At 65.9% G+C, this 115,343-nt stretch carries 95 protein-coding genes (1 of these 95 running past the window's edge); 37 read left to right on the top strand and 58 right to left on the bottom strand.

Annotated elements, in window-relative coordinates:
• The 3 genes from IB223_RS17775 to IB223_RS17765 all read right to left on the bottom strand — a co-directional run.
• Positions 1-502, bottom strand: partial view of a hypothetical protein gene (locus IB223_RS17775; RefSeq protein ID WP_192203115.1) — the beginning only. It extends 917 nt beyond the left edge of the window; only the first 502 of its 1,419 coding nucleotides appear in the window; its start codon is at positions 500-502; its stop codon lies beyond the left edge, outside the window.
• Positions 499-3,933 carry a hypothetical protein gene (locus tag IB223_RS17770; RefSeq protein ID WP_192203114.1) on the bottom strand — a complete coding sequence of 1,145 codons (3,435 nt, stop codon included), beginning with the start codon at positions 3,931-3,933 and terminating at the stop codon, positions 499-501. Before IB223_RS17770 ends, IB223_RS17775 begins: the two co-directional genes overlap by 4 nt.
• Positions 3,934-5,417: 1,484 nt before the next feature.
• Positions 5,418-6,518 (bottom strand): PA0069 family radical SAM protein, encoded by a 1,101-nt coding sequence (locus tag IB223_RS17765; RefSeq protein WP_343227225.1) that lies wholly within the window; start codon positions 6,516-6,518, stop codon positions 5,418-5,420.
• A gap of 120 nt (positions 6,519-6,638) precedes the next feature.
• Here IB223_RS17765 and IB223_RS17760 point away from each other — a divergent pair, with 120 nt between their 5' ends.
• Positions 6,639-7,082 (top strand): hypothetical protein, encoded by a 444-nt coding sequence (locus IB223_RS17760; protein WP_192203110.1) that lies wholly within the window; start codon positions 6,639-6,641, stop codon positions 7,080-7,082.
• Here IB223_RS17760 and IB223_RS17755 read toward each other — a convergent pair.
• The 4 genes from IB223_RS17755 to IB223_RS17740 form a co-directional block, all read right to left on the bottom strand.
• Complete coding sequence (locus IB223_RS17755) at positions 7,063-9,111, bottom strand: hypothetical protein (RefSeq protein WP_192203108.1); 2,049 nt, start codon at positions 9,109-9,111, stop codon at positions 7,063-7,065. The two genes, IB223_RS17760 and IB223_RS17755, sit on opposite strands and share 20 nt — an antisense overlap.
• Before the next feature lie 3 nt (positions 9,112-9,114).
• Positions 9,115-10,929, bottom strand: coding sequence for a hypothetical protein (locus IB223_RS17750; RefSeq protein WP_192203106.1), 1,815 nt, complete (start codon positions 10,927-10,929; stop codon positions 9,115-9,117).
• Positions 10,926-12,161, bottom strand: a complete 1,236-nt coding sequence (locus tag IB223_RS17745) for a tyrosine-type recombinase/integrase (RefSeq protein ID WP_192203104.1) — start codon at positions 12,159-12,161, stop codon at positions 10,926-10,928. The genes IB223_RS17750 and IB223_RS17745 overlap by 4 nt, the downstream gene beginning before the upstream one ends.
• 203 nt (positions 12,162-12,364) lie before the next feature.
• A complete protein-coding gene (locus tag IB223_RS17740) occupies positions 12,365-12,625 on the bottom strand; it encodes a hypothetical protein (RefSeq protein WP_192203102.1) in 261 nt (86 codons plus the stop codon).
• Between the two features lie 57 nt (positions 12,626-12,682).
• Between IB223_RS17740 and cls the strand changes: the two genes are divergently transcribed.
• The 3 genes from cls (at position 12,683) to IB223_RS17725 (ending at position 15,226) form a co-directional block, all read left to right on the top strand.
• Entirely contained in the window at positions 12,683-14,137 is a 1,455-nt protein-coding gene (gene cls / locus IB223_RS17735; RefSeq protein WP_192203100.1) for a cardiolipin synthase, read from the top strand.
• Between the two features lie 64 nt (positions 14,138-14,201).
• Positions 14,202-14,462 (top strand): hypothetical protein, encoded by a 261-nt coding sequence (locus IB223_RS17730; RefSeq protein WP_192203098.1) that lies wholly within the window; start codon positions 14,202-14,204, stop codon positions 14,460-14,462.
• Positions 14,459-15,226 (top strand): pyridoxine 5'-phosphate synthase, encoded by a 768-nt coding sequence (locus IB223_RS17725; protein ID WP_192203096.1) that lies wholly within the window; start codon positions 14,459-14,461, stop codon positions 15,224-15,226. Before IB223_RS17730 ends, IB223_RS17725 begins: the two co-directional genes overlap by 4 nt.
• Before the next feature lie 27 nt (positions 15,227-15,253).
• Here IB223_RS17725 and IB223_RS17720 read toward each other — a convergent pair whose 3' ends face one another.
• From IB223_RS17720 to dnaA, 12 genes are all read right to left on the bottom strand, one after another.
• Positions 15,254-15,649 (bottom strand): biopolymer transporter ExbD, encoded by a 396-nt coding sequence (locus IB223_RS17720; RefSeq protein WP_192203095.1) that lies wholly within the window; start codon positions 15,647-15,649, stop codon positions 15,254-15,256.
• Between the two features lie 142 nt (positions 15,650-15,791).
• Positions 15,792-16,202, bottom strand: a complete 411-nt coding sequence (locus tag IB223_RS17715) for a biopolymer transporter ExbD (RefSeq protein ID WP_192203093.1) — start codon at positions 16,200-16,202, stop codon at positions 15,792-15,794.
• 3 nt (positions 16,203-16,205) lie between these two features.
• Complete coding sequence (locus IB223_RS17710; protein WP_192203091.1) at positions 16,206-16,634, bottom strand: biopolymer transporter ExbD; 429 nt, start codon at positions 16,632-16,634, stop codon at positions 16,206-16,208.
• 46 nt (positions 16,635-16,680) lie between these two features.
• Positions 16,681-17,442 carry a TonB-system energizer ExbB gene (gene exbB, locus IB223_RS17705; protein ID WP_142122860.1) on the bottom strand — a complete coding sequence of 254 codons (762 nt, stop codon included), beginning with the start codon at positions 17,440-17,442 and terminating at the stop codon, positions 16,681-16,683.
• A 96-nt stretch (positions 17,443-17,538) separates the two neighbouring features.
• Positions 17,539-18,207, bottom strand: a complete 669-nt coding sequence (locus tag IB223_RS17700) for an energy transducer TonB (RefSeq protein WP_192203089.1) — start codon at positions 18,205-18,207, stop codon at positions 17,539-17,541.
• Positions 18,208-18,366: 159 nt separating this feature from the next.
• The gene (locus IB223_RS17695) at positions 18,367-19,560 is read right to left on the bottom strand and encodes a tetratricopeptide repeat protein (RefSeq protein WP_192203087.1); all 1,194 of its coding nucleotides are present in this window, start codon (positions 19,558-19,560) and stop codon (positions 18,367-18,369) included.
• Positions 19,561-19,693: 133 nt separating this feature from the next.
• A complete protein-coding gene (locus tag IB223_RS17690) occupies positions 19,694-20,500 on the bottom strand; it encodes a M48 family metallopeptidase (RefSeq protein WP_192203086.1) in 807 nt (268 codons plus the stop codon).
• A gap of 69 nt (positions 20,501-20,569) precedes the next feature.
• Positions 20,570-21,400: a CPBP family intramembrane glutamic endopeptidase gene (locus tag IB223_RS17685; RefSeq protein WP_192203084.1), complete on the bottom strand. Its 831-nt coding sequence runs from the start codon at positions 21,398-21,400 to the stop codon at positions 20,570-20,572.
• Between the two features lie 11 nt (positions 21,401-21,411).
• Complete coding sequence (gyrB, locus tag IB223_RS17680; protein ID WP_192203082.1) at positions 21,412-23,859, bottom strand: DNA topoisomerase (ATP-hydrolyzing) subunit B; 2,448 nt, start codon at positions 23,857-23,859, stop codon at positions 21,412-21,414.
• A gap of 101 nt (positions 23,860-23,960) precedes the next feature.
• A complete protein-coding gene (gene recF, locus IB223_RS17675) occupies positions 23,961-25,079 on the bottom strand; it encodes a DNA replication/repair protein RecF (RefSeq protein WP_192203081.1) in 1,119 nt (372 codons plus the stop codon).
• A gap of 202 nt (positions 25,080-25,281) precedes the next feature.
• Positions 25,282-26,382: a DNA polymerase III subunit beta gene (gene dnaN, locus IB223_RS17670; protein ID WP_192203079.1), complete on the bottom strand. Its 1,101-nt coding sequence runs from the start codon at positions 26,380-26,382 to the stop codon at positions 25,282-25,284.
• Positions 26,383-26,812: 430 nt separating this feature from the next.
• Entirely contained in the window at positions 26,813-28,144 is a 1,332-nt protein-coding gene (gene dnaA, locus IB223_RS17665) for a chromosomal replication initiator protein DnaA (RefSeq protein WP_192203228.1), read from the bottom strand.
• Positions 28,145-28,414: 270 nt separating this feature from the next.
• Here dnaA and rpmH point away from each other — a divergent pair, with 270 nt between their 5' ends.
• The 6 genes from rpmH to IB223_RS17635 all read left to right on the top strand — a co-directional run bounded on the left by rpmH (position 28,415) and on the right by IB223_RS17635 (position 34,218).
• Positions 28,415-28,555, top strand: coding sequence for a 50S ribosomal protein L34 (rpmH, locus tag IB223_RS17660; RefSeq protein ID WP_013536759.1), 141 nt, complete (start codon positions 28,415-28,417; stop codon positions 28,553-28,555).
• A gap of 87 nt (positions 28,556-28,642) precedes the next feature.
• Positions 28,643-29,083: a ribonuclease P protein component gene (rnpA, locus tag IB223_RS17655; RefSeq protein WP_192203078.1), complete on the top strand. Its 441-nt coding sequence runs from the start codon at positions 28,643-28,645 to the stop codon at positions 29,081-29,083.
• Positions 29,084-29,096: 13 nt separating this feature from the next.
• Entirely contained in the window at positions 29,097-30,815 is a 1,719-nt protein-coding gene (yidC, locus tag IB223_RS17650; protein ID WP_192203076.1) for a membrane protein insertase YidC, read from the top strand.
• 88 nt (positions 30,816-30,903) lie between these two features.
• Positions 30,904-32,244 (top strand): tRNA uridine-5-carboxymethylaminomethyl(34) synthesis GTPase MnmE, encoded by a 1,341-nt coding sequence (gene mnmE, locus IB223_RS17645; RefSeq protein WP_192203074.1) that lies wholly within the window; start codon positions 30,904-30,906, stop codon positions 32,242-32,244.
• Between the two features lie 238 nt (positions 32,245-32,482).
• Positions 32,483-33,469 carry an energy transducer TonB gene (locus IB223_RS17640; protein WP_192203072.1) on the top strand — a complete coding sequence of 329 codons (987 nt, stop codon included), beginning with the start codon at positions 32,483-32,485 and terminating at the stop codon, positions 33,467-33,469.
• A 203-nt stretch (positions 33,470-33,672) separates the two neighbouring features.
• Complete coding sequence (locus IB223_RS17635; RefSeq protein ID WP_192203070.1) at positions 33,673-34,218, top strand: porin family protein; 546 nt, start codon at positions 33,673-33,675, stop codon at positions 34,216-34,218.
• Between the two features lie 75 nt (positions 34,219-34,293).
• On the opposite strand, the gene IB223_RS17630 is transcribed toward IB223_RS17635, so the two are convergent.
• From IB223_RS17630 to IB223_RS17615, 4 genes are all read right to left on the bottom strand, one after another.
• Positions 34,294-35,475 (bottom strand): ABC transporter permease, encoded by a 1,182-nt coding sequence (locus IB223_RS17630; RefSeq protein WP_192203069.1) that lies wholly within the window; start codon positions 35,473-35,475, stop codon positions 34,294-34,296.
• On the bottom strand, positions 35,472-36,218 hold the full coding sequence (locus tag IB223_RS17625; protein WP_192203068.1) for an ATP-binding cassette domain-containing protein: 747 nt from the start codon (positions 36,216-36,218) through the stop codon (positions 35,472-35,474). The genes IB223_RS17630 and IB223_RS17625 overlap by 4 nt, the downstream gene beginning before the upstream one ends.
• A gap of 43 nt (positions 36,219-36,261) precedes the next feature.
• On the bottom strand, positions 36,262-37,770 hold the full coding sequence (locus IB223_RS17620; RefSeq protein WP_192203066.1) for an alpha/beta fold hydrolase: 1,509 nt from the start codon (positions 37,768-37,770) through the stop codon (positions 36,262-36,264).
• A gap of 108 nt (positions 37,771-37,878) precedes the next feature.
• The gene (locus IB223_RS17615) at positions 37,879-38,631 is read right to left on the bottom strand and encodes a ferredoxin--NADP reductase (RefSeq protein ID WP_192203065.1); all 753 of its coding nucleotides are present in this window, start codon (positions 38,629-38,631) and stop codon (positions 37,879-37,881) included.
• 99 nt (positions 38,632-38,730) lie between these two features.
• Between IB223_RS17615 and IB223_RS17610 the strand changes: the two genes are divergently transcribed.
• The 4 genes from IB223_RS17610 (at position 38,731) to IB223_RS17595 (ending at position 42,021) form a co-directional block, all read left to right on the top strand.
• Positions 38,731-39,702, top strand: a complete 972-nt coding sequence (locus tag IB223_RS17610) for an ABC transporter ATP-binding protein (RefSeq protein WP_192203063.1) — start codon at positions 38,731-38,733, stop codon at positions 39,700-39,702.
• Complete coding sequence (locus IB223_RS17605) at positions 39,699-40,508, top strand: ABC transporter permease (protein ID WP_192203062.1); 810 nt, start codon at positions 39,699-39,701, stop codon at positions 40,506-40,508. The genes IB223_RS17610 and IB223_RS17605 overlap by 4 nt, the downstream gene beginning before the upstream one ends.
• Entirely contained in the window at positions 40,508-41,437 is a 930-nt protein-coding gene (gene panE / locus IB223_RS17600) for a 2-dehydropantoate 2-reductase (protein WP_192203060.1), read from the top strand. The genes IB223_RS17605 and panE overlap by 1 nt, the downstream gene beginning before the upstream one ends.
• Before the next feature lie 68 nt (positions 41,438-41,505).
• A complete protein-coding gene (locus tag IB223_RS17595; protein ID WP_192203059.1) occupies positions 41,506-42,021 on the top strand; it encodes a hypothetical protein in 516 nt (171 codons plus the stop codon).
• Between the two features lie 4 nt (positions 42,022-42,025).
• Here IB223_RS17595 and IB223_RS17590 read toward each other — a convergent pair whose 3' ends face one another.
• Positions 42,026-43,993 carry a winged helix-turn-helix domain-containing protein gene (locus IB223_RS17590; protein ID WP_192203058.1) on the bottom strand — a complete coding sequence of 656 codons (1,968 nt, stop codon included), beginning with the start codon at positions 43,991-43,993 and terminating at the stop codon, positions 42,026-42,028.
• Positions 43,994-44,176: 183 nt separating this feature from the next.
• On the opposite strand from IB223_RS17590, the gene IB223_RS17585 reads away from it, so the two are divergent.
• Together IB223_RS17585 and IB223_RS17580 are read left to right on the top strand one after the other, a co-directional pair.
• Entirely contained in the window at positions 44,177-44,503 is a 327-nt protein-coding gene (locus tag IB223_RS17585; RefSeq protein ID WP_192203057.1) for a hypothetical protein, read from the top strand.
• A 98-nt stretch (positions 44,504-44,601) separates the two neighbouring features.
• Positions 44,602-45,855 (top strand): vanadium-dependent haloperoxidase, encoded by a 1,254-nt coding sequence (locus tag IB223_RS17580; protein WP_192203056.1) that lies wholly within the window; start codon positions 44,602-44,604, stop codon positions 45,853-45,855.
• A 28-nt stretch (positions 45,856-45,883) separates the two neighbouring features.
• Here IB223_RS17580 and IB223_RS17575 read toward each other — a convergent pair whose 3' ends face one another.
• Positions 45,884-46,693: a TatD family hydrolase gene (locus IB223_RS17575; protein ID WP_192203055.1), complete on the bottom strand. Its 810-nt coding sequence runs from the start codon at positions 46,691-46,693 to the stop codon at positions 45,884-45,886.
• Between the two features lie 206 nt (positions 46,694-46,899).
• Here IB223_RS17575 and hrpB point away from each other — a divergent pair, with 206 nt between their 5' ends.
• A complete protein-coding gene (gene hrpB / locus IB223_RS17570; protein WP_192203054.1) occupies positions 46,900-49,497 on the top strand; it encodes an ATP-dependent helicase HrpB in 2,598 nt (865 codons plus the stop codon).
• A gap of 99 nt (positions 49,498-49,596) precedes the next feature.
• Positions 49,597-49,980 carry a hypothetical protein gene (locus IB223_RS17565; RefSeq protein WP_225591191.1) on the top strand — a complete coding sequence of 128 codons (384 nt, stop codon included), beginning with the start codon at positions 49,597-49,599 and terminating at the stop codon, positions 49,978-49,980.
• A 67-nt stretch (positions 49,981-50,047) separates the two neighbouring features.
• Here IB223_RS17565 and IB223_RS17560 read toward each other — a convergent pair whose 3' ends face one another.
• A complete protein-coding gene (locus tag IB223_RS17560) occupies positions 50,048-50,584 on the bottom strand; it encodes a pseudouridine synthase (RefSeq protein ID WP_192203052.1) in 537 nt (178 codons plus the stop codon).
• A gap of 60 nt (positions 50,585-50,644) precedes the next feature.
• Positions 50,645-51,511 (bottom strand): class I SAM-dependent methyltransferase, encoded by an 867-nt coding sequence (locus tag IB223_RS17555; RefSeq protein WP_192203051.1) that lies wholly within the window; start codon positions 51,509-51,511, stop codon positions 50,645-50,647.
• 147 nt (positions 51,512-51,658) lie between these two features.
• Between IB223_RS17555 and IB223_RS17550 the strand changes: the two genes are divergently transcribed.
• The gene (locus IB223_RS17550; RefSeq protein WP_192203050.1) at positions 51,659-52,687 is read left to right on the top strand and encodes an NADP-dependent oxidoreductase; all 1,029 of its coding nucleotides are present in this window, start codon (positions 51,659-51,661) and stop codon (positions 52,685-52,687) included.
• An 11-nt stretch (positions 52,688-52,698) separates the two neighbouring features.
• Here IB223_RS17550 and IB223_RS17545 read toward each other — a convergent pair whose 3' ends face one another.
• From IB223_RS17545 to IB223_RS17530, 4 genes are all read right to left on the bottom strand, one after another.
• Positions 52,699-53,376, bottom strand: a complete 678-nt coding sequence (locus IB223_RS17545; RefSeq protein WP_192203048.1) for a hypothetical protein — start codon at positions 53,374-53,376, stop codon at positions 52,699-52,701.
• 230 nt (positions 53,377-53,606) lie between these two features.
• Positions 53,607-56,312 (bottom strand): bifunctional acetate--CoA ligase family protein/GNAT family N-acetyltransferase, encoded by a 2,706-nt coding sequence (locus IB223_RS17540; protein ID WP_192203047.1) that lies wholly within the window; start codon positions 56,310-56,312, stop codon positions 53,607-53,609.
• A gap of 67 nt (positions 56,313-56,379) precedes the next feature.
• On the bottom strand, positions 56,380-58,089 hold the full coding sequence (gene aceK / locus IB223_RS17535) for a bifunctional isocitrate dehydrogenase kinase/phosphatase (RefSeq protein WP_192203046.1): 1,710 nt from the start codon (positions 58,087-58,089) through the stop codon (positions 56,380-56,382).
• A gap of 29 nt (positions 58,090-58,118) precedes the next feature.
• Positions 58,119-58,997, bottom strand: coding sequence for a LysR substrate-binding domain-containing protein (locus IB223_RS17530; RefSeq protein WP_192203044.1), 879 nt, complete (start codon positions 58,995-58,997; stop codon positions 58,119-58,121).
• 109 nt (positions 58,998-59,106) lie between these two features.
• Between IB223_RS17530 and IB223_RS17525 the strand changes: the two genes are divergently transcribed.
• On the top strand, positions 59,107-59,334 hold the full coding sequence (locus IB223_RS17525) for a hypothetical protein (protein WP_192203043.1): 228 nt from the start codon (positions 59,107-59,109) through the stop codon (positions 59,332-59,334).
• Positions 59,335-59,475: 141 nt separating this feature from the next.
• Here IB223_RS17525 and IB223_RS17520 read toward each other — a convergent pair whose 3' ends face one another.
• From IB223_RS17520 to queF, 7 genes are all read right to left on the bottom strand, one after another.
• On the bottom strand, positions 59,476-59,823 hold the full coding sequence (locus tag IB223_RS17520; RefSeq protein WP_192203042.1) for a gamma-glutamylcyclotransferase family protein: 348 nt from the start codon (positions 59,821-59,823) through the stop codon (positions 59,476-59,478).
• A gap of 184 nt (positions 59,824-60,007) precedes the next feature.
• Positions 60,008-62,239 carry an NADP-dependent isocitrate dehydrogenase gene (locus IB223_RS17515; protein WP_192203041.1) on the bottom strand — a complete coding sequence of 744 codons (2,232 nt, stop codon included), beginning with the start codon at positions 62,237-62,239 and terminating at the stop codon, positions 60,008-60,010.
• Positions 62,240-62,487: 248 nt separating this feature from the next.
• On the bottom strand, positions 62,488-62,658 hold the full coding sequence (locus tag IB223_RS17510; RefSeq protein WP_192203040.1) for a hypothetical protein: 171 nt from the start codon (positions 62,656-62,658) through the stop codon (positions 62,488-62,490).
• A gap of 143 nt (positions 62,659-62,801) precedes the next feature.
• A complete protein-coding gene (locus IB223_RS17505) occupies positions 62,802-62,957 on the bottom strand; it encodes a hypothetical protein (protein ID WP_192203039.1) in 156 nt (51 codons plus the stop codon).
• 150 nt (positions 62,958-63,107) lie between these two features.
• A complete protein-coding gene (locus IB223_RS17500) occupies positions 63,108-63,587 on the bottom strand; it encodes a hypothetical protein (RefSeq protein ID WP_192203038.1) in 480 nt (159 codons plus the stop codon).
• 37 nt (positions 63,588-63,624) lie between these two features.
• A complete protein-coding gene (locus tag IB223_RS17495) occupies positions 63,625-63,945 on the bottom strand; it encodes a LysM peptidoglycan-binding domain-containing protein (RefSeq protein WP_192203037.1) in 321 nt (106 codons plus the stop codon).
• 107 nt (positions 63,946-64,052) lie between these two features.
• Positions 64,053-64,868: an NADPH-dependent 7-cyano-7-deazaguanine reductase QueF gene (queF, locus tag IB223_RS17490; RefSeq protein ID WP_192203036.1), complete on the bottom strand. Its 816-nt coding sequence runs from the start codon at positions 64,866-64,868 to the stop codon at positions 64,053-64,055.
• A gap of 69 nt (positions 64,869-64,937) precedes the next feature.
• Between queF and IB223_RS17485 the strand changes: the two genes are divergently transcribed.
• From IB223_RS17485 to IB223_RS17470, 4 genes are all read left to right on the top strand, one after another.
• Positions 64,938-65,360 carry a protease inhibitor I42 family protein gene (locus IB223_RS17485; RefSeq protein WP_192203035.1) on the top strand — a complete coding sequence of 141 codons (423 nt, stop codon included), beginning with the start codon at positions 64,938-64,940 and terminating at the stop codon, positions 65,358-65,360.
• Positions 65,361-65,514: 154 nt separating this feature from the next.
• On the top strand, positions 65,515-66,747 hold the full coding sequence (locus IB223_RS17480) for a lytic murein transglycosylase (RefSeq protein ID WP_192203227.1): 1,233 nt from the start codon (positions 65,515-65,517) through the stop codon (positions 66,745-66,747).
• On the top strand, positions 66,744-67,610 hold the full coding sequence (locus tag IB223_RS17475; RefSeq protein ID WP_192203034.1) for a D-hexose-6-phosphate mutarotase: 867 nt from the start codon (positions 66,744-66,746) through the stop codon (positions 67,608-67,610). Before IB223_RS17480 ends, IB223_RS17475 begins: the two co-directional genes overlap by 4 nt.
• Positions 67,611-67,795: 185 nt before the next feature.
• Positions 67,796-69,046, top strand: a complete 1,251-nt coding sequence (locus tag IB223_RS17470; RefSeq protein WP_192203033.1) for a TCR/Tet family MFS transporter — start codon at positions 67,796-67,798, stop codon at positions 69,044-69,046.
• A gap of 60 nt (positions 69,047-69,106) precedes the next feature.
• Here the strand turns inward: IB223_RS17470 and IB223_RS17465 are convergent, their stop codons facing one another.
• From IB223_RS17465 to IB223_RS17395, 15 genes are all read right to left on the bottom strand, one after another.
• Positions 69,107-69,559, bottom strand: a complete 453-nt coding sequence (locus IB223_RS17465) for a PepSY domain-containing protein (protein WP_192203032.1) — start codon at positions 69,557-69,559, stop codon at positions 69,107-69,109.
• A gap of 133 nt (positions 69,560-69,692) precedes the next feature.
• Positions 69,693-70,868, bottom strand: coding sequence for a benzoate/H(+) symporter BenE family transporter (locus tag IB223_RS17460; RefSeq protein WP_192203031.1), 1,176 nt, complete (start codon positions 70,866-70,868; stop codon positions 69,693-69,695).
• Between the two features lie 118 nt (positions 70,869-70,986).
• A complete protein-coding gene (locus IB223_RS17455; RefSeq protein WP_192203030.1) occupies positions 70,987-71,871 on the bottom strand; it encodes a methylglyoxal synthase in 885 nt (294 codons plus the stop codon).
• Positions 71,872-71,968: 97 nt separating this feature from the next.
• On the bottom strand, positions 71,969-73,411 hold the full coding sequence (locus IB223_RS17450; protein WP_192203029.1) for an FAD-dependent oxidoreductase: 1,443 nt from the start codon (positions 73,409-73,411) through the stop codon (positions 71,969-71,971).
• A gap of 208 nt (positions 73,412-73,619) precedes the next feature.
• Positions 73,620-78,092, bottom strand: coding sequence for a glutamate synthase large subunit (gene gltB, locus IB223_RS17445; RefSeq protein ID WP_192203028.1), 4,473 nt, complete (start codon positions 78,090-78,092; stop codon positions 73,620-73,622).
• Between the two features lie 240 nt (positions 78,093-78,332).
• On the bottom strand, positions 78,333-78,698 hold the full coding sequence (locus IB223_RS17440; protein ID WP_192203027.1) for an I78 family peptidase inhibitor: 366 nt from the start codon (positions 78,696-78,698) through the stop codon (positions 78,333-78,335).
• A 58-nt stretch (positions 78,699-78,756) separates the two neighbouring features.
• Complete coding sequence (locus IB223_RS17435) at positions 78,757-80,583, bottom strand: carboxypeptidase regulatory-like domain-containing protein (protein WP_192203026.1); 1,827 nt, start codon at positions 80,581-80,583, stop codon at positions 78,757-78,759.
• On the bottom strand, positions 80,580-82,751 hold the full coding sequence (locus IB223_RS17430; RefSeq protein WP_192203025.1) for a hypothetical protein: 2,172 nt from the start codon (positions 82,749-82,751) through the stop codon (positions 80,580-80,582). The genes IB223_RS17435 and IB223_RS17430 overlap by 4 nt, the downstream gene beginning before the upstream one ends.
• Positions 82,748-83,914, bottom strand: coding sequence for a BatA domain-containing protein (locus IB223_RS17425; RefSeq protein WP_192203024.1), 1,167 nt, complete (start codon positions 83,912-83,914; stop codon positions 82,748-82,750). The genes IB223_RS17430 and IB223_RS17425 overlap by 4 nt, the downstream gene beginning before the upstream one ends.
• Positions 83,911-84,801 carry a DUF58 domain-containing protein gene (locus tag IB223_RS17420; protein WP_192203023.1) on the bottom strand — a complete coding sequence of 297 codons (891 nt, stop codon included), beginning with the start codon at positions 84,799-84,801 and terminating at the stop codon, positions 83,911-83,913. Before IB223_RS17420 ends, IB223_RS17425 begins: the two co-directional genes overlap by 4 nt.
• 10 nt (positions 84,802-84,811) lie before the next feature.
• Positions 84,812-85,804 carry a MoxR family ATPase gene (locus IB223_RS17415; RefSeq protein WP_192203022.1) on the bottom strand — a complete coding sequence of 331 codons (993 nt, stop codon included), beginning with the start codon at positions 85,802-85,804 and terminating at the stop codon, positions 84,812-84,814.
• A gap of 107 nt (positions 85,805-85,911) precedes the next feature.
• Positions 85,912-86,616 (bottom strand): DUF4159 domain-containing protein, encoded by a 705-nt coding sequence (locus IB223_RS17410; protein WP_192203226.1) that lies wholly within the window; start codon positions 86,614-86,616, stop codon positions 85,912-85,914.
• Positions 86,617-86,822: 206 nt separating this feature from the next.
• Entirely contained in the window at positions 86,823-88,157 is a 1,335-nt protein-coding gene (locus IB223_RS17405) for a TldD/PmbA family protein (RefSeq protein WP_192203021.1), read from the bottom strand.
• Positions 88,158-88,184: 27 nt separating this feature from the next.
• The gene (locus IB223_RS17400) at positions 88,185-89,819 is read right to left on the bottom strand and encodes a TldD/PmbA family protein (protein ID WP_192203020.1); all 1,635 of its coding nucleotides are present in this window, start codon (positions 89,817-89,819) and stop codon (positions 88,185-88,187) included.
• A gap of 231 nt (positions 89,820-90,050) precedes the next feature.
• The gene (locus IB223_RS17395) at positions 90,051-91,679 is read right to left on the bottom strand and encodes a TldD/PmbA family protein (protein ID WP_192203019.1); all 1,629 of its coding nucleotides are present in this window, start codon (positions 91,677-91,679) and stop codon (positions 90,051-90,053) included.
• Between the two features lie 124 nt (positions 91,680-91,803).
• Here IB223_RS17395 and IB223_RS17390 point away from each other — a divergent pair, with 124 nt between their 5' ends.
• Together IB223_RS17390 and IB223_RS17385 are read left to right on the top strand one after the other, a co-directional pair.
• Positions 91,804-92,637 (top strand): NYN domain-containing protein, encoded by an 834-nt coding sequence (locus tag IB223_RS17390; protein WP_192203018.1) that lies wholly within the window; start codon positions 91,804-91,806, stop codon positions 92,635-92,637.
• Positions 92,637-93,233, top strand: a complete 597-nt coding sequence (locus IB223_RS17385; protein WP_192203017.1) for a DUF938 domain-containing protein — start codon at positions 92,637-92,639, stop codon at positions 93,231-93,233. The genes IB223_RS17390 and IB223_RS17385 overlap by 1 nt, the downstream gene beginning before the upstream one ends.
• A 42-nt stretch (positions 93,234-93,275) precedes the next feature.
• Here the strand turns inward: IB223_RS17385 and IB223_RS17380 are convergent, their stop codons facing one another.
• Entirely contained in the window at positions 93,276-97,001 is a 3,726-nt protein-coding gene (locus IB223_RS17380; protein WP_192203016.1) for an indolepyruvate ferredoxin oxidoreductase family protein, read from the bottom strand.
• A 155-nt stretch (positions 97,002-97,156) separates the two neighbouring features.
• Here IB223_RS17380 and IB223_RS17375 point away from each other — a divergent pair, with 155 nt between their 5' ends.
• From IB223_RS17375 to IB223_RS17335, 9 genes are all read left to right on the top strand, one after another.
• Positions 97,157-97,789, top strand: coding sequence for a tetratricopeptide repeat protein (locus IB223_RS17375; protein ID WP_337732788.1), 633 nt, complete (start codon positions 97,157-97,159; stop codon positions 97,787-97,789).
• Positions 97,790-97,840: 51 nt separating this feature from the next.
• Positions 97,841-99,574 (top strand): gamma-glutamyltransferase, encoded by a 1,734-nt coding sequence (ggt, locus tag IB223_RS17370; RefSeq protein WP_192203015.1) that lies wholly within the window; start codon positions 97,841-97,843, stop codon positions 99,572-99,574.
• 312 nt (positions 99,575-99,886) lie between these two features.
• The gene (locus IB223_RS17365) at positions 99,887-100,297 is read left to right on the top strand and encodes a GntR family transcriptional regulator (RefSeq protein WP_192203014.1); all 411 of its coding nucleotides are present in this window, start codon (positions 99,887-99,889) and stop codon (positions 100,295-100,297) included.
• Between the two features lie 49 nt (positions 100,298-100,346).
• Positions 100,347-101,255 (top strand): ATP-binding cassette domain-containing protein, encoded by a 909-nt coding sequence (locus IB223_RS17360; protein ID WP_192203013.1) that lies wholly within the window; start codon positions 100,347-100,349, stop codon positions 101,253-101,255.
• Between the two features lie 23 nt (positions 101,256-101,278).
• Positions 101,279-103,096: a hypothetical protein gene (locus tag IB223_RS17355; protein WP_192203012.1), complete on the top strand. Its 1,818-nt coding sequence runs from the start codon at positions 101,279-101,281 to the stop codon at positions 103,094-103,096.
• Between the two features lie 47 nt (positions 103,097-103,143).
• Entirely contained in the window at positions 103,144-105,198 is a 2,055-nt protein-coding gene (locus IB223_RS17350; protein WP_192203011.1) for a prolyl oligopeptidase family serine peptidase, read from the top strand.
• Between the two features lie 122 nt (positions 105,199-105,320).
• A complete protein-coding gene (locus tag IB223_RS17345; protein WP_192203010.1) occupies positions 105,321-105,551 on the top strand; it encodes a DUF1653 domain-containing protein in 231 nt (76 codons plus the stop codon).
• Positions 105,552-105,558: 7 nt separating this feature from the next.
• A complete protein-coding gene (locus IB223_RS17340; RefSeq protein WP_192203009.1) occupies positions 105,559-106,104 on the top strand; it encodes a DUF1697 domain-containing protein in 546 nt (181 codons plus the stop codon).
• 33 nt (positions 106,105-106,137) lie between these two features.
• Positions 106,138-106,560, top strand: coding sequence for a hypothetical protein (locus tag IB223_RS17335; RefSeq protein ID WP_192203008.1), 423 nt, complete (start codon positions 106,138-106,140; stop codon positions 106,558-106,560).
• 477 nt (positions 106,561-107,037) lie between these two features.
• Here the strand turns inward: IB223_RS17335 and IB223_RS17330 are convergent, their stop codons facing one another.
• The 4 genes from IB223_RS17330 to zwf all read right to left on the bottom strand — a co-directional run bounded on the left by IB223_RS17330 (position 107,038) and on the right by zwf (position 112,060).
• Entirely contained in the window at positions 107,038-108,762 is a 1,725-nt protein-coding gene (locus tag IB223_RS17330; protein ID WP_192203007.1) for an ExeM/NucH family extracellular endonuclease, read from the bottom strand.
• Positions 108,763-109,097: 335 nt separating this feature from the next.
• Entirely contained in the window at positions 109,098-109,616 is a 519-nt protein-coding gene (locus IB223_RS17325) for a c-type cytochrome (protein ID WP_192203006.1), read from the bottom strand.
• A 166-nt stretch (positions 109,617-109,782) separates the two neighbouring features.
• Entirely contained in the window at positions 109,783-110,496 is a 714-nt protein-coding gene (gene pgl, locus IB223_RS17320) for a 6-phosphogluconolactonase (protein ID WP_192203005.1), read from the bottom strand.
• 85 nt (positions 110,497-110,581) lie between these two features.
• Complete coding sequence (gene zwf, locus IB223_RS17315; protein WP_343227224.1) at positions 110,582-112,060, bottom strand: glucose-6-phosphate dehydrogenase; 1,479 nt, start codon at positions 112,058-112,060, stop codon at positions 110,582-110,584.
• Between the two features lie 123 nt (positions 112,061-112,183).
• Here zwf and IB223_RS17310 point away from each other — a divergent pair, with 123 nt between their 5' ends.
• Both IB223_RS17310 and IB223_RS17305 read left to right on the top strand, forming a co-directional pair.
• Positions 112,184-112,933: a GntR family transcriptional regulator gene (locus IB223_RS17310; RefSeq protein WP_192203003.1), complete on the top strand. Its 750-nt coding sequence runs from the start codon at positions 112,184-112,186 to the stop codon at positions 112,931-112,933.
• A gap of 591 nt (positions 112,934-113,524) precedes the next feature.
• A partial coding sequence (locus tag IB223_RS17305; protein ID WP_192203002.1) for an isopeptide-forming domain-containing fimbrial protein occupies positions 113,525-115,343 on the top strand: 1,819 nt, incomplete at its 3' end.

Genomic DNA, 115,343 nt, shown 5'->3' with positions numbered 1-115,343 from the left:
CGTCGTGCCCGTGGCGATCTCTCAACTCACGGACATATCCGGCAATCTGTTCTACAAAGTCGTACCAAGCCAGTGCTGCCGGGCAATCTTCTCTTGCGCTGCCGGCTTTGAAGTGCTCAATAGTGAGTATCACGAGATCGACATCGCGCCTGACGACGCGACCTGGACCTCGACTATTAATAAGCGGCACGTCCCAAGCCTTTGCTTCCACAATCAGTAGCGGAGTCCTGACATCAGGATGCACGCCCATGTAGTCGATGTAGAGGGTGGTGTCAGCGCGTACCCGCGCCTCTTCAGGCATATCTCCTCTGACTCCCAGACTCCACCCAAGCTCTGTCAACAGGCCGTCGAGGAACAGTCTTCGCGTCACATGTTCAAGAACGCCAGGCTCTGCCGCACGGTCGTAGGAATTTGTGCCACGATCCGACGTCTCGTCCTCCATGTTGTCAAGAAGGGCCGCGAGAGCGTTTCGAAAGTCCGACCTCTCTCTTGAGCCGTTCATTGGACTAGTTCAGGAAGGCGGTAGAGCAGCCGGCGCGCGGAGGGCCAGCCAGCTTCCATGAAGACCTCGAGACACTGTACGAGTGCAAGCCTGCGACGTTCGTCCTCGAAGATTTCCTTATAGTCGGCTAAGTACACACCAATCAGACGAACCAGAAGATCTGCTCCCATCGGCTCATACTGGTATCCGAAGCGACGACCGCCCGCGAGCAGTGAGGCTGCTATGAGATCGAACACTCTTCCCGCGTCGAACGGGATGAACTTCTCCAACAGCTGCAATAGGTAGTAGATGGTATGTGGGGTCCCTACCTCTCCAATGAGACTCAGAGTCTCCTGGATCTCATCCAAGAGAGTTTCCAGAAACACAGAACTTGCACCATCTTCGCCAAGAGATTCCGCTGCAAAGTACAGCTGCATGCAGGCGCAATCGATGAGGCGAATGTATCTGCCGACTGTTTCGTATAGCTCCGAAGGCTCAGGTGATGCTAGCGCTTCAGTCACCAAGGAATGCAGGTGTCCAACGATCTCATGGAGCAGGGCCTGCGCGCGGTGTCTAATCTCTAATGCGTCCTCCTCTCCCTGCCCGTCCAATCCGTATACGTAGATCTGCCGAAGGTCTGTGATGGCAGTGCGGAGCTCTTTTCGATGATCTTCGGGACGCTGGATCCAACCTCTAATGACCTGTTGAGCTTCGAATCGGCCATAACCCACCCAAGCGTGGGTGAGTACTGTAGCCAACGATTCCCTGACCTTTGCGTCACTCTTTGATTCTTTCTGGTAGCGAGCAAGCAGGCGGAGGGTGAGATCCTCCGTGCGCGCAACGTCTGCATTCAGCACGCGAGTAAGCACATCGCAAACACCTTGACGGATGACCGTTGGGTTTCGCTCACGGTCTACCCGGTCACGCAACAGAATCCACATCCCATCACGATCGATGTTCCAGAGGTTTGTAAGACGCCCGATGGCCTGGAGACGGACTGCGGGATGTCTATCAGCGAGCAAGGTCTCGATGTGCGCGCGTAGCCGTTGGTAGAGGGCAGGATGGCCTTCTAGCAGATCGAAGATGGCCACTGCCGCATCGACACGTGGAGCTGGTGATCCCCATGCGGCAGACTTCGCAAACTCTTTCTCAGTGTCCTCGTCCGACTCGGGATACGGTGAGCCGGCAATCCATACGATGAGATCTAATAGTGCTTGCGAGGCTGCCTCGTCATCCGAGATCTTTCTCGCACGTTTTGCCAGTTTGGCTATCGCTTCGCCAACAGCACCCGTTGCATGCTGCTTCAGACCTTGGTGAGCATCAGCTGATGAGTCGACCAGCTCTCGAAGGACGTGAATCTGACGAACACCTTCACTCAAAGTGAGATCATCAGTGGCGGTACTGCCGCGATCTAGCCCAAAATTTGCCTTGAATGCTTCAATGGCCGTGATTAAGGCGGCATTGGCTGGGCTGGCCTGTTCTAGATCTTCTAGCCAATGGTATGGCGACGGCTTAGCCCAAGTCGCCATTGTTGAGAATAGTCGCGCATTGGACTCCTGTTCGGGGCCTGTGGCTTTCGCTCCCAAGGCTTCCCTAGCTTCTTGAGTTAGGAGATTCTCTTTACCGATAGCACCGAAGAGTCGCGCGAGGATGGTGGCGCGTGCCGCCGTTGAATCGGAGAACTTGGAGAATCGAATGCTCAAAGCCCTGTGCTCGAACTCGATTCTCTCAGTCGTTGACCGCTCCCGATAGATTGACGAGATCAGATCTACAGCATCCTTCCTGGTCTCACTCGCGAGGATGAAGGCCTCTTCGGTAGCGAATGGCCAGAGTAGGTGCGCAACCGCGTCCTTTCGCTCTGCGGCAATCATGAACATTCTGGCCCATAGCAGAGCGAGGCTACTGACGCTCAACAGCTCATTGATGACCAACATGGCATCTTCCTGCGATGCCTCTCGGAGATAGGGCAGGAGCTTTGCTACCAGTGAGTCCGCATCTTGAGCGTGCTTTCCTTCTGGATCATGGGCCCAGATGTGGCTGTAATCCTCCTGAAGTCGCACCAGTTGGCCGTTGACGACCATCTCATGAGGTACTAACTCTGTTGATGTCGCGTGCTCGCGCGCAACGAAACCCTCAAGCGCACTAGAGAGGGCATTTGCCGCCACATCAGGTTGGGCTCGGAGGAACTTGGGAAAGAACTGAGCCAAGCCATATCGAGCAAGCTCATAGTCTTGCTTTGCACTCGAGCGAAGCGGAAGAATTTGGCTATTACCAATGTTTGTAGCGTGATCCTTCTCTACGTCTCTTTTGTATGTTTGCTCGTAGACGAAGCGGGCGAGCTCCGGGTCGCTTTTTGCGAGAGTCTCGATCTTTCTCGCTACTGCCGGCACGCTGCTCCATCCCGTCGCGCCGAAGTTGGCCGGACTGAAGAGTTTCAGGATGAGATCTCGAGACTCTTCTGGATTGGTGTCATAGGTGTCTATTACGAAGCCGATCGAAGATTCGATCAGGTACTCGTCCGAACCCAGAGAAAGGGAGAAGCCAAGCAGCTTTCGTGACACTTCCCCTAAGTCGCTACGTCCTTCAGGTGAGTCAGTGCGGCTGATCAAGAGGTAGCATAGGAGTCGAGCCACACGCGCTAGGTTCGGTAGCCGTGAAGAGATGGCGAGAGATATGGAGATCCAGGGATCTACCGATGTGATCTCTTTATCATCAAGGCGAACGGCTAACGCCCCGACGAAGTGCTGAACCGCCTTCTCGGAATTGGCTTCGCCCGAGGCAAGCATCTTTCCGATTGTTGCCACGTCTTGTTTCGAGGCTGCCAGCTCTGTTGGCATCCAACTAGCCACACTTCTGATAACGGGGTCTGTTTCCTCGTCGGCTACCAGGCGTGTCACGACGTTCCAGAATTCCTGCCGATTGGCCTCCGTCGACCACAGCTCCTGTAGACAGAAAGACACTGCCGGAGCGAGCATCAGACCGAGCCCCTGCAGTCCCTTGGCGGCATTGTCGTGACTGGACAAGAGCGGTCTCAGAAACACACGACTAGTCACATAGTCGAACAACAGGTGGTGCCTGAATTGTATCCAGCGTTCGGACTCGGTCTCGATCAGAACACCTTCTTGGACCAACAACTCCAGCGCCTGAGGATAGACGTCAATGAGATCTAGTCTGGAAGCGCGCAACGCCCGGGACTCCATCATCTGCCCAACAACGCGTTTCAGGCAGGCTTCGGCTTCATAGCCGTGACGTGATATGCGGTGATCCCAGTACACACCTAGAAGTTGCGCTTGCGTCTGAACTTCCGACAGGTCGGCGCTGACTATCCCGTCCTCGAGCAGCTCACCAATAAGTCGCGTATTGAATGGCACAACTGCCAGCTCTCGAAGGCGAGTAGAGGCATGAGCTAGGAGCGCCTTGATGGGCGGTGCTTGCTCAAGCAATTCTTCCAACTCATTCTCAGACCAAGGCGGCACTCGTAGATGCCTAACTCCGCGAAACTCGGGATCACTTAGATCAGCTGAGGGAGGGGCGCCCTTGAAGATCTCTCGAAACGTGCGACCCATTCTTAAGTCAAAAGTACGGATCGAAGCAACAACCCTCCATCGGCCGTCCAGGGCTACTACACGTTCTATAAGAGTTCTGAACGCTCCCTCCCCTTTTCCGCCCCGTGTGGCGTCTAGTGCATCTACTACTAGCCATCCTGGTTCTGACCCATCCCAGGCTGCGATCACGTCCAAGAGTGCGTGACTCAAGCCCAACTCAAACGCAATGCCTTCAAGCGTCTCTACGGAGAACTGATCCACTGCGAGCTCAATTACGTCCCCGCCTTTGTTGGCTAGACTCCGCGCTAATGCATTAAGCACACCGCTCTTTCCAGCGCCTGGCTCTCCGATGATGAGCAGTGAGCCTGACTCTGCTGCCGCTTCAAGCTTGGCCTGGCATTCCCGCCGAATGGCAACTAGCTTTCCATCCCCTGACTTGATCCTTTCATATCGCTCAAGTTGACTACGCACCGCTGAGCTGTGTGCCCGGAGCTTTGCGATATCTGATTGGAACTCGGGGGGCGATGGGAGAGCAGCACCGCGAGTAATGAGCGCGCGTCTCAATAGGCTATTGTCGAAGCCTCCTCGCTTCGACATTTCTTCGCCACAGTAGACTTCGAGGATGGCTGAAAGGGACAGTGCGTTTGTGCGGTTGGTGAATGCCGCGAGATTGCTCACGACTTCCTTTTCGCTTGGGTCGACCGTGACGACGGATATGAGTGCCGAGAGCTCACCGAGTAGATTCTCAGGAAGCTGTTCGGTTCTTGCATTGCTCCAAGAGCGCCTAACGCACACTTGGAAGTCGTCGAGAGCTGCTCTCTGCCCACTGTTCTTCGGGCCACCTCCTCCAGTCGATAGCGACCGAAGCGCATTCGGGAGATCGATGCGTATTTTCTCAGAAGCCCTCGTCCCAACAGCAATGACTAGTCGGTCCTTACTGGGGTCCAGAGGACGATTCCACTCCATGCTCCCATCGCCATCGCGGCATGCGAGCCAATGCCTAACTAGCTGATCCACCGTCTTTGCGTAGGGGGTGCTTGGCTCGGGAGATGATGAAAGGGTCGTCTTAACCTGATATGCCAGGTACCCACCGTCTGAAGTTGCGACCAGAATGTCGTCAACAGGTGCCTCGGTTTCGAACCTCAGCCAGATTGGGCGGGCATTTCCTAGCTCGTAGATTCGGTCGAGAGGGGCGCCCGAGAGCATCCAGGTTGAGACCAGAGCACCTACGTGCTGTTGAAAGACCATGCCGGCTGCAGCTGCAGCCCCTCCGCTATTGGCTCGAGGTTTCGAGGGGCCAGTTTTATCAGTAGGCACGCCAGTGATTCCTTGTTAGGCGACGCTAGAGTAATGCTTCTATGTCTTGGCCGCGCTTTCCTGCGGAGCCGCTCCTAGAAGAGTGAGCCCTGCGGGGAACCAACTTCCGGCCGGATGAAGCGACTGCAGTCCAGCGCGGGCATTCGGCCATAGCCAAGTCGTCGATGGGCCCTTTCAAATCGCGCCTGTATGAGCATAGCGAAGGGCCCCTCCCCTCGCATTCTCGCGCCAAACCTACTGTCGTAGTCCTTTCCCCCACGCATTTGCTGTATCAAGCTCATGACGTGTTTGGCCCGATCGGGATAGTGCAGCTCAAGCCACTCTCGCCAGATCTGGGTCAGTTCATGCGGTAGCCGCAGAAGAACGAACCCAGCAGATCGAGCGCCCTGGTCTCGAGCTGCCTGCAGGATCTGCTCCAGTTCATGGTCGTTGATCATGGGGATAACGGGGGCTACGAGGACCCCCACAGGCACGCCAGCGTTGCTCAGCGCTTTCATGGCTCGTAGCCGAGCATGAGGGGCTGCGGCCCGAGGCTCCATCTTGGCCGAGAGATGGTTGTCGAGTGTGGTGACCGAAAAGTACACCGACACCAGATCTTCCTTTGCCATTTCTTGATAGATATCCAGGTCGCGCTCAACCAGCGCCGACTTGGTGACCACGCTGACCGGATGCTTGGTTTCCGCTAGCAGCTCCAGACATGCCTTGGAAATGCCATAGCGCCGCTCGGTCGGCTGATAGGCATCGGTGTTGATCCCCAAGGCAATCGGGGAGCACTCATAGGACCGCTTCGATAGCTCGGCTCGAAGGAGTTCGGCCGCGTTGGGCTTGGCGAAGATCTTGGTCTCAAAGTCCAAGCCTGGGGAGAGATCCAGGTACGCATGGGATGGGCGGGCGAAGCAGTAAACGCACCCGTGCTCACATCCCTTGTAGGGGTTCACAGACTGGGTGAAACCAATGTCAGGCGAATCATTCCGGCTGATGATGGTTCTAGCCCGCTCCTCGGTCACCGTGGTCTGCGGACGCCCTGGCTGGTCCTCGTAGACCGAACCCCAGCCATCGTCCACGCCCACCGCCGGGGTCGATGCGAACCGTCCGGTCACATAGGACGCTGCACCCCTTCCTTTTAGGGCTGCAGTGGGCTTTAGGGCATTGGGCTCCTCACTATCCCAGATCACGGCGAGCTCCATCCTTTGTTAGCATTAATACTAACAGAAGATGGCTGGGTGATCCCTTCAATGGGCCCCAGCTAGGTGCGCGTGGGATGATGCGCCTTGGTCCGCTAGGTTCAGACTACGTTGAGCGATCCGACCGAAAAGAAGCTCTCTCAGGCCCTGCAGAGACTCATCGAGGGCTCTCCCACCCATCCAAAGGTTCGCGCGAAGCTGGAGAAGCGGCAGGCTGAGGGCGAGCCCTACGGCATGGTCTCTTTCTCCAACGTCGCTTTGGAGGCCGGTGTCAGCCGAACCCTAATCGGGCATGTCGACTGTGCCTATCCCAAAGTCCGCAATGCGATCCTCAAGGCCAAGAAGGCCTCTCCGGCTGCCGAGACCGTGCGCGCGCTCAGGCGGGAGATCGCCGAGCTGAAGAACACACAGGCCCAGCTGATCACGGTGTGCGCTTCATTACGGGCTGAGCTCGATCGCGCCAAGGCGCGGCTGGTCGATTTGGGTGACGATCCGACCGTCAAGCGGATGGGAGTCAACTTTCGTGCGCGGCCCCCTAAGAAGCCAAATGCTTGACCATGGCTTCGGCCTGCCTTTGTCTCTTTTGAACGATTGCGAGCGTCGTCTGGTCGTTAGCACGCTTCGCTTGCTCCACGAGAAGCGCATTCTGATCGCGCCTCTCGATCCAGTACGCCGCGTGTTCGGTACTGATCTCAAGGCAACTGCAGCCGGTACAAAGTTCGACATGGGCAATGGCCAGATTCGGGCTGGTCGATCCCAATACCGAGGCTCCTGCGCGTTGGTTGCATAGACTCTTGGTCGGCAGCTGGGACGACCAGCACCTCCCATATGACGTGTTCCAAAGCACAATCTCCTCTTCGCTCACATAACGAAGGGCCCCCTGCTCGTCGAACTTAGCTTGCTCATCCACCAGATGAAGCTTGAGCTCTTTCCTCATCTCATCGACGTAACGAGAAAAGCCGCCTACCACAGGCGCGCCCTTGAAGGTGATTGATCGTAGAACCTGGACGGCCGCCATGGTCTGAGCATCGTCACAGGCGGCCAGAAATGTCGGATCATTGCCGATGTAGTACTTGGAGGTAATCGCATCACTCACGTGCTTGAAATGCTCACTGATGGCCTTGAGCATCGTGGGATTGGTTCGAAATACAAACGTGGCAAAGGTCGGACGCCACTGGTGGGGCCTGAGCTTGCCCTGCTTGTAGCCTTCGTGGTCCGGTGAGCTCAGCTCACTGAGATCCACCCAGTTGAGAACGAAAGCGCGTTGAAACCTTGCGAGATATCCATTGGTCATGGGGCTAACTGAAGTCCCCACGGCAGGCAGTCCGCCGTTAGTCTTCAGTACGACAAACAGGCCACTGATCTCACCGAGCTCTCGGAACATTGCCAGGAGCCGCGTTACCGCGAGAACTGCGCGTACTGTGGGTGGCAGGTAACTGGATCCAACGGGACGTGCGCCCACAATCCATTCGGCCGTACGTGGCTTGCCGCGCTTTGAGGTGATGGCCTCCACGTAGAAGAGCTCGATCATCCCATCACCGCTCACTCTCCTTGAGAGGCAGGATGGCCAACCATCGTCCTTGACGGGTAGTGCTTTCAGGCTCAAGAGTTCATGGCTCCTCAGGCCTGTTCCTGCCTGAAGGACGATAGAACAGGCCGCTACGCACGATGTCAGCAGGTACCGAAGGACCACTAGCGGACTATCCAGGACGAACTCACGACCGTCAGCGTCTACCTTTGTGACTTGCTGACTCAAAGGAAACTCGGCTTCAACACCATTGGGCATCGGTACGCTCAGCTTTGTTGCGAGCTCGTTGAGCTCGGCATACAAAGCCATGCGATCTGCCGGCCTGATTTGCTCCCAATCTTTGGCAAAGCCGCGGATCGCCAGCAGTGCTTCCATAGCCGTAATCAGACCATCGGCAGACTCGTCGATCATTCTGATGGCAGTATTAAGGATAGGAATGGCGACCTGGTCAGGAATCGGCGCGATGGTAGTGGAGCTTCGCTTGAGGCCAAGGTCTTTAGTGACGACACTGAATGGCTTGTCCCCATCATAGGGAGCCATCTTCAACGACTTGCCGCCCAACTTCGCTATAGCCCGCCGCTGTCGATAGATCAAGGTCAGGATGTTGACCGATCGAATGACGCCAGCATGAGTTGGAGCGCGCGCGCGACCTGGATGACCGTCTCGCGTGCCCTCTTGGTGTAGTTCCAGCACCTCCTCCGCAAACGCCCACGTGTCCTCGGGGTAGATCTCATCAAGGTCTTCGATTCCCTGATCCGTGAGGAAACAAGCAAGATCACGTATTGCAATCGACAATGAGGCGATTCCTCCAGCCGATGTTGCCGTTGCCTCCTGAGGGTCGTACACCAGCGACCAAACAAAGCACCTGAGGGAGAATAGGAGCGCCCGATGCTGCGGGTTCGTGAGTGACTCTCCATTGCTCAGCGGCTTCGCCCACTGAATGGTCGCGTATGGCTTCACCTGGGCTGGCGTTTCGTTCTTGATCACCCATGTGTCTGCGTCGAAGTCGACTTCAGCGAACTTCAGGGAAGCATTGTTCTCAGCCTTCTTGGCCATAGGTCACTCCAGCTCGGGGATTGGGTTTAGGTTGAGGCGGCCGATGCGGGCTAAGCCGGAGTCGGTAAGCCGCATCAACGATGTGTTGAGTGCCTCTGCTGCCGGACCGTAGCGTTGGTTGAAGCGCGCGGAGCCCATTGCCAGTGCAGCCTGCTTATACCTTTGCTGGAGCTGGATTCTCCGGCCCCAGGAGACATCATCCAGCCGCATCACTTTTATTGGGCAGGCCGGACAGAACCCATAGGCGGTGCACATGCGGCCAGGAATCTCTCCAACAACTGGACTCTGAAACGGATCCAGACAGTCGTAACCAGGGGTAGCGGCAGAGCGATCTTCATAGTGGCTTCGAGGGTCTATCTTGCCGGCGCTGTCCTGATGGCGTTCCTTCATCGCCATGGCACCGGCCAAGGCCACTTCGTCATGCCGCTGCGCCTCACTCGATCGGTAGTTCCCGTCCGTCGTAGTCACGCTGCTGTGGCTAAGCAAGATCCTCACTTTCTCTGAGTCCTTCAGGAGGTCCCTCAGGTAGTCAGAACCGGCTTGCCTCAGCGCATTGGCGCCCGCCGGCTCAAGTCCACGTGCCTCGAAGAACTTGAGCTTGCGATCAAGCGACAGGGTGTACAGTGCTCCCAATGGTTGGGCCAACGATCTGGCCGCCTCTACCTTCCTGTTCTTGAATTTACTTGCATAGAGGAAGAGGTCGTGCTTGATGCGCTCCGGAGCAGACCGCCGCATGTGCTTTGTCCAGCGCTCAATGAAGTCAACGACATTGCAAGGATTGAAGACCTCATCGTCCTTTGCAAAGGATCGGAAGACCATCTTCTTCGCACGTACTTTGTGCGATGAGAGCTTGTACTTGTTGTGAAGTACTCCGGCATTCCTGTCGATGTCGGTAATCCTCAGGCAGCACAACGGCTGCTCGTTCCAGTGCGTGAAGCACTGCAGAATGATGAATGCCGGAATGAGGTCATTCACCTGAGGATTGATGATGCGTGCGAAGCCGGTATAGCCGAACCCTTCAATCGCTTCGAATAGCTTGTTGTCTTTCTTCTTCAACCACTCCCTCTCGGGGAGCATGCCGTCATAGCGCTCGATTATCACGGCGGACAGCCCTTCGACAGTATCGAAGTCCTCCTGCCCTGTTTCGATAAGCGCGGCGACCTTCTTGTCTACCTTTGTGAGTAGGCGATCGATCTCCTTGACCTGCTCCTCGTAGGCAGTGATGGCCGCCGCGAGTAGGTCCACGAACTGCTTGAAAGGAATGGTCTCTTTGCCCTTGCCCCGTTGTGTGTGTTGCCCCGACCATGAGTTCACCGGAATCTCGTGATCTACTCCAAGCGCGGAGAGCGTTGGGGAGAGACGCCCGATCAGCTTCTTGAGTGAGCTCAGCTTGTGCAGCTTGTCGAAGTAGCTGCGCTTTGGCTTTCCGTCGGCACCGGGCGCATCAAGCCACTTCACGAAATCGCGAAACAGCTCTGCACGGAGATCCTTGAGTTCCGCATTGGGCTTAACTTCGTTGAGAAAGGCAATAAAGCCGTAGCGCAGGTCACGATGAGTTGCGGTCCTGGTCGTCTGTTTCTCGCTGGACATGACCGCAACGGTCGCCTCGATGAGCTGCTCACCGAGCGTTGGCAAGCTCGACCAAAGATCAAGCAGATACCACCTGTCGTCTTCAGGGTTAAGATTCTCAGACTTTAGATACAATTTTCCGCGTCGCAGATGGCGGGTGAAGGTGACTTTGAGCTTCCCCTCTTCCGGGGATTCGCCTTGGCCACCCTCATTGCCTCCCGAGGTATTGTCGAACCTGTTCTTCCTCACAGTCCACGCTCGCTAAGGAGTTTCGTGAGGTGGCTTTGGTCTGCCTCGGAGAGCACCTCTTCGAGCACAACGCTTGCGTTCAGGTAGATCTTGTCTGTGGTTGCCTTGTCTCGGTGACCAAGCAATGCCTGGACGGTCTTGCCTGGATCCGGATTGCCGTTGAGCTTTTCCGCCGCGTAGTTGAACAAGGCAAACGAATGCCTGCAGCTGTGCGGACTCGGAACAGATTGGCTGCCTACCCGCTCTGCCGCCTTTTGGGCTGCGCGTCGAAAGATCTTTCTGAAGTTTGCGGCAGACAGAGGAGAACCCGCACCGCGATGGGCATGCTGGTGATTCACGAATATTCTGTCGTGAGCTTGATCCGGCGAATGCTTGGCGACGGCTTCCGCTCGCTCGTTCTTGATGTAGAGATCTAGCTCTTCGAGCAGCCAGATCGGCAGCCGTACGTTGCGCTGATGGCCGCCCTTTGCTTTGACCTTGATGAAGCAAGCCGTGAGAGGATCCTTCTTTCCAATCTGCCACAGGGGAAGGTCACTGCATCTGCCGGCCAAGCCTTCGCTGATTCGACAACCCGTGTTGGCGAGATAGGTGAAGAACAGTCTGTCCCTACTCAGTCCATTACGCTCCTCGCTCGGCATGCGGCCCAGCGTCGCTGCCAGTTCTTCAAATAGGGCCGGGGGAATGTGCTTCACCAAGGCGTCGACGGCGGGCGGCTTGGGCAGCTTCACGCGGGGAGCGAAAACAAGCTTGGGTTCGCCCTTCACCACGGCGCGCCGCACATCGATGCGGTTCTTCAATCTTCCTTGGTTCTGGAGGTACTCCAAGGACCTCTTCGCGGTTGACACGCGCTTGAGAATGGTCGCATCGGAGTAGACCTTCTGAGTCTGAGGACTGATGGTTTCCGACATGCTGTCGGCGTAGCCCTGGATCAATTCCTCTGTGAAGTCCGTAAGAGGAACGCGAATGCTGTTGGCGTAGAGCAGCAGATCCACTAGATCTTCAGCATTGGCCTTGCTGGTGTTCTCTTGATTGCGGAGCTGTGGCTTCCCAATGGGGCTGACGCTTTCGGCAAGTAGGAAGTCAAATGCGTCTTGTATGGGCTCAAGAGTTCGTCGGTCGACTATGAAGTGAAAGCCCACGGGTAGGTTCGCGGACTTTCCGAGCAGCTGGGCTGCTTGGCCTTTTCCGTTGATTGGAATGGCCTTGATGACCTTCGGTTGGTAGATGTCCAAGTGATGTCCCTGATTGCGACCGTGATGGAAAAAATCACAGCTCGTTGTCGGGTGCAATTCGCAGCGATGGTCCAAAGCTGCGAAGTGAACACGTTCGAACGAGAAGCAGGGCCGAAAGCTATTTTGTTCAGTTGCTTTATGTCAAGAATGTATCAATTAGGCCATGACGTATTGATTATTCAATACAGTATTGACTGGACACTTCAGTAGAGAACCATACCGTGCTCACACCCCCGGTAGGGATTCAGCGACTGGTCGAAAGGGATGTCCGGCGACTGGTTGTGGGTCAGGACACTGCGCGCGACCTCCTCACGCAGTTCGGTCTTCGGCGCGGACGTGATGTCGCCTTCGCCATCGGCATCACGCCAACCGTCGTCGACGGCTTCCGGCGTGGTCACCGCGAAGCGACCGGGCAGGTATCGGGTGGAACCACGTCCCTTCACGCTGGGCGGGGGTGTCGTCATGCGGACAGTTTGCACCGTGATCGTCGCAGGCTGCGCGACACCGAATAGAATCGCTGGATGACTGATGCGCTGAACGCCCTGTGGGAGTCTTTCACCTCGCTGCCGCATCTGCAGTTGTGGGTGACGGCCGCGTGGCTCTTGTACCTGGTGCCGCTGTGCGCCTGGATCGTGCTGCAGAAGCGGGAACCGGTGGCCACCCTGAGCTGGCTGCTGTCGCTGGCGCTGCTGCCCTATGTGGGCTACCTGATCTACTTCCTGCTGGGGCCGCAACGGATCAAGCGCCACCAGTTGCGTCGTACGCGCTCGCGCGAAGGGCTCGACAGCTACGAAGTCTTCGCGCCCACCGATGGCAACAGCGCCGAGCTGCCCATGCTGGCGCAGAAGATCACCGGGCTGCCTCCCTCCACCGCAACCTCCGTGCAGCAGCTGGTCGATGGGTGCGCCACGTACCAGGCCATCGTCGACGCCATTGAAGCCGCGGACAACCACATCCACCTGGAGTACTACATCTTCAATGGCGACCGCACCGGCATGCGCGTGCTCGACGCACTGGCAGCGAAAGCGCGCCAAGGGGTGAAAGTCCGCTTGCTGTTGGACGCCGTAGGCTCCAACCGCCTGAAGAAGCGCGCACTGCAGGCACTGTTGGACGCCGGTGGCGAGTACGCATGGTTCCACCCCACCCGCTTCCGGCCCTTTACCCGGCCATGGCTCAACCTGCGCACCCACCGCAAGATCGTGGTGGTCGACGGTCGCATCGCCTTCACCGGCGGCATCAACGTCACCGACGACGAAGACGAATCCTTGCGCGACGATGCCTACCGCGACCTGCACCTGCGCCTGGAAGGCGAGATCGTGCGCAGCATCCAGCAGGTGTTCGTCGAGGACTGGGTCTACGCGACCGGACAGCAACGCAAGGATTTCCAGGGCACGCGGTTGTGGAGCGCGGGCGATGCGAACGTACGGGGCGGCATCGCCACGCAGGCGCTGGTGTCGGGACCGGATTCCGCATGGGAGCCGATCCACCGCTTGAAGGTCGCCGCCATCCACGAAGCGAAGCAGCGCGTGTGGCTGGTGACGCCCTACTTCGTGCCGGGCGAAGCGGCGCGGATGGCGCTGACGTCGGCGGCCCTGGGTGGGCTGGATGTAAGACTCGTGGTCCCGAAAGTGAGTGATTCACGCCTGGTGACGCTCGCCGCGCGGTCCTACTTCGACGAGTTGCTGGCCGCGGGCGTGAAGGTCTACGAGTACGGCCCGCGGATGATGCACAGCAAGGCCCTGCTCTGCGACGACGCCATGGCGATCATCGGCAGCGCCAACTTCGACCACCGCAGTTTCCGCCTCAACTTCGAGATCTCGATGATGTTCCGGGACCGGGGCGTCGCCGGCACGCTGGCGCAGTGGCTGGAAGCGGAAATCGCCGCCAGCGAACCGGTGAAGCTGCAGCGCGACCGTTCGCTCTGGCGGCACCGGCTGCCCGAGGCGCTGGCCCGCCTGATGTCGCCGTTGCTGTGAAGCAGGCCCGTTTTTGTGCCGTGCCGGAGGCGGTAATATGCCGCGACCAACCCGGGGGTGGACGATGCACTGGTTGTTCCTGTTGATGGCGGTCGGCGCCCTGTATGTCGGCTTTTCCGTGACCTCCACGGCGGTGATGGTGATTTCCCTGCTCGCGTCGCTGGTGCTGTTCCTGCTCTGGATCATGGGCTGGTACGCACGCCGCATCGGTGAGAGCAGCCGGGATCCGTCGCAGATGATCGATCCCACCGAACTGCGCCGCCTGCGCGAGGTGGCCGAGGCGCGCCGCAACGCGATGCCACCCGCAGAGCCCCCCGCTTCGTGACCGCGCTCAGCGTCAACGTCAACAAGATCGCCGTTCTGCGCAATTCACGGGGAGGCACGGAACCGGACGTCGTGCGCGCCGCGCGCACATGCCTGTCCGCAGGCGCGCATGGGATCACGGTGCATCCGCGACCGGACCAGCGGCACATCCGCACGGCGGACGTGCATGCCCTGTCGGCACTGACGCGCGAGCGCGGCGTTGAACTGAACCTGGAGGGCAATCCTTTCGCCCCGCCCCGCGAGGGCTATCCCGGGTTCCTGGCCCTGTGCGATGCCGTGCGGCCGGCGCAGGCGACGCTGGTGCCGGATGCCGACGGGCAGATCACGTCAGACCACGGCTTCGATTTCAGTCGCGACATGGATCGCCTGCAGCCGCTCGTTGCCGAACTGAAGGCCATGGGCTGTCGTGTCAGCCTGTTCGTCGACGCCGGTTGCGAGGGCCTGGCTGAAGCCGCGCGTGTTGGCGCGGACCGCGTCGAGATCTATACCGGCCCCTTCGCCGAGGCCGCCGCGCGTGGCGACGCTGCAACCGCGCTGGCACTCTGCACCCGGACCGCGCGCGAAGCGCAGGCCCTGGGTCTGGGCGTCAATGCCGGGCACGACCTGAGCCAGGACAATCTGGGTGATTTCCTGACCGCCGTGCCCGGGGTCCTGGAGGTCTCCATCGGTCATGCGTTGATCGGTGAAGCGTTGTACGCCGGCCTCGAGCGCACGGTGGAGGCCTACCTGGCCATCCTGCAAGCACCCGCCGGCGCCGCTCGCTGAGCGCCGGCCGGCGCCATCACGAGCGCATCAGTTCCGCATCACGATATGCTCCAGGCCGCTCGCTTCGGCCTGTGCCAGGGCGCTGACCAGTTGCTGGTAGTCGGCGCCAGCGGAAGCATCCACCTGCAGTACCGTCCGGGGGTCGGCGACAAGGGCATCCTCGAGCCGGAGACGCAGCTCGGCGAGTGATACCGGGCGGTCGTCCAGCGTGTAGGTTCCCCCCAAACCGACCTTGAGGACGAGGTCGTTCGGCGGCTCGGTTCTTTCTCCCGGTACAGGCTGCGGCAGGATCGTTTCGATCGGGCGCGAGAGCAACGGCGCCGTGACGATGAAGATCACCAGCAGTACCAGCATCACGTCCACGAGCGGGGTGATGTTGATTTCGGCCAGTTCACGACGGCTTGCAGGAACGGAGAACGCCATGGCACACCTCCTTCTGTCAGGGACCGTGGCTCTGACGCTACGCCGGTCCCGGGGTTCCGACAAGAGGGGTGACCCGGCGTGTACAGGCGCAAAGAAAAACGCCGCCCGGGAGGGCGGCGTTCAAAGGTCTGTCGCGTCAGGATTACTGTACGAAACCGATCTTCATCATCTGCGCGTTCTTCGCGGCGGCCAACACCTTGGCCATCACGTCGTAGTGCGATTCCGAATTGGCTTCGATGCGCAGCTCCGGCTGATTGGTCGGATCGCGCTGTACTTCCTCTTCCATCTTCTGCTGGAGGTCGGCCACGTTCGCCGGGCTGTTGTTCCAGTAGACCGTGCCATCGGCCTCGATGCGCAGATCGATCGGCGGCGGCGGCTCACGCACCTGCGGCGGCGGGTTGATCACGCGCTGCGGCAGGGCCACTTCGATCGGGTACGTCATGATCGGCGCGGTCACGATGAAGATGATCAACAGCACCAGCATCACGTCCACGAGGGGCGTGACGTTGATGTCGGCCATGGGGCCCTTGCTTCCACCACTGCTGAATGCCATGGCTTACTGCCCCTTCTCTTTCGTGGCCACGTAGCCGATGTCCAGCATGCCCTGACCCTGCGCGATCTTGGTGACGTCGGCGATGGTGCCCATCTTCGTCGTCTTGTCGCCGCGCAGGTTGAGCTTCGGCTGCGGCTGCAGCTGGGCCACGCTGGACAGGCGGGATTCCAGGATCTCCTTGGTCACCGGCTCGTCGCCCCAGTACAGATCGCCATTCTCCTTGACGGAGATGGTGATCGGCGGGGTCGCCGGCGCGGTCTTGTCCGCCGGATCCTGCACCAGATTCGCTTCGGGCAGTTCGATCTTCACCTTGTGCGACATCAGAGGCGCCGTGATGATGAAGATGATCAGGAGCACCAACATCACGTCCACGAGGGGCGTGACGTTGATCTCGGCCATCGGGCCGCTGCTATTACCACTACTGAAAGCCATGACGGGCTCCGTCTAGAACGTTGCGTTGACTGCTTGTACCGCCGGCTCAGCGAACGCGCGAGCCGGTGGCGAAGAAGTCGTGCAGGTCGTGCGCGAACGTATCGAACTTGGCGATGGTCGCCGAGTTGGTCTTGCTGAAGAAGTTGTAGGCGAACACGGCCGGGATGGCGACGAACAGACCGATGGCGGTCATGATCAGCGCTTCACCCACCGGGCCGGCAACGGCGTCGATCGAGGCCTGGCCAGTCGCACCGATGCGGATCAGGGCGCCGTAGATGCCCCACACCGTACCCAGCAGACCCACGAACGGCGCGGTCGCACCGACGGTGGCCAGCAGCGTCATGCCACCCTGGAGATTGGTGCTCTCGCGGGTCACGGCCTGGCGCAGCGCGCGGTCGACGAACTCGGAGCGGCTCAGGGTTTCGCCCAGGCCTGCGGCGGAACCTTCGGCGCGCTGGTGGTGCGCCGCTGCCTGGGCAGCGTCAAGCGCGATCTTGGAGAACGGCTCGTTCTTCGGCTGCTCTTCCATCAGGCGGATGGCGTCCTGCGCGTTCGGCGTTTCCCAGAATGCGCTGGTGACGCGATCAGCCTGGCCCTTCAGGCGGCTGCTGCGCAGCACGTTGATGACCGTCCAGTACCAGGACATGGCCGACATGATGACGAGGGTGAGCAGCACGACCCACGAGACGATGAACTCGCCGGGCTTGCTGATCATTTCGCTGATCATGTGCTCGAAGCCCATCTGCGACAGGGCATTCGCGGCGTTGGTGCCCCCGGCGGCGGCGGCAAAAAGGGTTTCCTGCAGCATGACGCTTACCTTTATATAAGTGTTGATAGAGGGTGTTGCGGTTCTGAAAGGATGGAGCGTTGACGTTGGCCCAGGTGTTGGCCGCGATCTTCCTTCTTAAAGCGTGAAATCCACCGGCACGCGGACCCGGCCAGCTGACTTCTGGCCGTTGACGACGGAAGCATTGAAGCGCCACTTGCGTGCGGCATCGATCGCTGCACGGTCGAGGTCGCGGTTGCGGCTCGACTTTTCCACCGACACGTTGGTGACGTTGCCGTTGGCGTCCACGTCGATGATCAGGATGACCGTACCGGTGATACCGGCGCGCGCAGCGGCGGGCGGGTAACGCGGCGGGTTCATGTTCTTCGACGAGATGTCCACGCTGGCACCGATGTCCGGCGTCGACGGCGGGTTGGAAGGCGGCGTCGGCGGAGTCACGATATCGGTCGGACGCGGCTCGGCGATATCGACCGGCGGTGCTTCCGGCGGCGGCGGCAGCGGGGTCGTCTTCGGCGGCGCCAGGTTCTTGACCGGCGGCGGCGGCGTGTCCTGCTTCGGCGGCGGCGGCGGCGGCGGCGGCGGGGGAGGCGGCGCGTCGACGATGACGACCGAGGTGCGGCGCTCTTCCTTCTTTTCAGCCGGCGGAGCAACCGCCGGGATCAACAGCGCAAGCAGGGCCGCTGCGTGCAATGCGATCACGAAGGCAATACCGATGATACGGGGCCAGTTGAGGCTGTTGTCCTCTTCTTCTTCCCGGTACCTGTTGATGACCAGTTGTTCAGCCATGCGCCAATTAACTCAAGGTTGTTACGAGCGCCGAGACGCCTCGTCGATTCTGGGCCCTGCCGGTGGTTTTCACCGACGGAACCCCCAGCTTATACCAATCCGGCGCCCCGATGCCATCATCCGTATGGATTAATTGGCCTTCGGTGTCATCGAATCCCGTTACGGCAGCGCGATGATCTTCTTCGCGTCGTCCGGCTTCTTCAAACCCTTCCCCAGCGCGGCTCGCGCAGCAACCTTGGCTTCTGGGATGCGGCCTTCCTGCCACAGGACGCGCGCCAGGTTCAGATAGGTTTCGCCATCCGCGGCGAGGGGCGCAGCCTTCTGCCACGCGTCGATGGCTTGCGGGATCTGCTCGGAGTAGTAGTACGCCTGCGCCAGGGCCAGGAAGGTCTGGTGGTCCGGCTTCAGCAAGCCCTTCTCCAGGCCTTCGTTGACGACGGAAATGACGTCCTTCTCCCGGCCGTCCATGTTGGCGTAGGTCACGTAGAGCTGGCGGTATTCCTTTTCTTCGGTCAGCTGGCCAGCGGAACGCATCTTCTCCAGCGTGGTGGCGGCCTTGTCGTACTGGTCCGCCTGCTGGTAGGTCGCGACCAGGTTGAGCTGGGCCTTCTTGTCGGCCGGATTCTTGGCGGCCATCTGCTCGGCGATCTTCACCGCTTCGGCAGGTCGCTCTGCGGCGATGAGCGACGCCAGCAGCAGACCGTACCAATTGTCCTTGGGCTCGGGCGTGGCGGCGATGGCCTGCTCGAGTACCGGGATGGCTTCGGCGTACTTCTCCATCTGGTACAGCGCCTGGCCCTTCTGGATCAGGTCGTCAGGCTTGTTGGATTTCGTCTCTGCGAGATAACGGTTGAGATTGGCCATGCCCGGCTCGAACTCGTCGTCCTGCAGCTGCAACTGGGCCAGCATCAGCATCGACTGGTAGTGGCCGTTGTTGTCCAGCGCGTTGAGGTCGATCACCTGCTGGAGCAGCTGCTTGGCGGTCGCCATGTCATCCAGGTTGTACGCCGCCTGGCCGCCCAGTTGGGCAGCCATGGCCTTGTCATATTCGTTCGCATTCGGTTCGGCCAGCAGCTCCTTGGCCAAGGCCAACGTCTCGGCGTCGTTGTCTTCCTTCTCGTAGGCCTTGAACAGCTTGCCCAGCTTGCCCTGCATCTTGCTGGAGGGCTTGGTCTTGGGGTCCTCGCGCGTCGCGTCGGGGTAACGGACTTCCGCTTTCTGGCTGCCTTCGCGCGAACCGCTCCGGTTGGCAGAACGGGCGGACTGCGCCACGGCGTCGGCGACAACGCCGCCGCCAAAGGCGGCCAGCAGCATCATGCTGAGTAGGGTGTTCTTTTGCATGCGGAGCTTCATGTTCAAACCTCGTCAGGCCATCCGGGGGATGACGGTCCAACCCGCCTGCGTGCGGGGCCGGCAAAACTAACAGAAACCTGGTGCGTGCGGATACCGTTTCAGGTGTTGCGTAGCAGCAATACCGTGCCGTGTGTCAGCCGCATTTCGGCGCGTTTCCGGCCTTCCTGGCCGCCTCGTAGGTGGGTACGAGGGAGGGCGCATCGCGTTGCAGTTCGCGAATGCGGTTGGCGGGGTCGGGGTGCGTGGACAGCCACTGCGGTTGACGGCCACCGCTGGCGGCCATCATGTTCTGCCAGAGATCGACGGCCTGGCGAGGATCGAAGCCCGCCTGGGCCATGAGCCGCTGGCCGACCACATCCGCCTCGCTCTCCTGGGTGCGTGACCCTGGCAACAGGAAAGCCGCCTGTGCGGTCATGCCGCCCAGCTGGTTCACCGTGCTGGCTGCACCCTCACCGTAGCGCGCACCGGCCAGCGCACCGAGGACGCCCAAGCCGGCCTGCGCTCCCATCTGACGGGTAATGCGCTCCTCGTGGTGGCGCGCGATCACGTGGCCGATCTCATGGCCGAGCACCGCCGCAAGCTGATCCTGGTTCTCGGCCACGGTGAAGATGCCGGTGTTCACGCCCACCTTGCCACCCGGCAACGCGAACGCGTTGGGCTCTTTGTCCGAGAAAACAGCGGTTTCCCACGCGACGCTGCGTTGTTCGGGAGGCAGCTGGCGCACGAGTGCGTTGACCACGCAGGTGACGTAGCCGTTCTGTCGCGCGTCGCGACTCAAGGTTTCCTTCGCCTTGGTCTCGGCAAAGGCCTGTGCGCCCAATTGATCGAGTTGCGCCTGCGAGACGCCACCGACCATTTGGGTCCGGCCGGTGGGTGAGGTCGTGGTAGCACACGCCGTCAGACCGAGTACTGCGACGGTTCCGAGAATCCAGACTTTCATGCGCGCCCCCTGCGACATTGCGTACAACGCGAGTCTGGGCAAACGCGTCTTAAACTTTCGTCAATCACATTAAGCCTGCGTCTGGCCGTAAATCTGCAAGACAGCCAGCGCAAGGGCGTTGTTCAGGATATGCGCGGCGATCGGCGCCCACAGCGTGCCTGTCAGCCGGTAGACCCCGGCAAACATGGCGCCCATGCCCGCATAGACCAGAACCAGGAAAAGTGTGCTGGCGAGGGGTTTTCCGTTGAGGCCCGGCATTTCATGGACGAGGGCGAACACGAGGCTGCTCAGCACCAGGCCCAGCACGGGCCAGCCCGCATGCCACAGTCGCCCGAACAGGACGCGGCGGAACAGCAGCTCCTCGTACATGGGCGCAAGGACGACAGCGAACAGGCCCAGGAACACGGGGTATTGCGCGAATCCGGCCTTGATCACGTCCAGGTTGCTCGGTTCCAGGTCCAGCCCCAGCGCGCGGCCGCACCCGCTCATGACCGCACTGAACAGGAAAGTCGAAATTCCCGCAGCAAGCGCCCAGAACCATGTCCGGGGAAGACGCGTGTTGGCCCGTGACTGCTTCTGTTCGGTGATCGTTGCGCGTCGGCGCCAGAAGTACAGCAGCAGCGCCGTGCCGCCCGTGCTGACGAGCGTGGCCACGATGAGGAACAGGACGGGCGGAGCACCCACATTCGCCTGCAGGGCCTGCGCATCGATCATGCCGCCATGCGTGCGCGCCAACTGCACACCGCGCCAAGCGGCCCATCCCAGCAAACCCAGGAGCATGGCTGAGAACGAAAGCACCACCGCCAGCACGACATCCAATGCGAACGCCGGCAGCACGTCGCGCAATGGACGTCCGCCGGGGACTCCCGCGTCGACCAGGGAGGAGGGGACCGGGCTCATCCGCCGAAACATCACACGTCGAGGTTGGAAACCTTCAGCGCGTTGTCTTCGATGAACTCACGACGCGGCTCCACCACGTCTCCCATCAACGTGCTGAAGATCTGGTCGGCGGCGACGGCGTCCTCGATGCGCACCTGCAACAGACGGCGCGTATCCGGATTCACCGTGGTATCCCACAGCTGCTCGGGATTCATTTCACCCAGGCCCTTGAAGCGCTGGATGCTGCGGCCCTTCTTGGCCTCTTCCAGCAACCATGCCTGTGCGTCGGCGAAGGTAACCACCGGCTGCGCCTTGTTGCCGCGGATGACCTGTGCGCCTTCGCGCACCAGTCCATGCAACAGCGCCGCCGCTTCGCGCAACGGACGCAGTTCGCCGGTCTCGAAGGCCGACAGCGACAGCACCTGCACCAGCTCCTCGCCCATGTGCCGACGCGTCGCGAGCAACGCAGCGGGGCGTTGTTCGGTGGCGGGCTGCAGCGTCAGCGCATAGCGCGCACTGCCCAGGCTGCTCCGGTTGAGCTTGGCTTCCAGCGCGGCCAGTTCATGCCGTTCGTCGATGTTCTTCTGCAGGTGCTCCGCATCGAGCGGGGTGAAATCGATCAACGACTCCAGCAGCACCGGATCGTAACGGTGTGCATTGCGTGAGATGGCATCACGCGCGGTGGTGAAGGCAAGCAGCAGTTTCTCCAGGGCTTCGCCGGAGATCGGGGGCTCGCCATCGGCGGGAATCAGCGATGCGCCTTCGACCGCATTGTTGGCCAGGTACACGTTGAGCGCCGCATCGTCCTTCAGGTACAGCTCCTGCTTGCCCTGCTTGAGCTTGTAGAGCGGCGGCAGGCCGATGTAGATGTGGCCTCGTTCGATCAACTCCGGCATCTGCCGGTAGAAGAACGTCAGCAGCAGCGTGCGGATGTGCGAACCGTCGACGTCGGCGTCGGTCATGATGATGATGCGGTGGTAACGCAGCTTGTCCGGGTTGTACTCGTCCTTGCCGATGCCGGTGCCGAGCGCGGTGATCAGCGTGCCGACCTCGGCGGAGGCGAGCATGCGATCGAAGCGCGCGCGTTCCACGTTGAGGATTTTTCCCCTCAATGGCAACACCGCCTGGTTCTTGCGGTTGCGGCCCTGCTTGGCGGAACCGCCGGCCGAGTCACCCTCGACGATGAACAGTTCGGACAGTGCCGGATCCTTCTCCTGGCAGTCGGCCAGCTTGCCGGGCAGGCCGGCGATGTCCAGCGCCCCCTTGCGGCGGGTCAGGTCACGGGCCTTGCGTGCGGCTTCGCGGGCACGCGCGGCGTCGACGATCTTGCTGGCGATGGCGCGGGCTTCGTGGGGGTGTTCCTGCAGGAACTCCTCCAAACGTGCGCCGAACGTGCTCTCAACGGCCGGCCTGACCTCGGAACTGACCAGTTTCTCCTTGGTCTGAGAGGAGAAGCTGGGGTCCGGCACCTTCACCGACAACACCGCGATCATGCCTTCGCGCATGTCGTCGCCGGACAGATTGACCTTGGCCTGCTTGGCGATGCCGTTCTGTTCGATGTAGTTGGTCAGCGTGCGCGTCAGCGCGGCACGGAAGCCGATCAGGTGGGTACCGCCATCCTTCTGCGGGATGTTGTTGGTGAAGCAGAACATCGTTTCCTGGTAGGCGTCGGTCCACTGCAGCGCGACATCCACCACGATGCCACTGGCTTCGCCGGTGACCGAGATGACATTCGGATGCAGCGGTGTCTTCAGCTGCGCCAGGTGCTCCACGAAGCTGCGGATGCCGCCTTCGTACTCGAAGACATCCTGGCGGCCTTCGCCACGCTCGTCGATCAGGGTGATCTTGACGCCGGAGTTGAGGAACGACAGTTCGCGCAGGCGGCGCGCCAGGATGTCGTAATGGAACTCGACATCGCTGAAGATCTCGGCCGCCGGCAGGAAGCGCAGCGTGGTGCCGCGGCGCTCCGAAGCTTCCAGCTGCTTGAGCGGGTAGGTGGGCTCCCCCAGTGCGTATTCCTGCTGGTAGTGATGGCCATCGCGCCAGATGTCCAGCCACAGGTGCGAGGACAGGGCATTGACGACGGATACGCCCACGCCGTGCAGGCCGCCGGAAACCTTGTAGCTGTTGTCATCGAACTTGCCGCCCGCGTGGAGCACCGTGAGGATGACTTCCGCCGCCGAGACGCCTTCTTCCTTGTGGATATCGACCGGGATACCGCGACCGTTGTCCGAGACCGAGACCGAGCCGTCTTCGTGGATCTTCACCACCACGTTGTCGGCGTGACCCGCCAGCGCTTCGTCGATCGAGTTGTCGACGACCTCGAACACCATGTGATGCAGGCCGGTGCCGTCGTGCACGTCGCCGATGTACATGCCGGGCCGCTTGCGGACCGCTTCCAGGCCCCGGAGGACGGTGATCTTGCTGGAGTCGTAGGTGCTGTTGCCGTTCGGTGCAGAAGAGGTCGTTTCGTCGGTCATTCGCTTCGGGTCGGCTGCATGGCAGGCGCCGCGTCACCGGGTCGGTGGGCGCCACGCGCGGGCCAAGGGATTCAATGCGGAATTATAGCACCGGTGGGCACTTAGCCCTCTTTGCCGCCAACCTGCTGTAGTCCGATGGCGCTCTGTTCCACGTGGAACACAGTGGGCGTGGCCTGCATGCCAGTGAGTCCGGAAGGGCTTTCGGTGCCGGTAATCAAGACCTGGGCACCGCAAGCCAGCAGCCGCTCCAGAACGCGGCGCTGGTGATGTCGATCCAGCTCGGATGCCAGGTCATCCAGGGCGATGACCGGCCACTCGCCTCTCCGCGCAGCGAAATCCTCCGCCTGAGCCAGCAGGCAGCACAACGCGGTCAGTTTTGCCTGGCCACGGGAAAGCGTTTCGCGGTGGGGCAGGCTGGAGTAGTCGATGCGCCAGTCAGCCCGGTGGGGGCCGACAGTGGTGTAACCCGCCGCGCGGTCCCGCTCCCGGGCGAGCAGCAACGCGTCCGCCAATGCCAGTTCGTGGCGCCGCCACCCGGGCTGGAACTGCAGGTCCGCGGAACCGAGCGACGGCGCCAGTTCCATGGCGACCGCCGACAGATGGTCCTGCAAAGCTTCGAGATAGCGCAGGCGATGGCCCGTCAATGGCTCACCCGCTTCGGCCATCTCGTGATCCCAGGCATCGAGTTGGGCACCACCTGCGCCTGACTTCAGCAGGGCGTTTCGCTGCTTGAGCGCCCGGGCATACCGACGCCACAACGGCAGGAAGCTCCCCTCACCTCCCTGTTCCACGTGGAACAAGCCCCAATCGATGAAACGACGACGCGGTTCACCTCCCCCAGTGACCAGCGCATGGCTACCGGGCTCGAAGCTGACAACTGCCAGCGCGGCGCAAAGATCTCCGAGTTGAGCCACATTCTCGCCATCCAGCCGACCGGTCCATGTCTGGCCGGTATGGCGAAGGCCCGCGCGACGAAGACGCTCCTGGCCCGTCTCACGCCACTCCACGAACACCTCGACGGCGTCTGCACCGGTTCGGACCAGGCCGTCACGCACTCGGCCACGGAAGCTGCGTCCGTATGCCATCAGGTGCAGCGCTTCGAGCAGGCTGGTCTTGCCCGCGCCGTTATCGCCTGTGATCAGATTGAGCCCGGGTCCCGGGGCCACTGAAACCTGCTGGAATCGACGCAACCCGCTTACCTCCAGGCGGGTTACCTGCACGGGGAGTTCCCCTGCGTGTCCCAAGGCAGCTGGGCACGGGAAAGGCGAGGGTGGAGCAAGGGGCAGGCGAGCGACAGCGGCATCGCAAGATTCTAGCGTGCGATGTTGCCCGGAAGCCGGATCGCTCGAAATCGGCACCTGGAAACGACATCGCCCGGCTCTGGGCCGGGCGACTGACGTGTTTCACGTGGAACAAGGTGGGTCAGAGACGCAATGGCATCACGACATGGCGCGACTTCTCGCTACTCGCCTCACGCACGAGTGCCGAGGAGTTGGCATCGCGCAGCTGCAGGACAATGTGCTCGTCGCGCAGGGCCGACAACGCGTCCAGCAGATAGTTGACGTTGAACCCGATCGCCAGACCGTCCACCTTGGTGTCGGCTTCGATTTCTTCCTGCGCCTCTTCCTGCTCCGGGTTATGAGCGCTGATCTTCAACTGGCCGGGAGAAACCTCGACACGGACGCCCCGGTACTTCTCGTTGGACAGGATAGCGGCACGCTGCAAGGCGGCGCGCAGTACTTCCCGGTCCAGCAGGACTTCTCGGTCCGCGCCAATCGGAATCACGGCGGCATAGTCAGGGAAGCGGCCATCGATCAACTTCGAGGTGAACGTCACATCGTCCCGCTTGACCCGGATGTGGCTGCGGCCGACCTCCAGTTCCAGCGACCGATCGCCACCTTCCAGCAGTCGCTGCAGTTCGGTCACGCCCTTGCGGGGCACGATGATCTGACGCTTGCCCACGGGCGCGCCTTCCAGCTCCGCCTCGCACAGGGCGAGGCGATGGCCGTCGGTCGCCACGCAGCGCAGCGTCCGTTCGCTCAGGTCAAACAGCAGGCCGTTGAGGTAGTAGCGCACGTCCTGCTGGGCCATCGCGAACGAAGTGCGTTCGATCAGCTCCTTCAAGGTGGCTTCCGGCACCTCGATACGTTCGGTCGCTTCGACTTCGTCCACTGACGGGAAATCGTTCGCAGGCAGAGTCGCCAGCGTGAAACGGCTACGGCCGGCCTGCACTGTGACCTTGTCGCCCGTCTGGCTCACCGTCACCTTGCTGCCGTCGGGCAGCGCCCGAATGATGTCGAACAGCTTGCGCGCCGGGATCGTGGTTTCACCGTCCTGCGCCTCATCGACACCGATACGGGAAATCATCTCCACTTCCAGGTCGGTACCGGTCAGCGAGAGCTGCCCGTTCTGCACCTGCACCAGGAAATTTGCCAATACCGGCAACGTCTGCCGGCGTTCGACCACATTGACCACCTGGGCCAAGGGCTTGAGGAAAGCTTCGCGCTGCAGACTGAAACGCATGAGTGTTGGGGCCCCTTCGCTTTGGATTTTTAAAGACTAAAAGCTTAAAAGCTGGTGGTGATGGTAGGGCCCGAAATCCGGGAAAACCCACATAACCATTTGAATTGAATCAATTTCTTCTTCTTCCAACCCGGTGGACAGGGGCAGGTGGGCCTATGCAGAAACCTGTGGACAACTTTCCGGCCTGATTCCACGCACATCTTATCCACAGAAGGCAGGCCTGCTTGTCCACGATGTTATGCGTTGCCCCGTTTCGTCGCCCCACCTACAGTAACGCCACAGGTTGCGGCGGCGGCCTGGAGCAGTGACGTCGACGACAGGAACGGCATGCCATACGCAGAGCCGGCACCTGCGGCGGACACACGGGGCAACGTGAAGCACTGGCCGGATGCCCTGCGTCTACGTGGATGCGCCGCAGGGCGATCCTCGATTACTCGCTGAGTTTCCGGATCAGCTTGTCCCAGTCCTCGCGCAGCTTGCCGTCCGCTTCCATCAGGGTGCGGATCTGTCGGCAGGCGTGCAGCACGGTCGTGTGATCGCGACCGGCGAACGCGTCGCCGATTTCCGGCAGGCTGTGTTCGGTCAGTTCCTTGGCCAGGGCCATCGCCACCTGCCGCGGACGCGCCAGTGAACGCGTGCGCCGCTTGGACAGCAGGTCCTTGACTTGCAGACCGTAGTAGTCTGCCACGGTCTTCTGGATATTGGGGATGCTGATGGCCTGCTGCTGCGCGCGCAGCAGGTCGCGCAGGGTTTCCTGGGCGAACTCCGTGGTGATGGCGCGCCCGGTGAAGTTGGCGCGCGCCGCGAGCGTGTTGAGTGCGCCTTCCAGGTCGCGCACGTTGCTGCGCATCTTCTTGGCCAGCAGGAACGCCACGTCGTCGGGGATCTGCGCACCGCGCTCGTGCGCCTTGGCCAACACGATGGCCGCGCGCGTCTCGAAGTCCGGCGGGTCGATCGCCACGCTCAGGCCCCAGGCCAGGCGTGATTTAAGCCGGGGTTCCAGGCCTTCCACTTCGCGCGGATAGCGGTCGCAGGTCAGGATGATCTGCTGGCGGCCGTCGAACAGCGCATTGAAGGTGTGGAAGAACTCTTCCTGCGTGCGGTCCTTGCCGGCGAAAAACTGGATGTCGTCGATCAGCAGCGCATCCACTTGCTGGAAGCGGCGCTTGAACTGGTCCATCGACTTTTCGATCAGTGCCTTGGTCATGGCGCTGAAGAACTGTTCGCTGCGCAGGTACAGCACGCGCGCATTCGGGTTCTGCCGGCGCATTTCATTGCCGGCCGCGAACATCAGGTGCGTCTTGCCAAGGCCGGTGCCGCCGTACAGCAACAATGGGTTATGCGAGCGATCGCCCGGCTTCTGTGCGGCCTGCCATGCGGCGGCGCGACCGAGCTGGTTGCTGCGGCCTTCGACGAAATTGTCGAAGGTGTAGTGCAGGTCCATGTTGCCGGCGAAAGGCTCGGCGGGCGCCGCAACGCCAACAGCGCCATGGCCTGTCGCGACCGGCGCGTTGATGTCGACCGGTTTGCTGCGCGAACCGATTTCCAGCGAAACGTCACCATGGCCGACGAAGTAATCCAGCAGCTCACGGATGCGGCCCAGGTAACGCTCGCGAACCTGCTCCACGATGAAGGCGTTGGGTGCGTACAGCACCATGGCATTGCTGCGCTGCTCGGCCTGCAAGGGCTTCAGCCAAGTGTGTACATCCTCGGCCGGCAATTCGGCTTCCAGGCGTTCGAGGCAACGGGGCCAGGCATCCATCAGGTGGAACAACTCGCGTGTGGGGTAGAACAGGCCATCCCGCGTTGCCGGAGGCAGCACGGGGCGGAGTCAATGGGGTCAGCCAGACTACCACCGGCGTCGGGACCCGCCAACGATCCTGTGCATAAGATGTGGATGAAGCGCGTGAACGGCACCGTGTTTAGCCCGTTGCGAAGGACCATCGTGTCGAAAGCACAGGGGAGTTGACCGTAAGCCGGTGGTTCCTATAGAATTTCCGGTTCTTTCCACCCGAACACGCCCGAGGGCCCCATGGCCACCAAGCGCACTTACCAACCCAGCAACCTGAAGCGCAAGCGCGACCATGGTTTTCGTGCCCGCATGAAGACCGCCGACGGCCGCAAGATCCTGGCCCGTCGTCGTGCCAAGGGCCGCAAGCGCCTGACCGCCTGATGGCTTGGCCGCACATCGCGGCCATGCATCCATGCGTTCACTGCATCACCAGGAGCCCGCCCGGTCACGAGCGGGCTTCTTGCTGAGATGAGCACCACTTTCCCGCGCGCAGCGCGCGTCCGCGCGCAAGCAGACTATGCGCGCGTGTTCGATCAGGCGCGCCGCACCTCCGATCCGATGCTGAGCCTGCACTGGCTGCCGGGCGAGGGGCCCGTACGCCTGGGGTTGGCGGTATCGCGCAAGGTCGATACGCGCGCCGTCATGCGAAACCGGATCAAGCGCCAGTTGCGCGAACACTTCCGTCGTCTGCGCGCGGGCCTTCCCGGCGGCGACTATGTGGTGGTCGCGCGCGCGCCGGCTGCCAAGGCGGATGCAGGCCAGCTGCGGGCGACCTTCGAACGTGTCCTCGTGCGTGCCGGCGCATTGCCGCCACCGGCACCGGGCGGCACAATGCCGCCGGGCTTGAATTCCCCTTCGCCGCCACCCACTCCTTCTTCTTCGACCAAACCGGTTTCCGACGCCGGTTGAGACTGCCTGCCTGATGAACCAGACCCGTGTATTCCTGATCTTCGCCTGGCTGATGGTGGCGACCTTGTTGTGGATGCAGTGGGGCCAGCAGAAGGCGGCCCCGGTGGCGCCCGCTGCGGCCTCGCTCGCGACGGCAGCGCCTGCCGGCAGCACCGTGCCGACCGCGACCCCCAGTACCGGCACCGCACCCAATGCCAGCGGGACCGTGCCGACGGCGCCGATGGTGCCCGCCACGCCCGCGACGGCGGCGAAGACATCGACGGCTGCACGGGTGACGGTGTCCACGGACGTGCTGCGCCTGGTCGTGGACGGGGGCAGCGTGCTGCAGGCAGACCTGCTGCATTACCCGCAGAGCAAGGCGCCGGGCAGTGGTCCGGTCCGCCTCATGAGCGAAGACCCCCAGCATTTCTACGTGGCCGAAAGCGGCTGGGTCAGCGGGCAGTCGAAGGCGCCCGACCACCATGCGTTCGTGCCCGAGAACGGTGCCGGCGATGTCGCGCTCGCCCAGGGCGCCGACAGTGTCCGCGTGGCGTTCCTCTGGCAGGGCCCGGACGGCGTGAGCATCCGCCGCACCTACACCTTCAAGCGCGCCAGCTATGAGGTGGAAGTACGCGACGAGGTCGTCAACGCGGGCACCGGCACCTGGCAGGGCACGGTCTACCGTCAGCTGCTGCGCGCACCGCCGGAGGTCAAGAGCGGGATGACCAATCCGGAGTCCTTCAGCTTCAGCGGCGCCACCTGGTGGGATGGCGGCTACCAGCGCCGCAAGTTCAACGAGGATTATCTGGAAGACGGTCGCGTCGACGCGCAGGTGAAGGGTGGCTGGATCGCGATCCTGCAGCACCACTTCTTCACGGCATGGATTCCGCACACCGACGACACCACCACCATCTCGCTCGACAACCCGAATGGCGGCGCGCGCGCGTTGATCCGCGAGATGGGGCCGGGTGTGAATGTCGGCCCGGGCCAGCAGGCCACCACGACTGCCCGCTTGTGGGTAGGTCCGAAGCTGGTCGACAAGATCCATGCAATCAACGCGCCCGGCATCGACCGCGTGGTCGACTACAGCCAGTTCGCGATCCTCGCGCTGCTGGGCCAGGGCCTGTTCTGGGTGCTGAATTTCCTGCATGGCTTCATCGGCAACTGGGGCTGGTCGATCATCGGCCTGGTGATCCTGGTGAAGCTGGCGCTGTACCCGCTGTCGGCCGCGCAGTACAAGAGCTTCGCCAAGATGCGCAAGTTCCAGCCACGCATCCAGCAGTTGAAGGAACGCTACGGCGACGACAAGCAGAAGTTCCAGGTCGCCATGATGGAGCTGTACAAGAAGGAGAAGATCAATCCGATGGGCGGCTGCCTGCCGATCCTCGTGCAGATGCCGGTGTTCCTGGCGCTGTACTGGGTGCTGGTGGAAACCGTCGAACTGCGCCAAGCGCCCTGGTTCGCGTGGATCCAGGACCTGACCGCGCGCGATCCGTACTTCATCCTGCCGGTGCTCAACATGCTGGTGATGTGGCTGACGCAGAAGCTGACGCCGGCGCCGGGCATGGACCCGATGCAGCAGAAGATGATGCAGTTCATGCCGCTGGTGTTCGGCGTGATGATGGCCTTCTTCCCGTCCGGCCTGGTGTTGTACTGGGTCACCAACGGCGCGCTGGGCCTGCTGCAGCAGTGGTGGATGACCAAGCGCCACGGCGAGTCGGCCACGCCACCGAAGGCCGCGACGGCGAAATAATTGCCGCCCACCGCTGCGCCGCGAAGCCCGCCCTCCGGCGGGCTTCGTGTTTCCGCTACGCTGAAAGCTCACCCGCCGGCATTTCCCCATGAACAATGCACAGGACACCATCGTCGCCATTGCCAGCGCTCCGGGCGCGGGCGGTGTCGGCATCGTGCGTCTGTCCGGGCCCGTCGCGCAGGCCATCGCGAAGAACATCTGCACGTGTACGCTGACTCCCCGGCATGCACACTACGTGCGTTTCCTCGATGAAGAACGCCGCGTCATCGACGACGGCATCGCGCTTTCGTTTCCTGCTCCCGCCAGTTTCACCGGGGAGGACGTGGTCGAACTGCAGGCGCACGGCAGTCCCGTCGTGCTGCAGCAACTGGTGGCGCGCGCATGCGCACTGGGCGCGCGCATGGCACGGCCGGGCGAGTTCTCCGAACGCGCGTTCCTCAACCACAAGCTCGACCTTGCCCAAGCCGAAGCCATCGCCGACCTGATTGCCGCCGCGGATACCCGCGCGGCGCGCGCGGCCCGGCGCTCGCTCGACGGCGTGTTCTCCACGCGCGTCGACGGCATTGGTCAGTCGCTGCTGGCCTTGCGCGTGCATGTGGAAGCCGCGATCGACTTCGCCGACGAATCGATCGACACGCTCGGAGGCGAGCAAGTGCGCGCGCGTCTGGCGGATACCCGCGATTCGCTTGCCGGTCTGATCGCCGATGCGGAGCGCGGGCGCAAGCTGCGCGACGGCATGCACGCCGTCATCGTCGGTCCGCCGAATGCGGGCAAGAGCTCGCTGCTCAATGCACTGGCGGGCAGTGAGCGGGCCATCGTCACCGACGTGGCGGGCACCACGCGCGATACCTTGCGCGAAACCATCCGGCTGGATGGCCTGGAACTGCATCTGGTGGATACCGCAGGCCTCCGGGATGGCGGCGACGCGATCGAACGCGAGGGCATGCGGCGCGCGCGCGCGGAGCTCACGCGCGCCGATGTCGCGCTGGCGGTGGTCGATGCGCGCGATCCCGACGCCGGCCGCAGTGCGATCGCCGACAGCATCGCCGGCGTGCCCACGGTGCTCTGGATCCACAACAAGGCCGACCTGCTGACCGACGTGCCTGCGGATGACCACGCCAGCGTGCATGTCTCCGCCGCGACGGGCGCCGGCCTGGCGCGCCTTCACGAGCGCCTGCGCGCGCTGGCCGGAGAGCCGGCTGCCGCGGGAGGCGAAGGCGAGTTCTCGGCGCGTGCCCGCCATGTGGAAGCACTGCATCGCGCCTCCCTCCATGCGGCGTCCGCAGCGGAGCAACTGCGGTACGAACACCTGGAACTGGCGGCCGAGGAACTGCGGCTCGCCCATGACGCGCTGGGCGAAATCACCGGCCGCCTCAGCGCGGACGACATGCTGGGGCACATCTTCTCCACGTTCTGCATCGGCAAGTGACGCGCCTCCGTCCGGGTCTGGCCAAAACTGTGACGCACGTCAAGTGTCGATGATGATGAGGCGACGTACCCTGACCACCGGGTAGGGGTACCCGGAAGGCATCGCGCCGTTTCCCGCCTGACCAAGTGTCGGCGTGCGGCGACGGGCCCACGTTGACAACCAACGTCCGATCCCGCGTCCTATGCGGGTCGGGGCTGTGTCGCCATCATTAGAAACGCACTTGGGGGAGTAGAAACTGATGTCCTTGATCAAAACGACCGGGCGCCTGCGTTACATCGCGCCGTTGCTGCTGATCGTCGCGGTGGCGGCGTGCTCGAAGAAGGAAGAACCCGCCGCGCCTGCCGCCGGTGCGGCTGCCACGCCCGCCGCACCGCCGCCGCCGGCCGTGTCTGCCGAGGTCCAGGCCATGAACGCCGATGCCCTGCGTGACGCCGCCACCAAGGCGCTGCGCGAGAACCGGATCTACGCGCCGGGTGGCGACAATGCGATGGAGTACTACCTCGCCCTGCGCGACAAACTGCCGAACGATCCCGGTGTCAGCAGCGCGCTGACCGACCTGATGCCGTACACGCTGATCGCCGCCGAGCAGAGCATCGCGCGCGAAGAATTCACGGAGGCCCAGCGCCTGTCCGCCATCATCGAAAAGGCCGACCCCAAGGCACCGGCGCTGCCGCGCCTGCAGCAGAGCATTGCCGCCGCGCAACAGGCAGTGGCCGAGCGCGCGGTCACCGACGATGCCAAGACCAAGGCTGACGATGAGGCGCGCCAGAAGGAACAGCAGCGCCTGGCCCAGCAGGCCGAGCAGCAACGCGCCAGCGAGGCGGCGGCGGCACAGCAACTGGCGCAGCAGCAGGAAGCGGCCCGCGCCGAGGCCGCCCGCCAGGAAGCCGAACGCCAGGCAGCCGCCCAGCGTGAAGCCGCGGAACGTCAGGCAGCCGCGACCCGTGCCGCGGTTCCCGCCGCTGCGCCGGCGCAATCGCTGCGTGCAGTCAGCACGCCGGCACCGCGCTATCCGCCTGAAGCCCTGCGCTCGGGCACCAGCGGTGAAGTGCTGGTGGAAATCACCGTGGGCACAGACGGATCGGTAACCAACGCGCGGGTGGTGCGTGCCACCCCAGCGCGCGTCTTCGACCGCGAAGCGCTCAACGCAGTGCGACGCTGGCGCTTCGAACCGCTGGATGCGCCGGTCACCACGCGCCGCACGATTGGTTTCAGCCCCGGCTGATCCACGCTTCGGCGAGAAGAGAGAAGAGCCGGCCATGCGCCGGCTCTTTCTTTTTGTGAGACGAATGGTGATGCGAAGTGGGCCGCGCGCGCGACGCAGCGATTGAATGTGATGTGATCGCACGCAGTAGACAATCGTCTTCCCGGTGCTTAATGTGCGCCGCCCGCATGGCGGGCAACACATCACACTCAAGGAAGGATTCCATGAAGCACGTTCTTTTTCCCTGCGCACTGTTCCTCGCAACCCTGTCCGCGCCGACCATGGCCACCGAAGCCGGCCAGTGGTACGGCCGCTTCGAGATCGGCCACAGCGACCTCAAGCTGAGCGTCGATGGCCTCAGCGCCGACGACACCGATACGGCCTATGGCCTGCGCGTGGGCCACTACTTCCACCCCAGCTTCGCCGTGGAAGGTTTCTATTCCATCCTGGGTGATCGCTCGCTGGAAGGCGTGTCGTTCGACATGGATGCAGTGGGCATGGGCGTGGTGGGCAAGAAGAACTTCGGTGCCGACGACACCGGCTTCTTCATCGCCGGACGTGCGGGTGCACAGAGCGTCAATACCAAGCTCAGCGTGGATGGCCTTCGCCTGCGCGAACGGTCGACCAAACCCTACGTGGGCGTTGGCGTGGGCTACGACTTCGATCACCACAACGGTCTCAGCCTGAACTACGACTACAACAAGGCCGACCTGTTCAATGCCGATGTGAAGGCACAGACGCTGACGCTGGGTTACGAATACCGCTTCTGAAGCAGCCCGAAGCGCGCATGGAAAACGGCCACCCGAAGGTGGCCGTTCTCTTCTGAAGCATCGACACGGCAGGAACTACCCGGCGACGGCGAGCTTCTCCTGGTGGTACCTGCGCACGGCGGCGAACCACAACAGTGCAGCCACGCCGAACGCCGCAGCGATGTAGATGGTCCACGTCTGCGGACCGATGTACTCGTTGCGGATGACCTTCAGCAGCAACTGGTTCTGTGCCAGGAACGGCACGGCGAACTGCCACGGCTGGCTCTTCAGCGGGTTCGCCATCAGCGCGAACGTCGGGATCATCGGCAGCAGCATCAGCCAGGTCATGTGACTCTGTGCCTCCTTCATGCTCTTGGCCGACGCCGCGAGATAGGTGAGCAGCGAGGTGCCGATGAACAGCATCGGCAGCAGGATCAGCAGCATCTTGCCCATCGACAGGAACGACACATTCAACTGGCGGCCCAGCGAGCCGGCGAACTGCGCGCTGAACTTGAACGCCAGCAACGTCAGCAGCAAGGTGGTCAGGCCGATCACGCACGCCGCCGCGATCTTGCCGCTCACCACCGCACTGCGTGGTGCCGGCGTGGCCAACAACGGCTCCAACGACTGCCGCTCGCGCTCGCCGGCCGTTGCGTCGAGGATCAGGTAAGCGCCACCGATGAAGGACGTCAGGATCAGCAGGTAGGGCAACAGCACCGACAGCAGCATGCCCTGCTTGGCCTCGGGCGTGGCCAGGTCCTGCATGCCGACGTTCACCGGCCGCGCGACGGACGCATCGACGCCACGTGCCAGCAGACGCAGTGCGCCGACCTGCTGGCTGTAGGCCGAGAGCGCGGCATTGACGCGCTGGGTGGGAATGTCCGCGTCACGACGCGTGCTGTCGCGGATGATCTCCACCAGCGCGGGACGACCGTTGCGCCAGTCCTCCGCATAGCCGGGGCTGATGCGCAACGCGACATCGATCTCCTGCGTGCGGATCGCGGCATCGAGGTTGGCCGGCGCCTTCGCCGCCGTGATGCCGTTGGTGGCGAGGAACTTCACCAGGTTCGGTGCATGTTCGGCGCCCACCATCGGAATCTCCAGCGTCTTGTCGACCTGGGTGCGGATGCGGTTTTCGGTCAGGTAACCCATGCCCAGCATCAGTGCCGGATAGAGCAGCGGCCCCAGGAACAGTGCCAGCGCCAGCGTGCGGCGGTCACGGGAAAGGTCGCGCAATTCCTTGCGCATCACGGTGAAGACTGTGCGGAACATGTTCATGCCAGCAGGCCCTCTTCCGAACCGATCACTTTGACGAACGCATCCTCCAGGTTGTCCTCGCCTGCCTGTGCACGCAGCTCGTCGGCGGTGCCGGCGGCGACCACCGTGCCCTTGGCGATGATGACGATGCGGTCACACAGCGCCGCGACCTCCTGCATGATGTGGCTGGAGAAGATCACGCAACGGCCCTCTTCGCGCAGCTGGCGCAGGAAGCCACGCATCGCGCGCGTGGTCATCACGTCCAGGCCGTTGGTGGGCTCGTCGAGGATGACGTTGCGCGGATCGTGCACGAGTGCGCGTGCGATGGCGGTCTTCGTCCGCTGGCCCTGGCTGAAGCCTTCGGTCTGGCGGTCGAGGATGTCGCCCATGTCCAGCGCGTCGGACAGTGCCTTCGTGCGCTCGGCGATCTGCTTCGATGACAGCCCGTGCAGTTCGCCGAAGTAGGCGATGTTCTCGCGCGCGGTCAGGCGCTTGTACACGCCGCGCGCGTCCGGCAGAACGCCGAGCGCGCGCCGTACCGCGACAGGATCGCGCGCGGTATCGATGCCGTCCACGGTGACCTGCCCGCGATCAGGCGTCATCAACGTGTAGAGCATGCGCATGGTGGTGGTCTTGCCGGCGCCGTTGGGGCCGAGCAGGCCGGTGATCTGGCCGTCGTGGGCGGTGAAGCTGACGCCGTCCACGGCGGTGACCGTGCCGGTCTTGGTCTTGAAGGATTTGTGCAGGTCGTTGGCGATGATCATTCGGTCATGTCCATTGAAGAAGGGCGGGCGCGCAGGGCGCGACTCACGGTTCCCAGCCGTTGAAGCTGGTGAAAGGCGGTACGTAGTCGAGGCTGTCGAGGCACTTCGCGTCCAGGTCCTTGGCGCTCGCGGTCTCCAGGAAGCGGCCGAGGAGCTTGGGCATGCAGCCGACGGCGAACGTGCCGTGGCCCTGACCCTTCAATACCAGGTGGCGTCCATTCGACAGCGTGCGCAGCACCTGGTCGCCGTAGCGCGGCGGCGTGACCGGATCCAGCTCGCCGGAGGTCAGCAGTGTCGGAATGTCGGACGTCCACGCGGTGTGGAAGTCGGCCGGCCGCTTGCCCGTTGGCCACGCACCGCACTGCGTCTTCAGGGTGTCGCCCAGCAGGCTGCCAAGCACCGTGTCGGCGTCGCCGGGGTCGGCCTTCAGCAGGTCGGCGTCCTCGGCGCAGATCACCGACAGCTGCATGCCGTGCATGAACTGGTCGCCGACCTGCGTTTCCAGCAGCTTGGACAGCGACATCAACGAGCCGTAGCGGCCCTGCTGTGCTTCGTTCAACACCAGTGGCAGCAGTGCGGTGCCCTGCGGGAAGTAGGAGTACATGCGCGTGATGCCGGCGACGGTGCCTGCGGTGACTTCGCCAGTGACCAGTTCGCCGGTCGAGGGGTCGCGATACTCGGTGTTCACTGGTGCGGCCGCCAGCCGCGTCATCAGCGTGCGCAGCTGCCCGCGCAGGTCATCGCCGAAACGGTCCCTGCACGTCTGCGTGGCCTGGCAGCGCTGGAACTGCAGCGCCAGCGCCGCATCCAGGTTGCGCGCGTGCTCGCTGCCCAGTACCAGCTCGTTCGGCACCACGCCGTCGATCACCACGCTGCGCGTGCTGTCCGGATGGCGCATGGCGTACTGCTGCGCCACGCGCGTGCCGTAGGAGCCGCCGACCAGGTTGATCTTCGCCGCGCCCAGCGCCTTGCGCACGCTGTCCAGGTCGCGCACGGCATCGGTGGTGGTGTAGAAGCGCGGATCGGCCTGCAGCGACGCGGCGCAGTCGCGTGCGAATGCGACCGCGGCGGCCTCGCTGAGGTCCTCCGCATCGCTGTAGGCATTGCGGCCCTTGTCGTCCTTGCACGACAGCGGGTTCGACTTGCCGGTGCCGCGCTGGTCGACAAGCACGATATGGCGCGACTTGCGTACCTCGCGGAAGGCGGCGTCGATGGCGGGCCAGACCTGCACTGCGGCCTGTCCGGGGCCACCGGCCAGGAAGAACACCGGATCGTCGGTGGCGGCCCCCTCATTGGTCGCCGGCAGCCACGCGATGTTGAGCGCAACCTTGCGGCCCGCGGGCTTGGCCGGGTCTTCGGCCACGTTGAAGGTCGCGCACTGCGCCTCCACCGTGGTGGTCAGGTAGGGCGCCGTCAGCGTGCAGGGCTTGAAGGCGATATCGCCGTAGTGGCGCACGGCTTGCTGGTCGGGGCTGGTAGCGGTGCCCTGGCAGCCTGCCAGCAGCAGGACGCCCAGGGCCGGCGCGAGGGATCTACGAAGAGTGGAGTCCATGCATCTGTTCCGTTGTAGGCGGGTTCCAGCATGCCATGACGGTGCAGCGCGGCGGATGTGACCGGACAAGTGCGGGCGCGATAGCGGAAGGTCGCTGCCCGGCAGGGACTACTTGCTGCTGACGTACTTCTCGCGGCGTATCTGGGGAATCGGCAGGCCGCAGGTCTTCAGCGCCTCGAAGCAGGCGTCCACCATGTCCGGGTTGCCGCACAGGTAGGCGATGTCGCGCGCCGGATCCGGCGCGAACTCCGCCAGGTGCTGCTGCACATAACCCTGGCGCACGTCAGGGTGCGGATGGGACGGCAGTTCACGCGAGAGGCAGGGCACGAAGCGGAAGCCGGGATGCGCATCGGCGAACGCACGGAACTCGTCGCCGTACAGCAGTTCGGTGGGCGTGCGCGCGCCTTGCAGCAGTACGACCTCCACCCCGCGTTCGGACATCAGCGCAGCCAGCTGCGGCAGCATCGAGCGATACGGCGTCACGCCGGTACCGGTGGCGATCAGCAGGTAGCGCGCGTTGTGGTCGCCCGGCATCAGGCAGAAACGGCCGAAGGGCCCGCTTGCCTCGACGTGGCCGCCTTCCGGCAGGCCCTCGAACAAGGCGGTTGCGGCACCACCGGGGACATAACTGACCGCGATCTCCACCGCTTCGCCCGGGCCCATCGCATGGTCGTGGATGGTGGCCAGCGAATAGCTGCGCTTGGTCGCCGTGCCGTCGGCGTAGGTGAAGTGCACCTGGATGAACTGGCCGGGGATGAAATCCAGCGGCTGCCCGTCGTCGCGGACGAAGCTGTAGTGGCCCACGCTGGGCGCCAGCATGCGGCGTCCGACGAGCTTCAACGGGAAATGCACGATCGCCAAGGCGGCTGGAACACTGTGTGGCCCGGGGCGGCCCCGGCGGGACGCCTATAATAAGCGCTCGCATCCCCCGGGCGCCTTCGCGGCGCCACAAGGTATCCCATGGCGTCCGCAACAACGGCTCCGGCGGCGGCTCCCGCGCTGGCCATCACCGACCTGCGCAAGGTCTACGACACCGGCGTACAGGCCCTCAAGGGCGTGTCGCTGCAGGTCGAGCCCGGCGACTTCTTCGCGCTGCTCGGCCCCAACGGTGCGGGCAAGTCCACCCTCATCGGCATCGTCAGTTCGCTGGTCAACAAGACCAGCGGGCAGGTCGGGGTGTTCGGTGTGGACCTGGACCGCGACCGCGACGGCGCGATGCGCCTGCTGGGCCTGGTGCCGCAGGAGATCAACTTCAACATGTTCGAGAAGCCGCTCGACATCTGCGTGAACTACGCGGGCTTCTACGGCATCCCGCGCGCCGAGGCGTTGGTGCGGGCCGAAGAGGAACTCAAGCGCGCGCAGCTGTGGGAGAAAGCCAACGTCATGAGCCGCACGCTGTCCGGTGGCATGAAGCGCCGGCTGATGATCGCCCGCGCCATGATGACCCGGCCCAAGCTGTTGATCCTCGACGAGCCGACCGCCGGCGTCGACATCGAGATCCGCCGCGGCATGTGGAAGACGCTGAAGGACATCAACGAAGCCGGCACCACGATCATCCTGACCACGCATTACCTGGAAGAGGCCGAGAGCCTCTGCCGCAACCTGGCCATCATCGACCGTGGCGTGATCGTCGAACAGGGGCCGATGCGCGCATTGCTGGCCAAGCTGGACGTGGAGGGCTTCCTGTTCGACATCGACGGCGAGCTGCCGGCGCAGTTGCCGGTGATCGAAGGCACCACGCTGTCCGCCACCGACAGCCACACCCTGGACCTGGACATGCCGCGCGCGATGGACCTCAACCGCGTCTTCACCGCGCTGGGCGATGCGGGCATCCGCGTGCGCTCCATGCGCACCAAGAGCAACCGGCTGGAAGAGTTGTTCGTGCGCCTGACCGGCGACGAGGCCGCCGCCAAGCGGGAGCAGGCCGCATGAGCACCCTCACTCCGAAGGAAACCGCCCAGACCACGCCGCTGCAGAAGAACTTCGTCGCGCTGGGCACCATCGTGCGCCGCGAAGTGAACCGCATCCTGCGCATCTGGGGCCAGACCCTGGTGCCGCCGGCCATCACCATGACGCTGTACTTCCTGATCTTCGGCGGCCTGATCGGCTCGAAGATCGGCGACATGGGCGGCTACACCTACATGGAGTTCATCGTGCCGGGCCTGGTGATGATGAGCATCATCCAGAACAGCTACGGCAACATCAGCTCCAGTTTCTTCGGCGCCAAGTTCGGCCGTCACGTGGAAGAGCTGCTGGTCAGCCCGATGCCGAACTGGGTGATCCTACTCGGCTACGTGGCCGGCGCGGTGCTGCGCGGCCTGATGGTGGGCGCCATCGTGCTGGTCATCGCGATGTTCTTCACCAAAGTCCGCGTGCCGCACCCGCTGGTGACCATCACCACCGTGCTGCTGGGTGCGACGATCTTCTCGCTGGCCGGCTTCGTCAATGCGGCGTATGCGAAGAAGTTCGATGACATCGCCATCGTGCCGACCTTCATCCTCACCCCGCTCACCTACCTGGGTGGCGTGTTCTATTCGGTGACCCTGCTGCCGCCGTGGGCCGAAGCGCTCACGCATGCCAACCCGATCTTCTACATGGTCAACGCGTTCCGCTACGGCCTGCTCGGCACCAGCGACGTGCCGCTGTGGGTGGCGTATGCGCTGATGATCGGGTTCGTCGTCGCGCTGGCATCGCTGGGCCTGTGGCTGTTGAAGAAGGGCGTGGGGCTGCGCAGCTGATGCGCGTGCTCGTGCTCGGCGCCGGCGGTACAGGCGGCTACTTCGGCGGTCGGCTGGCGCAAGCGGGCGTCGATGTCGGTTTCCTCGTCCGTCCCGCGCGCGCGGCCCTGTTGCGGGAACGCGGCCTGCGCATCCGCAGCCCGCTTGGTGATGCCGATCTGCCCGTGCAGGTGCTGACGGCGGACGAACTGCCCCACGCCACACCGTTCGACCTGGTGCTGCTGAGCTGCAAGGCCTACGATCTGGACAGCGCGATGGACGCCATCGCGCCGGCGGTCGAGGCAGGTGCCCGCGTGCTGCCGCTGCTCAACGGCCTGCGCCATTACGAAGCCCTGGATGCGCGCTTCGGTTTCCCGAACGTCCTCGGCGGCCTCTGCTTCATCAGCGCCACGCTGGGTGGCGAAGGCGAGATCCTGCATCTCGGCAAGCCGGCATCGATGACGTTCGGCGAACGCGAAGGCCAGTCGCCCGATGCGCGCCTGCAGGCGCTGGCCGCCGCCTGCGCGCAGGCCAGCATCGACCATCAGCACACGCCGGACATCGCACAGGCGCAATGGGTGAAGTACAGCTTCCTTGCCGCGCTCGCGGCGGGAACCTGCCTGATGCGCGCGCCGATCGGCACGATCATGGCGGTCGAGGGCGGCAAGGAGTTCATGGCCGCCCTGCATGCCGAATGCGTCGCGGTCGCAGCCGCCAGCGCCCATCCGATCCCCGACCCGGCGCATGCCGGCGCGCGCGAGACGTTGACGATGCCGGGCTCACCGATGAAGGCGTCGATGCTGCGCGACCTGGAGGCGGGCCAGCGCGTCGAAGCCGCGCACATCGTCGGCGACATGGTCCATCGCGCGGCCGCGCACGGCATCGCCACGCCCCACCTGCAGGCCGCCTGGGCGCACCTGCAGGCCTACGAGGCACAGCGCGCGGCCTGAGCTGCGGGCTTCACGCCGCGCTGACGGCGCCTGCCTCCATCCTGCGCCACCTTTCCGGTGGCGCTGCCATGAAGCACTTGCAGAAACTCTTCCTTGCCGGCCACCTGGCCATCATCGCCCTGTTCTTCTTCGCCGCCGCCGCGCTGGTCGTGCTGGCGGCCAGCGAGTTGTGGCATGGCGTGGTCATGGCGGGTGGAGACGCCGGCCTGCGCGACCGTTTCGACCGCATCCTGGAGAGCATCGGCATGCTGACCATCGGGTTGGTCGCGCTGGAACTGGCGCAGACGGTGTTCGAGGAAGAGGTGCAGCGTGACGTCAAGGTCAGCGGACCCACGCGCGTGCGCCGTTACCTGTCGCGCTTCCTCGTGGTCATCGTCATCGCGCTATCGATAGAAACACTGGTGGCCACGTTCGAGCTGATGCACGAGGACGCGCGCCAGCTTCCGTACGTCATCGCGATAGGCGGCTCGGCGGCATTGCTGCTGGTGGCGTGGGGCGTGTTCGTCCGCCTCAACCGCAGCGCCGAGGAACTGGAGCCCGAGGCGATGGAGCAGGCCAAGTCGGAAGACCGCAAGGTCGACTGACGCCTCATTCGCACACCGCGCCGTCGCCCTGCGCACGGCACTGTGTCGGGAATCCGTGCGCCCGCCAGTAGGCGAGGATGCCGTTGTCGCGCAGGAACCGCTGGAACGCGGGATCGCGCCGCAGGTAGGCCAGGTCCTTCGTCCACAGCAGCAGGTCCCAGGTGGAATAGCCCCGTTGGCGTACCTGGTTGAGGTCGTCGATCAGAGAAGCAGCGTTTGCGGGCGCGTCGGGTGCCAGTACGCGCGAGAAGTTGCCCATGCCGGTGGTTTTTTCGTACGCATCGATTTCGGTGATGGCGCGCGGCCATCGGGAAGGATCGATCAAGGCCTCCGACGTAGCGATGTATCCGGGCGCGAGCTGCTTCGCATACGCATCGGGGTGGTTTGATCCGTCGATGTCCACCTTCGCGATCCGCAACGCGCTCGCGTAGTCCTTGCGCCAGACGGCATTGAACCAGCGCGCATAGGCCGCGTAGGCGGGAAGGGGCTCCAGCAGGCGGTGCGCCTCGTCGTGCCGTCCCTGGGTATCCAGCACGCGTGCCAGCATGAAGCCGCCGTTGCGGCCCAGGGGATCGCGCGCCTGCAGGTCGCGTGCCCTGGCTTCCGCACGATCGAGGTAACCCAGCCGGGCCAGCGAGAGCGTCATGCCATAGGCCATCTCCGCGTTGCTGGGGTTCACGCGCAACGCGCGCTCCTGCAGTGCCAGGCAGCGCTCCCACTCGTCGGCGATGCAGGCATTGGCGGCGAGCACGAAGTACGGCTCGGCGAGGGTCGCGTCAAGGTGTTGGGCCAGTGTCGCTTCGCGGATGGCTTCCTCGCGCAGGGTGGCCGCCAGCGTGGGTCGCCGTTGCGCGCGAATCTCAAGCGCCAGGGCGAGCCCGGCATGGGCGCGGGCATCGTCCGGGCGCTCGCGAAGCAGCACGCGGAACTCCCGCTCCGCACGCTCGGTCGATGTCTCGGGCGGCAGGTCGCGCAGGCTGACCAGCGCGCGTGCCATGTGATAGCGACGCAGAAATTCGGCATCGCCGCTGCGCGAAGGCGGGGTGGTCAGCCCCAGGCGGAGGGCGAGCGAACCTGCAACCGTCTCGGCGATCTCCCGTTGCAGCAACAGCACTTCCGAGGCGTCGCGATCGAAATCCTTCGTCCACAACGCGCCGCCGCCGCGCGCGTCGACCAGGCGCAACCGCACACGCAGGGATTGGCCGGCCTGCTGCAGGTTGCCTTCCAGCGCATGGGTGATGCCGAGCCGTTGCACCAGCGTCGCCGGGTCGGCCGAAGCATCGGTGGCAAGTTGGGTGGAATCGCGCGCGATCACGCGCAGTCCTTGCACTTGCGCCAGGCTGCAGATCAGTTCCTCACCCAGGCCGTCGGCGATGATCCGCACGCTGTCGCCCTCGCCGATCGGCTTCAAGGGCATGACCACCAGCGTGGGTGGCGCGGCAGCAGCGGCTACCTTCGGTGGGGACGGGTCAAGGTGCACGGCGTTCGCCGTCGAGCGGGTCGACCACCACCAGGCCGCGCCGACCGCACCCGCCGCGACGAGCAGCACGGCGTACCAGAGCACGGCAGGCGCGGTGCGGCGGCGCGCATCCGTGTTCGCGTCCGCATGCACCTCGGCTGCGGCTCCGGCAGGCTCGGTTGTCGGCGGCCCGGCGATGACCGGCATGTCGAAGCGGTAGCCCACGCCATGCAGGGTGTGCAGCAGCCGGGGATGGTGCGCGTCTTCGCCCAGTGCGTGGCGCAGCAGGGTCACGATGCGGTTCAGCACGCCGGGGGTGATGTGCCGGTGGCCCCAGACGGCGTCGAGGATCTCATCGCGGGTGAAGACGCGACCGGGATCGCCGACCAGCAGCGCCAGCACGCCGAACGCCTTCGGCTCCAGCGCCTGCTCTTCGCCCGCACGCCACAGGCGTCGGCCGGCCAGGTCGATCGTGGTGTCGCCGAAGTGCAGTGCGTGGTCGGGCGAGGACATGGCGGAGCAGCATCCCCGGGGTCGGTCTTCCTTCAACGCAGCGCGCGTGGCCGGTCGGCCTAAGCATTCCCCAAGGTTTCGCGGGGTATCTCCGCGCCCGCCTCAGCGTTTCCTCAAGACCGGTGGTCCCGAGGGGGCGGACGCTGGTGGCCGACGCCCGACGTCCGGGCCGAGGAGAACGCCATGAACCCGTACGCCCCCATCGTCGCGCTGGTCGTCCTGTCCGTCGCCACACCGTCCATTGCCGGGCCTGCGGGCGCCGACGAGACGATCGCGCCGCGCATCGTGATCGACTGCGCCCACCCGCGCCTGCCGCCACAGCACGAGGTCGGGGCCCTGCTGGGCCAGCACAACGCCAGCCAGGTCTATGCCAGCCGCGCCGCGCTGATGGGCGAGGCACGCCGTGCCTGCCGCCGCCAGGGTGCGCGCCCGCAGCGCGTGGTCTTCGAACGTGCCCCGTCCCGTCCGTCGGACGCGCGCCGCATGGCCGACAACCGGCGCAGCGAATGATGCGCCGGCCAGCATGCCCGTGCCGGACAGGCATCCTCCGGCATGGACTGATTGCCGCCCTGCAGGGCGGCCCTCCACCAACACGAAGGAAGTCCATCATGAACCTGATCTCCACCGCGACCCGCCGCTTCACCGTCCGTCGGCGGCGCTTCGTCCTGCTCATCGCGGCCCTCGCGCCCGGCCTGGCCCAGGCCGACGCCGTCATCGACTGGAACACCACCGCCTGGCAGACCGCGACCGCGGCAGGCGCGCCGCCGATCCAGACGCGCGTCAATGCGATCACCCACCTGGCGATCCACGACGCGCTGAACTCGATCGAGTTGCGTTATGAACCCTATGCGGGCGCACATCCCGCCGCGCGCGGTGCCTCGCCGGAGGCGGCGGTGGCCACCGCCGCCTACATGACGCTGTCGATCACGGTGCCTTCGCAGGCGGCCGCACTGGAGACGACATACGACACCTACCTGGCCGGGCTCACGTGCCCGTCCGCATTTCCCGGTTGCGTGAGCGACGGCATCGCCGTCGGTTCGGCCGCCGCCGCCGCGATCCTCGCGCTACGCGCGAACGATGGCGCGGCAACGCCGCATGCGCCGTACTCGGCGCCGCCGTTGCCGGGTGTGTACCAGCCCACCGCGCCCAATTTCGCGCCGCCGCAGTTCGGCAACTGGGGCAAGGTGAAACCGTTCGCGCTGAACCACGTCACCCAGTTCCGCGCGGGTCCGTCACCCCTGCTGAACCTGCGCAGCGGCACCTACCGGCGCGAGTACCAGGAGGTGATGGCGGTCGGCAGCGCCGCGGTGCGCGCTGCGCCGCAGAACGTGGATTCATACGAAAGCCGCGCTGCGCGCTACTGGGCCGGCGGAGGTGCCAACGCCAATGCCATCGCCCAGCAGGTCGTTGCCGGCCGCGGCCTGGACCTGTGGCAGCACGCGCGCCTGTTCGCGCTGATGAACATGGCACAGGCCGATGCATCCTTCGGTGTGTTCAACGGCAAGTACCACTACAAGTTCTGGCGCCCGATCACCGCGATCCATGCGGCCGGCAACCCGCAGTGGATGTCGTACCTCGCATCGCCGCCCTATCCGGACTATGCCAGCGGCCTGTCGGCGCTCACCGCGAGCGCGATGGAGGTGCTGCGACGCCTGCTGGGCACGGATGCCTTGCCGTACACATATACGGCCGCCGGCATCGAACGCCATTTCGACACGCTGTCGCAGGCCGAACACGAGGCGGCGATGTCGCGCGTGTATGCCGGCATCCACTTCCGCACGGCATGCATGGACGGCCTTAAGCAGGGCAACAAGATCGGCAACTACGTGACCCGCCACTACCTGCGGCCACGCCGGCGCTGACGCGGGGACGTCATCCGGGGCGTCCCCGTCAGGTGGCGTCCCGGCCCGCCGGGGGCAACCGGAAGAACGCACGCGCGGTCGCCGTTGTCGCCACAGCCGTGACCTCGATGTCCTCGCCGCGGTCGCGTGCCAGCTCGGCAACGATATGGGCCAGGTACATCGGCTCGTTGCGACGGTGCGAGGGTTGCGGCTTCACCGTGCGCGGCAGCAGGTAGGGCGCGTCGGTCTCGATCATCAGCCGGTTCGCCGGGATGTTCTTCACCAGTTCGCGCAGGTGCAGGCCGCGGCGTTCGTCGCACAGCCAGCCGGTGATGCCGATATGCCAGTCCTGGTCCAGGCAGTCGAACAGTTCCTTCTTCGTGCCGGTGAAGCAGTGCACCACGGCCGGGCCGAGCCTGCCGTCGAAGTTCTTCATCATCGCCACGAAGTCGTCGTGCGCGTCTCGCTGGTGCAGGAACAAGGGTTTGCCGGTATCCACGGCGATCTGCAACTGGCGCTCGAATGCCTTGCGCTGGGCCGGACGCGGCGAGAAATCGCGGAAATAGTCCAGCCCGCATTCGCCCACGGCGACGACCTCGGCATGCGCCAGCAGCGCGCGCATCTCGGCATCGCATTCGTCGGTGTATTCGGTGGCGTGGTGCGGATGCACGCCGGCGGTGGCGAACAGTTCCCCGGGATGCGCCTGTGCCAGCCGCAATGCCATCGGCGAATGCTCGCGGCTCGCGCCCGTGACGACCTGCTGGACCACCCCGGCCTCGCGCGCGCGCTGCAGCACCGCGTTGCGGTCGTGGTCGAAGCTGTCGTGGGTCAGGTTGGCGCCGATATCGATGAGATCCATGGCGGCCATTTTAGTCGTTGGATCAGGCTGTTGTAGGAGCGACGTGAGTCGCGACCGGAAGAAAAGAGGGTCCGGACGGCCGAGCTCACAAGAAGAGGGTCGTTTGGTAGCGTCGTGGCTGACCCCGTTGTGAGTGTGCAAAACCGTGCGGTCGCGACTCACGTCGCTCCTACAGTGGGACCGCATGCGTTTATCCTTTGCGCCGCATGCCGTCGCCCACGTTCCCGATCACCCCGCTGCTGCCGGACATCGTCCGCAGCCTGTCCGACCACCCGCGCCTTGTGCTGGAGGCGCCACCCGGCGCCGGCAAGACCACGCAGGTGCCGCTGGCGTTGCTGGACCAGCCCTGGCTGCAAGGGAAGAAGATCGTGATGCTGGAGCCGCGCCGCGTGGCCGCGCGCGCGGCAGCCGGCTTCATGGCGAAGCAGCGGGGTGAGGCCGTCGGCGACACGGTCGGTTACCGCATCCGGTTCGAGAACAAGGTCGGACCGAAGACCCGCGTCGAAGTCGTCACCGAGGGCATCCTGACCCGGATGATCCAGGATGACCCGATGCTGGAGGGAGTCGGCGCGATCCTCTTCGACGAGTTCCACGAACGCCACCTCGCCGGCGACCTGGGCCTGGCGCTGGCGCTGGACGTGCAGGCGCAGCTGCGCGAGGACCTGCGCATCGTGGTCATGTCCGCCACGCTCGATGGCGAGAAGCTCGCGCGGTTCCTCGACGCGCCGCGTCTGAGCAGCGAGGGTCGCGGTCATCCCGTCCACGTCGCGCACTTCGCCGCCCGCCGGGACGAGACGATCGAGGTGCAGGCGCGCCGAGCGATCGAACAGGCCCTGCAAACGCATCCCGGCGACGTGCTGGTGTTCTTGCCGGGACAGCGCGAGATCGCGCGCGTGGAGGCGATGTTGAGCCCCTCTCCCGCCGGGAGAGGGGTTGGGGAGAGGGAGCACGAAGGACGCGATGCTGCCGGCAACATGGCTCCGCTCGCCCCTCATCCGCCCTCCGGGCACCTTCTCCCGAGGGGAGAAGGGAAAGAAAATTTCATGGTGCTGGCATTGCATGGCGAACTGCCGGTGGAGAAACAATCCGAAGCCCTGCAACCCGATCCGCAGGGCCGCCGTCGCGTGGTGCTGGCCACCAATGTGGCCGAATCATCGGTGACGCTGCCGGGCGTGCGCGTGGTGGTCGACAGCGGACTGGCGCGCGAGCCGTCCTACGATCCGAACAGCGGCTTCTCGCGCCTGGAAGTGACCAGCATTTCGCAGGCGTCCGCCGATCAGCGCGCCGGTCGTGCCGGCCGCGTGGCCGAAGGCTGGGCCTACCGGCTGTGGCCGCCGTCGCAGCGGCTCGATCCGCAGCGCCGTCCGGAGATCGCGTTGGTCGAACTGGGCTCGTTGGCATTGGAACTGGCCGCCTGGGGCAGTGACGACCTGCGCTTCGTCGATGCACCGCCACCGGGCGCGCTGAATGCCGCGCGGGATCTGTTGGCGCGTCTTGGCGCGCTGAGCGCATCGCAGGCCATCACCCCGCTGGGCAAGCGCATGCTGGCACTGGGCACCCATCCGCGCCTGGCCGCGATGCTGCTGTCGGCGACGGGAGCCGAGGATCGCGCGCTGGCCGCCGATCTGGCCGCGCTCGTCGAGGCGCGCGATCCCTTGCGCATGGGTGGCGATGCCCTGGCCGCACGCTGGCGGGCGCTGGCGGCGTTCCGCATGGGGCGTGCGCCGCACGAGGCCCATCGCACCGGACTGGCTGCCATCGATGCCGCCGCGAAGCAGTGGCGCCGCCGCATCCGCGAAGACGCGCCGCCGCCCTCGTCCCTCGAAGCGCACCGTCTCGGCGATGTGCTCATGCATGCCTTTCCCGACCGCATCGGTACTCAGCATCCGCAGGATCCGCGTCGCTACCAACTGGCGAACGGGCGCACGGCGCGCCTGTTCGACGACAGCGCGCTGTTCGGCGAACCCTGGATCGTCGCCAGCGAACTGCGTTACGAAGCACGCGACGCCTTGATCCAGCGCGGCGCGCCCGTGGACGAGAAACGCCTGCGCACCGAGTTCGCCGACCGCTTCGTCACCGAGGACACCGTGCGCTGGGATGCGTCGCGTCGCGCGCTGGTGGCGCAACGCGAATCGCGCTTCGACCAGATCGTCTTCGATGCACGCCCGGCGGGACGCGTCGATCCCGCGCTCGCGGCGGCGGCATTGACGGACGCCGTGCGCGAACTGGGATTGGACGCGTTGCCCTGGCCTGAGTCGCTGCGGCAATGGCGCGAGCGCGTGCGCTGCCTGCGCGAGTGGATGCCGGAGCTGGGCCTTCCCGATGTTGGCGACGATGCGCTGATGGCCACGCTCGACGACTGGCTCAAGCCCGCATTCGCCGGCAAGACGCGGCTCGACGCGCTGGAAGAGGACGCGCTGGCGAATGCGCTGAAGTCAGGCATGGACTGGTCGCTGCGGCAGCGCATCGACCAACTGGCACCCGTACGCATCATCGTGCCGTCGGGCATGGAGCGCCGTATCGAGTACGCGCACGGCCACCCGCCGGTACTGGCGGTGAAGCTGCAGGAGCTGTTCGGCCTCGCCGACACCCCGCGCGTGGCGGATGGTCGCGTGCCGGTGCTGCTGCACCTGTTGTCGCCGGGCGGCAAACCGCTGCAGGTCACCTCGGACCTGCGCAACTTCTGGAACTCCACCTACGCCGAGGTGAAGAAGGAAATGAAAGGGCGGTATCCGAAACATCCGTGGCCGGATGATCCGTGGAGCGCGCAGGCGACCCATCGCGCAAAGCCTCGCGGCACCTGATCCGTTCAGCCGGGGGCCAGCCCGGCGGCGTAGTGCTAACGCGCCTTGAACATCCCTCCATGGACACTGATCCCGTTACCCACCTTCAGGGAAGGCATCATGAGCAAATTGACCACCATCACCGACCGCGCACTCGAACTGGCAAGCCAGGCGGGCACCAGCCTCAGGCACGCCGTGCCCAGTGCAGACAGGTTGCTGCAGACGGGAGCCGCGCTGGGCGTCGCCAGGACCGGCGGCAAGCTCGCGGTGAATTTCGTGCGGCGCAATCCTGCCGTCGCGGTGGCCACCGGCATTGGCGTGGGCCTGCTGGCGCTGGTCGCCTACCGCAAGCGCAAGCGCGACCAGGCCAATGCGCCGATCGAGGGCAAGTCGCGCCGCGTCGAAGCGCGCAAGGTCAACGGGGCTGGCAAGACCTCCACGGCGCGCAAGACCGGCACGCCGCGCAAACCCCGTAGCACCGCGTCTCATTCGGCGGAGAGCTGATCGACCCAGCGTGTTCCTGTGTCCGGTCCCGCACCGCTCCTACAGGGCGATGCGGTTCTCGCATGTCCTACACCTCGCGCCATTGGCCGGGCGCCAATCGGTCCAGCCGCACGTCTCCCATCGCAACGCGGACCAACCGCAACGTCGGCAAGCCTGCCGCCGCCGTCATGCGGCGAACCTGGCGGTTGCGACCTTCGGTGATCGTCACTGCCAGCCATGTGTCCGGTACCGATTTGCGGAAGCGCACGGGCGGATCCCGTGGCCACAAGGCCGGCGCGGGTTCGAGGCGCTCGATCCGTGCGGGCCGCGTGGGGCCATCGTTCAACACCACACCGCGGCGTAGCGCCTCCAGCTGCCCGTCAGCGGGCACCCCTTCCACCTGGACCCAATAGGTCTTCGGCTGCTTGTGGCGCGGATCGGTCAGCCGGTTCGCCAGCGTGCCGTCGTCGGTGAGCAGCAGCAAGCCTTCACTGTCGTAGTCCAGCCGCCCTGCGGCATACACGCCGGGCGGCAGGCCGAATTCCGCCAGCGTCCGCCGCGGCGGTTCGCTGCGATCGGTGAACTGGCAGAGCACGTTGAACGGCTTGTTGAACGCGATCAGCATGGAAGACCAGGGAACCGCGGCGTCACGCCCATGCGGGACGTGGCGCCGTCAGCGGCGAGATCAGGATTGCGGCTTCACGAACCGCAGCGTCATGCGGTCGCTCTCGCCGATCGCCTGGTACTTCGCGCGCTCCGCTTCCGGATGGTTGTTGGACGGCGGCAGGGTCCACACGCCGTTCGGATGGTCCTTGGTGTCCTTCGGGTTCGCGTTCACTTCGCTCTTCGCATCCAGGCGGAAGCCCGCCGCTGCCGCAAGCGCGATGACCTGCGCCTCGCTGACATAGCCGGAGTCGTCGTCCGCCGCCACGTCCTGGTTCGCGCGGTGTTCCACCACGCCCAGCACGCCGCCGGGCTTGAGCACGTCGAAGAAGCCCTTGAACATGCCCTCCGCCTGCTGCGCACTGCGCCAGTTGTGCACGTTGCGGAAGGTCAGCACGACATCGGCGGAGCCTGCGGTGCCGAATACCGGCGCGGCGGGGTTGTATTTCACCATCGTGGCCTTGTCGAACTGCGCGGGCCCGTCGGTGAACTTCTTCTGCAGGCCGTCCACGCCGCGCTGGTAGTAGTTGCGGCTCTTCTCGGCGACCGAGGCAGGATCAACCACGGCGGCGACATACTGGCCTCCCGCCTTCAGGTAGGGGCCGAGGATTTCCGCGTACCAACCGCCGCCGGGCGTGATCTCGACCACGATCTGCGTCGGCGTCACGCCGAAGAACGACAGGGTTTCCTTCGGGTGGCGATGGACGTCGCGCGCTGCATTCTTCGGGTCGCGCCATTCGCCCTTCAGCGCGGCGTCCAGCGCAACCGTATCGGCAGCGGACAGCGACTGTGTCGCATCGGCAGGCTTGGCCGGCGATGCAGCAAACAAGGGTTGCGAGGCAGCCAGCGCCGCCACGAGCGCCAGGGACAGCGGAATGCGAGTCGTCATGCGTGAGCCCTCCAGAAAGGTGCGCGGAGACTAGCACGCGGCATGTTCAGCCGGCATGGCGGCCACCGCAGGCCGTGCACGCTTCATCGCATCCGGACGTGCAGCGGCGAGTAGACTGGCGGACGTCGGCGGCCATGGAGACAGGATGTGGAAACAGAGAATGCGATCCACACCACCCGCGTCGTGCTGGCCGCACGCCCACAAGGCGAGCCGACCCTCGACGACTTCCGCCTGGAACATGCGGCGATGCCTGCCCCCGCGGAAGGCGAAGTGCTGCTGCGCAACCGCTATCTGTCGCTGGACCCGTACATGCGCGGCCGCATGAATGCGGGGCGCTCGTATGCGAAGCCGGTGGAGATCGGCGAGGTGATGGATGGCGGCACGGTGTCGGAAGTGATCGTCTCGCGCCACCCCGACCTGCAGCCCGGCGACATGGTGCTGGCGCACGGCGGTTGGCGGACGCATGCCGTGGCCGATGGCAGGACGCTCAAGCGCAAGCTGGATGCGCGCGTCGCACCGCTGACCACCGCGCTGGGCGTGTATGGCATGCCGGGGTTCACCGCCTATGTCGGCTTGCACGAGATCGGCCAGCCGAAGCCAGGCGAAACCGTGGTGGTCGCCGCGGCCAGCGGACCGGTCGGGGCGACCGTGGGCCAGATCGCGAAGCTGCAGGGCGCCCGTACCGTCGGCATCGCCGGCGGCGAACGCAAGTGCGCCTACCTGCGCGACGAACTCGGTTTCGATGTCGCGCTGGACCATCGCGCGCCGGATTTCGCGGCGCGACTGCGCGCGGCATGTCCGGACGGCATCGACGTCTACTTCGAGAATGTCGGTGGTGCGGTGTTCGACGCCGTGTTGCCGCTGCTCAACGACTTCGCCCGCATCCCGGTCTGCGGGCTGGTGGCGCACTACAACGACCAGACGTTGCCAGGCGGCCCCGATCGCATGGCGTTGCTGATGAGCCAGATCCTGACCCGCCACCTGACCGTGCGCGGTTTCATCCAGCACGATTTCATCGCGCTCTATCCGCAGTTCCTGCGCGAGATGGGCGCATGGCTCGTCGACGGAAAGATCCGCTACCGCGAGGACATCGTGGAAGGGCTGGAAAACGCTCCGCGCGCACTGATAGGCCTGTTGCGCGGCGAGAACTTCGGCAAGGTGGTAGTGAAGCTTTAAGGACCACCCACTCAGCGCTCGATGCCGTTCTCCGCTTCGTACGCCTGCATCGTCGTAATAGCGTCCAGCAGGTACGCGTACCATGCTTTCTCGATGGTCTCGATCGGGCCGATCAAGCGCTCGAAGTCGGACGTCGACGCGCCCCGTGCGAGCAGCTGCTTGTAGGCCGCGGCGTACCGGCCGTTCTCGTAGTGGAACAGGAAGTGTGTCAGGCCCCAGTAGTGCAGGTAGTACAGATTGACGTGCTGGTTGATGTCGGGACCGCTGCTTTCAAGCAGGTCGCGTAGCCGGATGAAGCGGACGGCTCCGACGTCGGCCTCCAGGCTCCCGGTGAGCTTCATGCGCGACAACCACCAGATCGGGTAGGTGTCCGGGTCGCTCTTACCCGGCGTCAGCACGCCATTCTCAAGCCAGCTCGCGCCCAAGTAGCCTGCGACCCCTTCATTGGCCCACGCGGGCAAGCGCCAGCCTGCGACTTCAGTGTTCAGTTGGTGCACGGCCTCGTGCAGCATCCAGTGATGTGGGTTCGCGCTCCCAACGCCGTAGTACGCGTAGCAGGCGGGACGCAGGTAATAAGCTTCTGCCCATGGGCGACTGCGGTTGTTGCGCGCGAACTCGTCCGCGTCGCGATAGAGCACCAGGGTCAAGGGCGTGGTCGACGGCGCCACCTGGTCCGCGAACAGCGACATGTAGGCGGCGTGCAAACTCTCCGCGGCGGAGGCGACTTCTTGGGTCTGTGTAGGCGCCGCGGTGCTGTGCACACGATAGTGGGCAGTCTGCAGCAGCTGGGCGCCCGCGGGGATCAATGCGCGGGGCGCAGACGTGGGTGAGCGCGCAGGTTGCGTGGACGTCCATGCCAGCATGCCGGCGGCCGACGTTGCCAACATAAAGGAGGCTGCAATGATCGCGGTGCGGCGCTTCACGTAGATGCAGGCACCGGCAGGCTGACATTCATCAGCGTCGGATCGTCGGGATCCAGCTTCACCTGGAAGCCGAGGCTCTCGCACATCGCCAGCATGGTGCGGTTCTCGCGCAGCACCTGGCCTTCGATGAGCTTCAGGCCCTGCCATTGCGCGTACTCGATCATGATCTGCATCAGCTTCCAGCCGATGCCGTGGCCCTTGAGGTCGGAGCGCACGAGGATGCCGTATTCGCCCTTCTCGTAATTCGCGTCGGCGTGCAGGCGCACCGCGCCGAGCATCTCGTGCGTGTCCGGATGCACCGCGACCAGCGCGATCGAGCGCGCGTAGTCCAGCTGGGTGAGCCGCGCGATGAACTCATGGCTGAAGTGGCGCACCGACTGGAAGAAACGCAGGCGCAGGTCCTCGTCGGTGACGTGGGTGAAGAATGCGCGGAACATCGCGTCGTCTTCGGGCCGCACGGGACGCACCAGCGCCGGCTGGCCATCCGCGAGCAGGATCGTGCGTTCCCACTCCGTGGGATACGGGAAGATCGCGAAGCGCGGATGGCCACGGCCCTTGTGCAGCACCCGACCGCGCGCGACCGCGATGCGCGCGTCCACTGCCACCACGCCATCGCGGTCGGCCAGCAGCGGGTTGATGTCCAGTTGCTGGATCTCCGGGATGTCGGCGGCGAGTTGCGCCAGCTTGACCAGCACCAACGCGACCGCGCGTTCGTCGGCCGCCGGCACGTCGCGGTAGGCCTTCAGCACGCGCGACACGCGGGTGCGCGCGATCAGTTCGTGGGCCAGGCGCAGGTCCAGCGGCGGCAGGGCGACGGCCTGGTCGTTGATCACTTCGACCGCGGTGCCGCCGCGACCGAAGGCGATTACCGGCCCGAACACCGGATCGTCGGCGATGCCGGCGATCAGTTCGCGCGCCTTCGGCCGCAGGACCGTCGGCTGCACCAGCACGCCTTCGATGCATGCGTCCGGCCGCCGTTCGCGCGCGCGCTGCAGGATGTTCGCGGCCGCTTCGCGCACCGCGTTGGCATGGGGCAGGTTGAGGCGGACGCCATCGACATCGGACTTGTGTGGAATGTCGGGAGAAAGGATCTTCACCGCGACCGTGGTGCCCTCGGCCAGTAACGGCTCGGCGATGCGCGCGGCGTCCTCGGCATCGGCGGCCCGCCACACGGGGGCCATCGGGATGCCATAGGCGGCGAGCAGCCGCGTCGTCGCAAGCGGGTCCAGCCAGGACTGTCCGGCATCGAGTGCAGCATCGACCAGGGCCCGCGCGGTGGCGACGTCCGGACTGAAATCTTCCGGCAGGCTGGGCGGCGTCTCCATCAGCGCGGCCTGCACCTCGCGGTGGCGGACCAGGTGCATGAAGCCGGCGACGGCGTCGGATTCGTTCGGATAGCGCGGCACCTGCGCGGCGTCGAGCACGGCTTCGGCCTGCGGATCGTTGCCCAGCCACACAGTGAAGACAGGCTTGCGCGGCCCCTGCGTCGGGCGTTGCGAAAGCACGCGGGTGACCGCGTCGGCCGCCTCCGAGGACGAGGACAGCACCGTCGGCACGTTGACCGCCAGCAGTGCATCGTTGCCCGGATCGGCGAGCAGGGCTTCGATGGTGGCGGCGTAACGGTCTGCATCGATGTCGGTCAGCAGGTCGACCGGATTGGTGCGCGACCAGCCCACGGGCAGGATGCGATCCAGTGCATCGCGCGTGGCGTCGGACAGCGTGGCCAGCGTGCCGCCCTGTTCGTACAGGTGATCGACGGACAGTGCGCCGACGCCACCTCCGTTGGTCAGGATGGCGAGCCGCCGGCCCTGGAACGGGCGCACCTGGCCCAGCGTGCGCGCGGCGGCGAACAGTTCGTGCAGGGAGCGCACGCGCAGCAGTCCGGCACGACGGAATGCGGCGCCGTAGACCGCGTTGGGGCGTGCCAGGTTCTGCGTGTGCGTGCTGCCGGCCGGCGTGACCTGCGCGCGCCCGCTGTGGCCGGATTTCACCACCACCACCGGCTTGGTGCGTGCGGCGGCGCGTGCGGCCGACATGAACTTGCGTGCGTCGCGGATGGCTTCCACGTACAGCAGGATGGCGCGCGTGCGGTGGTCGGTGGCGAAGTAATCCAGCAGGTCGGCGAAGTCCACGTCCAGCGCATCGCCCAACGACACCACGGCGGAAAAGCCGACCGGCTGGCTCATGCTCCATTCCACCAGGCCGCCGGAGATGGCACCCGACTGCGAAATCAGCGCCAGGTCACCCGCCTTCGGGAAGCGGCTGGCCAGGCTGGCGTTGAGGCGTGCATGCGGGGCGATCACGCCAAGGCAATTCGGACCCAGTACGCGCAGGCCCTTCTCGCGCGTGAGGGCTTCGAGTTGCGCGGCGGGCGAACCCGGGCCGCTGCCCATCGCCGCAGTCAGCACCACCACCGCGCCGGCACCCTTCTCGGCCGCCTCGGCCGCGAGCTGCGGCACGGTCGCGGCAGGCGTGGCGATCACCACCAGGTCCGGTGTCCACGGCAGGTCGCGCAGATGCCGCACGGTCGCAATGCCGTCCATGGGCGTCGGGTGTTTGTTCACCAGCCCGATCTGGCCCTCGAAGCCACCGGCGCGCAGGTTCTCGATCACCGCACGACCGACCGAACGTGGTCGCGACTGGCTGCCGACCACCGCCACGGCGCGTGGCCTGAAGATCGAATCGAGGCGGTAGGTACTCATGGCGGGAAGCCGTTCTCCACGTGGCGACTAGGGTAGCGCGATGCCCGTTGCGGGGGCACGCGTGCCATCACGCGAGCCTCAACGCATCCGGATACGGCGCAGTATCCGGGTAATCACCGGCACCGAGATGCGACTGGAGGTCGCGCCACCATGCCGGGCGGAACAGATCGGCATGCGCCGCCTTCAGCGCCTTCGCCAGTGCATCGGGCAGGCCGAGGAACTGCGGAAACCGCTCGGGGAACACGTCGCCCGCATCCACGTGGAACCACGGGGCATCCGCTATCTGTTCCTCGTACGTGGTCGGCTGCGGCCAGTCGCGGAACCGGCAGTCGGTGACCAGGCGCAGTTCGTCGTAGTCGTAGAACACCACGCGGCCATGGCGCGACACGCCGAAGTTCTTCAGCAGCATGTCGCCGGGGAAGATGTTGTTGCGGGCCATGTCCTTGATCGCCTGGCCATAGTCGAGTGCGGCGGCGCGCGCGGCATCGGCTTTCTGCTCGCGCAGGTACAGGTTCAGCGGTCGCAGCCGTCGCTGCACGTAGCACAGGTGGATGACCAGGTCCTCGCCATCCTCGCTGAGGCTCTGGCCGCAGCTTTCGCGCAGCTCGCGCAGCAGCTCCGGTGAAAAGCGCGCACGCGGAAAGCGCAGGAACCGGAACGCCTGGGTATCCAGCAGACGGCCGACGCGGTCCAGGTGGAAGACCAGGTCGTACTTGTCCTCGACGTCCTGCCGGCTCATCGCCTTCGGATAGGCGAAGCGGTCGCGGATCACCTTGAACACCAGCGGGTAGCTCGGCAGCGTGAACACCGCCATCACCATCCCCGGCGTGCCCTCGGCATGCACCAGCCGTTCGTCGGGATGCGCGGCAAAGTGATGGAAGAAGGTGCGGTAGCGCTCGGTCTTGCCCTGCTTGGCGCGACCCAGCACGGTGTAGATCTCGTCGATCGGCTTGCCCGGCAACAGCGAACGCAGGAACACCACCGCATCGCCCACGGTGGTCAGGTCGGCATGGAAGTAGCTGCGCGAGGTGCCGAACAGGTGAGCCACATCGCCGCGATGGGTCAGCACCGCTTCGGCCTTCAGCTGTCCGCCGTCGTTGATCAGGGCGATGACGCAGGGCGAGAACCGGTGTTCGCCGAAGACGCGGCCCACCAGGTAGGCACGCCGTTCGCGGTAGAACACGGTGTCGAGCAGCTCGATGCCGCGCACCGGATTCGCGCCCCAGTGCGCAAGATCGTCCTGCAGGCGCACGGCAATGGCGGCGGCGCAGCGGGTGCGATGCGCGTAAGGCACCTCGAACCCGTAGTCCGCAAGCACGCGCGCGAACGTATCCGTGGGACGCTGCTCGGACACGGCATAACTGTGGCGCGCGACGGGATGGGTGATGGCGTCGGTCGGCTCCACGTCCAGTGCCACGAACTCGAGTGCGGGATCCACGCCGCGGGTGCGGAAGAAGCGCCGGCTCAGCGTGTTGTAGAACGTCTTGTAGAGCTCCCGGTCGATCTGTCCGGTGATGAGCTGCTCGAACGCCGTGCGCGCCGCGATCCACGATGCGCGGTCGTGCGCCTGGCCCAGCAGCACGGACTGCAACCGCAGCGCACATTCGGCGATGCACTGGTCGTACAGTTCGATGCGTTCCACCGCGTCGGCGCGCGCACCAGACCAGTCCGACGTCTCGAAACGGAGCTTCGCTCGCCGCGTGATTTCCGCGAAGCGTGCGTGGTAATCCGCGAATGCATCGTGGATCAGGCGGGCAATGGCGTCGGCATGGACCATGATGCGATGTTAGCCGCCGCGCACTGGAGTCATCGCTCCACCGCGACGCCGGCCTGTTCCAGCAACCATTCGCGCACCGTGCGGAAGCCGGGATGCGCCAGGCTGCGCTCGGGATAGACCAGGTAGTGGGCGAAATCGGCCTGCAGGCGCTTCTTCGTCAGCGTCACCAGCCGGCCTGCCTTCACCAGCGGCTCGGCCAGCGTCCAGCGCGCGAGCGCGACGCCGACGCCCTGCGCGGCAGCCTGGTGCAGGGTTTCGGTGTCGTCGAACTGCGCCACGTAGCGCGCGGGCGGCTGCCCGCCGAAGTGCTCGAACCAGTCCTTCCAGCGATTGGCCGGATCGCCCAGCAACGGCAGCTTCGCCATCTGGTCCGGCGCCGGCTTGCCGTGCCGCTTCACCAGCGCCGGACTGGCCACCGGCGTGATCCATTCGTGGAACAGGAACTCCGCGTGCACGTTCGGCCATCGGCCACCGCCCAGGCGCAATGCAAGGTCCACCGGTTCGCGCTCGAAATCGACCACGTGCGTGCTCGACTGCAGGTTGAGGCCCAACTCGGGATGTTCCGCCAGGAACTCCGGCAGGCGTGGCACCAGCCACGCCGTGGCCATCGACGGAATCAGGCTGAGCGTGACCATGTGGTCGTTGCGCAACGTCGCGCGACGCAGTGCGTGCTCGATGGTGTCGAGCGGACCGGAGATGGCGTCGAACAGCCGCTGCCCGTCTGGGGTGAGCTCCACGCCACGCGGGCCGCGCGCGAGCAGCTTGTGGCCCAGTCGCTGTTCCAGCAGCCGCATGCGATGGCTCAACGCACTGACGGTGAGGTGCATGGCTTCCGCCGCACGCGTCAGGTTGCGCAGGCGGGCAGCGGTGACGAACGCATCCACCTGGTCCAGCGGTAGCCGACTCATCTTGAATCCACCTCAAGTCTGGGTTGCAGAGCTTTCGCTTTTTCAAGGCCGATGATGCCCCTACCTTGGTAGTCCTTCAAGCCGGACGCCGGCGTAACGGAGCAATGTCATGCAATCCGAAACCAGGCAGCAATGGTGGCAGCAGCTGGGAGGCATGAGCCAGGGCATGCTGTTCCTGCAGGGTCATGTCGTCCATTCCATCGCGCCTCCGCAGGCACAGGAAGACCACCGCCACCACGTGCATGATGCGGCGGGCAAGGTCCGGCACCGGCGTGCCCTGGAACGACTCAGCGCGCGTCGGCTGCGCACGATGACCTCGCTGTCGTTGTTCCGCTGACCAGCGTCAACGAAAGATCTCCCTGTAGGAGCGACGTGAGTCGCGACCGGAATCCTTCCGTTCTCGCAAACTGTCCGGCGGCCAAGCCGTGCGGTCGCGACTTACGTCGCTCCTACAACGGGCTGCGGGATGCGCTTTGACTCACGCCTTCACGTAGACCCAGGCATCGCGGCCGGACGCCAGGCGCACTTGCATGCGTCGGTAATCGGCGACCTCGTAGCGGTCGGCGGCCGCGAGTTCTTCGGCACTGATGCGGAAGACGGTGCCGGCGACTTCGTCGGACGGATCGTCGCTGGGGCTGACGATGGGATGGAAGTGTTCACCGCTCGCAGCCAGCACGGCAGGGTCGGTGATCTCCACCATCGTTCGCGTGTAGCCGGGCATCGCATCGGGTTCACCCTCGAGCCGGCGGCCGAACGACGACCGCTGCACGCTCTCCAGTTGCAGCGTGCCGTACGAGAAAAGGAGGATGTTGCGGGCGTCGTCCATCGAGTCGGAACCGATCCTGTAGAAGGGGCTGACCAGCCATTCGGATGTTGAAAGCCAGCCCCGACCTGGATGCACGCGATGTCATGCTGGCGGGGCTGAAGCCCCTCCTACAGTGGAGATCGCGGACTGGAAACACAACGCCCGGCAAAAGCCGGGCGTTGGATGCAGCGGTGATGCGCTGGACTCAGGCCGACAGCGTCGCCAGTGCGTCGTTGAGGGTCTTGCTGGGGCGCATCGCGGCCGCGGTCTTCGCCAGGTCCGGGTGGTAGTAGCCACCGATATCCAGCGCCTTGCCCTGCGCACCGTTCAGTTCGGCAAGGATGGTCGCTTCGTTGTCGGCCAGCAGTGTTGCCAGAGGGGCGAACTTCGCCTTCAGCTCCGCATTCTCGTCCTGGGCGGCCAATGCCTGCGCCCAGTACAGGGCCAGGTAGAAGTGGCTGCCGCGATTGTCGAGTTCGCCCACCTTGCGTGCCGGCGAGCGGTTCTCGTCGAGGATGCGGCCGTTGGCCACGTCCAGCGCGTTGGCCAGCACCTTGGCCGGCGTGTTGAGGTAGCGCTGGCCCAGGTGTTCGAGCGACGCTGCCAGCGCGAGGAACTCGCCCAGCGAATCCCAGCGCAGGTAGTCCTCTTCCAGGAACTGCTGCACGTGCTTCGGCGCCGAGCCGCCGGCACCGGTTTCGAACAGGCCGCCACCGGCCATCAGCGGCACGATCGACAGCATCTTCGCGCTGGTGCCCAGTTCCATGATCGGGAACAGGTCGGTCAGGTAGTCACGCAGCACGTTGCCGGTCACCGAGATGGTGTCCTCGCCCTTGCGGGTGCGTTCCAGCGACACCTTCATCGCCTCGACCGGCGGCAGGATGCGGATGTCCAGTGCATCGATGGTGTAGTCCTTCAGGTACTGCTCGACCTTGGCGATCACCTGCGCATCGTGCGCACGGTCCTTGTCCAGCCAGAAGATCGCCGGCGTCCTGCTCAGGCGCGCGCGGCCGACGGCCAGCTTCACCCAGTCCTGGATCGGCGCGTCCTTGGTCTGGCACATGCGCCAGATGTCGCCGGCTTCCACTTTCTGCTCGAACACGACCTTGCCGGCGTCGTCAGTGACGCGCACGGTGCCGTCGGTCGGGATCTGGAAGGTCTTGTCGTGGCTGCCGTATTCCTCGGCCTTCTGCGCCATCAGGCCGACGTTGGGCACGCTGCCCATCGTGGCCGGGTCGAACGCGCCGTTGGCGCGGCAGTCGTCGATCACGGCCTGGTAGATGCCGGCGTAGCAGCGGTCGGGGATGACGGCCTTGGTGTCCTGCAGCTTGCCTTCGGCATTCCACATCTTGCCGGAGTCCCGGATCATCGCCGGCATCGAGGCATCGACGATCACGTCGCTCGGCACATGCAGGTTGGTGATGCCCTTGTCGGAGTTGACCATCGCCACGGCGGCGCTGTCGGCATAGACGGCCTGCAGGTCGGCCTTGATGACCTCCTGCTGCTCCGCCGGCAGTGCACCCAGGCGGCCGTACAGGTCGCCGATGCCGTTGTTGGCATCGAAACCGATCTGCTCCAGCACGGCGGCATGCTTGGCCAGCGCGGCCTGGTAGAACTCGTTGACGGCCACGCCAAACATGATGGGGTCGGAGACCTTCATCATCGTGGCCTTCAGGTGCAGCGAGAACAGCACGCCCTTCGCCTTGGCATCCGCGATCTCGGCGGCGATGAACGTGGCCAGCGCCTTGCGGCTCATCGAGGCGGCGTCGACTATCTCGCCAGCCTTCACCTTCACCTTGTCCTTCAGCACGGTGACCGTGCCGTCGTTGGCGACCAGTTCGATCTTCAGCGCGCCATCCGCAGCCAGCGTGGCGGACTGTTCGCTGCCGAAGAAGTCACCGGATGCCATGTGCGCGACGTGCGATGCCGAATCCTTGCTCCACGCGCCCATGCGGTGCGGATGCTTGCGGGCGAAGTTCTTCACCGACAGTGGCGCGCGGCGATCGGAATTGCCCTCGCGCAGCACCGGGTTGACAGCACTGCCCTTGACCTTGTCGTAGCGGGCCTTGGCGTCCTTTTCCTTGTCGTCCTTCGGCTCGTCCGGGTAGTCCGGCAGCGGGTAGCCCTGTGCCTGCAGCTCCTTGATCGCGGCCTTCAGCTGCGGCACCGAAGCGCTGATGTTGGGCAGCTTGATGATGTTGGCTTCCGGCTGCGTCGCCAGCTGGCCCAACTCGGCCAGGTCGTCGCTGATCTTCTGCGCGTCGCCCAGGTACTCGGGGAACTGCGACAGGAGGCGGCCGGCCAGCGAGATGTCGCGGGTTTCCACGGCGATGCCGGCGGGTTTGGTGAACGCCTCGACGATCGGCAGCAGCGACTGGGTGGCGAGGAATGGGGCTTCGTCGGTGAGGGTGTAGATGATGCGGGGCGTATCCGACATGGGGATCAGGACTCTCGACAAGGGGCGATGGGGAATTCAGCGCGCCATTGTCGCGCGCCGCCGCACGCAGGGCAAAACGAGGGGGTATGGAGGGGAGGTCGCCCACGCCAGGGGTGTCCAAAAGACAGCGATCGGGGAGCGGGCTCGGAGAATGCGGTTCCGCTGCCGGACTTGGCGGGCTGGGTGGAGCGGAAATGGAGGAGCGGGCCGTCAGGCCCGCTCCTTGCCGTGCACAGTCGAAGCTATGCTCAGCGGATCGTGCAAGCGAACGAGTAGTACGGCATGCCCCAGGCCGACGATGTGCCGGGCGAGCAGGTCGACACGACGGGCGCAGTGGACGTGACGGTCGCGGTCACACCGGAGAAGTCCGCGGTACCACCAGAAACCATCTGCACTTCAGTAGCGTTGAGTTCTTTCATGATTTTCCATTCCTTGGTTGAAGTCCCGCATCGGGACGTGTCGAAGTTGACTCAGCCGAGCGGTGTGCGCAGCTGACTTTTCAAACGACAGGTAGCGCGAGGGCTGTCGCGCGCAAGCTTTCAGATCTTGAGTGCCGAGGCGCTCAGCGGAACATGCCCGGCGCTAGCATGGCGACCTTCTGCAGGAAACTCTTTTCCTGCACGATTTCTTCCGTCGAGTCGACTGTGGCGGTTACATCGGAAAAATCAGCTTGCCCACCGGAGACCAGCGCTAATTCGATGTCATTCAGAACTTTCATTGCCACTCCTTGGTTATGTCCCGAGGCGGGACGACGCAGTTTCGCCTGCGTACTCCGAAGAGGCTACTAACATTTGCAAAAAAAGCGGGCGTGGATTCCTCCACGCCCGAGCTTGCCCCACACACGTGGGAGAGAGACTTGCCTTGCGGGTTACTTGACCTCGAACTCCGTCACGCCGGCCGAAGTGCCGTTGAGCGTAGCTTCGAACTTGTACTTGCCTGCCGGCAGTCCATCAGGCTTGGAGATGCTGAACGTTGCCGCGCCGGGGCCGGTGGTATTGAGCGTCTTGGTTTCTTCGCTGACGGTCTGACCATCCTGGAACGTCCACTTGGATGCCAGCGTGGCGCCATTGGCGGCGCCATCGGTCGCCACGGACGCATAGATGGTGTCCTTGGGCGCAAACGTGGTAGCGGCGGTCGTCACCTTCTGCTCGGCATCGACGGCATTACCCAGCGTCACGCCCGTCACGGAAACGACCGCAGGCGCCGGTTCCATCGGCGCGGGAGCCGGTGCCGGCTCCACCGCCGCCGGGGGCGCTGCGACCGGCTCTTCCTTCTTCTTGCAGCCAACCAAGGCGACGGTGCCGATCATGGCGGCGGCGAGGGCGTAGGCGATGCGATTCTGCTTCATGGATTCGGTTCCTTTTGAATAGGGAGATGTCGTGTGGTCAAGCGTCGCTCGGCTTGGGCGGAAGCTTGATGACCTGACCGGGGAAAATGCGATCGGGATCGTCGATGACGTCGCGATTGGCCTCGAAGATCTGCTTCCAGGCATTGGCGCTGCCCAGATGTTCCTTGGCGATCTTCGACAACGTGTCACCCTTCTCCACCGTATAGGTGGTTTCGGTTACGGGCGTCACGTCTTCCATCTGGCCCGACACCGCGAACCCTTCCTTGACGTTTGAAAAGTCGGGCGCCTGCTTCACCTCGCCCGAGGTGGCAAAACCTTCTTTCACGTCCGAAAAGTCGGCCTTCTTCTCTGTGCTCATTGCAACCACCCTTCCTGGCGGGCTGTGGGATGAGCAAGACTTGCACGCGCCCTGTTAAGAATCCATAGCGCGAGTGTGAAAACAGCTCTATTGTTACGTGAGTAACTTCACTGTCGTACGTCGCGCTTCATGAGCGGTGCAGCCACGTCGGGCGTCGCCCGCCACGGATTTATGTCCAAACCGCCGCGCCGCGTGTATCGCGCTTCGACGGACAGCGACGAAGGACGGCAGTGCGCCTGCACGTCGTGGAAGATGCGTTCGACGCACTGCTCGTGGAATTCGGCGTGATCGCGGAAGCTGACCAGGTAGCGCAGCAGCTCGACACGGTCGATGCGTGGGCCGCGATAGCAGATGACCACGGTCGCCCAATCGGGCTGCCCGGTGACCGGGCAGTTCGACTTCAGCAGTCCGGACGAAAGCACTTCCTCGACCTGTTCTTCCGGATCGGCGGCCAGGAACTCGGCACGCGGCGGGCCGTAATGGTCGATCTCCACGTCCAGCTCATCGATCGATTCACCCTCGGGTGCTTCCGCCATCGGTGGAAGGCCGAGCACCACGCCCACATCCGCGCCGGCCCGCGCCGACAGGTCCGTGGCGATGCGTTCCAGCACCGCGGCATCGCTGTTGAAGCGCGTGCTGTTGAGGGAGTTGAGGTACAGCTTGAGCGATTTCGACTCGATCAGGCATGGCGAGGTGCACGGGACGGTCAGGGTGGCCGTCGCGACACGGGGCTTGCCCCGGGCATCCAGCCAACTCAGTTCGTACGCATGCCAGCGGTCGTGGCCGACGAAGGGGAGCGCATCGGCGGCGATGCCGATCTCGTCGCGCGCGGCCTGGCGCGGGATCGGGAACAGCAGGGTGGGGTCGTAATGCGCGGGATACGCGACCTCGCGACCCAGCGAGGAATCCTGGGGGGTGCTCATGCGGCCATTCTACGGACGGCGCCTAAAGACCGGGTGTATAACGGCGTCGTCTCCAGGGAGGACGCGACGATGAAGGGGTTGCCGACGCTGTGCCTGTGCACGCTGTTGTCCGCCTGCGCCAGCGGGACGGCCATCGGCAACGACCCGCCCACGGATGCGCGGCCCGAAGACGGCCTGGTCCGCCCGCAAGGCGACGCGCCGGTGACGATGCGCGTGGGCCAGGTGCTGGAGATCGCCCTGACGGCCAATGCCAGTACGGGTTACCAGTGGGAATTCGCTTCCGATGGTTCCCCTGTGCTGGCGAAGACCACGGGGCCGGCCACGCCACCGCCGATGGATACCCAGCCGCCGATGCCGGGTGCGTCATCCATCGCGCGCTGGTGGTTCCGCGCGGAGAAGCCGGGCGAGGCCACGGTGAGGATGGTCTATCGACGGTCGTGGGAAACAGTGCCGCCGGTGGAAGTGGTCGAGTACCGCGTGGTCGTTCGCTGACGCTTCGTTTGCCGCATGCCGGCGGCAATGCAGGGCATGTGCATCATGAATGATCGGCTTGGCTTCGATGTCTTCGCAAGGCAAAGTGATCGCTCCCCCGAAGGCCAGGGAGGCCGTCATGACCTCGCATGTCTCCGTTCTCTGGCTGGCGTTGATGGTCGCAGCCCCCGTCGCAGCGCAGACACCACCGGCCACTCCACCGGTCACCCCGCCGGTCGCCGCCGACCCGGCATTCACCGCCTGCATGGCCAGCCTGCGCGGCGTTGCCGAGAAGCAGGGCATCACCACGACCACCTTCGACACCCATGCGCAACAGCTGGCTGCCGACATGAGCGTGCTGGATCTGCTGGATGCGCAGCCGGAGTTCACCACGCCGCTGTGGGACTACCTGGCGGCATTGGTCGATGAGCAGCGCGTGGCGGATGGAACAACGATGCTGGCGACGCACCGCGAACTGCTCGAGCGCGTGGCGACTGCCTACGGGGTTGATGCCGCCACCGTCGTCGCCGTGTGGGGCGTGGAGAGCGACTACGGCCGCGTATTCGGCAAGCGGCCGCTGCTGGTATCGCTGTCCACGCTGTCGTGCTTCGGGCGGCGCCAGGCATTCTTCCGCGGCGAATTCCTGACCACGTTGAAGCTGTTGCAAGCGGGCGACGTGCGCGCCGATGGATTGACCGGCTCGTGGGCGGGCGCGTTCGGGCATACGCAGTTCATGCCCAGCACCTACGAACGCATTGCCGTGGATTTCGATGCCGACGGCCGCCGCAATCTCATCGACAGCATCCCCGACGCCTTGGCCTCGACAGCGAACTACCTGGTGAAGTCCGGCTGGCGCACGAGCGAACCCTGGGGTTACGAAGTGAAGCTGCCCGCCGGCTTCGACCTTGCCCAGGCCGGACGCACGAACCGCAGGCCACTGACCGAGTGGGCGACGCAAGGCATCGCCCGCATCGATGGCCAGCCGTTGCCTGCGGACGATCGCGCCGCGGCCGTGCTGGTGCCGACCGGCATCGGCGGCCCGGCCTTCCTCGTGTTCAAGAACTACGATGCGATCTATTCCTACAACGCGGCGGAGAGCTACGCGCTGGCGATCGCGCTGCTGGCCGACCGCCTGCGTGGCGGAACGGGGCTGGTCGCCGCGTGGCCGACGGATGATCCCGGCCTGGGACGTCCGGAGCGACGCGCATTGCAGACCTTGTTGCTGGCGCGTGGCCACGCGATCGGAACGGCCGATGGCATGATCGGTACGCAGACCCGACGCGCCATCGTCCTGGAGCAGCAACGTCTCGGTCTGCAGCCTGCAGACGGTCGTGCCGGCGCGAAGATACTCGCCGCCCTGCGGGCGGAAGGGCCGCCCGTAACGCTGCCGGAGTCCGTCATCCCGTGAGTGCACTGCCCGAAGGCGTTACCCGCGAGGTCTGGCAGGGCCTGGATGTGTTGCGGGTGGACACGCCATTCTCCATCGCGCGCCTGAGCCTGCACGGTGGACAGGTCGTGTCGTTCGAGCCGGACGGATTCGACGATCTGCTGTGGGTGTCGCCGATCACCGCGATGCCGCCCAAGGCGATCCGCGGCGGGGTGCCGGTGTGCTGGCCGTACTTCGGACGGCAGGGGCAGCCGGATGACGCACCCCAGCACGGCCATGCACGCATCTCGCGCTGGCCGCTGACCGACGTGCGGCGCGAAGGCGATGGCAGTGTGGTACTCAAGCTCGCCTTGCCGGTGCGCGATGGCGTGCCGCTGGAACTCCAGATGTCGGTGCATGTCGGCCGTGAGCTGCGGCAGAGCATCGATACCCTGCATCGCGGCGACGCACCGTATCGATTGACGCAGGCGCTGCACACCTATTTCCGCGTGGCGGACGCCACCCGGGTCCAGGTCACCGGTCTCGATGGCCTGCGCTACGCGGACAAGTACGACGGCGACACGCACGTGCAATCCGGTGCCTGGTCGCTGCACGACCCGCGCGATCCCGGCCGCAGCGACCGCATCTACGCCGGCACCGGCCACCGCTTCGATCTCCTCGACCCGGTGGCAAGCAGGCGCATCCGCCTGGACACGTTCGGCAGCCGGTCGCTGGTGGTGTGGAATCCGGGTGAAGCCGGTGCACGCGACATCGCCGATCTGCCCGACGATGGTTGGCGGAACTTCGTCTGCCTGGAACCCGCGAATGCCGGCGAGGACGCCATCGAACTGGAGCCCGGGCAGCGCCACCGGCTGAGCCACGTGATCTCGGCAGGCTCGTTGTAGGAGCGACGTGAGTCGCGACCGCGGACCGTCCGCGGCAACTTCTTCTGACGGCAGGCACGATTCCTGCGGCCCGTCGATCTTCGATCGCGCAAGGCTCGCGGTCGCGACTCACGTCGCTCCTACAGGTGCGGCCATGGAGCGTGGCATGGCCTACACTTGCGCACCCTTCCGCCCGTCTCGGTCCCGTGAACGCCGAATCGCACGCACAACCCGGCCGCCGCGCCGCGCTGATCTTCATCTTCATCACCGTGCTGATCGACGTGCTGTCGTTCGGCGTGATCATTCCCGTGCTGCCCGGCCTGGTCCGGCAGTTCACCGGCGGCGACTTCGCGCAGGCGGCATGGTGGGTGGGCGTGTTCGGCATGCTGTTCGCGGCCATCCAGTTCGTCTGCACGCCGATTCAGGGAACGCTCTCCGACCGCTTCGGCCGTCGACCGGTGATCCTGCTTTCGTGCCTGGGACTGGGCATCGATTTCATCCTGATGGCGCTCGCGCAGTCGTTGCCGTGGTTGCTGGTGGCGCGCATCTTCTCGGGCGTGTTCTCGGCCAGTTTCACCACGGCCAACGCGTACATCGCCGACATCACGCCGCCGGAAGGGCGCGCGAAGGCCTTCGGCATGATCGGCGCCGCGTTCGGCGTCGGTTTCATCATCGGCCCGATCATCGGTGGCGAGCTGGGTGCCATCGACCTGCGTTTGCCGTTCTGGTTCGCGGCGGGCCTGGCGCTGCTGAACTTCCTGTATGGCTATTTCGTGCTGCCGGAATCGCTGCCGAAGGAAAAGCGGACCGCGACATTCGACTGGGCGCACGCCAACCCGGTCGGATCGATGGTGTTGCTGAAGCGCTATCCGCAGGTGTTCGGGCTGGCCGCGGTGGTGCTGATCGCCAACCTCGCGCACTACGTCTATCCGAGCGTGTTCGTGCTCTTCGCCGAGTACCAATACCGCTGGAGTGAGCGCCAGGTCAGTTGGGTGCTGGCCGCGGTGGGCGTGTTCAGCGTGATCGTGCAGGCCGGCCTGGTGGGGCGTGTGGTGCCGAAGTTCGGTGAGCGCCGCACGTTGCTGTTCGGCCTGGCCTGTGGCGTGGTCGGTTTCTTCATCTACGGGATTGCGGACGTCGGCTGGATGTTCCTGGTCGGATTGCCGATCAGTGCGTTGTGGGGCCTTGCGGGTCCGGCCACGCAGGCGCTGATTACGCAGCAAGTGGGTGCCGACGTGCAGGGTCGCATCCAGGGCGCGCTCATGAGCCTGGTGAGCCTGGCCGGCATCGTCGGCCCGATGATGTTCGCCGGCACGTTCGCGTTGTTCATTGGCAAGCAGGCGCCCGCGCACCTGCCCGGCGCGCCGTGGCTGCTGGCGGCGTTGCTGCTGGCCGTCGGCTGGCTGGTGGGCTGGCGCTTCGCGCGGCCATCGCGAACGCCCGCGGCCGCCCCGTAGACGAAAAAGGAAAGCCGCCCTGGGGCGGCTTTCCTGTAGGGGACGACGCAGACCGGGTGGTCAGTCGTTTTCGACGTGGATGATCTCGCCGGTGTTGGCGGCCAGATGGATCTCCACATCGTTGCCGTCGGCGCGTTCGGCCTCGGCCTTCCACACGCCGTCATCGAAATCCACATCGTGGATCTTGGAGTAGCCGGCGGCGGTCAGCTTCGCCTTCACATCGTTCTCGCTGAGGTTGGATACCAGTTTCTCGGCGACCACGTCGCCACTGGCGGGGTTCACGCGGACATCCACGCGGTCACCGTTGGCGCTGGTGGCATCGGTTTCCCACTGGCCGTCCTCGAAATCGAGATCGTCGATGTTGGTGTAGCCCTTCTCGGTCAGCAGCGCGCGCACCTGCGGCTCCTTCAACGCATCCTTGCCGGCGGTGGGGGCCGGCGCCTGCGCAAAGGCGGCACCGGAAAGGGCGGCGAGCGTGGCCAGGGTCAACAGGCGGTGGCGGGTGGTCTGCATGGGATTCTCCTGCAAGGGTGTAGCGGCGATGCTGCCCACGCCCGCATCACCCAGAGGTGAATTCCACGGCTTCAAACTGAACGCTCCACGCCGCTTTCACCTGCATGAGTGGCGTGCGAACGCAGCCGGACCGCTATGCGCGCCGCCACACCAGCAACGTGACCACGCCTGCGACCAGCCCCCAGAAGGCGGATCCGATGCCGGCCAGCGACAGTCCGGAGGCGGTCACCAGGAAGGTGACCAGCGCGGGTTCGCGATCGGACTCCTCGCGCAGCGCGGCGGCAAGACTGTTGCCGATGGTGCCCAGCAGCGCGATGCCGGCGATGGCCAGGATCAGTTCCTTCGGGAACGCGGCGAACAGCGCCGCCACCGTGGCACCGAACAGGCCGACGATGACGTAGAACACGCCCGCGGCGATGGCGGCCACGTAGCGCCGCGACGCATCCTCATGCGCTTCGCGGCCCATGCAGATCGCGGCGGTGATCGCCGCCAGGTTCAACGCGAACGCGCCGAACGGCGCCAGCAGCAGGTTGGCGACGCCGGTCCAGCCGACGACGGGCGAGATCGGGATCGGATACCCCGACGCGCGGATCACCGCCACGCCCGGCACGTTCTGGGAGGCCATCGTCACGATGAACAACGGGAGCGCGATGCCGACAACCGCAGCCAGGGAGAAGGTGGGTGCGAGGAAGATCGGCTTCGCCAGTTCCAGCGTAAGCCCGTTCACGCGCAGCAATCCGAGCCCGGCGGCGAAGGCAATGCCGACCAGCAGGGTCAGGATCACCGCATAGCGGGGCAGCAGGCGACGCGCGAGCAGATAGACGACGAACATCGTCAGCACCATGCCCAGCTGCGTCTTCATCGCGCCGAATGCCTCCAGGCCGAAGCGCAGCAGCACGCCGGCCAGCATGCCGGATGCGAGCGACACCGGGATGCGGCTGATCATCCGTTCGAAGAAGCCGGAGAAGCCCGCCAGGCAGATCAACAACGCCGACAGCATGAAGGCGCCCACGGCATCGGACAGCGGCAGCCCGGCGGCGCTGCTGATCAGCATGGCGGCCCCCGGTGTGGACCATGCGGTCACCACCGGCATGCGGTAGCGCAACGACAGGCCGATGCAGGTCAGGCCCATGCCCAGGCCGAGCGCCCACATCCAGGAGCTGATCTGCGCCGGCGACGCGCCCAGCGATTGGGCCGCCTGGAACACGATGACGGCAGAGCTGGCGAAGCCGACCAGCACGGTGACGAAACCGGCGGCGATGGCGGAGAGGGAGAGGTCTTTGAGCAGGTGGCGTGGAGAGGCCGTCATACGCGATTGCTATCCCTGTAGGAGCGACGTGAGTCGCGACCATGAAAATGAAACTACCACCATTCTGCCGGTGCGCTCGATAGCGGCGCCGTGCGACGTCACGGCGTGCGGTCGCGACTTACGTCGCTCCTACAAGAGCCTGGCGCTTGGTTACCGCCTCACACCATCGTCGCGCCACGGCCAGCGACGTGGTGCAGACCGCCTCGTCGGTGACGGTGGTGACGGCGCGCTCCAGCAGTTGGATGTCGGCCTCGTGCTGGCGTGCGACGTGCGGGTTCTCGAAGAAGATCACGCGCTGGCAGCGGTGTTCCAGCACGCGGTCGGCGATCTGCGCGTCACCGCCGAGCGGGCCGCTCTGGAAGCGTTCCACCCACGGCGTGTCCGTCGGCCAGCCGCGGCTCCATGCCAGCTCGTTGAGCTGCTGGCCGGTGGTGCCGGTGGCCATGCGGTGGGCGAAACGCGACAGCACGTCGAAATGGTCGTCGGCGAACGCGACCATCTGCGGTTTCATCGCGTCGTGCGCGATCAGGGCCAACGTTTGCGTTTCCAGTGCATGGAAACGGTCCGCCCCGCGGTCCGGTGCGAAACCGGCGTGGATGCGTTCCATCTCGACCCAGTCGCGTGCCGAGGCCACGGTGGAGAGGAACGGTTTGCCGTGGATGACGCACTGCCGCTTCAACGCTACCGCTTCGGGGAAGATCGAGGACGGATCCACGGGGTCGATGAAGTAGATCGCGCCATCCAGGTTCCGTTCCGCGCCTTCCAGCCCCACGACCTCCGCCACCAGCTTCATCAGCCCGCCATCGCGGCCGTAGGGGTAGCGCTTGAGTCCCTCGTAGCCTCGCAGCATGCCGGCGGCGGCGATCGCGTCGTGCGTGCGTCCCACGGCATGCAGGCCCAGCTGCAGTTCGCGGATGCCGGGTTCGCTGGCGCGCAGCCAGCGGAACAGCGCGGCGTCTTCGGTGTGGTGATGCAGTCGGTTGGCGGCAAGACCCAGGCGCATTGTCGATAGTGTAGCGGTAGGAGGGGCTTCAGCCCCGATGCTTCTCTACCCGGTATGCAGCGGGCCGGACCGGAAAGCGTCTGGGCTGAAGCCCCTCCTACAACAGCAGGGTGGCGATGCTCGCTGCCGCGTCGCGTCCTTCCGCCACAGCCGTGACCACCAGGTCCGCGCCACGCACCGCATCACCGCCGGCGAACAGCTTCGGATTCGTCGTCTGGAAGGGAAGGCGCTCGCCGCCGCCGACCACGATGCGCCCGTTCGGCGTCCCTTCCACGCCCTGTTCGGCCAGCCACGCCGGCACGCTGGGCGAGAAACCGAACGCAATGATCACCACGTCGGCATCCAGCACCGATTCGCTGCCTTCGATCGGCACGGCGCTCTGGCGCCCGCGTTCGTCCGGCTCGCCCAGTTTGGTCTCCACCACCTGCACGCCGGCCACCTTGCCGTCGTCGCCGGCCACGACGCCCAGCGGCTGGCGGTTGAACAGGAAGCGCACGCCTTCCTCGCGCGCATTCGCCACTTCGCGTGCGGAGCCGGGCATGTTCGCTTCATCGCGGCGATAGGCGCAGGTGACCTTGGCTGCGCCCAGGCGGATGGCACTGCGCACGCAGTCCATGCCGGTATCGCCGCCACCCAGCACGACCACGCGCTTGCCGTGCAGGTCGGGCAACGCCAGCTTGTCTTCCCAGCCCGCGATCGGGCGACCCCACGGATCGCTGCCACCGACAATGCGGCCGTTCTGCACCAGGAAGGGCAGGGCAGGCAGCACGCCTTCCAGATCCTGTCCCGGCAACCCGCCATCGGTGTAGCGATAGGCGCCGGTGCCGAGGAAGACGGCGTCGTACTCGTCCAGCAATTGCGCCAGCGTCACGTCGCGGCCCACGTCAACGCCCAGCCGGAATTCGACGCCCATGCCTTCCAGCACCTCGCGGCGCTGCGCGATCACGCTCTTGTCCAGTTTGAAGCTGGGGATGCCGAACTGCAGCAGACCGCCGATCTGTTCGTAGCGGTCGTACACCACGGCCTGGATGCCGGCGCGTGCGAGACGGTCGGCGCACCCCAACCCCGCAGGCCCGGCGCCGATCACGGCCACGCGCCTGCCGGTCGGCTTCACGTCGCTCAAGTCCGGGCGCCAACCATTCGCCAGCGCGGTGTCGACGATGTACTTCTCCGCCGCACCGATGGTGACCGCGCCGAATTCCTCCAGCGTGCAGCTGCCTTCGCAGAGACGGTCCTGCGGGCAGACACGACCGCAGACTTCAGGCAGGGGATTGGTGGAATGGCACAGCTCGGCCGCTTCTTCGATGCGGTTCTCCTGCAGCAGCTGCAGCCATTGCGGGATGGCGTTGTGCACCGGGCATTTCCAGCTGCAGTACGGATTGCCGCAATCCAGGCAACGGCCCGCCTGGTACTGGGCTTCCTCCTTGCCGAACTTGCCGTACAGCTCGCCCCAGTCGCCGCCCGTGCGCAGTTCCAGCGGAATGCGCTGCGGCATCGTGCGCGGCAGATCGAGGAACTGGAATACCTGCTTCTTGCTCATGGGGATTGCCTCGGCCCCCTCCCCCGTTCACGGGGGAGGGTTGGGGTGGGGGGGAGACCGGAGCCGGGATCGAGTTGAGGCAGCACGCGTTTCGAGTGTCGGCTTCGAGCCGGGATCGGGCGACCGAAGGCACGTGCGTCGGCTTGCCCCCATCCCAACCTTCCCTCGCGCGCGGGGGAAGGGGCAGTTTCCTGATGACGAGTCGCACTCATGCCGCGCGCCTCAGCGTCTCGTTCAACGAATCGATGCTCGCCGCCTTCGGCTTCACCAGCCAGAACTTGCCCACGTAGTCCCGGAACTCGTCGAGGATCTGTTGCGCCCAGATGCTGCCGGTCAGTTCGCGGTGGCGGCTGATCAGCGTGTGCAGGTGCTGGCGATGGCTTTCGAAGCCTTCCGGACTGATGCGGTGGATGTCGATCAGCTCATGGTTGTAGCGGTCGACGAAATCGCGGTCCAGGTCCAGCACGTAGGCCAGGCCTCCGGTGAAGCCCGCGCCGAAGTTCAGGCCCACCTTGCCCAGCACCAGCACGATGCCGTCGGTCATGTACTCGCAGCAGTGGTCGCCTGCGCCTTCGATCACCGCCAGCGCGCCGGAGTTGCGTACGCCGAAGCGCTCGCCTGCGCGTCCGGCCGCGAACAGTTCGCCGCCCGTGGCGCCATACAGGCAGGTGTTGCCGATGATCGGCGTGTTGCGTGCCTCGAAGCGCGCGCCGCGCGGCGGACGCACGACCAGCCGCCCGCCCGCCATGCCCTTGCCGACGTAGTCGTTGGCTTCGCCTTCCAATTCCATCAGCAGGCCACCGGCGTTGAAGGCGCCGAAACTCTGTCCCGCGGTGCCGCGGAAGCGCAGGTTCAACGGCGCGTCGGCCATGCCGTGATTGCCGTGCGCGCGGGCGATGGTGCCGGACAGCCGGGTGCCGATGCTGCGGTCGGTGTTGTGGATCAGGAAGCGGTGGTCGCCCCCGGTCTTCTTCCGGATCGGTTCGGCCAGCAGGCCATCCAGCTGCGTGGCCAGGCTGTCGGGCGATTCGTACAGGCGCTGCGCCGCACAGCTGTTGCTGTCGAACTGCGCATGCTTGAGCAGGCGCGACAGGTCGATGTTGACACCCTGGCGCGGCGACACGTCGATCTGCTGCAGCAGGTCGGTGCGGCCGACGATTTCGTCCAGCGAGCGCGCGCCCAGGTACGACAGCCACTGCCGCACTTCTTCGGACAGCAGGCGGAAGAAGTTCTCCACGCGCTCGGGCTGGCCGGTGAAGTACTGCGAACGCAGGCGCTCGTCCTGCGTGGCTACACCGGTGGCGCAGTTGTTGAGGTGGCAGATGCGCAGGTACTTGCAGCCCAGCACGATCATCGGGCCGGTGCCGAAGCCGAAGCTGTCGGCACCCAGCAGCGCGGCCTTGACCACGTCCAGACCGGTCTTCAGGCCACCATCGGTCTGCAGCACGGTGCGGTCGCGCAGCTGGTTGACCACCAGCGCGTGGTGCGCCTCGGCCACGCCGAGCTCCCACGGCACGCCGGCGTAGCGGATGGAACTGACCGGGCTGGCGCCCGTACCGCCGTCATGGCCGGAAATCGTGATGAGGTCCGCGCCGGCCTTCACCACGCCGGCGGCAATCGTACCCACGCCCGCGTGCGACACCAGCTTCACCGACACCAGCGCGGTCGGGTTGACCTGCTTCAGGTCGAAGATCAGCTGGGCGAGATCTTCGATGGAATAGATGTCGTGGTGCGGGGGCGGCGAGATCAGGCCGATGCCCGGCTTCGCGTAGCGCAACCGCGCGATCAGTTCGTTGACCTTGTGGCCGGGCAGCTGGCCGCCCTCGCCGGGTTTGGCGCCCTGCGCCACCTTGATTTGCAGGACTTCGGCGTTGACGAGGTACTCCGGCGTCACGCCGAAGCGGCCGGAAGCGACCTGCTTGATCTTGCTGCGCTTCTCGGTGCCGTAGCGCACCGGGTCTTCGCCGCCTTCACCCGAGTTGCTGCGTCCGCCCAGGCGGTTCATCGCGATGGCCAGGGCTTCGTGGGCCTCCGGCGAGAGTGCGCCCAGGCTGATCGCGGCGGTGTCGAAACGACGCAGCAGGTCGGTGGCATCGGCGACCTCGTCGAGGGGCGTCGGCGTGTCGGCCTTCTTCAACTGCAGCAGGTCGCGCAGCGCGGACGGCGGGCGCGAGTTCACCACGTCGGCGTAGGCCTGCCAGTCGCGGGTGTCGCCGGTGCGCGCCGCGCGCTGCAGCGTCATCACCACGTCGGGGTTGTACATGTGGTACTCGCCGCCGTGCACGTACTTCAGCAGGCCCCCGATTTCCGGCGATTCGCGGTCGTTCCAGGCGCGCGCTTCCAGTTGGCGGGCCTCGATGTCGAGCCGCTCGAAGCCGACGCCGCCGATGCGCGCGGGCGTTTCGGCGAAGCACAGGTCCACGACGTCGGCATCCAGCCCGACGATCTCGAACAGCTGCGCGCCGCGATAGCTGCTGATCGTGCAGATGCCCATCTTCGAGATGATCTTCGACAGGCCCTTGTAGATGCCCTTGCGGTAGCTGCGGCCGATCTGCGCCTGCTCGCCGCCCTTCTTGATCTGCAGGATGCCGCGCCGGCCCAGGTCGAACAGGGTCTGGTAGGCGAGGTAGGGATACACGGCGGTGGCGCCGACGCCGATCAGGCAGGCGATGTGGTGCGGATCGCGCGCGGTGCCGGTCTCGACGATCAGGTTGACGTCGCAGCGCAGGCCTTCGCGGCACAGGTGGTGGTGCACCGCGCCCGTGGCCAGCAGCGCGTGCACCATCGGCCGGCCCTGCTGCGGACGGCGGTCGCTCAGCACCACCATCACCATGCCTTCGCGCGCGGCCTGCGCCACTTCCGTGCTGATGCGTTCGATGGCGGCCTTGACGCCTTCCACCGGGTCGTACGACAGGTCGATGTAGCGATGCTTCTGGTCGTACGGCGCCATCTTCACGATCTGGCGCAGCTTGCGCTGCGACAGCACCGGCGAATTGAGGATGATGTGGTGCACCGTTTCCGGGCCGGCATGGAAGATGTTGGTCTCCTTGCCGAGCTGGGTGGTCAAGGACATCACGCAGTCTTCGCGCAGCGGATCGATCGGCGGGTTGGTCACCTGCGCGAACGCCTGGCGGAAATAGTCGTACAGCGGCCGCGTCTGCCGGCTCAGCACCGCCATCGGGGTGTCGTCGCCCATCGAGCCGGTGGCTTCCTGCTCGGTCTCCGCGAGCGGGCGCAGTACCTGTTCCACTTCTTCGTCGGTGAGCTGGAACAGCTTGTGGTAGCCGCGCAGCGTCTTCTCGTCGAACGGCGCGTCGGTCAGCGACGGATCGATCAGTTCGGTCTGCAGGTAGGTGACGCCCTGGTGCAGCCACTGCTTGTACGGGGCGCGTCCGCGATTGATGCGGTCCACCGCTTCGCTGTCCAGCAGGTCGCCGCGCTTGAGGTCGATGGCCATCATCTCGCCCGGGCCGAGCTTGCCCTTGCGGGTCACGCGTTCGGCGGGCACTTCCCACACGCCGGCTTCGCTGGCGACGATGAAATGACGGTCGCTGGTGAGCATCCAGCGCGCGGGGCGCAGGCCGTTGCGGTCGAGCGTGCACGCCGCGTAGCGCGCGTCCATCGAGACGATGCCGGCCGGGCCGTCCCACGGTTCGGTATTGAGGCCGTAGAACTCGTAGAACGCAGCGAGATCGGCGTCCTTGAATTCCAGCGACTGGGTGGCCGGCGGCACCAGGATGCGCAGCGCCTGGATCAGCTCCATGCCACCGGCGACCAGCAGTTCCAGCATGTTGTCCAGGCTCTGAGAATCGGAGCCGTGCATGGAGATGACGGGGTCGAACTCGCCGATGTCGAAGCGCGGCGTCTTCCACACCTTGCTGCGCGCCTGCGCCCAGCGCCGGTTGCCCTCGATGGTGTTGATCTCGCCGTTGTGCGCCAGCAGGCGGAACGGATGCGCCAGCGGCCAGCGCGGCAGCGTGTTGGTGGAGAAGCGCTGGTGGAAGACCACCGCGCTGCTGGCCAGTTCGGCGCGCTGCAGGTCCGGATAGAACACCGCCAGCTTGTCCGGCAGCACCATGCCCTTGTAGCCGATGGCGTGCGGCGACAGCGTCACCACGTAGAAATCCGGCACGCTCTTGCGCAGCTGCTGTTCGCTGCGGCGACGGGCGAGGAACAGGGCCAGCGAGAAGGCGTCGTCGTTCTGGTCGGCGCCCGCTTCGACATACAGCTGTTCGATGCGGGGCAGGGTGTCCTTGGCCAGTTGTCCGCAGACGGCATCGTTGGTCGGCGGCACGCGCCAGCCTTTCACGGCGACGCCGGTACGGAACAGCTCGGCTTCCAGGGTGGCGCGGCACTGTGCGGCCTGCGCCTCGTCGTGGGGCAGGAACACCAGGCCCGCAGCGAAGCGCGCGCCCAGGGCGATGCTGGATTCGGCGGCGAGCGCACGGAGGAACGCGTCCGGTTTGCGGATCAGCAGGCCGCAGCCGTCGCCGGTCAGCCCGTCGGCGGCGACGCCGCCACGATGGGTCATGCGCGACAGCGCGGCGATGGCGGTATCGACCAGGGCCCGCGAGGGCTGGTCGTCGAGTTGCGCGATCATGCCGAAACCGCAGGCATCGCGCTCGTCGTTGGGGTCGTACAGACCGGGGTCAAAGCCGCCTTGGCGATTGCGAGGGGCCATGTGTTGCCTCAAACCGGAGTGACGGCGACACCGTGCCCTGCCCGCGCAGCGGCACTTCGAAATGTCACCGGAAACCCGACTAAAACACAGTTGTTGCGATGCCGCAACAACACCTATTGCACGCCACTCGTTGGTTGCAAAGGCAACTTTTCCGGGCGTCTCGTCCCGCCTCGCGGACAAGAAAAAACCGCCTGCGCGAAGCAGGCGGTCCGGGGGCACTGCAGGATGGCCGGGCGTGGGTCAGCCGCAGTTGACCGAGGTCGCGACGCCCTTGTCGTCGAGGATGATGTTGAGGCGGTCGGGATTGAAGTCCATCGTCGCGGCGTCACCCGGTTTCAGGCTGCGCACGGCGCTGGACTTGCTATCGGTGCGCGCCTGTTCGATGTCCTTTTCGGCCGGTGTCTTGCCGATGATCCATTGCGCCTGGGTGTCGTCGCAGCTGCCGGCGAGTTCGGCCGGTGCAGGCCCGGCAGCGGGAGGCGTGGCGGCTTCGCTGGCCGCGGCCTGCGACTGTTCAGCGGCCGCCGTCTGTTCATCGGTATCGGGTGCGGAACAGGCCGCCAGCGAGAGGGCCAGCAGCAGGGCGGGGAGGGCGGCTCGGATCATGCGGAACTCCGGACAATGGGACTGAAGGAAGGATTACGCACCTGACATTCGATACTCGTTAACCGGCCGCCGGGCGACGCCGTTCCAGCCACCACAGCAGGCCCGCTGTCGCCAGCCAACCCAGGAACCACGGCCAGGCCGGACCGCGCGGACCCTGCGCCGCAGGCACGCGCGCCGGGTGGCGAGCGCGTGGTGCCGCAGCGAGGTGTTCGGTGCGCGTGCGCAGGTCCATGGCGTGCAGGTGCGGCGCGTCGTCCGCGGCGCGGACGTGGAAGGGCGTGCTGTCTTCGCCCACGTTCAACTGGTGCCATCCGGCAAGGCGTGGCCAGAAGCCGGCGCAGCGCGCATCGCCGGTGGCCGGGTCGCGCTGCAGTCGGGTGACGGTGCCGTCCGGGGCGGTGATGCGCGCGCCATCGGCGAGGTGGCAGAACGCGGCGCGCTGCGGTGCGCGGATCTGTGCAGGGATCTGAGGTGATGCGTGCGTGCCGGCGCGCGCGAGCGTGCCGAATGCCTGCGACCACAGGGAGGCGTGCAGGTCGGGATGTCCCGCCAGCACCAGCGCGTACGTGTCGACCGGCGTCCACAGCCCGATGCGACCCCGTCCTTCGCTGCGCCACCATGCGATTGCCGCGTCGTTGGCATCGCGTACCAACGGAATCGCGTCCGTCGACACCACGCGCACATCGCGTCGTGTCAGCACGGGCAGGCCAGCGGTGATCGCCTCGCTGTCGATAGGCGTGTCCGCGGTGCCCACGCCGCGTCGTGCGCGCCAGGCGTCGTCGTCCGGCGCGGCCCGCGGCAGGTGGAACTCGGCTACATCGTCGCCCGTCAGGGACACGCCCAGCGTCCGTTGCGTCGCCGGTGGCACCGTTCCGTCGATGCGCAGCAACACGCCCAGGCCGTCGCGTACCGCAGCGGCCAACGCCGCGCGCTGGCCGTCGCCCAGTGCCGCTGCGCTGCGCGCATCCAGCACGACCAGGTCGAAGCGGCGCAGCGTATCGGCCGTCATCGGCAGTGGCGCATCACCCAGTTGAAGGCCACCGCCCAGGCTGACCTGCAGGTGCAGGTCGATCCCCGCATCGGTGGCCCAGCGACGCAGGTACTTCCATTCGGCGTTGGGCGCCCCGGCGAGTGCCCACACGCGGGGGGGCGTCGCCGCCTGCGTCCACACCGGCAAGCCCACTGCATCGATCACCGTGTGGCGCGCATCCAGCATTTCCACCCGGAACAACGCGGGGCCGGGCAGCCGCGCCAGTCCGGTCAGATGGAAGCGGCCGCGCGCATCGACGGCGGTCGCGTCGATACGCTGGCCTGCGGGGTCGCGCAGCACCACGGTCACCGGTGACGCGCCGTTCACCCGCCCGCTGACGGCGAAGGGCGCGCCTGGCGTGGCAATGGCGACGGGCGACAGCGCCACGATGCCGCGTGGCAACGGTGCGGGCGAAAAGGTGATCGGCCGGCCACCGACCGCATCGCGATCACGCGCTTCCAGTCCGGCACCGACGATGTGCAGCGTCTGCGCATCCGGATGCCGGCGAAGGGCCGTGCCCAAGTCTGGCGCACGCTCCGCATCGGCCATCGCTGGCGCTTCCGGGAGCGCGATGCGCGGCTGACCCTGCCATGGGGCGGGCAGGGCGACGCGGTCGGCCTGCGCCGTCATCACCACCAGCATGCCGGGGGTTGCGGTCTGGCGGGGCGGCAAGAGCGTGAAGAAGAGCAGCACCGCGAAGACCGGTTGCAACGCGCACAGCATCGCAAAGCGCAGCGACGTGCCATGCCGGTCGGCGGCAGCGCGCCGCCTGCGCGTCAGGCGCACCCACGCGATCACGACAGCGAGCGCCAGCAGCGCGGCCAGCAGCAGCGGCAGCGAGGTGTCCAGGCTCATCGCACCGGCTCCGGTTGCAGGGCGTCGAGATAGCGGCGGCCCACGTCATTCAGCGCATCACGCCGCGGCACCTGCGCGGGCGGTTGCGCCGACGCCGACCACAGCAGCGCACGCAGCCGGGCCCGGCACGCGGCACAGCCCGGTTCGCCCCGCACCTCGTCGATGGCGGCGAACAGATCGAGCGCGTCGGGCATGCGTACCTCGTTCGCACGCAACCAGGCCTGCAGTGCATTCAGGTCGGCCGCGTCGGCGGGAATGCCATCGTGGGCGAGCGACCGCCATGCGCGTGCCGGCGCCGATTCCGCGCCCTCAGGCGCGCGTTCGAGGCTTCCCAGCGGACGCGGCGCGAGGCCCGTGCGATCACCGCCCATGCGGCGAGTCTCGTCGATCGGCGGCAGTTCCGGCCCCACGCGCGCCAGGTAGATGCGCGTGGCCTGCTGCACCTGCTTGATGTACTCGAGTGCCTTGTAGGCAAAGGGCAACGCCCTGTCGGGCTGGCCCTGGCGCAGGTGCAGTTCCGACTGCCACATCTGGTCCAGCGCCTTCTTCAGCGTCGCACGGGTTTCCGGATCCAGCAGGGTCGCCGCTTCGGCGTGGTCGTGCGTGTGGCCATAGGCTTCCAGCACGTCGGCTTCGCGGCCGAACGAAGCACCGGTCGCGCTGGTGGCCTGCTCGTGGCCGTGTCCGTCGTCCGTCCCGCCCGCTTCGTTGGCGTGATCGTGCCCGTCGTCGTCCGTGTGGGTTTCGCCGTCATTCGTCGGTGGCGGTTGCGGCTCGCCCTCGGCCTCTTCGCCGAGGAACTGGCCATAGCGCAGGCGCAGGATGCGCTGGTCCACGCCGATCGCGTCTGAGCGGGCGACGAACTTCTCCGACGACATCGTGCGCTTCTGCTTCTGCAGCGCTTCGGCATCGATGATGATCTGGCGCTGGCTGCGGAAGTAGGCGGGCATCACCTTCTTCACCATGCCCTCCAGGCCCGTGCTTTCGGCGCCCAGGTCGGCCGGCCAGCGCAGGATCAAACCGGGACTCTGCGCGGCCTGCGGCGATGGTGTGCGGTTGTCGTGCACGGTCAGTTGCGCGATCAGGTCGTCACCCACCGCCATGCCGAGTGCTTTCAGGTCCAGAGAGGCACTGAAGCGCCGTGCGTTTGCCGGGCCCGTGCCGCGCACCGTCATCACCTGCTCCTTGAAGGCGATGTTCTCGCCGCTGCCCTGGGCCAGCGTCAGCTTGAGCGTCGCGGCCGGCGCAATGCCGTAGTCGTCGCGCGCCTCGAAGGCCAGCGCCCAGCGTGTCTGTCCCACGCTGACGAGACTCAGGCCGCGATCCGGGGCCAGCACCCGCACCTCCGGCGCGCGATCAGGGATGGCATCCAGCCGGCGCAGTTTCGATGGCGGCTGCGCCTCGGTGCCGGCGGCGACCACACGGTACAGCGTGGACTTGGCCAGCACGTGCGTCGCGCGCCAGGTGTCGCCGTCGCGGTCCAGCGCGATGCGCTGGCCATCGTGGAAGACAAGATGCGCCTGCGTCGGTTGCGGGTCGAAGCGCAGCGTCCACGTGAGCCGCGAGCCTGCGGGCGCCTTCGCGTCCAGCGTGGCCTCGTCGCGGGGCGATTGGCCGGTGTACGACGGCGGCGCCACGTGCAACCGCTGCGCGACCAGGCGCGGAACACCGGGGATCACCGGCGCGACATCGTCCGCGGGTGCCAGCGCGCCGGCGTCCGGCGTGCGCGCGGGCCAGAGCGCCGCCGCGACGATCACGATCGCCGCGACGCACCACATCGCGACGATGCGTGCCCATGGCCACGGTGCGCGCAGGTCCGGCGCCGGCTGGGTGCGCAAGCGTTCGCGCACGCGGGCCTGCTGCAACTGCTGCAACGGCGTCAGCGTTGCCTGCGGTGCAAGCAGCAGGTCGCTGCTGTCGTCGAGGTCCCTGCGTCGCGCATCCAGCTGGCGCACCAGCCAGGTGTTGTCGAAGGCGCGCGTCCGCCGCCAGGCGAGCAGCGCCAGCACCGCGATTCCCGCCACGGTGACCGCGATCGCCAGCGCGGGCGATGCGACGCGCCACAGCACACCGCCCAGCGCAACGGGCATGGCCGCGCCCAGCAGCAGCTGGCCCGCGACCACGTGGCGGCGGACCTGGGCGAGGCGGTCGAAGGCCGACAACGTCATGGCGCCGCGCTCCGCGTGCGTCGCGTCGCCATCCAGCGCTCCACCAGCACGAGCAGCGCGATCAGCAGCGCCAGCCAGGGTTGCAGGTCGCGCGGTGCGACCGGGTAGGCCGCACCGCCGCCGACGGGCGCGTAGTCACCGGCGGGCACGCGCGTCGGCGGTACGACGGGCGCATCGAACAACGCGCGCAAGCGGCGCGGGAAATCCGCTTCGACGAGAGCCGGCATCGCGTCGGGCCGCAGTGGCCGGGTGAAACGCAGCACGCGACCCTGGCCGTGCACCGCCGCTTCGACCAGCGGCGCGCCATCGGCATCGCGCCAGGCCACCGACGTCATCGCGACGCCATCCAGCGTGCTCTCCCGGGCCAGCAACGCAGTGCCGCCGGCCGAGATCCACTGCACGACCGGCACCGGCACCGGCCCGGGCGCCAGCCAGACCAGCGGATGCGACGGCGCGGGCAACGGCGCGCCGGTCGTGCCGACCTCCACCGCCGCTGTCCCCGTTGCGTTGGTCGGTTGCCATGCGCGCGCGGCGGCTCGCAGGTAGCGCAGCCCGCGCTCATTGTCGGCTTCGTGGCGAACGACCAGCGCAAGCGGTGCCGCGGCGGCGGCGGGTGTCGCCTGCATCGCGCCCTCGACAATCTTCCAGGTCACCGTGCGCGACAACGCGGGTCGCTCGGCATCCGCCCCCTGCAACGTCGCTGGAACGAGGACCGTCAACGCGACGCCGGGCGGCAGTTCCGCGTCCAGCTGCCGCAGCAGGCTGCCGATGGCGGGCGTGCCGGACGGCGCCGGTTCTTCCAGCGCCGGGAAGCCCGACGCCAGCCAGTGCAGCCGCATGCGGGGTTCCTTCGCCTGCGCTTGCGCCACGGCGGCCTCCACGCCCGGCACGACGACGATCCACGGGCGTGTATCGTCCAAGCCCGACAGCACGGGCCGTGCCAGCCAGAGTGCGAGCAGCGCAAGCAGCAACAGGCGCAGCAACAGCAATGGCCATTCGTCGAAGCGGATGCGGTGGCGCGGCTTCGGTTTCTGCCGCAACCAGCGCAGTGCGGCGAAGTCGGTCGGCTTCTGTTCGTGCCTGCGTGCCAGGTGCAGCAGCAGGGGAAGCGCCAACGCGGCGAGTGCGGCAAAGCCGGCCGGCAGCAGGAACGCCAGGCTCATGCGTACTCCGCGGCATCGCGTGCGCCGAACAGCCGTCGCAGCGGCAGGTCCAGCGGTTGGTCCATCACGTAACGGGCATGGCGGATACCGCTGGCGTCCAGCCGCGCATCCAGTGCGCGTTGCGCGTCGGCGAAGCGTTGCAGGTAGTCGCCGCGCAGCGCCGCCGCGTCGCCCAGCAGCTCCTCGCCGGATTCCGGATCGCGGAAACGATGGCCGCCATTGAACGGGAAGTCGCGTTCCTCGGTCGTCAGCAGCTGGATCGCCAGCACCTCGCGCCTTGCGGACGCCAGGCGTTCGGCCAGCGCCAGCATCGCATCGTCGAACCAGTCGCTGAGTGCCAGCACCAGGTCGCCCGCGCCAATGCGCTCGAACACCGGCGCCAACGTGTCGACGGCGGGAAACATGCCGCTGGCATGCAATCCATGCAGCGCGAGGAGCAGCTGGTCGCGCTGACGCGCCCCGTTCCCCGGCGCCACCAGGCGCACGCCGCCGCCATGCAGCACCAGGAGACCGAAGCGGTCGCCCTGGCGCAGCGCCAGTTCGGCGATGCAGGCGACCAGTGCACGTGCGGCATCGAAGCGGGTACCGCGCGTGCCGTCGCCCTGTGCCATCGAGGCGGTGGCGTCGAGCATGATCCATACCGTCAGCGGACTCTCCCGCTCCGCCTCGCGCACGAAGAAGCGGTCCGAGCGCGCATACAGTTTCCAGTCGATCTGGCGCAGCTCGTCGCCGGGTTCGTACGCGCGGTATTGGGCGAACTCCAGGCCCGCGCCGCGGCTGCGGCTGTGGTGCAGCCCGATGCCTTGCGTGCCGATGGCGCGACGTGCGGTCAGCCGCAGGTCCTTCAACCGGCTGCGGACGTCGGCGGGGATCAGGTCGTACGCCACGGTACGTCGATCAGGCGGCGAGCGGCACGCCGCGCAGCAGCGCGGCGATCACGTCGTCGGCGCCCACCTGCTCGGCTTCGGCGGCGAACGACAGCAGCAGGCGGTGGCGCATCACCGGCTTGGCCAATGCGGCGATATCCTCGCGCGTCGCCGCCAGGCGGCCGTGCAGCAGCGCGCGGGCTTTGGCCGCCAGCACCAGCGACTGGCCGGCGCGCGGACCGGCGCCCCAGCGCACGTACTTGCGTACCTCGTCGGGCACGCCGTCGCCGGGGCGGCTGGCGCGCACGAGCCTGGTGATCCAGCGCAGCAGATCCTCGCTGACATGCACGTCGCGCACGTGCTGCTGCAGGGCCAGCACCTCGGTGCCGTCCATCACCCGTGGCACGTCGCCACCGGCGCGACCGGTGGTCTGCGCCAGGATGTCGTGCTCTTCCTGTTCGGTCGGATACTCGACCCGGATGTGCAGCAGGAAACGGTCCAGCTGCGCCTCCGGCAGCGGATACGTGCCGGCCTGTTCCAGCGGATTCTGCGTGGCCAGCACGAAGAACGGTGAAGGCAGTGCGTGCGTGGTGCCGGCATAGCTGACGGTACGTTCCTGCATTGCTTCCAGCAGTGCGGCCTGCGTTTTCGGCGGCGTGCGGTTCAACTCGTCGGCCAGCAGCAGGTTGGTGAAGATGGGGCCGGGCTGGAAACGGAAATGGCGGTGGCCGGTGCCGTGGTCCTCTTCCAGCAGCTCGGTGCCCAGGATGTCGCTGGGCATCAGGTCGGGCGTGAACTGCACGCGGCGGAACTGCAGGTGCAGCGCCTGGCCCAGCGAGCGCACCAGCAACGTCTTGCCCAGTCCCGGCACGCCTTCGAGCAGGCAGTGGCCACCGGCCAGCAGGCCGATCAGCAGCTGCTCCACCACGTCCTGCTGGCCGACGATGGCCTGGCCGATGGCGGCACGGAGTTCGCCCAGTTTGGCGAGCTGTTGCTGGAGGTCGGATTCGGTGATGGGGGGCATTGGCGTGTTCGTCGGAAGGAAGGATGTAGGAGGGGCTTCAGCCCCGATGCTCTTCTGCGGGTTCACGGTCGGGGCTGGAAGCCCCTCCTACAGAGGTGGTTTGGTGATCATGTCGTCAACGCATAGATCACGAGATTGACGCCGAACTTCGTGTTGTCCTCGGCCAGGAAGCGCTTGTTGCGCCAGTCGTAGTCCCACTCGCAGCCATAGTCCTTGTTGCTGTAGAGCACGCCGAGGCGGCCGTTGATCTCGATGCCCTGCAGGTACTCGTGCACCAGGTCGTCGCCCCAGCCATTGAGTTCGAAGCCGGTGGCCGGCGGCCCGTCGAACTTGAAGAAACTCCGGTAGATGGCATGCGTGTTCGGCAGTTTCTTCATCGCCTTCGCGCCGAAGATCGACGCCATCTGCGCTTCGAACGACTTGGCGAACAGGCCGTCGATGTCGTGGTTGCAGTCGTCCACGAACACGAAGCCGCCATTGCGCACGTACCGCTCGAAGTTGCGCCGCTCGGCCGGGTTGAACTCCACCAGCTTGTGACCGGCCAGGTAGCAGAACGGTGCGGCCAGCATGCGTGGGTCGGACAGGGCCAGCACGTGTTCCTTCGGGTCCACGCGCAGGGTGGTGTAGTCGATCAGCGAGGTGATGAGGTTGGACGGCATGCGCGCGTCCACGTCCCAGTCGCCGGAGTCGTACTTCAGGCGGGTGAACCAGAAGTCATAACGCCCGGTCGCATGTGCGCTGCGGGCCGGTGCGGCCAGCAGCGCGCCGGCCAGGCCGCCGGCCATGAGTCGCAGGAACCCGGCGCGTGTCATCGTCACGGGAAACCACCCCTTACCCCGCGTGCGAGGGAAGGTTGGGATGGGGGCGAGGGCAAGAGCACGAGGGGTTTCATCGAAGGATGCGGAGCACAAAGGAGAGAGCTTTGGTGCGCTCCGTAGTGCGGAACGCTTGCGATTTCGTCGGGCCCCCACCCCAGCCCTCCCCCGCGGGCGGGGGAGGGAGCAGATCGCGCTCGCGTTTACACCGCGTCCGACAGCGACGTGAACGTGAAGTCGCGCAGCTTCATCGGCGGGATCATCATCACGAAGCTGGACTCGTCGCCAGCCACGCGCACCGGCTTGCCGAGTTCTTCGATGTTGTTGAGCATGATCACCGGCGATTCGTTGAAGCGGAAGTTCTTCACCGGGTGCTTGATCTGCCCGTTCTCGATGTAGAACGTGCCGTCGCGGGTCAGGCCGGTCAGCAGCACGGTCTGCGGGTCGACCATGCGGATGTACCACGTGCGCGTGACCAGGATGCCCTTCTGCGTACCGGCGACCAGCTCGGCGGTGGACTTGGTGCCGCCGGCCACCAGCAGGTTGCCCGGCGAACCGATCGCACGCTTGCCCTGCTTCTGGGCCCAGAAGCGCGAGTACTCCAGGTTGACCACCTTGCCATTTTCGACGATGGCCATCTTCTCGCGCGGCAGACCTTCGCTGTCCCACGGCATCACTTCCGCGCCGGGGTGCCACGGGTCGGCGCTGATGTTCACGCGGGGATCGTAGACCTGCTCGCCCAGCTTGTTGCCGCCGCCCTTCTTGGACAGGAAGCTGCGGCCTTCGTCGGCCTGGCGCGCATCGAAGAAGTTCATCATGAAGGAGATCAGGCCGGCCGCCGCTGCGGGCTCCAGGATGACCGTGTACTTGCCCGGCTCCAGCGCCTTCGCTTCGGCCGATTCGCTGGCCTTGCGCATCGCAGTGCGGATGTCGCTGTCGGCCTTGAAGGTGTTCGCATCCTTCAGGTTGCGGCCCACCCAGCCGGAACCCCGGCCGTCTTCGGTGCGTACCGTGCAGGTGTAGTTGAACGCGGTGGCCTTCTGGTAGCCGAAGTTGCCCTTGCTGTTGGCGAAGGCGACGAAGCTCTGGCCGTCTTCCAGGAAGCCGGCGGCGATCAGCTTCTCCGCCTTGCACGGACCGATCGAGTCGGCGGCCACCTGCGCGCGGAACTCCGGCGTGATGGCGGCGGTGGATTCGCTGAACGTGGGGCTGGGCTTGTAGGTCTGCTTCTCGACGGCCGGCATGAATTCCGGGTTCTCCGGCGCCAGGCGGGCGAGGTCTTCCGCCCGACGGACCACGCGCTCCAGCGAGGCGTCGTCGAACTCGTTGATCGTCGCCACGCCGGTGCGCTTGCCGAACGCCACCTGCACCGCCAGGTCGGTATTGCTGACGATGCCGCTGGTGGACACATTGTTGAGGGCGAAGCGGATGTTGCCTTCGATCGAGCCGGTGAGGGACGCGGTGCACTCATCGGCCTTGGACAGCGCGATGACCTTGTCCAGGATGGCCTTGGCCTGCGCTTCGGTGAGGATGCTCATGTTCTGGTGATCTCCTTAAAGCGCCGGTCAGCCGAGCGAGCGGGCGGTGTTGATGACGTTGATGCCGTTGAAACGCGCGGTGGACGAACCGTGCGAGACGGCGGACACCTGGCCGGGCTGGCCCTTGCCGTCGAAGAACGAACCGCCCAGGCGGTAGTCGCTTTCGTCGCAGACGGCGGCACAGGCGTTCCAGAACTCCGGCGTGCGGATCTGGTAGGCCACGTCCTCGATCTGCTGAGTGATCTTGCCGTTCTTGATCTCGTAGAACAGCTGGCCGCCGAACTGCGCGTTGTAGCGCTGCTGGTCGATGGAGAACGAACCGTCGCCGATGATGTAGATGCCGTTCTCCACATCCTTGACCATGTCGGCGACCGAGAGCTTCTGCTTGCCTGCCGCCAGCGACACGTTGGCCATGCGCTGGAATTGCACGCTGCTCCACGAGTCGGCGTAGCAGCAGCCGTCGGATTCGGTCTTGCCCAGGATGTGCGCCTGGTCACGGATGGTCTGGTAGTCCACCAGCTTGCCGGCGCTGACCAGGTCCCAGCGCTTGGTCTTGACGCCTTCGTCGTCGTAGCCGACCGCGCCCAGGCTGCCGGGCTGGGTCTTGTCGGCGAACAGGTTGACCAGCTCGCTGCCGTACTGGAAGCGCTGCTCGCGCTTGTCCAGGGTGGCGAAGCTGGTGCCGGCGTAGTTGGCCTCGTAGCCCAGCACGCGATCCAGTTCCAGCGGATGGCCGACGGATTCGTGGATGGTCAGCCAGGTGTGCGACGGGTCCAGCACCAGGTCGTACTTGCCCGGCTTCACCGAGGGCGCGGTCAGCTTGGCGCGCGCCTGCTTGGCCGAGGCGATGGCGTCTTCCTTCATGTCGTAGGACAGGCCGTAGTTGACCACCCCGTTGGGCGTGGTGAACTTCTGCGACGCGTCGCCGTCCAGGTACTCGTAGCCCAGGCCCATCGGCGAGGACAGGCCGTCGCGGGTACGGAACTTGCCGCTGGCCTTGTCGATGGCGGTCACGGTCATCGGTACCCAGATGCGGTGCACGTCCTGGTCGATGTACGAGCCGTCGGTGCTGGCGAAATACTTCTGCTCGTTGACCAGGAACATCATCGAGTTGACGAAGTCCGCGCCCGCGTTGATCGCGGCGGCGTTCACACCCAGCAGCAGGTCGACCTTGTCCTTGATCGGCACCTCCATCGCGTTCTTCTTGATCGGCGTCTTCCACGCCACTTCACCGAAGCCCGGCGCCTTCGCCAGTTGCACCGGCGCGGTCTGGGTCTTGCTGTTGGCCTTGGCGATGGCGGCCGCCTGGCGCGCGGCGCTGGCCACGCCTTCGGCGGTGAGCGTGTTGGTGGCGGCGAAGCCCCAGGCGCCGTTGGCGATCACGCGGATGCCGGCACCGGTGGACTCGGTGTTCACCACGTTCTGCACCTTGTCCTCGCGGGTGATCACGAACTGGCGCAGGTAGCGGCCGATGCGGACGTCGCAGTAGGTCGCGCCGGCCTGCTTGGCCGCCGCCAGTGCCGCATCGGCAAGGCGCTTCTTGAAGGCGACATCCAGGGTGGACTGCAGTTGCTCGGCGGCGATCGCCTTGCCGAAGAAGGACGGCACCATCAGGCCGCCTACGCTGAGGCCGGTCAGGGCCAGAAAGTCACGACGTTGCAAGGCTGTTCTCCACCGGTTGGGCCTGCATGGGCAGGCGGGGCTGCGACGGTAGTGCGTCCGCCCGCGCTGTCCCCGCGCAGGTCGTCCCCGATTCTTGCCTCCGCATGCAGACAGCGTCAAATGACTTTCGGCATAGAAGATGCTCGTCATCGTGATCGCATGCACCATCCTGGGTCCATTCGCACACTTCACGCGGTCATCCCGGCGTACGCTGGGATGACGGCAGCCTCTTCACCCCAGCGATCGCGCCGTATTGATGATGTTGATGCCGTTGAAGCGCGTGGTCGCCGATCCATGCGATACCGCCGACACTTGGCTGGGCTGGCCCTTGCCGTCGAAGAACGAGCCCCCCAGGCGGAAGTCGCGTGCGTCGCAGATCGCCGTGCACGCATTCCAGAATTCGGGCGTGCGGATCTGGTAAGCGGCGTCTTCAACCTGACGGGTCACTTCGCCATTCTTGATCTCGAAGTACAGCTGTCCGCCAAACTGCGCGTTGTAGCGCTGCTGGTCGATCGAATACGACCCGCGTCCATGGATGTAGAGGCCGTTCTCCACATCCTTCACCATCTCCGCCACCGTCAGCGGCGTCTTGCCCGGCGCCAGCGAGACGTTGGCCATGCGCTGGAACTGCACGCTGCTCCACGAATCGGCGTAGCTGCAGCCGTGCGAAGCGTCCTCGCCGAGGATGTGCACTTCGTCGCGGGTCGCCTGGTAGTTCACCAGCACGCCGTCCTTGACCAGGTCCCAGCGGCGGGTCTTCACGCCTTCGTCGTCGTAGCCGACCGCGCCGAGGCTGCGCGGCTCGGTCTTGTCGGCGGTGAAGTTGACGATCGGGCTGCCCCACTGGAAGTTCTGTTCGCGCTTGTCCAGTGTGGCGAAGCTGGTACCGGCGTAGTTGGCTTCGTACCCCAGCACGCGGTCCAGCTCCAGCGGGTGACCGACGTTCTCGTGGATGGTCAGGAACAGGTTGGACGGGTCCAGCACGAGGTCATACTTGCCCGGCTTCACCGACGGCGCAGTCAGCTTGGCGCGCGCCTGCTTCGCCGCCGCCACGATGTCCTCGCGCAAATCGTACGACGCGCCGTAGGCCACCACGCCGCCTGGCAGCGCGACTTTGTCGTCCGGATTCGCATCCAGGTACTCGTAGCCCATGCCCATCGGCGCGGACAAGCCGTCGCGGGTCTTGAACTTGCCCGTCGCCTTGTCCACCACCGTCACCGTGAACGGCACCCAGATGCGGTGCACGTCCTGGTCGATCCAGGAGCCATCGGTGCTGGCGAAGTACTTCTGTTCGTTGATCACGAACATGCGCGACGCCGCGAAGCTGGCCCCGGCGGCGAGTGCGGTGGCGTTGGCACCGAGCAGCAGGTCCACCTTCTCCTTCACCGGCACTGCCATCGCGTTCTTCACGATCGGAGTGCGCCACGCTACCTCGCCCACGCCCTTCAAGGGTGCCAGCTGCACCGGCTTGCCCTGGATGCGGGCGTTCGCACGCGCGATGGCCACCGCCTGCCGTGCCGCCATCGCGACGCCGTCGGGTGTCTGGTCGTGGGTCGCGGCGAAACCCCATGCGCCCTGCGCAATCACGCGCACGCCGATGCCGGAGGATTCGGTGTTCACCACATTCTGCACCTTGTCCTCGCGGGTGATCAGCGACTGTCGCAGGTAGCGGCCGATACGGACATCGCAATAGCTCGCGCCTGCTGCCGTTGCGGCCGCCAGCGCGATATCAGCCAGGCGCTTGTTCTTCGCCGCGTCACCGGGTTCCAGCAGCGCCTCCGCGGCGATCACGCGCGTGCCGGGCAGGGCCAGTCCGGCGAAGGTCAGTCCGCCCAGGGTGAGGAAGTCGCGTCGTTGCATGTCGGGGTCCGGAAGCGAAAGCCCCCGGACTTTCGTCGGCATGCAGCGCAGCGTCAAGTGACGCCGGTCATGCCATGCACACGTGGTGCACAATGCGCCTCATCCCGCACAGGAATCGCCCCGCATGAAATCCCGCCCGGTCGCCCGGTCAGAGAACGACGAAGAGCAGCCGCGGCTGGCGGTGCTGATCGATGCCGACAATGCCCAGCCTTCGGTCATCGAAGGACTGCTCGCGGAAGTGGCCAAGTACGGCGTGGCCAGCGTGAAGCGCATCTACGGCGACTTCACCAGCACGCGCATGACCCAGTGGAAGCAGGCGCTGCTGAAGCATTCGATCAATCCGGTGCAGCAGTTCGCCTATACCAGCGGCAAGAACGCCACCGACAGTTCGCTGATCATCGACGCGATGGACCTGATGTATACGCGGCGCTTCGATGGCGTGTGCCTGGTGTCCAGCGACAGCGACTTCACCCGCTTGGCGCAACGGCTGCGCGAAGAAGGCCTGACCGTGTACGGCTTCGGCGAACGCAAGACGCCGGACGCGTTCGTGCAGGCCTGCGACAAGTTCATCTATGTCGAGGTGCTGCGCAGTGAAGTGCCCGCACCACCGCCGCCACCGGCCAAGCCCGCGAAGAAGGCCGCGAGGCCGGCCGCGAAGAAGCCTGTCGCCCAGGCCGAGCCGACCGCCGCACCCGCAGTGGAGCAGGGCCGGCATGAGTCGTTGCCGCTGCGGCTGATCCGCCAGGCCATCGAAGAGGCCAGCGACGACCAGGGCTGGGCGTTCCTCGGCAGTGTCGGCAGCTACCTCAGCAAGGTGCGCCCGGATTTCGACACTCGCCTTTACGGGCACAAGAAGCTCAGCGACCTGATGAAAGCGCATCCGCGCCATTTCACGGTCGAGGAGCGCGCGGGCGAAGGCGGCGCGAAGCGCTTCTACGTGCGCGCAGCGGGCGGATGATGGCGGAAAAGCCCTTCGCACCTTCCTGCGAACGCAATCAGGGGCCGATCCTCGAGGTACTCCTGCGTCACTTCGCAGACACCCGCCGTGTGCTGGAAATCGGCAGCGGCACCGGCCAGCATGCGGTCCACTTCGCCGCGGCGATGCCGTGGCTCTCGTGGCAGGCAAGCGATCGCGCCGACAACCTGCCGGGCATCGCGCTGTGGCGCGACGATGCTGGCCTGCCCAACACGCCGCCTGCGATTGAGCTGGATGTCGACGGCCCTTGGCCCGACGCGACCTTCGATGCGGTCTTCAGCGCCAACAGCCTGCACATCATGGGATGGGCACAGGTGCAGGCGTTCTTCGCCGGCATCGCCGCCGTGCTGGAAGACGGTGGGCTGCTGGTGGTCTACGGCCCGTTCAATTACGGCGGCGATTTCACCAGCGACAGCAACCGCGCCTTCGAGCAGTGGCTGAAGGATCGCGATCCCGCCTCGGGCATCCGCGACTTCGAAGCGGTCGATGCGCTGGCGCGCGGCATCGGACTGGTGCTTGAGGAGGACAGCGCCATGCCGGCGAACAACCGCTGCCTGGTGTGGCGACGGAGCGCGTGACCGACCGTTAAAGAAAACCCCGCCGGAGCGGGGTGTTCATCGTCAGGCTGCCTGCACGATATGCAGCGCCTTCGGGTTGCGCCAGATGCCGAGCAGTTCGGCCTCGCGCGCCTTGGCGGCATGCAGGTGCTTTTCCTTGACGTGGCCGTAGCCGCGGATGTGCTCGGGGATGCTGGCGATCTCGACCGCCAGTTCCAGGCGGTCGGCGTACAATGCCGCCAGCAGGTCGCGGATCGTCTTCTCGTAGTCGGCGATCAGCTGGCGCTCGCCCTTGCGTTCGTCGGTATAGCCGAACACGTCGAACGTGCCGCCACGCAGGAAGCGCAGCTTCGCCAGCAGGCCGAACGCCTTGAACACCCACGGGCCGTATTCCTTCTTCATCAGGCGGCCCTGTGCGTCCTTCTTGGCGAACAGCGGCGGCGCGAGGTGGAAGTGCACCTCGTAGTCGCCGTCGAACTGCTGTTGCAGGCGGCGCTGGAAATCGCCGCTGGTGTACAGGCGCGCCACTTCGTACTCGTCCTTGTACGCCATCAGCTTGAAGAAGTAGCGGGCCACGGCCTCGGTCAATGCCGTCGAACCGGGCGCCTTGATGTTCTCGGCCGAGCGCACCTTGGCCACCAGGTCGGTGTAGCGGCGCGCGTACGCGGCATCCTGGTACTCGGTGAGGAAGGCCGAGCGCCGTGCGACCAGTTCATCCAGCGAGCGCGACAGGCGCAGGTCGTCCAGCGGCAGGAAGGCGACGTTGTCGCCACCGCCGGTGCCGCTGTCGGGCAAACCGCGCAATTCGCTTTCGTTGCCTGGATTGCGCGGGGCGGCATTCGCGCCCCACTCGGTGCTTTCCCATTCGCCCGGCGGCAGGATCTGCAGCGTGCCCGGCGTGCGCTCGCTCTCGGTCTGCGTGTTGTGGATCAGGCCGGCGGCTTCCTGCACCGCCTGCGGGTTGACCACGGCCAGTCGACCCCAGGCGAACGCGGTCTTGTTCATCTCGATGGCGGCGCCATTGAGTTCGACCGCGCGCATGATCGCCTCGAACGAGATCGGCACCAGGCCCTGCTGCCAGGCGTAGCCCAGCATGAAGAGGTTGCTGCCGATCGCGTCGCCGATCAGTGCGGTTGCGATCTGCGTGGCATCGACCAGCATCGGATCACGACCACCGAGGGCGACCTTGACGCCGGCCACGATGTCGGTGGCCGGGAACTGCATGTCGGGATGCGTGGTGAACGTGCCCGGCATCGCCTCGTAAGTGTTCAACACCACCTGCGAGCGCTCGCCGCGCACCTTCGACAGCACCCAGTAATCATTGACCACCACCATGTCGCAGCCCAGCACCAGATCCGCCTCGCCGGCGGCGATGCGCACGGCATGGATGTCTTCCGGCGTGCGCGCGATGCGGATGTGCGTGGTCACCGCGCCGCCCTTCTGCGCCAGGCCGGTCTGGTCGAGCACGCTGGCGCCTTTGCCTTCCAGATGGCCGGCCATGCCGAGCAGGGCGCCGATGGTCACCACGCCGGTGCCGCCGACGCCGGTGATGAGGATGTTCCAGGGCTGGTCGAGGTCGGACTTGAACGCCGGTGCCGGCAGTGTGGCGAGAAGATCCGCCGCATTGGCCTTCTTGCCCTTGCGCGGCGTGCCGCCGTGCACGGTGACGAAGCTGGGGCAGAAGCCGTCGACGCAGCGGAAATCCTTGTTGCAGTTCGACTGGTCGATCTCGCGCTTGCGGCCGAACTCGGTTTCCTTCGGCAGCACCGATACGCAGAAGCTCTTCACGCCGCAGTCGCCGCAGCCTTCGCAGACCAGCGTGTTGACCATCGTGCGCTTGGCCGGGTCCGGCAGCTTGCCGCGCTTGCGGCGGCGGCGCTTCTCGGTGGCGCAGACCTGGTCGTAGATCAGGATGGAGACGCCCTTCACCCCGCGCAGGCGGCGCTGCACGTCGTCCAGTTCCTTGCGGTCGAAGAATTCCACGCCCGAGGGGAACAGCTCGCGCTTGCTCCACTTGCCGATCTCGTCACTGACCACGACGATCGTGTCCACGCCTTCCGCACGCATCATGTGCGCGATCTGCGGCACCGACAGCGTGCCGTCCACCGGCTGGCCGCCGGTCATCGCCACCGCGTCGTTGTAGAGGATCTTGTAGGTGATGTTCACTCCGGTGGCCACCGACTGGCGTACCGCCAGCGAGCCGGAGTGGAAGAACGTGCCGTCGCCCAGGTTCTGGAACACGTGCTCGGTCTCGGTGAACGGCGCCTGCCCGGACCACGTCACGCCTTCGCCACCCATGTGGGTGAAGGTGTCGGTGTTGCGGTCCATCCAGGTGACCATGTAGTGGCAGCCGATGCCGCCGAGCGCGCGCGAGCCTTCCGGCACCACCGTCGAGGTGTTGTGCGGGCAGCCCGAGCAGTAGTGCGGCACGCGCGGGAAGTTGGCACGCGGCAGCGCCATCTCGGCTTCCTTCTCCTCCATCCAGCGCAGGCGCTGTTCGATGGATTCCGTGAAAGTGCTTGATGGAAGCGGGAAGCGCAGGATGCGGCGACCGATCACGCCGGCGATGGTGGCCGGGGTCAGTTCGCCGGTGGACGGCAGGATCCACTCGCCGGCTTCGTCGTACTTGCCGACGATGGACGGGCGCGTGCCCGCATTCGCCGGCCAGTTGTAGAAGTACTCCTTCATCTGCCGCTCGATGAAGGCGCGCTTCTCCTCCACCACCACGATGTCTTCCAGTCCCTTGGCGAACTCGGTGATGCCCACCGGTTCCAGCGGCCAGGTCATGCCGACCTTGTAGACGCGGATACCGATGTCGGCGCAGGCCTGCTCGTCCAGGCCCAGGTACTCCAGCGCCTGCAGCACGTCCAGGTAGCTCTTGCCGGTGGTGACGATGCCGAGACGCGCGCGCGGCGAATCCAGCACGATGCGATCGACGTTGTTGGCGCGGGCGAAGGCCTGCGCCGCGGCGACTGCGTACTTGTGCAGGCGCATTTCCTGGTCGAGCGGCGGATTCGGCCAGCGGATGTTGAGCCCGCCTGCCGGCATCGCGAAATCCTCCGGCAGCACGATCGAGCGCGCAAACGGATCCACCTGCACCGAGGCCGACGACTCCACCGTCTCGGCGATCGTCTTGAAGCCGATCCAGCGGCCGGTGTAGCGGCTCATCGCCCAGCCCACCAGGCCCAGGTCGAGGATGTCCTGCACGCCGGCCGGGTTCAGCACCGGCATCATCGCGCTGACGAATTCGTCTTCCGAGCCGTGCGGCAGCGTGGAGCTGCGGCAGTTGTGGTCGTCGGCGGCCAGCGCCAGCACGCCGCCGAACTTCGAGGTACCCGCCGCATTGCCGTGCTTGAACACGTCGCCGCAGCGGTCCACGCCGGGGCCCTTGCCGTACCACATCGAATACACGCCATCGACCTTGGCGCCCGGGAACAGGTTGGTCTGCTGCGTGCCCCACACCATGGTCGCGCCCAGGTCCTCGTTGAGGCCCGGGATGAACTTCACCGCCGCCGCCTCCAGGTGCTTGCGCGCGCGCCACAGCTCCAGATCGAAGCCGCCCAGCGGCGAGCCGCGGTAGCCACTGATGAAGCCTGCGGTGTTCAGCCCCGCCGCCTGGTCGCGCAGCCGCTGCATCAGTGGCAGGCGCACCAGCGCCTGCACGCCACTCAGGTAGATGCGCCCGTCGGTGCGGGTGTACTTGTGTTCCAGCGTGTAATCGCTGTCGATCACCCCGATCTGCGGCGTGTTGGCGGACGAGGGCGAGGTGAGTTCGGCGGTGCTGGTCATGGCGGGCCCAAAGCGGCTGGCGTGGCCCGAAAACCCCTCGGGCATGAAGGCGCGCATTGTAACAGCGGCTTTTTCTGTGACGCGCGTCACTCCGTCGTTGTGCGTTGCAGCGGTTAGGATGACAGCCGGGGGAACACTGTTGTCTGGGGGATGTCGTGAAATCCGGTAAGTATTTGCTGCTGGCCACCGTGCTGGCATTGAGCGTTTTTTCGGCGCAAGCGCAGAACGTGCCCAAGCCGAAGGAATTCTATTTCGACGAAGACCGCGCGGCGGCGCCCGTGGTGGCGATCACCGGCGTGGAAGGCGACGCGTTGATCGACCAGCTGATGAAGGCGCGCGAACGCGGTCGCAAGACGCTGGAAGCCACCGCGCAGCTGGCGCATGTCGCCAGCGCGGGCGGGCGCGCCGATCTGGGTGCGCAGCTCTACCAGCAGGCCCTGGCTGGCGCACAGTCCGGCAGTCATACGTGGCGGTCCATCCGCTGGAACTATGGCTGGGACCTCTATCGGCAGGGCCAATACCAGGAAGCATTGGACCAGTGGAGCCCGCTGGTGGGCGCCGTGGGCGGGGCCTCGTGGGTGCCGCCCACCTTCGCGCTGGCCCTGTGGAAACTGGGCCGCAAGGACGAAGCCGTGCAGTGGTTCGGGGCTGCCGTGCGGACCGAGCCTACGCAGTGGACCGATGCGCGCAACTTCGCCGCGCAGCTGCCCGACTGGCGGCAGGAAGACCGCGACACGCTGGCCGAAGTGCTGGGGGCCTGGCAGGTCAATCCGCCCACCTGGCCGTAATGCGTAATATCGGCGGCTGAAGGCGCGCGCGGTGCGTGCCATCGCCCGACGATGATGCGTACTCTCCTGATGTCCTGCCTGGCGACGGCGCTTGCCGCCGCCGCCGCGCTGCCCGCTTCCTCCGCCGACCGCATTGCCGGTCGCGCGTTCGCCACGCGTTCGGACGTCATCGCGCCGCATGCGATGGCCGCCACCTCGCATCCGCTGGCCACCCAGATCGCACTGGATGTGATGAAGCGGGGCGGCACGGCGATGGACGCGGCCATCGCCGCCAACGCTGCGCTCGGCCTGATGGAGCCCACTGGCAACGGCATCGGCGGCGACCTGTTCGCCATCGTCTGGGATCCGAAGACGAAGAAGCTGCACGGTTACAACGGCTCGGGACGTTCGCCGAAGTCGTTGACGCTGGACTACTTCAAGCAACAGGGCATCACCGACATCCCGCCGCACGGACCGTTGCCGGTCAGCGTGCCGGGCACCGTGGATGCCTGGTTCGCGCTGCACGGGCGCTTCGGCAAGCTGCCGGTGAAGGAGCTGCTCGCGCCCACCATCCGCTATGCGCGCGAAGGCCACCCGGTGCATCAGACGATCGCCTACTACTGGGAACGCTCGGTGCCGAGGCTGTCGAAGTTCCCCGGGTTCACCGAGCAGCTCACCATCGGCGGGCGTGCACCGCGCACCGGCGAGATGTGGAAGAACCCCTATCTGGCCGACACGCTGCAGAAGATCGCCGACGGTGGCCGCGATGCGTTCTACAAGGGCGACATCGCCCGCACCATCGATGCGTACTTCAAGGCCAACGGCGGTTTCCTGTCGTACGAGGACATGGCGACGCACACGGGCGAGTGGGTCGAACCCGTCAGCACCAACTACCGCGGCTACGACGTCTGGGAACTGCCGCCGAACGGACAGGGCATCGCCGCCCTGCAGATGCTCAACGTGCTGGAAGGCTACGACTTCAGCAGGATTCCCTTCGGCAGCCCCGAGCACGTGCACCTGCTGGTGGAAGCCAAGAAGCTGGCCTTCGCCGACCGCGCGCGCTGGTATGCCGATCCCGCCTTCCAGCCCGCACCGGTCGCGCGCCTGATTTCCAAGCCGTATGCACGCGAGCGCGCGACACTGATCTCGCCCGACAAGGCGCTGCGCGAAGTGCAGCCCGGCACGCCGAAGGAACTCGACGAAGGCGACACCATCTACATGACTGTCGCCGACAAGGACGGGATGATGGTCTCGCTGATCCAGTCCAATTACCGCGGCATGGGCAGCGGCATGACGCCGACCGGCCTGGGTTTCATCCTGCAGGACCGTGGCGAGATGTTCGTGCTGCAGGGCTGCGAGGGCACCGCGCCGCATCCCAACTGCTACGCGCCGGGCAAGCGCCCTTTCCACACCATCATCCCCGCCTTCATTACCAAGGACGGGCAGCCGTGGGTCAGCTTCGGCGTGATGGGCGGCGCGATGCAGCCGCAGGGCCATGTGCAGGTGGTGATGAACCTGGTCGACTTCGGCATGACCCTGCAGGAAGCCGGCGACGCTCCGCGCGTGCAGCACGACGGTTCCACCGAACCGGTCGGCAGCGCCACCGCGATGAGCGACGGCGGCGTGGTGCAGCTGGAATCCGGCTTCCCCTACGAAACCGTGCGCGCGCTGATGGACAAGGGCCACCACGTTGAATGGGCCCTCGGCCCGTATGGCGGCTACCAGGCGATCAAGCGCGACCCGGAGACCGGTGTGTATTACGGCGCCAGCGAGAGCCGCAAGGATGGACAGGCGGCGGGGTACTGACACCGCGTAGCCCGCCGAGACACTTCACCGCATCCAGCTCATCCAATGAACGGGAAGATGCCTGGCAGCACGGGTTTCCGGCTGAACGGAAGCGGCCCGGGTCCACATCGGTGGTCCGGTGACAATGCCGTAGCGCACGCGGTTCTTCGTTTGGAGCTGGCTGCGGGAGGGCTGTGACCGGGCGGCGGCGTACCGATGATGCGGGCGAATCCCCGTTTCGATCCTGGAAATCCCGGTTTCGTCGCAAGCCGGCTTGACGGCTCGGGGCTGTTTGTACTGTACTAGTTCAAATAGTACAGACAGGACGGCACGATGGCTCGACCCCAGGCCCTGATGATCCAGATCGCCACCGGCGACCCGCGCCCGATCGGCCGCCAAATCGTCGACGCGGTGCGGATGAAGATCGCCACCGGCGAGTTGAAGGCCGGCGACCAGCTGCCCAGCGTACGCGGGCTGGCGCAGCAGCTGACCATCAACCCGAACACGGTGGCCAAGGCCTACGCCGAGTTGACCACCGAGGGCTGGCTGGAGTCGCGGCAGGGCATGGGCCTGTACGTGGCCGCGCCGCGCCAGCGCCTGTCCAACGACGAACGCGAACGTCGCCTCGACGATGCCATCGGCCGCTTCGTCAACGACGTGATCCCCCTCGGCTTCCCGCCTGACGAGGTGCAGGCGCGGGTCGAGCACGAATTCCGCCAACTGGTTCCCCGCAGGATCGCCTGAGCGCGATCTCATCGAATCGTTTCCCGTTGAAGTCGCATCGAGCACCCACATGAGCCACGACTACGTCATCGAGACGCGCGCGCTGAGCAAGCGCTATGGCCGCAAGCTGGCGCTGGACAACCTCGACCTGCGCATCCCGCGCGGACGCATCCACGCCATCGTCGGCGCCAACGGCGCCGGCAAGTCCACCCTGTTCCGCATCCTGATGGGCTTCATGCCGCCGAGCGCGGGCGAAGCGCGCATCCTCGGCAAGGACAGCCAGGCGCTCACGCCGCAGGACCGCAGCCGGATCGGCTTCGTCAACGAGGAACACACGCTGCCGAACTGGATGCGGGTCTCGCAGGTCGTGGCGATGCAGCAGCGCCAGTACGCGCGCTGGAACCAGCAGGCCTTCGACGGCGTGATCGGCCACTACAACGTGTTGCCGGAGCAGAAGGTCGGCCAGCTCTCGCGCGGCGAGCGCGCCGGCTTCAACCTTGCGCTTGCGCTGGCGCAGGGGCCGGAAGTGCTGGTGCTGGACGAACCCACGCTGGGCCTGGACGTGGTCGCCAAGCGCGCGTTCCTGGAATCGCTGATGTACAGCAACGCCGCCGACGACTGCACGGTGATCTATTGTTCGCACCAGATGGAGGAGATCGAGCGCGTCGCCGACAACCTGATCATCCTCGAACGCGGCCAGCTGAAGAACATGTCGGCGCCAGAAGACTTCACCGCACGCGTGAGCCACTGGGTCGCCGACGTGCCGTTCAAGGGCCCCGAGCGGCATACCGTGCCGGGACTGCTGGAAGTGCAGCGCCTCGACGGCCTTCACCACTACCTGGTGCTGGACCAGGACGACGGCTTCGAGCGCTTCCTGCGCGAAGCCGGCGCCCGCAACGTGCAATCGATGCCGGTCAGCCTGGACCGCGCGGTCAACGCCTTCCTTGCCAAGAACCACGCCGCGCCGGCTGCCGCCTGAGCGCGCGACACGAGGACATTCCCATGATCGATCTCTTCAAGGGCGAGCTGCTGCGCTTCCGCCTGTGGGCGGCCATCGCCGCCGCCATCAACCTGGCCGTGCTGGGCTTCCTCAGTCGCATGGTCGACCTAGCCCAGCAACCGATCTTCGTCTACCAGGTGTTCGCCGCGGTGTACGCCGTGGCCGGCATCTTGCTGGGCCTGTACCAGATGCGCACGTACCGCAAGCCGAACCAGTGGCTCAACCTGCTGCACCGCCCGCTGCATCGACTACGGATCGCCGGTGCCCTGAGCGGCGCCAGCGTCGTGCTGCTGCTCGCCGCCGTAGCACTTCCAATCGTGCTGGTCTGCCTCTACCAGGACACGATGACCGCGCGCGTGGTCGATACGCGGCATTGGCTGCTGCCGGTCGCGGGCGGGTTGATCGCGGTGTCCGGCTACCTGGCCGGCGCTTATGCGATGGTCGGCAACCGCCGTTATTCGTTCGCCGCCTTCCTGCTGCCGAATCTGTTCATGTATGCGCAGGCCTCCGGCATGGCGATGCTGGGCGTGCAACTCGTGGTCATCGCCTTCCTCGCGGTACTGCTGGCAGTCGCGTTCAAACCGGATCCCGCCGTGCAGCCGCGCAATCCGCTGGCAGTGCTGGCGGTTGCACTGCCGGTGCAGGTGGGCGCGTATTTCCTGATCTGGATGCTGGGTTTCGGCATCGAACTGTGGTGGACGGTGAGCGGCACGCATCCGCTCAACATGCCCGCGCCGCCGAGGGGCGGCTACATCGAAGCCGAGCGCGCCGAGGGCAAGGACATCCTGCTGCTGGGGCTCGAGGGCAGCCGCGATCCCGAGGCCGCGCTGTGGCGCGAGCAGATCGCGTTGTCCGACGTGTACACCACCTATCCGCTGCGCAACCTGCCGGTGCAAGGCAGCCTGACCAACTTGTCGCCGCTGGAATTCGCCGATGGCGACAACAATGTCTTCCTGGTGTTCAGCCACGACCGCGAACGTTTCGTCACCCGTGGCCTGCGCGACCAGCGCCCGATCGGCGAACTGGGGGTGGGCGAGAAACAGGCTGCATTCCCGGCACCGACCATGCCGTACGGCACCACCTACCTGTACAACGCGCATGCGGCCTACCAGTACGACAGCGACCAGCAGCGGATGTTCGAACGCGTCCGCTTGCCGCAGGGCGAGGTGATGGCCAGTCCGCCCGCGCCCGCCGGCGACAACATCCTGGTGCTCAGCGACCGCGCCGCGTACTTCTATCCCGGCCGCGAGGCGATGAACAGCCTCGACCTGCTGCAGCCGCTGTTGCGCGTGGCGATGCCGGGCCATGTGGGCAACCTCAGCCGGATGGACATGATCGAGCTGCTGGATGGCTACCTGGTATCGCTGACCTATACCTGGGGTGTGTGGTCGGGCGAAATGCAGCATCCGTTCCAGCAGGTGCTGCGGATCGACAGCCATGGCAACGTGCGCACGGTCGCGCATCGCGCACTGAACGTCGATCTGCCGCCGGTCTACACCACGCGCATCTGGTGGCTGTCGCCAGTCCTGCGCACGCTGTGCCTGCGCGCGCAGGAGCTGTTCGCAGCAAAGGACCCGCTGCGCACCGCGCCGCAGCCGGTGCCGCGCACGATGGTCTGGCTGGCGCTGGCCTGCTGCGTGGTGTCGCTGCTTGGTGCGATGGGGGTGAGCGGACGGCAATCGCATTCACCACGCGCGCGCTGGGCCTGGGTGCTGCTGTGCGGCGTGGTCGGACTGCCCGCGCTGGTCAGCCTGTGGCTGATGTATCCGATGCGCGAACGGCTGGATGACCTGCGGCTCGTGCAGCCCGCCGCCGCTTGACCAACAGTCCAAGGGCCCGCCGCGAGCGGGCCCGGCAGGAGACGAAGATGAAGACGTTCCCGAAATTATTGGGGGCGCTGGCCTGCAGCGCCTTCTTGTGGACGGCGACGCCCACCCGCGCCGACGACGCGCTGGCCTTGCGCGCCGCAATCGCTGCCGAACGTGCCCGCGCGCCGGCGTCGCAGTATCCGCGCACCGCGTTCGAAGCCTCGCGTGCGCTGCAATCGGTGCGGCTGTCGCCCGACGGCCGCCACGTCGCCTACCTGCGCCAGCTCGGCCAGCAACGCAGTGTGTGGCTGCTGCCAACTGCCGGCGGCGCTGCGCGGCAACTGCTGCCGCGCACCGAAGCGGACGAGCTGTACTGGTCGCGCGATGGCCGCTGGCTGTTCGCCAAGGCGCGTCGAACGCTGGTGACACTGGAGATTGGCGGTCGCGGCGGTATGCGCATCGCCCTCGATAACCCGCGCGGCATGCTGCGGGTCGATCCTTCGCAACCGGCGGCGGTGGTGCTGCGCGAACGCGTGCGCATGCCCACCGGCGAACGCTGGCGGGTGGTGCGCAGGGACGCGCGCGGCAAGCGCACGCTGCTGTGGGAAGACCAACGCTTCATCCACGACGTGGCGCTGGATGCGCGCGGCCGGCTGGTGGCGCTGATGCGTTTCGATGGCGACCACGACGCGCTGTACCGCGTCGACGGCAATGGCCGCCTGCGCGAAGCGCTGCGCTGGACCACCATCCGCGACCAGGCCCAACTGCTGGCGGCGACGCCACAGGGCGACCTGTTCCTGGACAGCGATGCGGGCGGTAACTTCCGCCGCGTGCTGCGGCTGGATCGCGATGGCGTCCTGCATACCGTGCATGCGGATCCGCGCGGCGAAGCCGACCTCGACCGGGTGGTGCTCGATCCGGCCACGCAACAGCCGGCGATCGTGAGTTATCGCAGCATCGTGGCCGCGACCTACGGGCTCGGCGCCGCACAGCCGCAGGTGGCGGCGATCACCAGGAAATTCCCGGGCCGCGACATCGGCATCACTATCGGCAACGGCCCCGCTGCCGGATGGCTGGTGTCCGAGCGCGCCAGCACCCTGCGCGATGTGCGCTGGTACCTGTACGACCCGCGCAGCGGGCGCCTCCGCCGCATCCTCGGGCAGGAGGCGAAGGTGTCGCCGCCGCCGCCGCCGCCGGAAACGGCGCTGGCGCGCAAGCTGCCGTTCGCCTACCGCGCCTCCGACGGCATGCGCGTGCACGGGTTCCTGTTGCTGCCGCCTGGCGCCGATCCTGCGCGCGTACCGCTGGTCGCGTTCGTGCACGGCGGGCCGATCAACCATTTCCGGGCCGACTACGACGGCATCGCCCAGTTGCTCGCCAATCGGGGCTATGCGGTGTTCGAGTCCAACTTCCGCGGCTCCACCGGGCACGGCCGCGACTACGCGCTGTCGCCGCGCGGCGACTACGGCAATGGCCGCGTGCAGCAGGACATCGTCGAAGGCGTGCGCTGGCTGCTGGCGCAGGGGATCGGCGACAAGGACCGGGTCGGCATCGCCGGGCATTCGTTCGGCGGTTATTCGACCCTGCTCGGCGTGACCTTCCAGCCTGATCTGTTCAAGGTCGGGGTGGCGGGCGCACCGCCGGCGGACATGGGCTGGTCGATGCGCTGGCTGTACGAGTACGGCAACCAGGGGGCGCGTGCGGATCGCTCGCTGGCGACGACGATGCGCCTGCTCGGCCTGGACCTCGACAAGCCGGCGAGCTACGCCCACTTGCGCGTGCAGTCACCGCTGGCCAACGCCGGCAAACTGCGGCGGCCGGTGCTGCTGATCGCCGGCGGCGAGGACCGCACGGTGCCGATCCGCGAAGTGATCCACTACGCCGCCGTGCTGCGTCGCCTCGGCAAGGACGTCAGCCTGTACGTCGAAGCGGACGGCGGCCATTCGCCGACCGAGCCCCTCCCGCGCGAGGCCTACGTCTACCTGATGGAAGCGATGCTGCACCGCCATCTCGGCGGCGCCAAGCCGGAACCGCCGAGCCCCGCGCTGCACGCATACCTGAAGTCGGCGTTGCGCATCGCGGACAAGGATGACGGCTTGCTGGCGGAGCGCTGATGCATTCCCTTGGCCCATTTCCCTTTCGTGCGACAGGCGTACGCACGATGGCCGGGTGTAGCCGCATGCAATCGGATGGACGCATAGTGCCCCCATTCTGCGAATCGAATCCGGACATGCCCATGGCCACACTCCCCGCCCTCCCCGAACTCACCCCCGGCCTCTACCGCCACTACAAGGGCAACGACTACGAAGTCGTCGCGGTGGCGCGGCACAGCGAAACACTGGAACCGGTGGTGGTGTATCACGCGCTGTATGGCGAAGGCGGGTTGTGGGTGCGGCCCTACGTGATGTTCTGCGAGGAGGTGGTGGTGGATGGGCGTAGCGTGCGGCGCTTTGCGCCGGTCGAATGAGGCGCGCGTGACCACCTACATCGCCCTGCTCCGCGGCATCAATGTCGGCAAGGCCAAGCGCATCGCGATGGCGGACCTGCGCGCGCTGCTGGAAGGGCTGGGCCATACCGACGTCGCCACGCTGCTCAATAGCGGCAACGTGGTGTTCCGCTCCGGCAAGAAGACAGCGGCGAAGATCGCGGCGGATATTTCCGCCGCCATCGCCACGCAGCTCGGGATCGACGTGCCGGTCATCGTGAAATCGGCGAAGGACCTGGCCGCGATCATCGACGGCAACGCGCTGGTCGATGCTGCCGCTGATCCCTCGCGCCTGCTGGTCGCGTTCGTGCAGGAGGCCGATGCACTGCCGGCGCTGTCCGCCATCGCGCCGCGGGTGGTGCCGCCGGAAGAATTCCTGATCGGTCGCGAAGCCGCCTACCTGCACTGCGCGAACGGCATCCTCGAAAGCAAGGCCGGCGAAGCGCTGGTGGGCAAGGCGGGCAAGGCCGCCACTACCCGCAACTGGGCCACCGTGTTGAAGCTGCAGGCGCTGGTGGACAAGATCGGTGCCTGACGACCGTTCTCCCTTCTTCCGATCCGGCCGCCCATGACGATCGCTCGCTTTCGCCTGTTCCTGATCGCCTCTGCAGTCTTGTCCATCGCGGCCGTCGCGACGGTCTTCCTTCCCGATGGCTACTCGCCGGCGCTGGCGGAGGCGTATGCGAGTGAGCCGCTGCCGTGGCTGTTCGAGAACGAAGGGGTCGCGATCGGCGTGGGCATCACCGCGCTCGCCATCATGATCGTGGGGTGGGTGGGCCTCTTCATGCTGAAGCGCTGGGGCCGCGCGCTGTCGCTGGGCATCACCGTGCTCGGCTTTCCCCTCTATCTGCTGGCGGGCCCCACGCTGCTGTCGCCGCTCGAAGCGATGCTGACCGATGCGTCGACGCTGGTCTGGGGCGCGTGCCTGGCACTGGCCTACTACTCGCCGGTCGCCGCCAGGATGGAGGGCGGCGCGCGTTTCGCAGAATAGGTGGGGGTGAACGGAGTGAAGCCCAACGATCATGGCAACGACGTGTCCACGCGTTGGGGTTCGCACGCTCACCCCAACCGATGGGGTCTGATCGGCAAGCGGGACTGCTGAGGGGAACGTAGAGGTGCACTCGGCGTTCTTTTGTTCCATGACGAGGCAATGTTCCTCGATATTCGAGGCTCTTCCACTTCACCAGCAAGGCGCTTCTCCTTGCCATGGAACAGAACAGCCTCGTCACCTCACGTCAGCGGCTTGTCATCGCACACACACGCCTCGGATGGCGCACCTCGAGGGTGCGGCATCTCACGACAATGCGTCGTCGACTCACCTCAACACGTCGCCATGGCGCACCGATGCCTCACCAACGAAGTAAAAAGCCTCGTCAGCTCACCTCAGCGCTTCGTCATCGCACCTGAAAGCCTCGATGTCGCCCGACAAAACGTGCGCGTCGACGCCGGCCGCGCCGACGGAACGGTGTCAGAGATCGAATCCCAGCAGCAGCGGATCGTGGTCGGAACTGCGGTAGGGCGTGGACGCATCACCGTCGGCGTAGCCCTGCGCGTCCTGCTCGTCGGCATTGATATGCCATTCGGCCGCACCGCGTAGCTGTTTCGCCAGCGAGGGGCTGAGCAGGGCGTGGTCGAGGCGGCCGGTCAGGCCGTTGTAGACGTAGCTGTAGGGCTGTTCGATGCCGGCCTGCTTGAACGCATCCACCCAGCCGGCGTCGTCGCGTAGCCAGCGCACGGGCGCTTCCATCGCGTAGGCGTTGAAGTCGCCGAGCATGACGACGCGGTCGCTGCGGGTGCGGGTGGGATCGGTCTTCAGCCACGCGTCGAGGCGTTGCGCCGAATCCAGGCGCAGCGCATTCCAGCAGCCGGCGCCGTCCTTCTGGTCGGTGTCCGGGCCGATGGCTTCCGAGCAGCCCTTGGACTTCAGGTGGTTGGCCACCACGACGAAGGGCTTGCCGGTGCCGCGCACGAAGGCCTGCGCCAGCGGGCTGCGGCTGCGTTCGCCGAAAGGACCTTCCAGCAGCGTGGCGGGTTTGCCGGTGGGCTTCACCTTGTCGCTGCGGTAGATGATGCCGACGCGGATGGTGTCCGGACCCGGACCCTGCTTCGCATCGACGAAGCGCCACGTGCCACCGCCGGTGTTCAGTGCGGCGACCAGCTGCGCGAGGCTGGAGTCGGCGCCGTAGCCGTCGTTCTCCAGTTCCATCAATGCGGCGATGTCGGGGTCGAGGCCGCGGATGGTGGCGACCAGCTTCGCCATCTGCGCCTTCAGCTGCTCCGATGTCTTCGCGCCGCGCTCGGTGGGGAAGCCGCCGCCGTTGCCGTCGCCGTTGAAGAGGTTTTCCAGGTTGAACGCGGCCACGCGCACGTTGCCGGCGACCTGTGGCGGGGTGGGGCGCTGCGGCGCGGCGATCATCGGCGTGGTGGTGAGTTGCAGGCGCCAACTGCCCAGGCGCTGTTCGACGATGCCCTGCACGCCGGTCAGCAGGGTGCCGGTGCGGAGCGGCTGGCCATCCTTGACGTACCTGACGGCGGCGGGGTCGCGCGCGGTGCTGCCGTCGTCCAACACCAGGGTGCGGCGTGCATTGTCGGCGGCGAGGCGCTTGGCTTCCGGGCTACCGGGCGCGGCGCGCTCGCTGGGTTGCCACAGGCGGCCATCGAAACTGGTGATCAGTTCGCCGAAACGTTCGAGCGTATGCGTGCCACTGAGCGTGAGCGGCGCGTCGATGCGCACGAGCATGCCCTCCAGCGCTTCCCAGTCGCTGGACGGCGCACTGAGCACGGTCGGTACGACGCTGCCCTTGCCGCGCGGCTGGATGACCGGTGCATGCAGCGCGGTCTGCGTGGCGTCGCCGCCGGCCTTGCGTTCGCCGACGATGCCGCTCACGCGGACACGGTCGCCAGCACTGAGCGACGGCGGTGGCACGCCTTCATCGAGCGCGACGAACAGCGCATCGGAGGTCTTCGGATTGCCGTCACCGGCGTCCTGCAGGAAGAAGCCGCCGAGGCCCTCGAGGAGCGCGCCGCTGACGACGCCTTCGACAGTGACGGTCTGGCCATCGAGTGCGCTGCGCGCGCTTTCACCCTGCACCTGGCCGATGGGCATGACGCGCTCCTTCGGTGTGGCCGCGCAGGCCGGCAGGGCGAGGGTGGCGAGCAGGGCGAGGGTGAGCAGCGAGCGGGGGGATGTCATCGTGGGGCGACCATTGAAGCGAGGCGGCAAGGGTAAACGGAATGGGTGACGGGCAGGTTTTCCCCACACTCCCGCTTGTGGGAAGAGGGTGTGCGGAAAGCCTGCCCGGACCTGATCCGGGATGGGTGAGGGCGCTGGTGCCGTGGAGCGCGCGTTACCCCCGTGCGTCGAGTGGTGAGGGTGGCGCCAGACAGCAGGAAATGGACCTCGCTCGCCCCTCATCCGCCTTTGGCACCTTCTCCCCGCAAGCGGGGAGAAGGAATGTTCCCCACAGTTCTTGTCGTCCCAAACAAAAACGCCGCCCGGGGGCGGCGTTTCGTTGAAGGCGCGGGGCCTTACTTGCTGTTGGCCAGCATCCAGTCGACCGTGGCGTGCACCTGCTCGTCGGTCAGGGCCGGGTTGCCGCCCTTGGGGGGCATGATGCCGCCGTCCGGACCGGTGAAGCCCTCGATGGCGTGCTTGTACAGCGTATCCACGCCCTTGGCGGCGCGCGCGCCCATGCCGGCGGCGGTCAGCATGGGAGCCTTGCCCACGCCGTTGGTGTGGCAGGCGCCGCAGAGGTTCTTGTAGATCTCGCCGCCATCCAGCGTGCCGCCATAGGCGACCTGCGAAGCGGCGGCGGCCTGGGCGGCGGCCGCGGCGGCAGCCTGGGCGGCGGCACCGGTTTCACCGGCATAGACGGCACCGGCCGGGGCGATGCGCGCCTCGGTGATCTGCACGGCCTTGGGGTTCACTTCCGGCGGCAGCGTGTCGTGCAGGAAGTACGCGCCGACGATCAGACCGCCGGTGACCAGCACCAGGAAGCCGATCACCATCGAGAAATGCTTGAGGAATTCGAGGTCGTAGTTACGCACTTTCCACCTTTGGCAGCACGGCCTCAAGGCCGCGCATGGCTACGAAAACGGGGGCCGACGGAGTGCGCGGTGCGCGATCCAGGCGGGACCGGGCGCCGGAGCGCCGCGGGCAGGGGGGCATTATAAGCAGTGCGGCCCGCTTTGCCTCAACACCGGCACGTGCCGATCACTGCGCCAGATAGACCTGCAGTGGCGTGCGCAGGGCCTGCATCAGTGTGCGGATCGGGTAGCCGGCGCCCGCGCCCTGGCCTGACAGGGCCTGCTGGAGCACCTGGCGCTTCTCGCCGCCTTCGATGTGCAGATACAGACGGCCGGCATCGCGCAGCACGGGAAGCGTCAGGGTGATGCGGGGCTCGCCGGCACCTGGCGCGCGCATCGGCAGTACGGTGGTCGTGGTGGCGGGGTCCATGGCCTGGGCGAGCAGGTCGCCACCGGGGAAGAACGATGCCGTGTGCCCATCGCCGCCCATGCCGAGCACGGCTACGTCCAGCGGTGTCGGCAGCGTGGCGGCAATGGCCGGGAGCGCTTCCTCGGGCGTGGCGGTGGGCCGGTGCAGCGGAAGGAAGCGGGCACCGGCAGCTGCGTTCTGCAGCAGGTGTTCCTTCACCAGTCGTGCATTGGAGCGGTCGTTGTCGTCGGGCACCCAGCGTTCGTCCACCAGGGTGACGGTGACGTTCGCCCAGTCCAGCGGTTGTCGGGACAGCGCCTGCAGGAAGCGGCGCGGGGTGGTGCCGCCGGACAGGGCGACGCTGGCGGTGCCCCGCTGCGCCAGCGCAGCGCGCAGGTCGTCGGCAACGGACAGTGCGAGGGCATCGGCGACTGCTTCGCCGTCGGGGAAGGGGTGCAGCTGGACCTGCAGCGAGAGATCGGTGGGGGGCATGGCGCGACTCGGGAGTGGGGGCTTCCCGGGGGAAGGCAGGCCGGCAGGTGGCCGGGGGGAGGCCCCGCGCAGGCGGGGCCGGGCGTCAGACGGTGTCTTCGTGCCAGGTACGGCCGTCGCGTTCGACCAGGGCCACGGCGGCGCTGGGGCCCCACGAACCGGCGGTGTAGGGCTTGGGGGCTTCGCGCAGGTTTTCCCACGCGGCCAGGATCGGGTCGACCCACTTCCAGGCGGCTTCCACTTCGTCGCGGCGCATGAAGAGCGTCTGGTTGCCGCGCACCACGTCCATCAGCAGGCGCTCGTAGGCTTCCGGCTGATGCACGCCGAAGGCTTCGGCGAAGCTCATGTCCAGCGGCACGTGCTGCAGCCGCAGGCCACCGGGGCCAGGGTCCTTGATCATCAACCACAGCTTGACGCCTTCGTCCGGCTGCAGGCGCAACACCAGTTTGTTGCCCATCACCGGGCCGGCGCTGTCGTCGAAGATGGAGTGCGGCACGTGCTTGAAGGCGATGACGATCTCGGACACGCGCTCGGACAGCCGCTTGCCGGTGCGCAAGTAGAACGGCACGCCGGCCCAGCGCCAGTTGTCCACTTCGGCCTTGATGGCCACGAAGGTCTCGGTGCGCGAATCGTCGCGGCCCAGTTCGTCCAGGTAGCCGGGCACGGCCGCGCCATTGCTGGCGCCGGCGCGGTACTGGCCACGCACGGTCAGCTGGCCGGCATCTTCGGCGGTGATCGGGCGCAGCGAGCGCAGTACCTTGAGTTTCTCGTCGCGTACGGCGTCGGCCTGCAGCGCGGCCGGTGGCTCCATCGCCACCATGCACAGCAGTTGCAGCAGGTGGTTCTGCACCATGTCGCGCAGCGCGCCGGAGGTGTCGTAGTAGCCGGCGCGCTTCTCCAGGCCGACGGTCTCGGCCACGGTGATCTGCACGTGGTCGATGCGGCTGGCATTCCACAGCGGTTCGAACAGGATGTTGGCGAAGCGCAGCGCCAGCAGGTTCTGGACGGTTTCCTTGCCCAGGTAATGGTCGATGCGGAAGATCTGGCTTTCGGCGAACGCGCTGCCGACGGCGTCGTTGATGACCGCGGCACTGGCCGAGTCATGGCCGATTGGCTTCTCGATAACCACGCGGGCGTTGCCGGTGTTCAGGCCATGCATGCGCAGGCGGTCGCAGATGTTCACGAACAGCGTGGGGCTGGTGGACAGGTAGAAGACGCGGATGCGGTCGCCGGTGGTCTGCAGGCGGGCGGCGAAGTCATCCCAGCCCTCGTCCTTGGTGGCATCCAGGGCCAGATAGCCCAGCTTCTCGAGGAACGCCGGCAGCTTGGACTTTAGCGATTCGTCGTTGCCGCAGGCGCGGGCCAGCGCGTCACCGACCTTCGCCCGATACTCGGCATCGCCCTGCTTGTCGCGGGCCACGCCGATGATGCGGCTGTCTTCCGGGATCTGGCCATCGGCATAGCGCCGCAGCAGGCCCGGCAGCAGCTTGCGCAGCGCCAGGTCGCCGGTGCCGCCGAAGATGACGAGATCGAAGGTATCGACGGGCAGGGTCTTCGCGGTCACGGGCGTCTCGGTGAAGCGGGAATGTGCGGCAACAATACCACCGGGGTACCACGGCGCGCCAACAGGTCCGGCCCTGCAACGCAATTGTTGCAGCATTGGTACTTCACTGGTATCTTGATTCGTATGCAAAAGAACCTGCTCGAGGAATACCAGCGATTGCAGACGGGCGAGTCCACGCGTGCAGTGGCCTATCTGCGCTTGCGTCGCGCGCTGCAGAACCTGATGGATGCTGGCGTGTTGCGGCCCGGGCAGGCCCTGCCGAGCGAACGGGACCTGGCCCAACTGCTGGACCTGTCGCGGGTGACCATCCGCAAGGCGCTGGCGGGTCTGATCGAAAGTGGTCTGCTGGTGCAGCGGCAGGGAGCGGGCACTTTCGTGGCCGAGCGCATCCTGCGCCAGTTCTCCCGCCTGACCAGCTTCACCGACGACCTGCGCGAGCGCGGGCTCAACCCGCAAGTGAAGTTCCTCGAGCGCTCGGTGGGCGAGGTGACCCCGGAAGAATCCATGGCGCTGAACCTGTCACCGGGCAGCGGCGTGGTTCGCATGTACCGCCTGCGCCACGTGGACGGGGCACCGATCGCCATCGAACGGACCCTGGTGCCGTACCTCCTGCTGCCGGACCCGGACAGCGTGACCACATCCTTGTATGAGGCACTGGATGCCTATGGCCATCGGCCGCGGCGCGCCCTCCAGCGCCTGCGCGCCGTCGCCCTGGACGAAGAGGCGGCCCGGCACCTCGAACTGCCGGTCGGGGCGCCGGGCCTGCTGGTCGAGCGCCGCGCCTTCCTTGAGGATGGTCGGGTCGTCGAATCCACCCGGTCCTTCTACCGTGGCGACGCTTACGACTTCGTCGCCGAACTCCAGAGCGACTGACCCGCCCCGGCCCGTTTGACCGGCCGGACTGCAAGGTCCGCTTTTCCCCATCGCGTCCCCGCATCCCTTTGCCTGCAGGCCGTCAGTGTCTGCGGGCACGCGCTGCGTGGCCCTTTCCCGGCCGCCGCTTGTCTGTCGGCGGGGGCCATTGGTCGGTCATGTCGGTTTTCGGGCGCTTGACACATCTTATTCTGTGATGAAGTTCACACGTTTACCTGGTGACGCCAACTTGTTGACGTTAAGAAATGGTGAATGTGTAATGTATGTCTCATTTGGTTGTGACAAATGTCCTCTTTCGGGGATGCAATGCGATTTGTGACGTAATCCCGCTCCGACAGGGCTGTCCTGGCCCAGGTCGAGGGGAGTTGCGACTTTCAAGACAGCCTTGGGGGAGGCAGTCCCTGGCTGGCTTTTCTCCCGATCCAGCGTAAGGGACCACCCGTGTACGTCTCGACTCAATTCCGCCATATGGCCCAGAAGAGCCGCTCCCTCCTCGTTTTGGGGGTGCTGGCCATGTGTGGCGCGTTTACGGCACCGGTGCTCGCCCAAACGCAGGTCGCCAACACGGCGACAGTCGCTCCTCCTTCTGGCGTGACGGATCCCACTCCGGGCAACAACACGTCAACGGCGACGGTCAACGTACTGGCGCTGCCCCGCCTCACGCTGGTCAAGAACGTCCTCAACGACGATGGCGGTACCGCCGTAGCCACTGCCTGGACCCTGACGGCAACGGGATCCGCCCAGACAGTGAGCGGAACCAGCGGCAGCGCTGCGGTCACCAATGTCGCGGTGCCGGTCGGTACCTATGCATTGAGCGAAGCGGGCGGCCCCGCTGGCTACACCGCCGGTACCTACAGCTGCGTCGTCAATGATGGGGCGGCCATCGTTTCCGATTCGATCGCCCTGGCTGGCGGGGATGTCGCGACCTGCACCATCACCAACGACGACCAGGCGGCAACGCTGACGCTGGTCAAGACGGTCATCAACGACAATGGCGGCACGGCGACGGCCAGCGACTTCCCGCTGACAGCAACCGGGCCCACCACGATTACGGGCATCAGCGGCACGGCTGCTGTGACCAACGCCCCGGTGAATGCCGGCGTTTACACGCTGTCCGAACCGGTGGTCGCGGGCTACACGGCAGGCGCATGGAGCTGTACCGCCGGGACTTTGTCGGGCAATCAGCTGACCTTGGCCAATGGGAATTCCGCGACGTGCAGCATCGTCAACGATGACCAGGCGGCGACGCTGACGCTGGTCAAGACGGTGAGCGGTGGTCCTGCGGTCGCGACCAACTGGACGCTCTCCGCTGCAGGCCCCACGCCGGTCAGCGGGCCGGGAGGCGTAAGTGCTGCTCCGGTGGGCGCGGGCGTCTACACGCTGTCCGAAGCCGGTGGAGTAAGCAATGTCACCTATACGGCCAGCGCCTGGAGTTGCACCGGCGGCGCGCTGTCGGGCGATCAGTTGACCTTGGCGAACGGTGAGAGTGCCACCTGCTCGATCACCAATACGTATGTCGCGCCTGCGGTGACCTTCACCAAGACGGCGAACACGACCGGCCCGGTGGTGGTGGGTGACACGATCACCTACACGCTGACGACGGTGGTGGCGAACTCGCAGACCACGTCGGTGACGACGCTGACCGACAGGCTGGGTACGGGCCTGACCTTCGGGTCGGTGACCAATGCCGGCGCGTACACGGCGAACACGGCGGGAGCGCCGGTGCTGACGTTCACGCTGCCTGCGGGCACGGTGCCGGGCACCTACACGGTGAGCTACACGGCGACGGTGAATGCCGATGCCTTTGGGATGGTCCGCAACTCGGCCAGTTGCCTCAGAGGCCCGGTTGGTGGCTCGGGAGGAGATCCCTCGAATCCAGGAGGGCCCTCGGGTTCGTCTCCTTGTGGCAATGGATTCACTGAGATCCCGGTGACGGCGCCTGCGGTGACGTACAGCAAGTCGGCGAGCCCGACCGGTCCGGTGGCGGTGGGTGAGACGATCACCTACACGCTGACGACGGTGGTGGCGAACTCGCAGACCACGTCGGTGACGACGCTGACCGACACGCTGGGCACGGGCCTGGACTTCGTGGCGGTGACCAATGCCGGTGCGTACACCTGCAACAGCACCAACCCGCTGGTGTGCACGCTGCCGGTGGGCACGGTGCCGGGCACCTACACGGTGACCTACACGGCGACGGTGAATGCCCAGGCCGTGGGCACGGTGGACAACGCCGTGGTCGGCACCAACGCGACCTGCACGACGAACTGCGGCACCAGCACGCCGGTGACGGCGCCTGCGGTGACGTACAGCAAGTCGGCGAGCCCGACCGGTCCGGTGGCGGTGGGTGAGACGATCACCTACACGCTGACGACGGTGGTGGCGAACTCGCAGACCACGTCGGTGACGA

It is taken from the genome of Pseudoxanthomonas sp. PXM03 (assembly GCF_014852005.1).
GTDB lineage: Bacteria > Pseudomonadota > Gammaproteobacteria > Xanthomonadales > Xanthomonadaceae > Pseudoxanthomonas_A.
This window is presented reverse-complemented; position numbering and strand designations above follow the sequence as displayed.

What these genes read in the sequence shown, in the direction of transcription:
- IB223_RS17350 (WP_192203011.1), top strand. Translation starts at nt 103,144, where the DNA reads ATGAAGACGTTCCCGAAATTATTGGGGGCGCTGGCCTGCAGCGCCTTC.
- IB223_RS17625 (WP_192203068.1), bottom strand. Translation starts at nt 36,218, where the DNA reads ATGATCATCGCCAACGACCTGCACAAATCCTTCAAGACCAAGACCGGC.
- IB223_RS17345 (WP_192203010.1), top strand. Translation starts at nt 105,321, where the DNA reads ATGGCCACACTCCCCGCCCTCCCCGAACTCACCCCCGGCCTCTACCGC.
- IB223_RS17695 (WP_192203087.1), bottom strand. Translation starts at nt 19,560, where the DNA reads ATGAAGCTCCGCATGCAAAAGAACACCCTACTCAGCATGATGCTGCTG.
- IB223_RS17515 (WP_192203041.1), bottom strand. Translation starts at nt 62,239, where the DNA reads ATGTCGGATACGCCCCGCATCATCTACACCCTCACCGACGAAGCCCCA.
- IB223_RS17595 (WP_192203059.1), top strand. Translation starts at nt 41,506, where the DNA reads ATGAAGCACTTGCAGAAACTCTTCCTTGCCGGCCACCTGGCCATCATC.
- IB223_RS17465 (WP_192203032.1), bottom strand. Translation starts at nt 69,559, where the DNA reads ATGCAGACCACCCGCCACCGCCTGTTGACCCTGGCCACGCTCGCCGCC.
- IB223_RS17530 (WP_192203044.1), bottom strand. Translation starts at nt 58,997, where the DNA reads ATGAGTCGGCTACCGCTGGACCAGGTGGATGCGTTCGTCACCGCTGCC.
- gltB (WP_192203028.1), bottom strand. Translation starts at nt 78,092, where the DNA reads ATGGCCCCTCGCAATCGCCAAGGCGGCTTTGACCCCGGTCTGTACGAC.
- IB223_RS17630 (WP_192203069.1), bottom strand. Translation starts at nt 35,475, where the DNA reads ATGAACATGTTCCGCACAGTCTTCACCGTGATGCGCAAGGAATTGCGC.
- exbB (WP_142122860.1), bottom strand. Translation starts at nt 17,442, where the DNA reads ATGCTGCAGGAAACCCTTTTTGCCGCCGCCGCCGGGGGCACCAACGCC.
- IB223_RS17460 (WP_192203031.1), bottom strand. Translation starts at nt 70,868, where the DNA reads ATGACGGCCTCTCCACGCCACCTGCTCAAAGACCTCTCCCTCTCCGCC.
- IB223_RS17410 (WP_192203226.1), bottom strand. Translation starts at nt 86,616, where the DNA reads ATGACACGCGCCGGGTTCCTGCGACTCATGGCCGGCGGCCTGGCCGGC.
- IB223_RS17685 (WP_192203084.1), bottom strand. Translation starts at nt 21,400, where the DNA reads ATGAGCCCGGTCCCCTCCTCCCTGGTCGACGCGGGAGTCCCCGGCGGA.
- IB223_RS17450 (WP_192203029.1), bottom strand. Translation starts at nt 73,411, where the DNA reads ATGAGCAAGAAGCAGGTATTCCAGTTCCTCGATCTGCCGCGCACGATG.
- IB223_RS17575 (WP_192203055.1), bottom strand. Translation starts at nt 46,693, where the DNA reads ATGGATCTCATCGATATCGGCGCCAACCTGACCCACGACAGCTTCGAC.
- IB223_RS17455 (WP_192203030.1), bottom strand. Translation starts at nt 71,871, where the DNA reads ATGCGCCTGGGTCTTGCCGCCAACCGACTGCATCACCACACCGAAGAC.
- IB223_RS17590 (WP_192203058.1), bottom strand. Translation starts at nt 43,993, where the DNA reads ATGTCCTCGCCCGACCACGCACTGCACTTCGGCGACACCACGATCGAC.
- IB223_RS17425 (WP_192203024.1), bottom strand. Translation starts at nt 83,914, where the DNA reads ATGAGCCTGGCGTTCCTGCTGCCGGCCGGCTTTGCCGCACTCGCCGCG.
- gyrB (WP_192203082.1), bottom strand. Translation starts at nt 23,859, where the DNA reads ATGACCGACGAAACGACCTCTTCTGCACCGAACGGCAACAGCACCTAC.
- IB223_RS17500 (WP_192203038.1), bottom strand. Translation starts at nt 63,587, where the DNA reads ATGAAGCAGAATCGCATCGCCTACGCCCTCGCCGCCGCCATGATCGGC.
- IB223_RS17710 (WP_192203091.1), bottom strand. Translation starts at nt 16,634, where the DNA reads ATGGCTTTCAGTAGTGGTAATAGCAGCGGCCCGATGGCCGAGATCAAC.
- IB223_RS17405 (WP_192203021.1), bottom strand. Translation starts at nt 88,157, where the DNA reads ATGAGCATCCTCACCGAAGCGCAGGCCAAGGCCATCCTGGACAAGGTC.
- yidC (WP_192203076.1), top strand. Translation starts at nt 29,097, where the DNA reads ATGAACCAGACCCGTGTATTCCTGATCTTCGCCTGGCTGATGGTGGCG.
- cls (WP_192203100.1), top strand. Translation starts at nt 12,683, where the DNA reads ATGACTGATGCGCTGAACGCCCTGTGGGAGTCTTTCACCTCGCTGCCG.
- IB223_RS17355 (WP_192203012.1), top strand. Translation starts at nt 101,279, where the DNA reads ATGATCGATCTCTTCAAGGGCGAGCTGCTGCGCTTCCGCCTGTGGGCG.
- IB223_RS17715 (WP_192203093.1), bottom strand. Translation starts at nt 16,202, where the DNA reads ATGGCATTCAGCAGTGGTGGAAGCAAGGGCCCCATGGCCGACATCAAC.
- IB223_RS17525 (WP_192203043.1), top strand. Translation starts at nt 59,107, where the DNA reads ATGCAATCCGAAACCAGGCAGCAATGGTGGCAGCAGCTGGGAGGCATG.
- IB223_RS17610 (WP_192203063.1), top strand. Translation starts at nt 38,731, where the DNA reads ATGGCGTCCGCAACAACGGCTCCGGCGGCGGCTCCCGCGCTGGCCATC.
- IB223_RS17395 (WP_192203019.1), bottom strand. Translation starts at nt 91,679, where the DNA reads ATGCAACGACGCGACTTCCTCACCCTGGGCGGACTGACCTTCGCCGGA.
- IB223_RS17740 (WP_192203102.1), bottom strand. Translation starts at nt 12,625, where the DNA reads ATGACGACACCCCCGCCCAGCGTGAAGGGACGTGGTTCCACCCGATAC.
- IB223_RS17480 (WP_192203227.1), top strand. Translation starts at nt 65,515, where the DNA reads ATGGTCGCAGCCCCCGTCGCAGCGCAGACACCACCGGCCACTCCACCG.
- IB223_RS17560 (WP_192203052.1), bottom strand. Translation starts at nt 50,584, where the DNA reads ATGCTGATCGCGTTCAACAAGCCGTTCAACGTGCTCTGCCAGTTCACC.
- queF (WP_192203036.1), bottom strand. Translation starts at nt 64,868, where the DNA reads ATGAGCACCCCCCAGGATTCCTCGCTGGGTCGCGAGGTCGCGTATCCC.
- IB223_RS17540 (WP_192203047.1), bottom strand. Translation starts at nt 56,312, where the DNA reads ATGAGTACCTACCGCCTCGATTCGATCTTCAGGCCACGCGCCGTGGCG.
- IB223_RS17360 (WP_192203013.1), top strand. Translation starts at nt 100,347, where the DNA reads ATGAGCCACGACTACGTCATCGAGACGCGCGCGCTGAGCAAGCGCTAT.
- pgl (WP_192203005.1), bottom strand. Translation starts at nt 110,496, where the DNA reads ATGCCCCCCACCGATCTCTCGCTGCAGGTCCAGCTGCACCCCTTCCCC.
- dnaN (WP_192203079.1), bottom strand. Translation starts at nt 26,382, where the DNA reads ATGCGTTTCAGTCTGCAGCGCGAAGCTTTCCTCAAGCCCTTGGCCCAG.
- IB223_RS17555 (WP_192203051.1), bottom strand. Translation starts at nt 51,511, where the DNA reads ATGACGACTCGCATTCCGCTGTCCCTGGCGCTCGTGGCGGCGCTGGCT.
- IB223_RS17380 (WP_192203016.1), bottom strand. Translation starts at nt 97,001, where the DNA reads ATGACCAGCACCGCCGAACTCACCTCGCCCTCGTCCGCCAACACGCCG.
- IB223_RS17620 (WP_192203066.1), bottom strand. Translation starts at nt 37,770, where the DNA reads ATGGACTCCACTCTTCGTAGATCCCTCGCGCCGGCCCTGGGCGTCCTG.
- IB223_RS17640 (WP_192203072.1), top strand. Translation starts at nt 32,483, where the DNA reads ATGTCCTTGATCAAAACGACCGGGCGCCTGCGTTACATCGCGCCGTTG.
- IB223_RS17635 (WP_192203070.1), top strand. Translation starts at nt 33,673, where the DNA reads ATGAAGCACGTTCTTTTTCCCTGCGCACTGTTCCTCGCAACCCTGTCC.
- IB223_RS17415 (WP_192203022.1), bottom strand. Translation starts at nt 85,804, where the DNA reads ATGCCCCCCATCACCGAATCCGACCTCCAGCAACAGCTCGCCAAACTG.
- IB223_RS17495 (WP_192203037.1), bottom strand. Translation starts at nt 63,945, where the DNA reads ATGAGCACAGAGAAGAAGGCCGACTTTTCGGACGTGAAAGAAGGTTTT.
- ggt (WP_192203015.1), top strand. Translation starts at nt 97,841, where the DNA reads ATGATGCGTACTCTCCTGATGTCCTGCCTGGCGACGGCGCTTGCCGCC.
- IB223_RS17580 (WP_192203056.1), top strand. Translation starts at nt 44,602, where the DNA reads ATGAACCTGATCTCCACCGCGACCCGCCGCTTCACCGTCCGTCGGCGG.
- IB223_RS17720 (WP_192203095.1), bottom strand. Translation starts at nt 15,649, where the DNA reads ATGGCGTTCTCCGTTCCTGCAAGCCGTCGTGAACTGGCCGAAATCAAC.
- IB223_RS17385 (WP_192203017.1), top strand. Translation starts at nt 92,637, where the DNA reads ATGGCGGAAAAGCCCTTCGCACCTTCCTGCGAACGCAATCAGGGGCCG.
- rpmH (WP_013536759.1), top strand. Translation starts at nt 28,415, where the DNA reads ATGGCCACCAAGCGCACTTACCAACCCAGCAACCTGAAGCGCAAGCGC.
- IB223_RS17435 (WP_192203026.1), bottom strand. Translation starts at nt 80,583, where the DNA reads ATGAGCCTGGACACCTCGCTGCCGCTGCTGCTGGCCGCGCTGCTGGCG.
- IB223_RS17520 (WP_192203042.1), bottom strand. Translation starts at nt 59,823, where the DNA reads ATGGACGACGCCCGCAACATCCTCCTTTTCTCGTACGGCACGCTGCAA.
- IB223_RS17390 (WP_192203018.1), top strand. Translation starts at nt 91,804, where the DNA reads ATGAAATCCCGCCCGGTCGCCCGGTCAGAGAACGACGAAGAGCAGCCG.
- IB223_RS17565 (WP_225591191.1), top strand. Translation starts at nt 49,597, where the DNA reads ATGAGCAAATTGACCACCATCACCGACCGCGCACTCGAACTGGCAAGC.
- IB223_RS17690 (WP_192203086.1), bottom strand. Translation starts at nt 20,500, where the DNA reads ATGAAAGTCTGGATTCTCGGAACCGTCGCAGTACTCGGTCTGACGGCG.
- dnaA (WP_192203228.1), bottom strand. Translation starts at nt 28,144, where the DNA reads ATGGATGCCTGGCCCCGTTGCCTCGAACGCCTGGAAGCCGAATTGCCG.
- IB223_RS17700 (WP_192203089.1), bottom strand. Translation starts at nt 18,207, where the DNA reads ATGGCTGAACAACTGGTCATCAACAGGTACCGGGAAGAAGAAGAGGAC.
- IB223_RS17330 (WP_192203007.1), bottom strand. Translation starts at nt 108,762, where the DNA reads ATGACATCCCCCCGCTCGCTGCTCACCCTCGCCCTGCTCGCCACCCTC.
- IB223_RS17510 (WP_192203040.1), bottom strand. Translation starts at nt 62,658, where the DNA reads ATGAAAGAACTCAACGCTACTGAAGTGCAGATGGTTTCTGGTGGTACC.
- aceK (WP_192203046.1), bottom strand. Translation starts at nt 58,089, where the DNA reads ATGGTCCATGCCGACGCCATTGCCCGCCTGATCCACGATGCATTCGCG.
- IB223_RS17485 (WP_192203035.1), top strand. Translation starts at nt 64,938, where the DNA reads ATGAAGGGGTTGCCGACGCTGTGCCTGTGCACGCTGTTGTCCGCCTGC.
- rnpA (WP_192203078.1), top strand. Translation starts at nt 28,643, where the DNA reads ATGAGCACCACTTTCCCGCGCGCAGCGCGCGTCCGCGCGCAAGCAGAC.
- IB223_RS17430 (WP_192203025.1), bottom strand. Translation starts at nt 82,751, where the DNA reads ATGACGTTGTCGGCCTTCGACCGCCTCGCCCAGGTCCGCCGCCACGTG.
- IB223_RS17585 (WP_192203057.1), top strand. Translation starts at nt 44,177, where the DNA reads ATGAACCCGTACGCCCCCATCGTCGCGCTGGTCGTCCTGTCCGTCGCC.
- IB223_RS17365 (WP_192203014.1), top strand. Translation starts at nt 99,887, where the DNA reads ATGGCTCGACCCCAGGCCCTGATGATCCAGATCGCCACCGGCGACCCG.
- IB223_RS17505 (WP_192203039.1), bottom strand. Translation starts at nt 62,957, where the DNA reads ATGAAAGTTCTGAATGACATCGAATTAGCGCTGGTCTCCGGTGGGCAA.
- IB223_RS17730 (WP_192203098.1), top strand. Translation starts at nt 14,202, where the DNA reads ATGCACTGGTTGTTCCTGTTGATGGCGGTCGGCGCCCTGTATGTCGGC.
- IB223_RS17545 (WP_192203048.1), bottom strand. Translation starts at nt 53,376, where the DNA reads ATGTCGCTGTTCGCGGACCAGGTGGCGCCGTCGACCACGCCCTTGACC.
- IB223_RS17440 (WP_192203027.1), bottom strand. Translation starts at nt 78,698, where the DNA reads ATGATCCGAGCCGCCCTCCCCGCCCTGCTGCTGGCCCTCTCGCTGGCG.
- IB223_RS17335 (WP_192203008.1), top strand. Translation starts at nt 106,138, where the DNA reads ATGACGATCGCTCGCTTTCGCCTGTTCCTGATCGCCTCTGCAGTCTTG.
- hrpB (WP_192203054.1), top strand. Translation starts at nt 46,900, where the DNA reads ATGCCGTCGCCCACGTTCCCGATCACCCCGCTGCTGCCGGACATCGTC.
- IB223_RS17755 (WP_192203108.1), bottom strand. Translation starts at nt 9,111, where the DNA reads ATGGCCAAGAAGGCTGAGAACAATGCTTCCCTGAAGTTCGCTGAAGTC.
- mnmE (WP_192203074.1), top strand. Translation starts at nt 30,904, where the DNA reads ATGAACAATGCACAGGACACCATCGTCGCCATTGCCAGCGCTCCGGGC.
- IB223_RS17310 (WP_192203003.1), top strand. Translation starts at nt 112,184, where the DNA reads ATGCAAAAGAACCTGCTCGAGGAATACCAGCGATTGCAGACGGGCGAG.
- IB223_RS17605 (WP_192203062.1), top strand. Translation starts at nt 39,699, where the DNA reads ATGAGCACCCTCACTCCGAAGGAAACCGCCCAGACCACGCCGCTGCAG.
- panE (WP_192203060.1), top strand. Translation starts at nt 40,508, where the DNA reads ATGCGCGTGCTCGTGCTCGGCGCCGGCGGTACAGGCGGCTACTTCGGC.